Genomic DNA, 110867 nt, shown 5'->3' with positions numbered 1-110867 from the left:
GTTCCCCATCGCCGGCGAGTGGCTCGGGCTCACCGGCCGGCAGTTCGGCGTCTGGGCCGGCGTGAGCATGTTCTCGACCGGTCCCGTCGCGGCCGCGGGATTCGCGCACTCGCCGGAGGCCGGCCAGTGGGCGACCGTGACGAAGCTCGCGCGCAACTCCCTGCTGGGCGGCGTCGCGGTCGCCTACTCGCTCGCGTACGCCGCGCGCTCGGCGACCGACCCCGGCGTCCGCAGACTGTGGGCGGAGTTCCCGAAGTTCCTGCTCGGGTTCCTCGCGGTCGCCGCGGTCGCGAACAGCGGGCTCCTCTCGCCGGCCGCGCTGGAGTCGATCGGGCGCGTCTCGGACGCCCTGTTCACGCTGGCGTTCGTCGGCCTCGGGCTCTCGATCCGGCTCCGCGAGATGCGCGAGGTCGGCGGGGCCGCCGTCGGCGCCGTCCTCGTCCACCTGCTCGTCGTGAGCGCGCTCGCGCTGGCGGCGGTGCGGTGGCTGCTGTGAGCCGCCGTGCGGCGCGTCGACGCGCGGCGCGGCCCGCGTTCAGTCCGTATAAGTAGCGGGCGGACGCAGTTCGGATATGAGCACCATCGGCTTCATCGGCGGCAGCGGCATCTACGAGGCGCTGCCCCTGAACGACGTGCGCGAGGTCGAGTACGACACGCCCTACGGCGAGCCCAGCGACGCGATCACGATCGGCGAGTTCGCGGACACGGGCACGGAGGTCGCGTTCCTCCCCCGGCACGGCTCGAACCACGGCGTCTCGCCCACCGATCTCCCGTACCGCGCGAACATGTACGCGCTGAAGCGGGCGGGCGTCACCCACGTCTTCGCGTCGAACGCGGTCGGCAGCCTGAAGGAGGAGTTGGAGCCCGGCACCCTCGTCGTCCCCGACCAGATCTACGACCGGACGAAGCACCGCGACCTCTCCTTCTACGGCGACGGCGTGGTCGTCCACCAGCCGTTCGCGGACCCGTACAGTCCCGAGCTGGTCGATCACCTCACCGAGGCGGCCGAGTCGGCCGTGGGCGGCGACGAGGGGAGTGACGGCGACGGCGACGACACGAAGGTCGTGAAGGGCGGCACCTACGTCTGCATCGAAGGGCCGCAGTACTCGACGCGCGCGGAGTCGGAGTTCTACAAGAGCCAAGGGTGGGACCTGGTCGGCATGACCGCGATCCCGGAGGCGAAGCTCGCCCGCGAGGCCGAGATCGCGTACGCGACGATCGCCGGCGTCACCGACTACGACGTCTGGAAAGAGGACAGCGAGGTGACGCTCGAAGAGGTGTTAGAGAACGCCGAGCGGAACCAGAAAGCGATCAAGGCCGCCGTCGAGGAGGCCGTGCGGACGCTTCCGGACGATCTCGAGTGCGACGTGCACACCGCGCTCGAAGGCACCGTCAACACGCCCACCGAGGCGATCCCGGAAAACACCCGCGAGCGCGTCGAACCGCTTCTCGGCGACTATCTGTGACCGGCGCGTAGCGTCGGCCGACGAGCCCGAGGGCACGCCGACCGCGACCGCGTCACTCCGTCCGAACCCTGACCTCGATTCCGTCGGCGTCGGTCACCGCGACTTCCCCGCCGTCGACCACCGAGGTTCTCTCGCCGTCGACCACCGAGGTTCTCTCGCCGTCGACCACCGAGGTTCTCTCGCCGTCGACCACCGCAATTTCCTCGCCGTCGGACGCGACCGCGGAGAGCCGCTCCCGCGCCGCCTCCAGTGCGGCCGCGTCGGGAACCACGACCTCGAACCACGAGAGCCCGCGGCCCGCCGCAGGGGTCGTTCGCCCCCGCCACGTGTTCGCGCCGAGGTGGTGGTGGTAGCCGCCGGCCGCGACGAACCGGACGTCCGGCCCGGTCATCCCGACATCGAAGCCGAGTCCCTCGACGTATATCGCCTCGAACGCCGACAGCGAGGTGACTTCGAGATGGACGTGCCCCACGTCGGTGTCGGGCGGGGCGCGCTCGGTGAGATCAGAATCGCCCGCAGCCCCGGCGACACCCCGGACGTCGAGCGGTTCGGTCGCCATCCGCACCGTTCCGTCGTCGTCGACCGGCCACTCCTCGCGGGGGCGGTCGCGGTAGATCTCCACGCCGTTGCCCTCGGGATCGTCGAGATACAGCGCCTCGCTGACGAGGTGGTCCGAGGCGCCGTCGAGGCGCCACCGGTTCCGGACGCGCGCCAGCGCCTCGCCGAGCGCGGCGCGGGAGGGAACGCGGAACGCGGCATGAAAGAGGCCGGCGTCGGTCCGACCCCGCTCCGGGCGATCGGGGTCGCGTTCCAAGACGAGCAGGGGCGTCCCCTCGACGCCGAGGGTCGCTCGGTCGTCGCCGCGGTCGAGGACCGCGAGGCCGACCACGTCGCGGTAGAACGCGGTCATTTCGTCGATGTCGGCGACCCGGAGCGCGACGCGGCCGATCCGCGTCCCGGCGGGGAGTCGATCGTCGGGGACGTCGCGTGAGGGGTCGGCGTCCATGTGGCTCGGTCCACACGAGGGCCGCCGACGCGTTGAACGCATCGGTTCCGGAAGGGAGCGGCGCGGCTCGACCGGCCGCCGAGAACCTTCTTGAACTTCCGTTAGAATCAAACGGATACGCGACGCAGTACCGGACATGAGCGCCGAACAGGAGGAGCGGGCCATCCGCTGTCTGGTCGCGAAGGTGGGACTCGACGGCCACGACCGGGGGGCACACGTCATCGCGCGGGCGTTCCGGGACGCCGGGTTCGAGGTCGTCTACTCCGGGCTCCACCGCGCGCCCGAGGACATCGTGCAGGCGGCGGTCCAAGAGGACGTGGACGTGCTGGGCATCTCCATCCTCTCGGGGGCGCACAACACGCTCGTCCCGAAGGTGATCGAGGGGCTCAAGGGGTACGGCGCGTTCGAGGACACCCTCGTGTTGGTCGGCGGGATCATCCCCGACGACGACGAGGCGGACCTCAAGGAGCTCGGCGTCGCCGAGGTGTTCGGGCCGGGCACGCCGATGGAGGAGACGATCGAGTTCATCCGGCACAACGTCCCGGAGCGAGCGTAGATGGGCGAGACGGAACGCGACGGGGCGACGACGCCGCGAGCGCCGGAGCTGAGCGACGGCGACGCCGCGCTCGTCGAGGACCTGCTCGCCGGGAACCACCGGGCGCTCGCGCGCGTCATCACCCGGATCGAGAACCGATCGCCGGGACACCGCGGGATCGTCGCCGCGCTCCACGAGCACACCGGCGACGCGGACGTGATCGGGATCACCGGGGCGCCCGGCGCCGGGAAGTCGACGCTCGTCGACAAGCTCGCGGCCGCCTACCGCGACCGGGGCGACACCGTCGGCGTCGTGGCGGTCGACCCCTCCTCGCCGTACACCGGCGGAGCGGTGCTCGGCGACCGAATCCGGATGGGGTCGAACGTCGGCGACATGGACGTGTTCTTCCGGTCGATGAGCGCGCGCGGCCAGCTCGGCGGGCTCTCGATGGCGACCGCGGACGCCGTGAAGGCGCTCGACGCCTTCGGGAAGGACGTGGTGGTTATCGAGACGGTCGGCGCCGGCCAGAACGAGGTCGACGTGGTCCGCACCGCCGATACGGTCGCGGTGCTCGTCCAGCCCGGCTCCGGCGACGACGTACAGACGCTGAAGGCCGGCATTCTGGAGATCGGCGACGTGTTCGTCGTCAACAAGGCCGACATGGACGGCGCAGAGCGAACCCTCGCCGAGTTAGAGGAGATGGTCCACCGCCGCGAGAGTCCGACGAAGGGGCTCGACGGGGGACACCACGGGTTCGAGGTTCCGGACCACCCGGACGACGGGGAAGAAGACGGAAGCCGCGGGGACGGGGAGGGCGATGACGAGGCGGCGGAGTGGACACCGGAGGTTCTCCGAACCGTCGCGAACACCGGGGAGGGCGTCGCGGAGCTGATCGAGACGTTCGACGCGCACGCAACCCACCTCCGCGAGTCGGGCGCGATCGAGTCGACGAAGCGCCGGCGCTACGCCGAGGAGATCCGCACGCTGGTCCGCTCCGACGTGGGCGCGCTCGCGACCGCGGCGATCGAGCGCCGGGGCGGGATCGACGCGCTCGCCGACGCGGTCCGGCGGCGGGAGACGGACCCGTACAGCGTCGCCGCGGAGATCGTCGACCCGATCGAAGAATGCGTCGAGTCCGACGCGGAGCGCGTCGACCGCGACGAGACGTGATGTGAGGGCGACGGCAGGCCCGCGAGCCCACGAGGTATAAGTCGCCAGCGGACCAACAGGTTTCCATGAAGCTCAGGAACCTCGCCGGGACCGCCCTCCTCGGCGTCGGCGCGATCGCCGCCCTCAACACCGGCCTCCGGTACGAGGGCGAGTTGGAATCGCCGCTCGACGGCGACGACGGGACGTTCCGCTGGCGCGGGATGGACGTGGCGTACACCGAGGCCGGGGACCCCGACGACCCCGACCTCGTGTGCCTCCACGGCGTCAACGCCGCCGGCTCCGCGGGCGAATGGCGCGAGGTGTTCGACGACCTCGCCGCGGAACACCACGTCGTCGCTCCCGACCTGCCGGGGTTCGGCCGCTCCGACCGCCCGCCGCTGCGCTACTCCGCGGCGCTGTACGAGGGCTTCGTCCGCGACTTCCTCGCCGAGTTCGATCGGCCCGCCGTCGTCGCCTCGTCGCTGTCGGCGGCGTACGCGGCCGCGGCGATCGACACCGACGGCTCGGCGGCCGACGGCGTCGACATCCGGGGGTTCGTCGGGGTCTGCCCGACGACCGTCGCCGGGCCGAGCCCGCCGAAGTCGTGGCTCCGGGAGCTGATCCGGGCGCCGCTCGTCGGCGACGCGCTGTTCAACGGTCTCGCCTCGAAGCCGTCGATCCGGTACTTCAACGCCGACCACGGCTACGACGATCCGACGAACCCCAGCGACGAGTGGACCGACTACGAGTGGCGGACGAGCCACGTCGAGAACGCGCGGTTCGCGCCCGCGTCGTTCGTCTCGGGGTATCTCAACAGCGACCTCGACCTCGCGGCGGCGTTCGCCGAGATGGACGCCGCGCCGACGATCGTCTGGGGCCGCGAGGCCGAGGTGAGCCCGCTGACCGACGGCCGCGAACTCGCCGACGCGTCCGACGCCCGCCTCGTCGTCTTCGACCGCGCCAAGCTGCTGCCGCACGTCGAACACCCCGACCGGTTCGTAGAGACCGTCGAGGAGAGCCTCGTCGCGGGCGCGACGGCGTAGCGGCTCTCGATTCGACTCACCGACCCCGTCGATCACTCGTCGCGGCGGACGTACAGCGTCTTCTCGCAGGCGGCGTGGACCGTCCCGCCGTCGTCGACCAGCGAGACGAGGTACCGCCGGTCGGTCGACTCGCCCGGACCCAGTTCCTTGCGGAGCGTTTCGATATCGTCGTCAGTAAACTCGAACTCCGCGTACAGCGTGTCGCGGCCGGGTTCGAGGAACTCGATCGCGGCCGACTTGTCCCAGACGGTGAACCCGTCGCCGAGCGCCCGGCGGAGCATCGTCATGTGGACCGGGTCGATCGCGCCGTAGAGGCTCCCGCCGAAGGTCGTGCCGACCGCGTTACGCGTCCGCCAGTTGAACGGGACCCGGATGCGGACGTACCGCCAGTCCGCCGCGATGTGGTCGACCCGGGCGCCGGTGCCGCGGTAGGCGGGCAGGAGGTTGAACCCGCGGCGCCACAGCCGGGTGCGGAGGCTCTCCGCCGGCGGGTCCTCGCGGAGGGGGCGCGGGTCGGGGTCGCGGTCGACGCCGGTCGGAGAGTCGGTCACGTCCGAGGGAGACGGCCCCCCGGGCAAACCCGTGTCGGAACCGCCGACAACGCGCGGGCGGTTGTCGATGCTCAGACGGGTACTGACACCGACTGGGGCTTTGGAGCTGTTCTCGTCCACGATCGAGTATCGCCGATCGACTGGGGGTTCGACGACGTCCGCGCTCGATACGGACGAATTCGGTCACACGGGTACGTCCTCGTCGCGGCCCGAAACGGGTATCCCCGCGCGTCCGCAACCCGACACCGATGGAGTGTGACAGGTGCGGCGACGACGCGATCCACCACGCCGCCTACTCCGGGGCGCACCTCTGTGGCGACCACCTCCGCCGGTCGGTCGAGAAGCGCGTGAAACGCCGCATCCGCGAGGACACCCTCCTCGATCCGGACGCGACGCCGGACGACCCCGACCGATGGGTGATCGGCCTCTCGGGCGGGAAAGACAGCGTCGCGCTGACGCAGATCTTAGACGACGTGTTCGGCAAGGACCCCCGCGTCGAGATGCTGGCCCTGACGATCCACGAGGGGATCGAGGGGTACCGCGACGAGAGCCTCGACGCCTGCGTGGAACTCGCCGAGGATCTCTCGCTCCGCCACGAGGTCGTCTCCTACGACGAGGAGTTCGACGTACAGATGGACGACGTGGTCGAGAGCGACCCGGAAAACATGGCCGCCTGCGCGTACTGCGGCGTGTTCCGGCGCGACCTCCTCGAAGAATACGCCGCCGAGTTCGACGCCGACAAGCTGCTCACCGGCCACAACCTCGACGACGAGGCCCAGACGGCGATGATGAACTTCCTCGAAGGCGACGTGCGACAGGTGGCGAAACACTTCGACGCCTCGCTCGGCCCCTTCGACGAGCGCGAGGGGACCGACGCGTTCGTCCCGCGCGCCAAGCCGCTGCGGGACGTGCCCGAAAAGGAGATCGCCTTGTACTGTCACGTCCGCGACCTCCCGACCCACATGGCGGAGTGCCCGCACTCCTCGGAGGCGTACCGCGGCGAGATCCAGTCGACGATCCACGAGTTAGAGGAGAACCACCCCGGCGCCCGCCACTCGATCATGGCCGGCTACGAGGAGCTGTCCGCGCTCGCCGCCGAGACGTACCGCGAGGGCGGCGATGCCGCCAACGACTCGCCCGACCTCGGCGAGTGCGAGCGTTGCGGGTCGAAGACGAGCCGCGACGTCTGCCGGAAGTGCCGGCTGCTCGACTCGATCGAGGCGACGTAGCTCGGCGGACGGGAAGGTCGAACGGGTCGGTCGGACGCGAAAAAACCGCGGTCAGCAGATCGATGCGGTGACGGCGGGGACGCCGGGTCGACGGGACCGAACCGGTCGAGTCCGGCGTCAGCGGATGACGTCGAGGCCGTTGTTCTTCTCGGTCGGCTCGCTGCCGCCGTCTGACTCCCACGCGCCTTGGTCGGTGCCGCCCGAGACCGCCGCGTTGCCGGCGGTACCGTTCGTCTCGGCCGCGCGCGAACGCGAGTCGCCGAGGTCGTCGCCGTCGACCGCGGCGCGGGACTTGTCGGCCTGCTTCTGGGTCGAGGGGCCGAGCACCTGCGCGCTCTGGACGCCGGTCATGATCGCCATGACGCGGACCTTCCCCTTGTACTCGTCCTGGATGCGGGCGCCCCAGATCACGTTGGCGCTCGCCTCCAGCCGCTCGGTGATGTTGTTCGCGATGCCCTCGGCCTCTTTGAGCGTGAGGTCCGGACCGCCCGTGATGTGGACGAGCCCGCCGCTCGCGCCGCGGTAGTCGACGTCCAAGAGCGGGTGGTTCATCGCGTCGTTGACCACCTCTTGGGTCTTATTCTTGTCCTGGGTCTCGCCGACGAGCATGACGGCCACGCCGCCCTGGTTCATGATGGTGGACATGTCGGCGTAGTCGAGGTTGATGAGGCTCGGCTGGGTGATCGTCTCGGAGATCCCCTTGACCGTCTCCGCGATGATCTGATCCATCACGGAGAACGCCTTCCCGATCGGCAGGTTCGGGACGTAGTCGAGCAGTCGGTTGTTGTCGAGAACGATGATCGAGTCGGCCTCGTTGCGGAGGGTTTCGAGCCCCTCCTCAGCTTTCACCGTTCGGGCGCGCTCGACGTTGAACGGCGTCGAAACCATTCCGACGACGATGGCGCCCTGATCTTTGGCGATCTTCGAGACGACCGGCGCCGCGCCGGTGCCGGTGCCGCCGCCCATCCCGGCGGTGACGAAGACGAGGTCGGCGTCGCCGAGCACCTCCTTGATCGTCCCCTGGGCCATCTCGGTCGCCCGCTCGCCCATCTTGGGGTCGCCGCCGGCGCCGAGCCCCTGCGTGAGCGACTTGCCCACGAGGATCTTGGTGTCGGCCTCGACCATCTTGAGGTGTTGTTTGTCCGTGTTGATCGCGACGGTGTCGGCGCCGTCGACGCCGATGTTGTACAGCCGGTTGACCGTGTTGTTGCCGGCGCCGCCGGCACCGACGATGACGATTCGGGGGTCCCCGAACTCGTCGTCGTCCATGTCGACGGAGTCCATGTCGCGCTTCTCCGCTTCCGCGTTGTCGAGGGCGTCCTGAACGAGATCCTGCATCGGTTTACACCTTCGCCCAGTTGCGGTTGCGGCCGCGCTCGTCGCGCTCGCCGTCCTGTTCGTTCAGCATGTCGCGAACGGCCGACCGGATCGCCTCGCTCCGGTTCGGGAACTCGCCCGTCTCGACCATCTGTTCCACCTCGTCGATCTGCTGTTTCGGGATTCGTAGTGTCACACGCTCCATTGGTATTCCCCCGGTAAGACGGCGATCACACGGCGCGTGTGTCTTACAGCGACGGATCGCCCGAGAACGAGGGGTCACCCCGACTCGGACGGCCGCTGTAAGACGGCCGTCTTACGCAGTTGAATTCACCGAGGCCACCGTTATAAATCTACCGGCGGGTGTAAGACAATACGTGAAAACGCCGCAACATCGGCGTATACGCGACATAAACGCCAATCAAGGGTCCTGTAGTACGTCGGCAGCGGGGGTCCGGCGTCCGCAACCGGGACAGAACGCCCAATCGGTCCGGAGCTCGTCGCCGCACTCGCAGAACGCTCGGTGGGACTGCTTTTCGCCGCAGTTCGGGCAGTAAACGTGGTCAGACGGGACGTTTTCTCCGCATCCGCCACAGGCGTTTTCGCGCGTTTGCACGTCCGGATCGGCGGGCGTCTTACGCGTCTGCGCGTCGGCGTCCGCCGTCGTCTCACGCGTCACACTCACGTCGTCCTCGTCGACGCCCGGTGCGTCGAGCGTGACGTTTACGTTGATCTCGCCGGCGTTTCCGGGCGTTTGCGCCGCCGGTGGCGCCGCCGAGGACGCCGGGCGGTCGCCGAGTCGCTCGTCCAACGCGGCGTCGATCCGATCGGCGATGAGGTCGTCGATCCGATCGGCCAGCGCGTCGTCGACGGTCGCGTTCGACGCCGCCGCGTCGCCGCCGGCTCCGTCGTCGTCGAGCGCGCCGTCGAGGTGGGTCCGGAGGGCATTCCGCATCACCTCGCTTTTGGAGGCGTCACACGCTTCCAGCCGCTCGACGAGGTCGTCGTCGGCCCGGAAGGTGATCTTGCTCATACCGGACCGGTATCAACCCCCACTACAAGTATCTTCTCCTCGTGTCCGACGATCGACAGACACTCATCAGTTTTGTGAAGCGTTTGTCCCCGATGACCTCCGGATACCGTGTGACACGCACACACATGTCTGACGCAGATTTATACGGCCCGCGTGGGCATACGTGTGTATAATGAGTAACCGCGTGGAGGACCTCGAACGACAGGTCGCGGAGCTACAGGCGGCGGTCAACGGGCTCACCGAGGAGCTCGTCGAGATGAAAGAGCGCGTCCGACAGGTGGAAGACGCCCAAGAGGTATCCGTCGCGGCCGACGCCGCCGGGTCGGCGAAGGTACAAGAGGAAGCGGAGTCGGCGGAGTCGGCGGAGGCGGCCGCCGAGGAGCCCGAGGCGACCGGCGGCGAGCGCCGGACCCACTCCGACGACCACGTCGAGGTCGTCGAGCGGACCGACGACGGCCCCGCGGCCGGCGAGGGCGCCGAGGCGGCGGACGGGGACGCGGACGCGACCGAGGACGGCGGGGACGTGATCGTCCCCGAGCAGGAGGCGACGACGCCCGACGCCGAGGCCGCCGAGGCCGAGGGGTCGGACGCCGACGGAGAGGGCGACGAGGAGTCCGACAGCGACATCATCGTCGCGTAACCCGCCGCTCACCCTCCCGCGCACATGCACATCACAGAAGTGGTCTTAGACGGGTTCAAGAGCTTCGGACGCACGACGAGGATTCCCTTTTACGACGACTTCACGGTCGTCACCGGGCCGAACGGCTCCGGCAAGTCGAACATCATCGACGGGGTCCTCTTCGCGCTCGGGCTGGCCCGCACTCGCGGGATCAGAGCGAAGAAGCTCACGGACCTGATCTACAACCCCGGTCACGACGGCGGCGAGGGATCTGACGGCCCGAACGAGGCGTCGGTGACGGTGGTGTTGTCCAACGAGGACGGCACCCTCGACCGCTCGCAGGTCGTCTCCGCCGCCGGCACGGAGAACGTCGGCGACGTCTCCGAGATCACGATCAAGCGGCGCGTCAAGGAGACCGAGGACAACTACTACTCGTACTACTACCTCAACGGGCGGTCGGTGAACCTCTCCGACGTGCAGGATCTGCTCGCGGCCGCCGGCGTCACGCCGGAGGGGTACAACGTCGTGATGCAGGGCGACGTGACCGAGATCATCAACATGACCCCCTACCAGCGCCGGGGGATCATCGACGAGATCGCGGGCGTCGCCGAGTTCGACGAGAAGAAGGAGGCCGCCTACGAGGAGTTAGAGACCGTCGAGGACCGGATCGAGGAGGCCGACCTCCGGATCGGCGAGAAGCGGGACCGGCTCGATCAGCTGGCCGACGAGCGCGAGACCGCCCTCCAGTATCAGGAGTACCGCGACGAGCTCGAGGAGTACCGCGGCTTCCTCAAGGCCTCCGAGCTGGAGGAGAAGCGCGAGACGCTCGCGGGCGTCGAAGACGATATCGACGACGCCGAGGCCGAGCTCGAGGATCTCCGCGCTGAGCTCGACGCGAGACAGGGGAGGCTCACGCGGCTGGAGGAGGACCTGGCCGACCTCAATCACGAGATCGAGACCAAAGGCGAGGACGAGCAGATCGAGATCCGCTCGGAGATCGAGGAGGTGAAAGGCGAGATCTCGCGGCTGGAGGACAGGATCGAGGCCGCCGAGGAGCGCGCCGCGGAGGCCGAGACCGAGCGCCGCGACGCGTTCGTCCAAATCGACCGCAAGGAGGAGACGATCGAGGAGCTCAAATCCGAGATCCGCGAGGTGAAAGTCGAGAAGGCCTCGGTGAAATCGGAGATCGCCACGAAGCGCTCCGAGCTCGCCGACGTGGAGGCCGAGATCGAGGGCGCCGACACCGAGTTCGACGAGCTGAAGGCCGAGCTTTCGGAGAAGAAGGAGTCGATCGAGTCGCTGCGCGAGGAGAAAAACGAGCTGCAACGCGAGAAGGACCGCCTGCTCGACGAGGCCCGCCGGCGCTCGAACGCGGTGAGCGAGGCGCGGACCGACTTGGAGGAGGCCCGCGAGTCGCTCCCCGAGCACAAAGCGCGAATCTCCGAGCTACACAGCGAGCTCGACAAGGCCCGGAAGAACGAGGAGACGATCGAGGACGCGGTCGCCGACCTGTTCGCGGAGAAGGCCGAGAAGAGCGAACGGCTGGAGGCGATCGAGGAGAATCTCCGCGAGAAGCAGAACGAGTACGCGAAGCTGGAGGCCGCCGCCGACGAGCGCGGCGACGCCTCGTGGCCCCGCGCGGTGACCGAGGTGAAGAACGGCGGGATCGACGGCGTCCACGGCGCGGTCGGCGAGCTCGGCTCCGTCGAGGCCGAGTACGCCGAGGCGTGTGAGACGGCTGCCGGCGGGCGGCTCGCCAACGTCGTCGTCGACGACGACGGCGTGGGTTCGACGTGCATCGACTACCTCAAGCGGCGAAACGCGGGTCGGGCGACGTTCCTCCCGATCACGGAGATGGACGACCGGAGTCTCCCGCGGAAGCCCTCGGTGCCGGGCGTCGTCGACTTCGCGCGCAATCTCGTCGAGTACGGCAGCGAGTACGAGTCGATCTTCTCGTACGTGCTCGGCTCCACGCTGGTCGTCGAGGACATGGACACCGCCCGCGACCTGATGGGCGACTACCGGATGGTGACGCTCGACGGCGACCTCGTCGAGAAGTCCGGCGCGATGACCGGCGGGTCGGGCGGCGGCTCCCGGTACGCGTTCACGAAGTCCGGCGGCGGGAAGCTCGAACGGCTCGCGACCGAGATCTCGGATCTGGAGGACGAGCGGCAGGCGCTACAGGCCGAGATCGACGAGCTGGAAGCCGACATCGACGACGCCCGTGACCGGAAGGCCGACGCGGCCGAGCGCGTCCGGTCGCTGGAGGCCGACGTCGAGCGCGCCGAAGACGAGTTGGCGGACGCCGAAGAGCGCATCGGCGAGCTGGAGACCGAACTCGAAGAGCTCGAGGCGGAACGCGAGTCGGTCGACGCGGAGATGAGCGAGCTCGACGCTGAGATCGACGGGCTGAACGCGGAGATCGACGAGCTGGACGCCGAGATCGACGATATCGAGGCGGAGCTGGCCGACTCGAAGATCCCGGAGCTCTCGGAGCGCGCCGACGAGATCCGCGGGGAGATATCGGACCTCGAAGACCGGATGGGGTCGCTCGACGGGCGGCAAAACGAGCTCGAACTGGAGAAGGGGTACGCCGAGGACGCGGTCGACGACCTCCACGACACCGTCGAGACGGCGCAGAACCGGAAGGCCGAGGCCGAGGAGGCGATCGCCGAGCACGAGGCCGAGATCGACGAGAGAGAGGAGACGCTGGCGGCGAAACGCGAGGCGATCGCGGAGCTCGAAGCGGAGCTGACGGAGCTGAAGGCCGACCGCGAGGACCTCCGTGATGAGATCGCCGAGGCGACCCGCGAGCGCGACGAGCAGCGCTCGCTCGTCTCGGAGGCGGAGTCCGACCTAGAGGACCTCACCGACCGCCGCGACCGGCTGGCGTGGGAGATCGACGAGCTGGAGTCGCAGGTCGGCGAGTACGACGCCGACGAGATCCCCGACCTCGACGAGGTGGAGTCGCGGATCGAGGAGCTGGAGGCCGAAATGGAGGCGCTCGAACCCGTCAACATGCTCGCGATCGACGAGTACGACGAGGTCGAGGAGGCGCTGGACACGCTCCAGGAGCGCCGCGACGTGCTCGTCGAGGAGCGCGACGCGATCGAGGAGCGCATCGAGGGGTACGAGGCCGAGAAGAAGCGGACGTTCATGGAGACGTTCGAGTCGATCAACGACCACTTCGAGGAGATCTTCGCGCGTCTCTCGGCCGGCAGCGGCGAGCTCCTCTTGGAGGACCCCGAAGAGCCCTTCGAGGAGGGGCTGACGATGAAGGCCCAGCCCGCCGACAAGCCGGTCCAGCGGCTCGACGCGATGAGCGGCGGGGAGAAGTCGCTGACCGCGCTCTCCTTTATCTTCGCGATCCAGCGGCACAACCCCGCGCCGTTCTACGCGCTCGACGAGATCGACGCGTTCCTCGACGCGGTCAACGCCGAGCGCGTCGGCGAGATGATCGAGGAGCTGGCCGAGGAGGCCCAGTTCGTCGTCGTCGGCCACCGCTCGGCGCTGCTGGAGCGCTCCGACCGCGCCATCGGCGTCACGATGCAGGGCGACAACCTCTCGGCGGTGACGGGGATGCAGTTCGGCGACGACGGGGACGGCGACGAGGAGGTGACCGCGGATGACTGAGCCGCCGGAGTCTGCAGGGGGCGTCCCGAATCTCGACCTGACGAGCGAGCGCGACAGCGGGCCGCGGGACGGGTCGCTTCCGGAGACGCCCGGAGCGGACGAGCCGACCGCGAGCGACGCGGGTCGGAGCGCTAGGGACGGCGAGGGCGACGAGGTGCCCGGAGAAGACGAGAAGGTCGAACCCGTCGAGCTCCTCGTCCAACTCGCCGAGGAGGGAGAGATCGAGCCGTGGGACATCGACATCGTGCAGGTGACCGACGCGTTCTTGGAGAAGCTCGACGAGACGGACCTCCGGACGACCGGGCGCGCGCTGTTCTACGCCAGCGTCCTGCTCCGGATGAAAAGCGACGGGATGTTGGCCGACGACGACGACGACGAGGAGCCCGAGCCGGAGCCGTGGGAGGTCGCGATGGAGGGCGGCGCGCCCGACCCCGCCGACGGCGACTTCGACCCGATCGACGAGCTGGAGGCCGAGATGGACCGCCGGCTCGACCGGAAGAACACCCGGGGCTCGCCGGAGACGCTCGACGAGCTGGTCCGGGAGCTCCGCGAGGCCGAGCGCGGCTCGTGGTGGAAGGATTCCCGCGAGTACGACACCTCGGAGTCGCCGCACGGCCACGCCCGCGGCACCCAGACGCTCGACTACCACGCCGGCGACGAGTTCCGGCGCGACGGCGAGCCGACCGCGAGCGAGGCGACCGACCGAACCCACGACGAGGACATCGAGGAGGTGATCGTGGAGATCGACAACGCCCTCCGGACCCACTTCGACCGCGGGCGCACGGAGGTGCTGTTCGCCGAGATCGAGACCGCCGGCGGACGGCCCTTCATGACGTACCTCGCGCTGCTGTTCATGGCCCACCGCGGCTCGGTCAGGCTCCAGCAGAACGACCTGTTCGGTGACCTGTGGGTGAAGGACCCGGCAGCGATGACCGGGGAGTCCGAAGCGATCGCGGACTGAATCGACGCCGCGACGGGTCGGGATTTTCATATCGATTTCGAAACACGAACGGGTCGTGATCGAGTTCGCCACGAGCGATCCCACCTCGGCTGCCGTCGTCGCCGCGCCGTGGATCGCGTTGGTGCTGTACGGGTTCTCGGCGCTGTGGTGGCTGTTCGAGGCGGCGGTGCTCGCTCGGGACGGGCGTGTCGACCCCGAGGACGTGGAGTGGGGGTACGACGAGGTCCAGGTCCGGATACTCACCATCGATTCGGAGGCCGTGGTGCAGGCGACGGTGGATTCGGTGCCGGACGGGCTCGACGACGTGCGCGTGATCGCGGAAGCGCCGATGGAGATAGACGGGGCCTCGGTCAACGTCGTGCCCGACGCGTTCGAGTGCGAGGCGACGAACAGGGGGCGGACGGTCGAGTGGGCGCGGCGCAACGTCCCCTGTCACCGCGAGTACGTACTCTACCTCGACGAGGACACGATCATGGCGGGGTTCGAGGGACTTCCGGACGCCGACGTGGTGCAGTTCACGGAGAAGTCGCTGTACACCGGCTCGCGGATCGCGTACCTCAGCGAGGTGTTCCGAGTCGGCTACCAGTACGAACAGTTCGCGTTCCACCGGCTCGGGTATCCCCTCTACGCGTGGGGCGGCAGCGTCGCGGTCCGCCACTCACTCAAGGACGCGATCACATGGGACACGGCGACGATCACCGAGGACACGAACTTCATCTGGCGAGCCGCCGACCAGATGGGCGTCTCCTTCGCCGTGCTCGACGTGCGGTTCCGCAACCAGGCGCCGCCGTCGCTGCACGCGATGGCGAAGCAGCGTCGGCGCTGGATCTCCGGGACCCGCGCCGACGGCGGCCTGCTCCCGCTCGCGTTCCGACCCGTTTATGGTCGCCGACGCGCCCTATCTCGGTATGACCGACGACGAGCGACGGAGCGAGCTGATCGCCGCGCTGCGGGCGGCCGACGCCGTCAAATTTGGCGAGTTCGAGCTCTCGCACGGCGGGACGAGCGACTACTACGTCGACAAGTACCTCTTCGAGACCGACCCGGACGCGCTCCGGCTCGTGAGCGAGGCGTTCGCCGACCGCCTCGCCGGCACGGACGCGAAGCTCGCGGGCGTCGCGCTGGGCGCGGTCCCGCTCGTGGCCGTGACGGCCGCCGAGATGGGCCGCCCGTACGTCATCGCGCGCAAGCAGGCGAAGGAGTACGGCACGGGCAACCGCATCGAGGGCCGGCTCGACGAGGGCGAGGAGGTCGTCGTGTTGGAGGACATCGCCACGACCGGGCAGTCAGCGGTCGACGCCGTCGAGGCGCTCCGCGAGGCGGGCGCGACGGTGAACCGCGTGCTCGTCGTCGTCGACCGCGAGGAAGGTGCGACGGAGCTGTTGGCCGAACACGACGTCGAACTGGAGTCGCTGCTCACGGCGACCGGGCTGCTGGCGGAGCGGGACGCGGAGTAGTCCGGTTGCTCGGCGAATCACGCCTCCGCCGCGTCCACCGTCGGCACCGCGATCCGGTCGAGCACGTCGGCGATCACGTCGCGCTTGTCGGCGTCGTTGACGGCGGCGTCCGGGGTCAACACGAGCCGGTGCGCGAGCGCCGGCTCCGCGACGCGTTTCACGTCGTCGGGCGTGACGAACTCCCGGTCTGCGACGACCGCGGCGGCCCGCGCCGTCTCGAAGAGCCGCTGGGTGCCGCGGGGAGAGACCCCGACATCGACGCGTCGGTCCTCCCGAGTCGCGCGGGCGACCGACGCCATGTACCCCAGCACGTCGTCGTCGACGCGGACCGCCTCCGGGACCTCACGGAGGTCCGAGACGGCGTCCGGGTCGAGCACGCGCTCGACCGTCGGCGCCTGCGCGACGCGGCCCGCCCGCCGGCGGAGCAGTTCGACCTCCCCCTCGTCGTCGGGGTAGCCGATCGAGGTCTTGATGGCGAACCGGTCGAGTTGGGCCTCCGGGAGCGGGAACGCGCCCTCGCTCTCGACCGGGTTCTGCGTCGCGATGACGTAGAAGGGGTTCGGGAGGTCGTGGGTTTCACCGTCGACGGTCACCTGTCCCTCCTCCATCGCCTCCAGCAGGGCGGCCTGCGTCTTCGGGGGCGCGCGGTTGATCTCGTCGGCGAGCACGACGTTCGCGAAGATCGGTCCCGGTGAAAAGGAGAAGGAGCCGTCGCGCTCGTCGAACACGTTGGTCCCGGTCACGTCGCTCGGGAGGAGGTCGGGCGTGAACTGGACCCGCGAGAACTCCAAGCCGAGCGCGGCCGCGAACGAGCGCGCGGAGAGTGTCTTTCCGGTGCCGGGCACGTCCTCTAAGAGGACGTGACCGCGGGCGAGGATGCCGAGCGTGACGCGGTTGAGGAACTCGCGGTCGGCCACGACCGCGCCGCCGACCTCGTCGACGACGCGGACGCAGGCGTCGGCCGCTTCGGGGACGTCCATACCGGTACCACGCGATCCCTCCCGAAAAGCGTTGTCGGCCGGCCGCCGCCGAACGACCGGGACGGTCACCCCACGAAGCCGCCACGATCCCACCGTCGCCGTCGACGATCGAAACGCATAACAGCGGAACCGGCCAACCGAAGAGTGAGCCGAGGTAGCCTAGCCTGGCCAAGGCGGTAGATTCGAAATCTACTGTCCATTCGGACACCGGAGTTCAAATCTCCGCCTCGGCGCTTCTTTCGAACGCTCGACGGGTAGCCGTCGGACCCGAACGTGAGTCGCGCTGAACTCGACCCGTCGGCAGAAAATCCATACGTCGCGGTCGTGACCGGATCGTATGTCCGATGCGACGCTGTACGACCGCCTCGGCGGCGAGCAGGCGGTCGGTGCGGTCGTCGACGAGTTCTACGATTGCGTCCTCGATGACGAGCGGGTGGCCCACCACTTCGACGACGTGGATATGGCGGCGCAGCGAACCCACCAGACGACGTTCCTGAGCGCGGTCGCCGGTGGCCCGATAGAGTACGAGGGCGACGACATGGAGACGGCCCACGAGGAACTAGGGATTACCGACGCGGAGTTCGACGCGATCGCGACCCATCTCGACGACGCCCTCAGGGAGTCCGACGTCGACGACGCGGACCGAAAGGCGGTGCTGGAGGCCGTGGAGGGCGTGGAGGGGTTCCGCGGCGACATCGTCGAAGAGCAGTAGCCGGCCGCCGAGCGTTACGGCTCCCCGCCCAGCGACTCCTGTTCGGGTGCGGCGTCGCCGCGGAGCCGCCGCCGACGCTTGTCGTAGGCGGCCTCGAGCTTCGCGTTGGTCGCCCGCGAGACCAGATAGAGGTCTGCGTCGTCGCCGTCGCGGGGATGCGCGCTCGCGACCCAGACGTGGCCGTCTCCCGTCGAGAGGTCGTCGGCCCAGCGCTCGGCGGCCGCGCGGCTCTCGAACGCGTGGCGGGAGCCGTCCTCGAAGACGAGCCGCCCCACCTTCGCGTTGCGCTTTCGGGCGGAGGGTTTCACCGCGACGACGACGCTCACGGACGCCGTTCGGGCGGCCTCGCTTAAAAACCCCGTCAGACGACGGCGTGCCACCCGCTCCGTCGGCCCGCCTTTAGTCGTCGGCGAGCGAGGCCGCGTCCGGCGACGACCCGCCCTCGGCGGCGGCCGAGAGCAGACGGTCGAGCCCGTCGACCATCCCGACGACGCTGGCACGGGTGATGTCGGCGTCGGTCGCGGAGACGCTCACGGACCGGTCGCCCCGCGAGAGGTCGACCTCGACGGTGACGACGGCGTCGGTCCCGCCCGTGATCGCGTCGACGTGGTAAGAGTCGAGCTCGAAGGAGACGCCCTCGCCGGCGGCCTCGCCCGCCAGCGCGGCCCGGACCGCCTCCAATCCGGCGTCAACGGGGCCTGACCCGGTGCCGGAGGCGACGCGCTCGTCGTCGCCGACGCGAAGTCGGACCGATGCCGTCGGGAGGTTCCCGCCGGAGGTGGCCGACAGGTCGACGAGCTCGACGTGCCGGTCGCGCTCGCGGCCCTGTACGTCCTCGGTGATCGCGAGCAGGTCGGCGTCGGTGACCCGCTTTCCGCGGTCGCCGAGCTCCTTCACGCGGCTCACGACCTCGCTCAGCTCGTTGTCGTCGACGGCCACGTCGTGCTCGGCGAGGGCCGCCTTAACCCCCGCCCGCCCGGCGTGTTTCCCGAGGACGAGCCGTCGCTCCCGCCCCACCGACTCGGGTGGGTACGGCTCGTACATCGTCCCGTCCTTCAGCGTCCCGTCGGTGTGGATGCCCGACTCGTGGGCGAAGGCGTTGGCGCCGCAGACCGCCTTGTTCGGCGGGAGGGCGACGCCGGTCGCGTCGCTCACGGTCCGGCAAAGCCGGTAGAGTCGCTCCAGCTCGACGGTGTCGACGTCGTACGACCGGTCGAGCGCGATGGCGACCTCCTCCAAGGCGACGTTTCCGGCGCGCTCGCCGACGCCCATGACGGTCCCGTGAACCATGTCGGCGCCCGCCTTCAGGCCGGCGTGGACGTTCGCCACGCCGAAGCCGAGGTCGTCGTGGGTGTGGAGGCTCGTGGGGCCGCGGTCGGCGAGCCGGGAGACGACCGCCGCGGTGCGCTCCGGGTCGGCCGCGCCGACGGTGTCGCAGTAGCAGATCCGGTCGGCGCCGGCGTCGAGGCCGGCCCCGAGCAGGCGTTCGAGGTAGTCGAGGTCGGCGCGGGAGCCGTCCTCGCCGAGCACCTCGACCCACAGCCCGTGGTCTTTGGCGTACTCGACGAGTTCGACTGTCGTCTCGACCACGTCGTCGCGGGTCGAGTCGACCTTCGTCTCGACGTGTTTGTCCGACGCGGGGACGACGAGGTTGATCCCGTCGACGCCGCAGTCGAGCGCGTGGTCGACGTCCCGCTTCACGCCGCGGGCGAAGCTCGTCACGGTCGCGTCGAGCCCCTCGTCGGCCACCCGGCGGATCGCCTCGCGTTCGCCCTCCGAGGTGCACGCCGACCCGGCCTCGATCAGGTGCATCCCGGCCGCGTCGAGCTCGCGGGCGACGTCGACCTTCTCGGCCGGCGTCAGCGAGACGGCCGGCATCTGCTCGCCGTCGCGCAGGGTGGTGTCCAACAGCTGTACCTCGTCGAGTGTGGTGAGTTGTGTTCGGGTCAAAAGGGGGTCCGTCGGCTGGTCAGTGGGTTCGGGGCCGGTACCGCCGCGGGGCGGTCGCGCCCCGGTGTCGCTATCGTCGGAGAATTTCGCGGCCAGCCGCCGCGAGGCGACTTCCTCTATCCTCCGAACGATCACGATCGTCTCGTGTCATTCGTATCCGTGCCGATGAGTCACACACGGATAAGTCGTCGGGTCGCGACAGCTTTGGCCGGGCCGGCGACCCCGGCGCGCTCGCCGGCGCCGTCAGGAACGCGGCCGGGGACACGGTTATACGGCCGCCCTCGGACGGATCGATATGCGAAAAACCGCGATCGACGACGTCGACATCGTCACGAATCCGATGGGGGTCCACGACGTGCGAAAGCCGGTCTCACGGGACCTCGGCACCGACCACGTCGCGATGAACTACTTCGAGCTCGCCCCGGGAGACGCGTTCTCCGGCGGGCTCCACACCCACGGCGACCAAGAGGAGGTGTTCTACGTGCTCTCGGGGACCGCCACCTTCGAGGTGGGCCGGGAGCGCGAGCGGGTCGACGTGGAGGCCGGCGAGCTGATCCGGTTCGCGCCGGGGGAGTTCCAGTCCGGCTTCGTGCGCGAGGACGCAGAGGAGGAGGTCGTCGCGTGGGCGTTCGGCGCCCCCGGCGCCCGCCACGACTGGGACCAGATCGAGTCGCTGATCGAGTGCCGCGAGTGCGGCGAAGAACTCCCGCACGCGACCGAGCTGACCGACGAGGGGCGGTTCCGGTTCACCTGTTTCGAGTGCGGAACCTCCTTCTCGCCGTAGGCAGAGCTAGCCCAGCAGCGACCGGAACGACCGCCGCCCGGTGCCGCACCGGTCGCGGTAGTCGCAGGCGGAACACCGGTCGTCGTCGACGCGGGACGGCGGGCCGTCGATCGCGCGGGCGGCCCGAAGCGCTCGCCGATAGGCGGCCTTCTTCCGGGTCGTGAGCCGGACCTCGCGGACGGTCCCGACGCTCGGGTACTCAACGAGCGCGCGCGGCACCTCGCGTTCGCGCTCCCACGCGACCGCCTTGGCGACGGCGACGGCCTTGACCGCCTGCGGCTCCCAGACCCCGTTCTCCGGCGGTTCGCCCGGGGAGACGACCGTGGGGGTCGGCGGATCGGCGTCCGACTCGCCCGCGAGCACCTTGTGGACCGTCCCGTGACAGTCCTTTCCGGATCGGAAGGCGCGCTCGTGTTCGGGGTCGGCGAGCCGGTCATAGTCGTCGCGGTTTCGGAGCCGCGAGAGGTTTCGACGATACGCTGCCGGAGACCGGCGGATCGGGAGCCGCCGGAGCGTCGCGTCCGGGGCGTCGACGAGCGTCGGGTACCGAAAGGCGAGGTCGATCCGAGACTGCGCGTCGCCGGGAACGTCTCGGTCGTCGTCGCGTCGCGCGTAGTAGAGCTGTCGCGGGCAGTAGGCGGCGCGGGCGAGGTCGCTGAAGGGAGTCACAGGAGTGTTGGCGGCGGTTCGGGTGAAAAAGATCGGGGAGTAGCGAGGCTTCGCTGTCGCCGCATCGCTTTCACGACACCGGCCGCGGTGGCGGTCCCTACCCCTTATTCCGGATGCCGGAACTACCCGTTCCGTGACCTGACGCCCGTCCCGGCGCGGTCGAGGCGGCCGCGCGGCGAGCCGCCCGGGATCGACGACCGCCGCCTGTTCGCCATTCAGACCGCTTCGCTACGCGGTTTCCCGCCAGCTACTGCAACGTCCTCGCCGATCACTCCCGGATTCGATCGAGGTCCGCCACGAACGCCCGGAGCCCCTCCCGAGTTACGTGGGGCATACAGACGACACGCAGCTCGCCGTTACCCGTCCGCGAGACCTTCCAGCCCGCCCCTCGAAGCGCGTCGAACTCGGACTCGGGGAGCGCCGCGGCGACGAGCGGGAGCTCCGGCTCGACCACGTCGTATCCGCGCTCTCCGAGCGCCCTCGCGAGCCAGTCGGCGTTGGCGGTCGCGCGCTCGACCGCGTCGCGGTAGCCGTCCGGCCACAGCGCCTCCATCGCGGCCACGGCTCCGGCGACGCCCGCACCGCTCCGCGTTCCCGTCAGCGTCGCCTGCGACCGCGTCTCCAGGTAGGGCGTGTCGACCGCGAGCGCGTCCAGCGCCGCGTCGTCGCGGGCGAGGAGCCCGCCGGCCGGCACCGCCGCCTGCCCGAACTTGTGCGGGTCGATCGTCAGCGTGTCGACGGCGGCGTCGCCGAACGACCACTCAGCGTCGGTGAAGGGGAGCACGAACCCGCCCCACGCCGCGTCGACGTGCATCCGCGCGCCCGCTTCGTGTGCGATTTGGGCGAGCTCCGGGATCGGGTCGACCCGACCGTACTCCGTGCTCCCGGCGACCCCGACGACCAGCGCGGTCGCGTCGTCGACGGCGGCCGCGACGGCGTCGGTCCGGGTCCGGAAGTCGTCGTCGAGAGGCACTGTCCGGAGCTCCACGTCGAGCAGCTCCGCGGCCTTGTGAAACGAGAAGTGGCCGCTCTCGGGGACCACGACGTTCACGTCGCTCGCGTCGTGGCGGTTCCGCGCGGACCGGACCGCCTGCACGTTCGCCTCCGTGCCGCCGGCGGTGACGTACCCCGCGGCGTCGGTCGGCGTCGGGTGGTCCGCCAGCGTCGCGAGGAGTTCGACCGCGCGCTCCTCCAGCGACGCGACCGCCTCGTACGTGGCCGGGTCGCCCGGGTTCGTCGCGAGGAATCGCTCGGCCGCTTCCCGGGCCGCTGGATGTGGCTCGGTGCACATCGAGGAAAGCACCCGGTCGAACGACTGCGGCTCGGGCTGCTGCATTCGACCGAACGTTGCCGCGGAGGGCCTTACCCGTTCCGCTCCGGGCTCTCCGGAAGCCTCGGCCGGACGAGCGGCTCCTGCGGCCGCGTCAGCGAACCGAGTCGAGGAGGAGCCGCTGTTCGGTCCGCTTCACCTCGTGTTGCACGTCCCGCACCGCGTCGATGTTCGCCGAGATCGAGGAGACGCCCGCCTCGACGAGGAACTCGACCATCTCCGGTTTCGATCCCGCCTGTCCGCAGATGCTGGTGTCGACGCCCAGCTCTCGGCACGTCTCGATCGTGTCGCCGATGAGCTGTAACACCGCCGGGTGAAGCTCGTCGAACCGGTCGGCGACGTGCTCGTTGTTGCGATCGACCGCCAGCGTGTACTGCGTGAGGTCGTTCGTCCCGAAGGAGGCGAAGTCGATCCCCGCGGCCGCCAGCTCCTCGATCTGCAGCGCGCTCGCCGGCGTCTCGATCATCACGCCCCACCGGTGCGTGTCGGGATCGATACCGGACTCGCGCATGTGCCCTTTGATCCCCTCGATGTCGCTCGCGTCGTTGACCAGCGGGAACATCACCTCCAGGTTGTCGTACCCCATCTCGTAGAGCCGGGCGAACGCCGCCAGCTCCTGTCGAAACGGCTCGGGCTTATCGAGGCTCCGGCGGATTCCGCGCCAGCCGAGCATCGGGTTGTGTTCGGCCGGCTCGCCCTCGCCGCCCTCGAGCTCTCGGAACTCGTCGGTCGGGGCGTCGATAGTCCGGACCCTAACCGGCCGGGGGTAGAACTCGTCGGCGACCCGCCGGACGCCCTCGATGAGTTCGTCCTGATACGCGCGGGCCCCGTGGTCGGCGATGTACTTCTCGGGAGTTTTCCCGAGCGACAACACCATGTGTTCGATCCGGAGCAGGCCGACGCCGTCGGCACCCGTCGCCGCGGCCCGTTCGGCCGCCTCGGGGATCGAGACGTTCACTTTCACCTCCGTCGCCGTCATCGGCTTGACGGGGGTTTCCGGCCGCGCGGCCTCGACCGGCTCGAACTCCTCGCCGGACTCGGCGTCCTCGTCCGCGCCGGCGCGGACCGTTCCCTTGTCGCCGTCGAGCGTGACGCTCTGTCCGTCGTTCAGGAGCCGAGTCCCGTTTCCGGTGCCGACGACCGCGGGGACGCCGAGCTCACGCGAGATGATCGCGGCGTGGCTCGTCATGCCGCCCTCGTCCGTGACGATCCCAGCGGCGCGTTTCATCGCGGGAACCATGTCCGGCATCGTCATCTCGGTGACCATCACGTCGCCCTCCTGTACTTGGTCGAGATGGTCGAGCTTGTGAACGATCCGGACGGTCCCGGAGACGACGCCCGGACTGGCGCCGAGCCCGTCGACGAGCACGTCGGCGTCGTCGTCCGCGGCGCCGCGGTCGCCCGCGCCGTTAGGGGCCGAACCGCCGCCGGTACCGGCGGCGTTCTCTTCGGGTTCGCCCTCGTCGGCGCCCCCCTCGCCTTCCTGAATCGTCGTGATCGGACGGGACTGCAGCATGTAGATCTCCCCGTCGTATATCGCCCACTCCACGTCCTGTGGCGTCCCGTAGTGGTCCTCGACGCGCTCGCCGAGGGCGACGAGCTCCTCGATCTCCGCGTCCGAGAGCACCCGGCTGTTCCGGCGGTCGTCGTCGACGTCCAGCGTGACGGTCTCGCCCGTCTCCGCGTCCTTGACCATCTCCACCTTCTTGTCCGCGACGGTCACTTCGTCGACGGCGCCTCGATCGCGGTCGTACACGTAGTTGTCCGGCGAGACTGTGCCGGAGACGACCGCCTCGCCGAGTCCCCACGCGGCCTCGATCGTGATCTGCGGGTCGCCGGTCGAGGGGTGGCTGGTGAACATCACGCCGGACTTCTCGGCGTCGACCATCCGCTGGACGACGACCGCGATGTCGACATCGGCGTGCGGGAATCCCCGCTGCTGCCGGTAGTAGATCGCCCGCTGGGTGAAAAGCGACGCCCAGCACTCCTTCACCCGGCGGATCAGATCCTGTTCGCGGACGTTGAGGAAGGTCTCCTGCTGGCCGGCGAAAGAGGAGTCGGGGAGGTCCTCGGCGGTCGCCGACGAGCGCACCGCGACGAACGCCTCCTCGCCGTCGTCGCCCATCGCCCGGTACCGGTCGACGATCTCCTCGCGGACGTCGTCGGGGAGCGGCGTCTCTACGATTAGCTCCGCCGCCGTCTCCTCGGCCTCACGGAGCGCGGCGGAGTCCTCTGGGTCGACATCGACCGCGGCGAACAGCTCCTCGTCGATCCCCGCCTCCTCGATGAAGGTGCGGTACGTGTCTGCCGTGACCGTGAACCCCGGCGGAACCGGGAGCCCCGCCCCGATGAGTTCACCGAGCGAAGCCGCCTTTCCGCCGACGGTCCCGACATCGTCGGCATCGACATCCTCGAGCCAGAGTACTGCCATTCGTGTGCTCAGACGATCCGAGAGCCGACCTATGAAGCTTCCGCAATGCGCAACTGTGAATAAAAGATTACTCGGCGGCGAGTAATCGGACGTGGCGACCCATCGCGGGGGGACGCGGGGATGAGGGCCGAAAACGCGAGCGGGCGAGAGACGAACCTGCGATCGGTTCGCATCGAACGATTGGGTATATCTCCACCTATACTTACCTTCCACGTCCTCGATCGATCCTGTAACGTGTTACAGGACCTGTAACTACTTCTCGCCGCCGAGCCGCTCCCGCTCCGCGCGCAGCAGGCGCTCCCAGAGGCCGAACAGGCCGCTGTCGATCCCGTAGCCCTCGTCGACTCGGCGGACCCACGCGTCGTCGGCGAACAGCAGCCGTTGGAACTGCCGGACCGGCTCCGAGAGGCGATCCCGGTCACCGCCGTAGTACGACAGCGACTCCGCGCGGGTGCGCTCGACGAGCGCCGCAGGGACCTCGATGCCGTCGGCGGCCGCGGCGTGTTCGAACCACTCCAGGTGCAACAGCGCGTCGGCGAGCAGGAACCGCTCGCGGAAGCCGGAGACCCGTGCGAGCGCGGGCCGTCCGTCGACGGTTGCGTCCCGCGGCCGGGAGAAGCGCGGTGCGGTCACCGTCACGTTCGCGGCGTCCGCGACCGTCTCGGCGACGCGCCGGAGCCGCCACTCCCCGTATCGGACCGGCGCGATCAGGCCGAGTTCGTACCACGTCGGGAGCCACTCGCAGTACGGCTCCGAGAAGCGCCCGTCGGCGAGCAGCGTCGCCGCGACCGATCGGGCCGCCGCGGGCGACAGCGCCGACGGGTCCTCGCGGAGGTCGGTCGCGATCCGCGCCCCATCGAGCGCGTCGGCTCCCTCGAACCCCATCTCCGCGGCGACGTGGCGGGTGTACGCGCGGCTCGCGGCGTACCAGTCGGCGAAATCGCTCGGTTCCGTCAGCCGGAGAAGACGAAGGACGGTGATGACCGACGTACGGGGCGGAGCGACCTAACCGCTGTGGCGGTTCACCCGTCGAAACCGCCTCCGTCCGTCCCCGCGAACGCGTCGTCGAGCCCCCACTCGGACGCGCGCTCCGCCGCCTCCGATCGCGCCTGTTCGCGGATCGCCTCGATCCGCTCGTCGTCTTCGAGGAACGCCGCGACCGCGTCGCCGTCGTCGTCGCGGTCGGCGTCCAACCGCTCGTCGGGGGCCGCGTCGCGGGTCCGGTCGGCGAGCGCCTGATCGCCCGCGAGCTCGGTCGCCGCGGCGCCCGGCGCGACGCGCAGCGCGTCCTCCTCGTGAGCGGTTTCGAGCGCGCGGTCGTCGACCGCGTACAGCTCGACGCGGTAGGGGCCGGGGACCGCGAGCTCCGCGAGGGCGTCGGAGCCACCGCTGTCGCTCACCGTGTTGTACGCGAGCACCGGGACGCCGTCGGCGAACGTGACGACGCCGCGTGCCTCGCCCTCCAGCAGGAGCGTCTCCTGTGGAACGAGCGTCGCGTAGCCGGTCAGCTCCCGGTTGAGCGCCCGGTCGAGCGTCGTGCCCACGTCGGAGACGACGCGAGAGCGCAGCAGGTCACCGCGGGGAATCCGAAGCTCCGACGCGTCCGCGGGTCCGGTCATGGCGTGTCGGGAACGACCGCGCTCCGGAACCGATCGGCGACGGTCGCCCCGTCGCCGTCGCGCACGTCGAGCCGAGCCGCGGCCCGCCGGTAGCGGACGGCCGGCTCGCTCTCGGGAGCGTGCGCGAGCAGGGGCTTCCCGGCGCGGCGCGCCTCCCTGACGGCGTCGCTGTCGGGGACGTTAGCGAGGACGGGGCCGCCGAAGCGCCGCTCGGCCTGCTCGGCCACGTCGGCCGCGTCGTCGCGGACCCTGTTGAACAGCACGCCCGCGGTCTCCGTCCCGTACGAGCGCGCGTACTCCTGAACTTTCAGCCCGTCGGAGAGCGCGGGGATCGTCGGCTCGACGACGACCACGACCCGATCCGCGAGGACGACCGGCAGCACCGCCGACTTCGAGCCGAGCGCGGCCGGCGAGTCGAGCAGCAGCACGTCGGCATCGCTGGCGAGTTCGGCGACGACCTCGCGGAGGCGACCCGGCTCGGCCGCCTCGAAGCCCGCGAGCGACGTGCCACAGGGGACGACGGAGAGCCCGAATCGGTCGTACGTCGCCTCCGAGACCGCCGTCGCGGTCCCCTCGACGAGGAGGTCGTGGAGGGTGACTGCGGCGTCGTCGAGCCCGGCGTGGAACAGCAGGTTCGCCATCCCCGTGTCGGCGTCGACGACGGTGACGTCGTGCTCCTCGGCGAGCGCCATCCCCAGCGCGAGCGTACTCGTCGTCTTCCCCGTGCCGCCCTTCCCGCTGGCGACCGCGAACGCCTCGACCATGCGCCGATGTGTCAGGTCGCCGGGCTAAAAGTTGTCCATCGCGAGCGCAGAGGAGCGGGCGAACCCGGTCCGGAGCCCCACCGGACACGTTTTGCCGTCCGGCGCCAAGCGTCGACCATGCCAACCGTCATCGACGCGGACGCGTTCCGCGACAGGATCGACGAGCGACGACGCGGCGAGCGGTCCTTCGCCGTCGTCGACACGCGCCCCCGCGAGAGCTACGAGGGCTGGCGGATCGCCGACTCGATTCACTACTTCCACAAGCCGTTCCACGAGTTCGACGTCGACGACTTCGAAGCCGAGACCGGGCTTGTCCCCGACGACGCGGTCGTCACAACCTGTGCGAAGGGAAAGGCCTCGCTCGACCTCGCCGCGGAGCTGGAGGCCGCTGGCTACGGCGACGTCGCCGTCGTCGCGGACGGGATGCGCGGCTGGTCGAGGGTGTACGACCGGACCGCGGTTCAGCTCCCCGACGCGGGCGACGATCCGCTCGATGTCGTCCAGATTCAGCGGCGCGCGAAGGGGTGTCTCGGGTACCTCGTGGTCGGCGGGGACCCATCCGAAGCGGAGACGGGTCTCGGTGGCTCCGACCGCGTCGCCATCGCCGTCGACGTCTCCCGTCACGTCGACGAGTGGCGAGAGGCGGCCGCCGCGCGGGACGCGTCGATCGCGGCGGTCCTGGACACGCACGTCCACGCCGACCACCTCTCCGGCGGTCGGGCGCTCGCCGACGAGCTCGGCGTGCCGTACTACCTGCCGGCGGCGGCCGCCGAACGCGACGTGGCGTACGCGTTCGAGCCGCTCGCGCGCAACGAGACGCTCGGTGTTGGCGGCGTCGACGTGAAGGCGCTCGCGACCCCCGGACACACCGACGACGGCGCGAGCTACCTCGTCGGACGGTCGGCGCTGCTCACCGGCGACACGCTCTTCACCGACAGCGTCGGTCGGACGGAGCTGCAGTTCGCGGCCGGCGACGGCGCTGCGGATGAGGAGGCCGAGAGCGTCGGCGCGGCGACCGGCGCCGAGCGCCTCTACGACTCGCTCCACGGGACGCTGCTCGCGGAGCCCGACGCTGTCGTCGTCTGTCCCGGCCACTTCGCGGTCGCGAACGACGGGACGACCGGTGACGTCGTTCCCGGCGAGCCGGTGACGACGACGGTGGGCGCGGCGCGCCGGAGGCTCGACGTCCTCGGGCTCGACCGCGAGGCGTTCGTGGAGAGGATTACGGCGACGCTGCCGGAGAAGCCGCCGAACTACGAGCGCGTCATCGCGGCGAACCGGGGCGTCGAGTCGCCGCCGGACGAGACCGCGGCGATCGAGTTGGAACTCGGTCCGAATCGGTGCGCCGCCGACGCCGGGACGGAACCGACGGCAGACGACTGGAACGAGACCTGACGACCGATTTCGACCTACCGCTGGCAGTCGGTCGGCGGTCGGTTTTCACGAAAGATGTGCGTGCTCGACTCGCGTGCGTCGATCAGGCGAACGGGAACACCGACGAGAAGACGAGCGTCGTCACCAGCCCCGACACCGCGATGAGGGTGGTCAGGACGGTCCAAGTTTTCAGCGTCTCCTCCTGCGTGAGCCCGCCGATCTCCTTGACGAGCCAGAAGCCGGAGTCGTTGTACCACGAGCAGATGTTCCCGCCGGCCCCGATGACCATGACGAGGTACGCGGGGTGGACGGAGAGCTGGCCGACGAGGGGGGCCATGATCCCCGCTGCGGTCAACATCGCAGCGGTCGCGGACCCCTGCGCGATGCGGACGATCGCCGCGATGAGCCACGCCGTCACCAGCAGGGGAATCCCGACCTCCTGAAGCGATCCGGCGATGTAATCGCCGATCCCGGAGGCCGCGAGCAGCGCGCCGAACGCGCCACCGGCGGCGGTGATCGCGGCGATGTTGCCGCCGCTTTTTAACGCCTCGGTGAGCTCGTCGCTCCACTCGCTCTGCATCAGATCGTCGTGGCGGTAGAAGGAGACCGACGCGACGACGGCGGCGAACATCAGCGCAACGTTCTTGTCGCCGAGGAAGCCGACGATCGGCTCCAGCGCCGCCAGCGACGGGTACCACTGCTGGAACGTGTCGACAGCGGTGGCCGACCCGATGAGCGCGACTGCGACGATGATCGGCGCGAGCGATTCGAGGATGCCGGGAAGCTCGCTGGTCGGCCGCTCGGCGACCGCCTCGAGCTCCTCGGTCGTCGTCGACATGGTGTCCCGCAGCGGGATGTCGAGCCGGGCGTTGATCCAGCGACCGTAGCCGAGGCCGGCGATGAGCACCGCCGGGATGGCGGTGATGATTCCGATGAGGATGGTCATCCCGAGATCGCTCCCGATCTCCGCGGCGACGGCAAGGGGGCCGGGTGTCGGCGGAACGAACACGTGCGCGGCGGCTGCACCCGTGCCGACCGTGACGATGAACAGCGTGTAGTCGCGGCCGACGCGGGCGCGCATCGAGCGGGCGAGCGGCGCCATCAGGTAGAACACGCTGTCGAAGAAGACGGGGATCGCGAGCACGGAACTGCTCCCGAGCAGCGCGATGTCGGAGTTCGACTCCCCGAGCACGTTCTGGAACCCGCGGACGACGCGCTGTGCGGCCCCGCTTTCGAGCATCGCCTTCCCGATGACCGCCGCCATCAGGATCGGGATACCGATCCCGGCCATGTTGTCACCGAACGCGCCGGCGACCTCGGTGGCGGCCATCGTCGACGTGAAGTCGGGGACGAACACGGCGTTGACGAGCCCGACGGTGAACCCCGCGATGACGAGGCCGATGAACGCCGGGAAGTCGAGCCACACGAGCAGCGCGACCACCGCGATCAACCCGACGACGAACGTCAGCAGCGGGCTATGCGAGAATTCGACAGCCTGCAACGGTATCGGTCCCATACGAGTCGGGACTTGCTAACTCTGGGGTTAAAAAGTTATATATGATAGTTTATTAAAATCAACAATGTTTATGACAGATAGATTCTGATCGATCGGGCATCGAATCACCGCCGTCCGGTGACACTAAACCGACGGAACGGCTCCCGGCGCCCATGGAGCGTGCACTCGTCGCGATCGAACCGACGGACGGAACGAAAGAGCTGGCGCGCGAGGCCGGAACCCTCGCCGCGGGCGTCGACGCCGAGGTGATCGTCGTCCACGTCACGACCGAAGACGAGTACACCGCCCGCCGGCAGGCGATGGCGTCGATGTCGGGCGGGACGGAGACGTACACCACGGACGACGCCAACGAGGGGGCGACGAAGTTCGCCCGCGACTTCGCCGAAGACGCCTTCGCGGACGTCGACGTGGCGTACGAGACGGCGGGCTACGTCGGCGAGAAGGGGTCGGTGCTGCTGGAGGCGGCCGAGGAACATGACTGCGACCACGTGTTTCTCGCGGGCCGCGATCGGTCTCCCACGGGCAAGGCGCTGTTCGGGGACCCCACGCAGCGCGTGCTCCTCGACTTCGATGGACCGGTCACCGTCGTAACCGGCTGATTAGGGAGCGAAATCGCGATTCACCGTTGACCGATCGGCCGAGGGAACCGGCCGACTCACTCGTCGTGAATGAAGACGAGCCGCTTCGACTCGGTGTTACAGAGGCACAGGTCGATCCCGTCGCGGGTCGCGCCGATCTGCTGCCAGCCGTGGTCGCTGACGAACAGCGTCTGAAAGACGCCGCGGTCGCAGTCGGGGTTCGGGCAGCCGACCCCCGCGGCGTTCTTGTACACGGTGGTCCCGCCGCCGGAGCTCTGTCGAACCAGTCCGTCCGTCAACGATCGGAACTCCTCGGCAGACATCGGGCTCTCGGTCTCCTCGTCTCCCATACGTTCGCGTTCGCGGCCCACGGTATATAAACCGCCTGTCTGTGGCAACCGGTGGCACGATTCTGCGCTTCTCGCGGCGCGCTCACACCGCGTCCCGCTTTACGGCGTCGGCGTACGCGTCCGCGATCCGGGTCGGCTCCGGGAGCTTGTAGCCGGCGCACAGCGCCTCGACGAGCGCGACGGTCGTCGCGGGCGACACGCGGTGGCCGGGGCTCACGTACAGGGGGTTCACCCGTCGGCTGTTCGGGTACTGTCGAGACTGATAGGCGTGGCCGATGACGGGGGCGGCGTCGACATCGCTGTCGCCGGCACCGCCCGCCGTCTCCACCGACTCGTCAGCGCGGATCGGCGTCCGCCAGCCCGCCGGCCGGTCGTCGGTCGTCTCCTCGGGCGCGCCGCACAGCAGGCTCTTCGCGACGCCGACGCTCGGCACGTCCAGCAGGACGCCGACGTGGGTCGCGACGCCGGCCTCGCGGAAGTGTACCCGGCCGGAGCCGTCACAGACCAGCAGGTCAGGCTCGACTTCGAGGGCGTCGAGCGCCGCCAGCATCGGCTCGCCCTCCCGAAACGCGAGCAGGCCCGGGACGTAGGGGATCGAGAGCGGCGTGGTCGCGCTCGCGTACTCGATCACGGCGCCGTCGCGGATCGCGACCGCGGCGGAGACGGCCCGGTCCTCGCCGTCGTCTGGCGTCAGGAACGCCTGATCGACACCCACGACGACCGGCGCGTCGGGATCGCCGGCGTCGAGGTGGGTGCCCGGGAGCGTCTCTTGGCGCGCGTCCGGCAGCCCGTCGGTCAGGTCCGCGGACTTGTCGATCGCGACCGCGGCCGGGTCGATCCCGTGGTCGTCCGCGAACGTCGCGGTGGCGGCCAGTTCGCGCTGGAGCGACTCCATCTCCGCGCGGGAGAGCGCGGGGTCCGGGAGGAACTCGGGATGTGCGATATCGTCGAGGTCACCGCGAGGCGGGCCGGCCGCGGGAACCATTCAGAACCGCCCGCCGGGGCCGCCCGGTCCGCGGGGACCACCCGGACCGCCAGCCCCGCCCATCCGCATCCCGCCGGGACCGCGTGCGGACCGCGCGAGGCTCTCGTTTCGCTTGCCGAACGCGAGTCCGATCGCGAACCCGATCAGGTGCGCGAGGTGCGCGATCCCGCCGACGCCGCCCGTCCCGGTCTGGATCACGAGCACCGCCGAGACGAGCGCGATCCCCCACGTCAGGTACTTGATCTTCATCGGAATGACGAAGAAGAGGAGCACCTGCATGTTCGGGCGCCAGACGGTGAGCACGCCGAGGATCGCGAAGCCGGCGCCGCTGGCACCGAGGACGCCGGTGGTCGGCGCGCCGGTCGCGATCGCGAACAGGACGTGGCCGAGGCCGGCGAGAATCCCGGACGCGAAGAAGAACCCGGCGAAGCGGCGGGAGCCCACCGCGCGCTCGACGAGCGGGCCGAAAAACAGGATCACGACGCTGTTGCCGATGATGTGGAACGGCTGGAACCGCGAGTGCGAGAGCACGGAGGTCGCCCACGTCCAGACGTTGCCGAGCGCGTCCGACCGCAGGACGAACAGCTGGCTGTGAGTGGCCTCGCCGAACAACAGCGTCACCGCCCACTGCGCGACGAACGTGAGCCACATCGCCGCCAGAATGGCGTACGTCGCGTTCCCGCGAACGTAGCTCACGATCCCGCCGGTGCTCGTCTCGCGGTCGACCCGTCGCTTGATGCGGCCCGTGAGACCGGCCGACGCACCGGATCTCGACCCGCCCGATCCGCCGCCCTCGACGCTCTCGTCGAACCCGCTGTCGAAGACGCCGCCGGGGTCGTCCCACTCGGCGAGCCCCGGGCAGTCGTGGTTCTCCGGCAGGCGGTGGTCGGCGCAGAACGTCTTGCCGCACCGCTTACACTGGTACGGGAGGTTCTCGTACTCCCCACACACGTCGCACGTCGCCATTACCTCCCCTTACGGGGGCGCTCCTAAAGCGGTTTGGCTCCGCGACCGGCCGGTCGGCGCGCGAGCGCCCGGTCCCCGGCTACGCCCCGCCGCGCTCGTCGGGCTCGCCGAGCCGCTCGTCGAAGACGGCGATCACGCGGCGCTCGATCTCGTCGCGGATCTCGCGGACCTCCTCGATCGGGCGCTCGCCGGGGTCGTCGAGGTCCCAGTCGTCGGTGTCGACGCCGTCCAACTCCAGCGTCGAACAGCCCATCGTGGCGACGAAGTCGGACGCGGCGAGCGTCTCGTCGGCGATCTCGCGGGGCGTCCGTCCGTTCACGTCGAGGCCGACCTCCGCGAGCGCCTCGCGCACCACGTCGTGCACGCTGTCGGCGGGCATCGTCCCGCCCGTCACGATCTCGACGCGGTCGCCGAGGCCGCGCCGGTCGCGCTCGCGCTCCGCGAAGGCGGTCGCCATCTGGCTGCGCCCGGCGTTGCGGACGCACATGAACGTGAAGGTGGTCCCCATCAGTAGATCAGCTCGTCGTCGTTCTCGACCATGTACAGGGTGCGCGCCGCCACGTTGACCGCGTGGTCGGCGACGCGTTCGAGGTCGCGGACCGCGAGCAGCGCGCGGGAGACCTCGTCGAGCGAAGCCTCCAGCGCCTCGGCGTCGGCGTCGGCGCTGGCCCCGCCCGCCCCCGCGTCCCCGTCGCCCTCGGCCTCGTCGGGCGCCGTCTCGTCGAGAGCCGCCTCGTTGCGGGCGCGGTCGGCCTCCAACAGCTCGCGGACGACCGCCTCGCTCGCGCGTCGGCACCGCTCGTCGAACTCGTCGTCGCGGGCCGCGATCTCGCGGCAGGCCGCGGCGTCGCCCGCCTCGTAGGCCGCGACCGCGTCGGCGACCATCTCGCCGGCGTCCTCGCCCAGCTCGCGGAACTCCACGGCGGGGTGGACGCCACCCTCCGGGCCGCCGTAGCCCGCGAGGTTGGTCGCCAGGTCGGCGACGCGTTCGAGGTCGGTGATCACCTTGAACGAGGCGGTCACCAGCCGGAGGTCGCCCGCGACGGGCTGCTGGAGCGCGAGCAGCTCCGTGCACTCCTCCTCCAACCCGAGGTACGTCTCGTTCACCTCGTGATCGCCCTCGACGACCTCGTCGGCGAGGTCGTCGTCGCCGGTTTCGGCCGCCTCGATCGCGGCCGCGTACCGATCGAGGACGAGGTCGCCCATCGCGACCACGTCGCCCCGGAGCTGATCGAGCCGCTGCTGGTAGTTCTCGCGGGGCATCTATCCGAACTTCCCCGTGATGTAGTCCTCGACGCGCTGTTCTTCGGGGTCCTCGAAGATCTTCGCGGTGTCGTCGTATTCCACGAGCCGACCGCCGGTGAGGAACACCGCGGTCCGGTCGGAGATCCGAGCCGCCTGCTGCATGTTGTGGGTGACGATGATCACCGTGTACTCCTCCGCCAGATCGTCGATGAGGTCCTCGATCTTCGAGGCCGCGACCGGGTCGAGCGCGGAGGTCGGCTCGTCCATCAGGATGACCTCCGGGTCGGGCGCGATCGCCCGGGCGATACAGAGCCGCTGTTGCTGGCCGCCCGACAGTTCGAGCCCCGAGGAACCGAGCTGGTCTTTCACCTCGTCCCACAGCGCGGCCCCCTTCAGCGACTCCTCGACGCGCTCGTCGACATCGCCGTCGTACCCCTGGATCTTCAGGCCGTACGCGACGTTGTCGCGGATCGACTTCGGGAACGGGTTCGGCTTCTGGAACACCATCCCGATCTTGCGGCGCAGTGCCACCGGGTCCACGTCGGCGTCGTACACGTTCTTGCCGCCGAACTCAACGTCGCCCTCGACGCGACATACCTCGATCATGTCGTTCATCCGATTGATACACCGGAGGAACGTCGACTTGCCACAGCCCGAAGGGCCGATCAGCGCGGTCACCCGGTTCTCGGGGATCTCCATCGACACGTCGTCGATCGCCTGTTCGTCGCCGTAGAACACGTTCAGGTCGCGCGCGGCGACCGCGGTCGCGTCCGTCGTCGCGATCCGTTCGTTCGATCCGGTCTCTACGTCCGTCGTGATGAGCGAGTCGCTCGTCTCTGTGTTACTCATGTTAGGTCCCCCGCTCCGCGCGGTTCCGCAGCAGTATCGCTGTCCCGTTCATGCCGACGAGGATGATCAACAGGGTGATCACGCCGGCCGCGACGACCCCGTACCGGAACTCCGCCTGCGGGAAGCCGGCCCACGCGTAGATCTGCATCGGCATCGCGCTGAATCGGCTGAAGAGGCTGTCCGGCGCGTTGAACACGGTCGTCGCCGCCCCGATCATGATGAGCGGCGCGGTCTCGCCGATCGCCCGCCCGAGCGCGAGGATCGTCCCGGTGAGGATGCCGGGCAGCGCCTCCGGGAGGACGACGTTCTTCGTCGTCTGCCACCGCGTCGCACCCATGGCGTCCGAGCCCCGGCGCAGGTCGTCCGGCACCGACCGGATCGCCTCCTGCGCGGAGATGATCGTGATCGGAAGAATGAGCAGGGACAGCGTCAGCGAGGCGGTCACCGCGGTCCCGTAGCCCAACCCGAGGAGGTTCGCGAACAGCCCGAGTCCGAGCAAGCCGTAGACGACCGACGGGATCGCGGCCAGGTTCGCGATGTTGACCTGCAGCAGCCGCGTCAGCGACCCGAGGAGACCGCTCCCGGGTATGTACTCCTCCAAGAATATCGAGGTCCCGACGCCGAGGACGAACGACAGCGCCGCGACGAGCGCGATGATGATCACCGATCCGACGATCGCGGGGTACAGTCCCGCCTCCGCCGCGGTCCGCGAGGGCGACTCCGTGACGAAGCCGACGTCGAGCCACGGGTTCGGCGCGGGCACACCCCACGCCTCGACGACGAGCGCGCCGACGAGGACGCCGCCGGCGAGCAGGAACGGGAGCCCGAGTCCGACCAGTCCGTCGCCCCCGTCGATCACTCGGTGAACGTAGACCGCCGTCGGCACGCCGACCGTGACGAGGACGATCAGCGCGGTGGGGCCGGGGACGCCGAAGCCGCCGGCGAGGAAGCCGCCGGCGATCGCGACCGCGAGCGGCACGCCGCCGGCGACGGCCGCCGCGATCCGGCTCCCGCGGTCGGCGACGACGCGCTCGCCGGCGACCGCGATCGGGACCGCGAGCGTCCAGACGTAGATGATGAGGTCCGACGGGTACGTGGCGATGACGCCGCGGAGGAACACCGCGGCGACGACCCCGACGAGTCCGACGGGAACCGCCGCCGTCATCGCTCGGCCAGCCGAGCGCCAGCGACCGTACGCGTACAGCACCGCGGCCGGGACGATCCCCAGCGTGTACGCGAGGAACCACACCAGCTCGTCGAACACCAAGAACAGGGTCCCGACGGCGAGTCCGATCGCGACCCCGCCGACGAGTCGGCCCAACAGTCCGAAGCCCACCGCGGCGGCGCGCCCGCGACTCCCGACGTACGCGAGGTACGCCGTGGTCGGCGCGGCGACGACGAAGAGATACGCGAGCTGCCAAGAGAGCCGCGGGATCTGCGCGACGAACGCCTCGAACGCGGTGAAAAGCGCCGCGACGGCGACGAGGCCGCCGCCGAGCACGCCGAGTGCCCATCGGGTCACCGCTCGGTCGCCCGCGCTGTACAGGCAGAAGGCGAGGAACGGGGCGACGAGCGTGAGGAAGTACGTCAACAGCCACTCCGGGCCGGCGTTCGCCAAGTCGAAGGCGTCGATCGCGACGTACACCAGGAGGACGCCGAGCGCGACGAGGCCGGCGACGCTCGCACCGAGCGAAAGGTACTCGAAGACGATCCCCCGGACTCGGCTCACCTCGCCGAACCCGTCCGCGTTCGCGTTGTCCGTCGCCATCAGTACTCCTCCCGGTAGCGTTCCGCGATGATGTCACTAATCACGTTCATTACGAGCGTCACCACGAACAGCGAGAGGCCGAGCGCGAACATCGAGTCGTACGGGATCGTCCCGCCGGTGAGGTCACTCTGTGCGATCTGGACCATCGCGACGGTGATCGTCATCCCCGACTCCAGAAGAACGTCTGCGGGGTTGATGAACGGAATTCCGAACGCGAACTCCTGAACCGCCGGCATCCGCGCCTGCGCGCCCATCGCGACGACGACGATCATCGTCTCGCCGATGGCGCGGGAGACGGCGAGGATGTACGAGGAGGCGATCCCGGATATCGACGCGGGGACGACGATCCCGGTCGACACCTCGAACTTCGTCGCGCCGAGCCCGTAGCCGGCCTGCCGGAGCTCGTCGGGCACCGCGCTCATCGCGTCCTCGGAGATCGAAGACACCATCGGAATGGTCATGATTCCGACCATGATCGACGCCGACAGCGCGTTGAAGGTGCTCATCTCCGGGAACAGCGTCGCCTTCAGCGCCGGCGTGATGTACACCAGCGCGAAGTACCCGTACACGACCGTCGGGATGCCGGCGAGGATCTCCAACAGCGGCTTGAGTATCGAGCGCGCGTTCGTGCTCGCGTACTCGCTGAGGTAGATCGCCGTCAGCGTCCCCACGGGAAGCGCGATACACGCCGCCGCGATCGTCACGGTGATCGTCCCGATCAGGAGCGGGATGATTCCGAACGCCTGCCCGCCGCCCGCCGGATTGGGGCTCCAGTTGGTGCCGGTCAGGAACTCGGCGATCGCTATCTCTTGGAAGAACACGACCGCGTCATACAACAGCGTCGCGAAGATGGCCACCGTCGTGAGCAGGGTGATCGCCGCGCACGCGGCGAAGAGCCCGCCGTAGGTCCCCTCTTTCAGTCGTCTGAGCCCGCTCCGACGCTGGAGATCGGGACTCTCGGTACTATCTGTCACAACCGGTCGGGTATCGCACGCTGTCGTAAATCAATACACCGGTTCATCGCGCCGAGTCAGCCCTGCGCCCGCTCGATGGCGTCTTCGAGGATCTGCATCTGCTCCTCTTGGGTCTCCTCGGTCGCGGGGACGTATCCCACGTCCTCGGCGACGAGCGCCTCGTTGGTCGTCTGCTCGACGAAGTACCGGGCGAACTCCGCGATGTGCTCCTCGCCGAGCGACTCGATCGAGGGGTACGTGAAGAGCGGCCGCGAGAGCGGAGTGTATTCGCCGCTGGCCGCCGTTTCGAGGCTCGGCTCGACGGGACCGTTGCCGTCGTCGATACCGGGCGCCTTGAGTTCGTCGGGGTTCAGGAAGTAGTACGAGAACCCGAAGTAACCGATGGCGTACTCGCTTCCCATGACGCCCTGGGCGATGTTGTTGTCGTTTTCGGTCGCCTGATAGTCGCTCGTGTGACCGCGCTCGCCGAGGATCGCCTCGATGAAGTAATCGTACGTACCCGAGGTGTCGGCCGCGCCGAACCGGTTGATCTCCTCGTTCGGGAACTCGTCGCGGACCTCGTCCCACGTCTCGACGGCGTCGGACTCCCAGATCGTCGCGAGCTCCTCGACGGTGAGCGAGTCGATCCAGTCCGCCTCGGGGTTGACGACGATCGTGAGCGCGTCCGTCGCCGCGATCAGTTCGACGTACTCGACGTCGTTGTCGGCACAGAGCTGCTCTTCTTCCTCCTGAATCCCCCGGCTCGCGTTGTTGAAGTCGGTCTCGCCGACGCAGAAGTAGTTCGAGAACCCGCCGCCGGACCCGGTCGAACTGATGTTGGGGTCCACGCCGGGATGCTGTTCGGCGAAGTCCTCCAGCACCGCGCTCATCAGCGGGAACACGGTGCTCGACCCCGCGATGTTGATCGCGCCCGACAGCGAATCGCCGTCGGAACCGTCTCCGGAGCCGCCGTCTCCCGTGCTCTGCGTACAGCCCGCGAGCGCCAGCGCCCCCGCGCCGGCGAGCGCCGCGAGCGATTTCCGCCGCGTGACCCCCTCGGTGTCCGCGTCGTGGCTTGATGCCATCATCTGACCGTGGGCGGTTTCCGGTTAAGTAGTATGCTATGAGTGGTACTGCCGTCGCAGTACCGCTCCCCGTGGATATATACTCTATATAGACGGGGTCGCGGGCGCGGCCAGCACCCCCGGCGTCGATCGAGCGTCCGGGAGTATTTTTAAGAGCCTCCGGGCGAAGGCCCGGACGATGACCCCACCGACGACCGGGGAGCCGATCCCGCTGTCGCTGTCGCACGAGGAGGCGTGGGTCGCCCACGCCGCTCTCGTTGACGCGGGCGAGGCCGCCGCCGACGCCGGCGACGACGCGCCCCCGCAGTGCCGACCGATCCGCCGCATCGAGCGCGGCCGTCCCCTCGCGCCCCGCGGCGCCGCGCTCCTCCGCGACGCCCTGGTCGACTACCTCGGCGACGCGCCCGTGCGCGACCGGGCGCCGGGGCGGGAGCTACTGCGTCGGGTCGACGAGGCGGTCGAGTCGGAGTCGGAGTCGGAGTCGCCGTCGACCTCCTGAGAGACACGGCGCGGCGCGACTACGAGTCCGTCTCCACTACCTCCGTCTCCACTACCTCCGTCTCCACTACCTCCGTCGCTACTGACCCGCCTCCACCGCCTCGATCAGGAGTTCCGCGACGTCGACGATCTCCACGTCGTCCTCGAAGTTCCCCGTCTTCCGACCGTCCTCGAACATCGTCGTACACATCGGGCAGGCGACGACGAACTTCTCGATCGCCGCACCCGCATCGGTGTCCTCGACCGCCTCGCGGAGCCGTTCCTCGCTCGGCTTGACCGCCTCGTCGTGCTCGGTCCAGAGCCCGCCGCCGCCGCCGCCACAGCAGAACGAGTCGTTCCGTGAGCGCGGCATCTCGTGGAGGTCGGCGCCGGTCGCGCGGATCAGCTCGCGGGGCGCCTCGTACTCGTCGTTGTACCGGCCGAGGTGGCAGGGGTCGTGGTAGGTGACGGTGTAGTCCAGCTCGTCGCCGGAGAGGTCAAGCCGCCCCTCGGCCACCAGCTCCTCCACCACCTGCGTCCAGTGGAACACGTCGATCTCGCCGTCGGCGTTCCACGGCTCCTCGCGGTCGAACGGCATCATCGGGTCGTCGGCGAACTCCGCGAAGTCGACCTCGGGGTACTCGTTTTTGATGGTGTTGTACGAGTGCGGGTCCGTACAGACGATCGTGTCGAACTCGCAGTCCGCGAACGTCTCGACGTGGTGGCCCGCCAGTTCGAGGTAGAGGAACTCCTCGCCGATCCGCCGGATGTCGTTGCCGTCGGTCTTCTCGTCGTCGAAGAGAACCCCGAACGACACGTCGGCCTCGTCGAACAGGCGGGCGAGCGCGCGGGCGACCTTCCTGTTCCGGTCGTCGAAGCTCGGGTAGTCGCCGACGTACCAGAGGTACTCCACCTCGCGCTCGCGGGCGTCCGGGACCTCCACGTCGTCCAGTTCGTCCGTCCAATCGCCGCGGGCCGACTGCGACTCGCCGAAGGTGTTCCCCTTCTGCATCACGTCCTGGAACACGTCCTGGAGGTTCGAGTCGACCGCCCCCTCGTCGACAAGCTGGCGGTTCAGCTTGGTGAACGACGTGAGGTGTTCGATGTCGACGGGACAGGCGTCCATGCAGGCCAGACACGACATGCACGACTCCATCGACTCGCTGGCGACGACGCCGCCCTCGTCGGCGACGATGGGGACGGTCCCGCCGTCGCTGGCGGCGGTCCCGCCGTCGGTCGCGACGGTTCCGCCGCCCGCACCCGCCACCGGGTCGTCGGTCACGGACTCGCGGTACGCCTTCAGGTCGAGGATGACGTCCCGCGGGTCGAGGTTCCGGCCGACGGTGTCGGCGGGGCAGGCGTCGGTACACCGCCCGCACTTGGTGCAGGCGTCGCCGTCCATCAGCTCCTTCCACGTGAAGTCCTCGACGGACTCGGCGTTGGTGTGATCGAGGTCCGCGGGCACGTTGGGGAGCCGCGCGCCCGCCTTTTCGTCGCGGGCGACGACGTTCGCGAACGAGGAGATCATGTGGAACGGCTTCGCGTACGGGATCCACGCGATGAACGCGAACGCCAACAGCGAGTGGCTCCACCAGACGACGCCGTAGATCGCCTCCGCGCCCGCGGGCGTCAGGCCCAGCCACCGGAAGCCGGCCGCCATCGCCATGCCGACGAAGCTCACCGTCTCGTCGGCTCTGGCGGGCTGGCCGACGATGCCGAGCGCCTGCACGACGAAGCCGCCGACGCCGAGGAGAAAGAGGGTCCAGACGAACGCGTCGTCCTCCAGCGAGGTGTGTTTCCCCCACAGCCGCCCGTCGCGGTCGCGGTACCGGCGGTACGCGGCCATGCCGACGCCGACGACGAACAGCAGGCCGAACGCGTCGACGGTGAACTGATAGGCTAAGTAGAAATCGCCCACCCAGAACGATTCACCCGCGAGCGGGCGGTACACGTCGATGTCGAACCCGAGGATGGTCGTCGCGACCAGCAGGGTGAGGAAGCCCCACAGCACGAACGTGTGCATCACGCCGGCGTACAGGTCCCGGTCGAACTGGTTCTCGTTCGACAGCACCGCCTTCGTCGCCGCGACCGTCCTCGCGGGGAGGTTCGACAGCCGGTCGCGCGGGTCCTCGCTCCCGCGGGCGTACGCCGCGAACCGGGCGTACACCCCGTACAGGAACACGAGGATCGCGACCGCGGCGAGCCAGTAGAACGCGGCCTTCCCGACCGGACCGATCGTCCAGAACGTCTCCCGGGTGGCCGCCTGCAAGGGAGTCATGATCGATCAGGCGGATACGGTCGAGTTAAAACTTGCCACAACGCGGGACGCGTCGTCCAGCGTTTCCGGAAGGGCTACGCGATGGCCACCCGCCGGACGCCTCCGCCGCGGACGGTCGTCTACACCACGGTCGCCGCGGCCGGTCGCCTACACCACGGTCGCCGCGGCCGCCGCCAGCAGCCCCCCGCCGACCGCGAGCGCCGGGTAGTCCGCGGGGCCGAGCGCGAGCCGCGGGAGCGTCGGGTTCCACGCGAAACACCGCGCGTTCAGCGCGGTCCCCAGCCGGTCGGCCCGTCCGAACGCCCGATTGATCCCCGCGACGGCGACGAGTCGCACGCGCTCGCGGACCGGGAGCGCCCCGCCGCCACGCGCTTGAACCGCCTCGCGAGCCGTCAGCAGGTCCCGCTGCAACAGCGGGAGGAACCGGAACACGAGCGCGACGCCGGTCCCCAGGAACTGCCCGGATTTGCCCGGAACCGCACGCTGGATCGCCGCCCGCGAGTCCCGGACCGGCGTCGACCTGACGTAGCCGGCGGCGACGACGAGGATCAGCAGGACGCGGTAGCTCGCGAGCCCCGTGGCCGCGGCGCGCTCGACCCGGAACCACGGCGCCCCGAGCGTCGCGCCGGCGACGAGGGGGGCGAGGAGGAGCACCGGGAACGCGACCCGGTAGGTCCACAGGTCGCGCGGACCGCCGCCGGCGAGGGAGAGGCAGGCGACGGCGAGGAGGGTGAGCGCGGCGAGCCCGCGAGGGGTCGTGTACGCGTACGCGGCGGCCGCGAACCCGGCCTGCACGAGGAGCTTCGACCGGGGGTCGAGCCGGTGGGCGAGCGAGTCGCCGGGGACGTACGAGAGGGTCACGGGTCGGCGGTGTCGCCGGTGGCGGGGGCGTCCGCAGATCGGTCGTCGAGCACTCCCGTCGGCACCCGCACGTCCAGCCCCGGCAGCGTCTCGGCCGCCGCTCGCGGCGCGTCGTCGACCGCGATCCGCCCCGCCGACAACCCGACCACGCGGTCCGCGAGCCCGAGCACGTCGCGGAGGTCGTGGGTGACGGCGATCACGCTCGTTCCGGCGGCGCTGAGTTCGCGCAGGCGGTCGAGCACCGACCGCCGGGCCGGCTCGTCGAGCCCGGTGAACGGCTCGTCGAGGACGAGGTGGTCGGGTTCCGTCGCGATCGCGCCAGCGATCGCGACGCGCTCGCGCTCGCCCCCGGAGAGGCCCGCGATCCGGTCGTCCTCGCGCCCGTCCATGTTCACCGCCGCGAGCGCGTCGGCGACCCGCCGGTCGATCTCGGCGTGGGAGCACCCGAGGTTCTCCGGGCCGAACGCCACGTCTGCGCCGACGGTCGCCGCCACCAGCTGGTCGCGCGGGTCCTGGAACACCATCCCGACCGCCGAGCGCGCGGCGACGAGGTCGTCGTTCACGACGGTCCCGTTCACCGAGACCGCCCCCGCATCGGGCTCGACGAGCCCGTTGAACGTCCGGACGAGCGTCGTCTTGCCGGAGCCGTTCGCGCCGGCGACGATCAGGAACTCGCCGTCGGGGACCGTGAGGCTCACGTCGTCGACCGCGACGACCCCGCCGTCGCCATTCGTGTCGGCGTCGCCGCCGTCCGCGTCGCTCCCGCCCCCTCCGGTTCGACCGTACCGACAGGTGACGCCGGTGGCGTCGATCACGGTACCTCCTCGCGCGTGCTCACGACGGCCTCACGCGGCCGCGACTGCGTCGGACCGCACGATGCCGACCGCGGCGGCGATCTTCAGCGCCTCCGCGGGGAGGAACGCGACCGCCCCGACGGTCACCGCCTCGACGGGACCGAGCGAAAGCACGACGGCGAGCCCGGCGACGCCGAGCGCGTAGATGACGACGGTGCCGAGGACCATCGCGCCCACGAGCGTCGGGAGCCCGACGGTATCGAGGTCGCGGAGGGTCGCGCCGCGGTGGACGACCGCGCCGACCGCGGCGGCGGCCAGCGGGTACGACCAGAGGTAGCCCGCCGTCTGGCCGACGAGAGCTCCCACGCCGGCGGAGCCCCCCTCGAACACCGGTGCGCCGACCGCGCCGGCCGCGAGGTAGAGGACGAGCGACGCGGCCCCCCACACCGGGCCGAGGTAGATCCCGGCGAGGAACACGCCGAGCACTTGCAGCGTCACCGAGACGGGCGAGACGGGATTCGGGAAGGTCACGTACGCGAACGCGCCGACGAGCGCGGCGAACAGCGCCGCGCGGGCGAGGTTCGTCGCGGCCTCGTCGCCGACGAGATCCACCGACTCCGTGCTGGTTGCCATGTCTCTGCCACTCTCGTAAACCAACTTGAAGATACTGGTTGACGATGGCGACCGTCGCCGACGGCTCCCTTCGATTCCGCCGGAGACCACCGAAACCGTCGGACCGGACGCGAGGCTTATTTGTCGTCGGCACGTATCGCCCCGCCCATGGACGAGAAGACCTCCGAGCTCCGCGATCTCTTCGTCGAGACCACCGGGTCCGAGACGGTGACCGAGCGGCAGGCGGAGTCGCGCGGGACGCTCACCGACCGCGACGAGGCGGCGGTCGACGAGCGGGTCCGCGAGCTCGTCGCCGCGATGCGCGAGCGGTACGACTTCTCGACCGACCTCGACGACGCGGCCTACGTCCGGATCGCCCGCGGGCGCTTCGAGGAAGGCGACGACGAGGCGATCGCGACCGCGCTCGTCGAGGAGCGCGAGATGGACGAAAACGGCGAGGAGGCGGGAGCCGGTGTTGGGGACGGCTCGGGAGCCGCGCCCGTCATTGACCCCGCGACCGTCCGCGACGCCCGGCTCGACCTCCACCTCGTCCGCGAGGTTGACCGCGAGGTCGACGACGCCCCCTTTGAGTACGCCGACCTGAAGCAGCTGACCGCGGAGGGGTGCTCCATCCCCGAGTGCGCCGAGGCCCTCGACGCCGACCCCGACGCCATCGCGAAGTACGCCCGCGTCGCCCGCGTGGACCTGACCTCGACCCGCGCGAACGACCGGTTCCGCGACGAGTTCCGCGACCGCCTCACCGACGCCGACATCGAGGGCTCACACGCCGAGACCGCCCGCGAAGACGGGCTCGAAGAAGCGACCGAGGACATCGAGACGGACGTTTCCTTATAACCGGTCTGCGGTGGCGCGTGCCCGTGAGCGGGCCGTAGGCCCGCGAACGGCACCGCGCGAGGGACGCGGTGAGCGCTCGGAGAGCGCGAACCGCGAGGCTGGGGAGGTGAGAGGATGCGGTGCCGTGAGCGACCGAAGGGAGCGAGCGGGAGCACGGAAGTCGCAGCCCGCGCAGCGAAGCGAGCAGGACCGTCTTCCGGCGGTGCTGTGCGGGCGGAGTGGGACTCAAAGGGGCAGTCGCGAGGGCGAAGCACGACGACGCAAGCACCACATCGAAGGAGTGTCAGCGACTGAGCGAGGCGCGCAGCGAGTCGCGCGAGTCCTCGCGGCTGGGGCTTTGGCGGTGTTCACCGGCGATCCACCGTCGACCGCTTATAAGCGAACGCTGAGGCTTTAGAGCCGTTCCTCGTTGATCCGCCGTCAGCGACACCCACTGTTGACATCCTCCCGCGCCTGAAGACGCGGGAATCCCACGGCACCGCACCGCTGAGTTGGGATATTACGGTTCGCGGTTCACGACCTGTTCTCGCGGGGCAAAACTGCCCTCGCTGCGGTCGAACAGGCGAACCGCTGGCTGTGCCAACCAGCCGTTATCCCTATCACCGCCATCCGTGGCGAGACTCGGGAGTACCTTTTGTCGAATGTTCTCCGCACCATTCACATCAGCGTTCGCCACCGTGTCGCACTCCTCACACACGTACAGTCCACGCTCCACACGCTGGTTGTCATCCGTGTGACCACATGCTGAACACGACTTCGATGTATCGCGTTCCGACACCAACTCCACGTCGATGCCCTCGGCTTCCGCCTTGTAGTCGAGTAGCGTCGTGAACCGATCGAACGCCCACCCGTGCAAGTCCAAGTTCCCGTGGTCGCCCCAATTTCGAGACTCACCAGTCTCGTCGTCTTCTCGGATGCCACCGAGGTCGCCAACGACAAGCGTACCAACATCTCGTTCGACGCACTCCTCTACGATTGCTTTCGAGAGGGCGTGCAAGAAGTGCATCCGGCGAGCGGTGCGTTTTCGGTCAAGACGCTTCGCTTCGCGTGAAGCCGAATCGTCCGTCTCGGCACGCTTCTTCGTGAGATAGTATTCGTCCTCTTTGAGTGCGCCACCGGGATACAACACCGATTCCCCGCCGAACGAGACGGCGGCGAAGTTGCAAATCCCAAGGTCAACACCAGCCACTTCGTCGCCCGGTGGTTCCGGGTCGATAGTGGTTCGACAGACGAATTGTAGCCGCCACTCATCTCGATTGTAGACGGCACGAACCTGTTGAATGTCCCACTCGGTCAGGTCAACGTCCGGGCGAGTTTGGTACTCGCAGAGGATGAAGTCTGAACGGTGTTCTTTGAGGTTACGGCCTTTCGAGAGGCGGACACGGGTGAACTGTGCGTCGTGCTTGAAGCCAGCCGCTTTGAACGACACAGTGGAGCGTGGATGGGAGTCTCCGTGTTTGCGGTAGCCGGGCGGTCGGGCACGGTCGTCGCCGTTCCGACGCTTGCTGAACCAGCCGTTGAACGCTTCAGCGAGTTCTTCGAGAACGCGCTGACTGGATTGAGAATGCAAGTCCGTGTAGCGTTCGTGGCCTTTGAGTTCGGCTTTGAGTTCCCCGTCATCGGGGATTTCGCCCGTTTCGTCCCACTGTTCTTGTGCGTAGTAGCGACCGACGTTCCAGAGTTTTGAGGCGGCCCATCCGAGTTGGTCGAGGTCGTCACGAACCTGTTGCTGGTTCGTAATCGTGGCCTCGAATGTTCGGATGGTTCGACTCATTTTCTGGCTTCATAACTGGTTATGAACGCCGTTTTGTTAATAGTGCCGGTTGGCGTTGAATATCCAGCCTTGCCATCGACGGTGGAGTGTGTAGGCGTTGTCGGATTCATCCTGCGCCTAAAGGCGCAGGTATTCTCCTTGATTCTCTATAAACAACTACCCGCGATCAACCAGTTAAAACGGCCCCTTGCCGCCGCCCATCATGTCGCCGAGGCCGCCGCCCTCGCCGCCGCCACCCATCTTCTTCATCATGCGCTGCATGTCGCCTTCGCCCATCCCTTGGAACTGGCCGATCGTCTGTTCCATCATCGAGTGCTGTTCGAGCAGCTGCTGAACGGTTTCCGTGTCGGTGCCGGAGCCGCGCGCGATCCGCTCCGTGCGGGACTGGCCGACGACGCGGGGGTTCTCCAGCTCCTCCTCGGTCATCGAGTCCATGATGCGCTCGAAGCGGCGCATCCGGTCTTGGGTCACGTCCATCGCGTCGTCCGGGAGCTGGTCCATCATCCCGCCGCCCATGCCCGGGATCATGTCCATCACCTGATCGAGGGGACCCATCCGGTTCATCGCGTCCATCTGCTTTTTCATGTCCTTCAGGGTGAACTCGCCCTGCAGCATGTCCTCGGGGTCCCAGTCTTCGTCCTCCTCTTGGGCCTCCTCCATCGCGCGCTCGACGCGCTCGGAGAGCTGCTTGAGGTCGCCCATCCCGAGCAGCCGCGAGATGAACCCGGAGGGCTCGAACCGCTCGATGTCTTGGACCGTCTCGCCGGTCCCGAGGAAGGCGATGGAGGAGTCGGTCTCGTTGACCGCCGTCAGGGCGCCCCCGCCCTTCGCGGTCCCGTCGAGCTTGGTGATCATCACGCCCTCGATGCCGATCGACGCCTCGAACTGGCGGGCCTGATCCTTGGCGCCCTGCCCGATCGCGGCGTCTAACACGAGGAGCGAGCGGTCGGGGTCGGCCGCCCGCTCGATCTCCTCGATCTCGGCGATGAGGTCGTCTTCGAGCGCGTGACGCCCGGCCGTGTCCACGATGTGCACGTCGGCGTCTTCGGTCGCTTCGAGCCCGTTGCGCGCGATCTCGACCGGGTCGTCGTTGTCGGGGTTCCCGTAGAAGTCGACCTCGGCGCGCTCGCACATCTGCTTGGCCTGGTCGTACGCGCCCGGCCGGAAAGTGTCGGTCTGGATGACGGCGGGGCGGAGCCCCTTCTTCGAGAACCACCACGCCATCTTGGCGGCGGAGGTGGTCTTCCCCGACCCCTGGAGGCCGGCGAGGAGGATCGTCTGGTTTTCGAGGGGGAGTTCGGTGGAGTCGCCCACGAACTCGACCATCTCCTCGTAGACAATCTTGAGAACGTGGTCCTTCGCGGTCGTGCCGCCCGGCGGTTCCTCTTCGAGGGCACGGGTCTTGATCGCGTCCGACAGCTCCATGACGAGGGAGACGTCGACGTCGGCGGAGAGGAGCGAGCGCTGGATCTCCTTGACGATCTCCTCGACGTCGCTCTCGGAGAGTCGGGACTTCCCTTGGAGCTTGTCGAGGCTGCTCCGGAGGGACGTACCGAGGTCGTCGAGTACCATTTGCCGGAGCTAGGCGGTCGACGCGGTAAAGCTTTGTTCGTCGGCGGGCGCGGGATACGTCTGTGATTGTAGATCGACGAGGGATACCGCCACAGCCCAAGCCGCTCGGTAGTACGCGGTCGGGAACTGTGGATCGTCGGTGAAGGCCTCCAAAGCCCCAGCCGGGAGGACTCGCGCGGCTTGTTGCGCTCCTCGCTCAGTCGCTGGCGCTCCTTCGCTGCGGTGCTTACTGCGCCGTGCTTCGCCCTCCCGGCTGCCCCTTTGAGTCCCACCCCGCACAGCACCGCAACCGCACCTCACGCCTCCCCAGCCTCGCCGCTCGCTTGGGACTCCCTTCGGTCGTCCACGTCGCTCGCGGCGTCCAGCGAGGGACCGGAGGTCCCTCTGGCAGCCGACGCGTAGCGCCGGCGACCTCGCGCGTGCTCCTCGTGGCCTATCGGCCACTCGGAGGCACGCGCCACCGCACAAGAACCTCACTACTGCTCAACAAGCCGCGCGCCCGCGGCGTCGATCCGACAGACCTCGGGGTCGTAGCCCGCGTCCGAGAGCCCGGTGCCGAGCGCGAAGACGGTGCGGCCGAGCATCGCCATGGCGGCGCCGCAGCCGCGGGACCCCTCGTCCGAATCGCCTTCCGACTCCTCGACCGCCGCGATCGCCTCCGCGACCGCGGGAGCGAGGAGGTCCGCCTCGCGGGCGAACCCGCGGGCCGCGTCCATCATCGTCGAGAGCCGTGGGTCCCTGCGGAGCCGGTCGAGCGCGTCCTCGCCGGCCGCGGAGAGTGCAGTAGTGTCGCCGCCCAACACCGCCTCGGTCGACAGCTCGCCGAACGTGACGTACTCCACGCGCTCGCTCGCCGGGACCCCGTCGAGCTCGCCGACGCCCGGCGCGCCGGGCTCTAACCGGATCGGAACCCCGCCGCGAGCCTGCGCGACCACGTCGCCGAGCCCCGTCCCGCGACCCACCTCCGCCTCGTGGGCGATCCGGACCAGCTCGTTCCCGGAGCGCCCGCGGTCGAGGGCGTCGTTCGCGGCGAGCGCGGCGCCGAGCGCAGCGGCGCCCGAGACGCCGAAGCCGGCGCCGATCGGGAGGGCCGTCTCGACGGCGATGTCGACCTCGGTAGCTCCCAGCTCCGCGAGCACGTCCTCGACCGCGCCGACCGTCCCCGGCTCGCCGTCGATGGTGCGGGAGCCGGCCGACTCGTCGCTCGTACCCGCTTCGTCCGCGGCGGACACCCGAACCGTCACTCCGTCGGTGAGCGTCACCCCCGCGCCGCGCGAGCCGGCGGCCGCGGGGCGCTCGGCCGGGTGCGCGCTGAAGAAGGCGGTGACGTGACCGGGAACGAACGCGGTCGCCCGCTGCCTGCTCATGGCGAGTCGGAGGGGTGGCCGTCGATTAACGGTTGTTATCCGCGCCGGCGAGGCGACGACCGCGTCGTGAGAACCGACGGACCCCGCTGCCGGCGGGCGGCGCCGACACCGCAGACCTAAGTATCGCCCGGCCGAACCGACGAGGTATGCGAGACCAGTTCCGTCCCCTGCTCGCCGCGCTACTGGCGATGGCGCTGCCGGGCCTCGGCCACCTCACCCTGCGCCGGTGGGGGCGGGCGCTGCTGTGGCACCTGACGATCGTCGGCGGCGGGGTGGCGCTGTTCGCCCTCTACGACGTGCCCGTCGGATCGACGGGTTCGGTGACGGAGGCCGCCGAGACGGCCGCGGCGCTCCCGACGGACGTGACCCTCCCGATCGCTGTCCTGTACGGCCTCTCCGCGGTCGACGCCTACCTCGTCGGGCGAGCCGATATCGCCGAGCGGCGGCGCGCCGACGCGACCGCCGAGGCGGTCCGCCGCCGCGCCGCGAGCGACGACGGCGAGGCGACCGCCGAGCCCTCCGGCGCGAACGCCGCGGTCCCGGTCGCGACCGACTCCCGGGGTGACGCGGGACCGACGGAGGTCGAGTGCCCGCACTGCGGCAAGGAGACCGACGCCGACCTCGACTTCTGTCACTGGTGTACCGAGCCGCTCCCGTGGGCCGACGCGGAGTGACCCCGGCCGGACGACGGCGCCGCCGTCCGCGGTAGTTTCTCACCCCTGATAACTGCGTAGCAACTATCATATATCCCGGCGGTGAGGGTCCGGTACGGACGCGAACGACGGACGGAACATGAGTCTGAATCCACGGCAGTACGACGTACGGGAGCTGCGCCGGATCGCGGACGCACCGCGGGACGGCGCCGACGAAGCGCCTCGGGAGCGGTCGCTTCGTCAACCGAACCGAAGCCGAGCGGAGCAGGCCGCCCGCTCGGCGGCGTTCACCGAACTGCTCCAGCGTCAGCGGGGACAGCGGCTCTCAGGCGATCGGACCGACGCCGACGCGGGCGACCGCCCGTATCTGGAGGCGGTACCGGCCTCGCCGGAGGCGGAACGCGAAATCGGCGACTGGCTCGGCTACCTCGTCGACGTGGGCGGCCACGTGCGGAGCCGGGACGCGCTGTCGTACTACGCCGAGCTCGGCTGGGTCGACGACGGCGCGGTCGAGGCCCTCCGGCGCCGGTTGGAGGGGTTCGACGCCCCGCGGTACGACCGGCCCTTCACCCCCGCGGACCATCGGATCAGCCTCGTCTCCATCGTCCGGATCGCTTCGTGTGCGAGTGAATCATGAGCGACGACGACGAATCCACGGACATCAACGGTACAGACGGCCCCGCAGCGGTCGGCGTGAAACTCGGCAGCACCCGGACGGTGCTCGACCTCCCCGACGGACGGGGCGGCCGCGAGCGACACTCGACGCTGACGTGTCTGGCGACCTACGAGGACGCCATCACGGGCGAAGAGAAGGTGCTGTTCGGTCACGAGGCCGCGATCGAGTACCCCGACACGGTGCGCTTTATGCTCCGGTCGGGGCTCCCCGAGGACGACGAGAGCGTCGCCGACGCCGAGCGCTTCTTCGAGGCGCTCGTGGACGCTCACGACGTGCCCGAGGACAGCGCGGTCGTCTACGCGGTCCCCACCATCGACAACGAGGCGGGCGTGAACAACCTCAAGTCGGTGATCGAGGGCTCCTCCATCGGGGGGGTCGAGACGCGGAGCTACCCGGAGTCGCTGTGCGGGGCGATCCCCGCCTACGGCGACGACCTCTCCGCCATCGACGAGGTGTTCGTCTCCATCAACATGGGGTCGACGACGCTGGAGGCGTGCGCCTACCGGCGCGGCGAGCAGCTCTCGCCGTTCTCGACCGGCTCGGTGACGGGCAACGAGGTCGACCGTCGGATCGTCGCCGCCGTCGAGGAGGAGAGTCAGGGCCGCGTCCACATCGACCGCACGACCGCCCGGGAGTACAAGGAGGAGCACGCCGACGTGTACGACTTCGAGCCGTTCACGGACGTGATCCAACAGCCGGGCGGCGGGAGCCACGAGTTCACCGTCGACCGCGGCGTGCGAGAGCCGGTCGACCGGTACATCGACGAGGCGGTCGACGTCGTCGCTAACGAGTTCCTCCCGGAGCTCGCGAACGACCACATGAAACCCTACCAGCTCACGCTGGGCCGCCCCATCGCGGCGACCGGCGGCATGGCCTGCATCCCCGGGCTCGCCGAGGAGTTCGAGACGCGGCTCTCGGCCGAGCTCGACCGCGACGTCGAGGTCGTCTCCCCCGACGACCCCGCGACCGCCGCGGCCGAGGGCGCCGGGCGGATCGCCGAGCGCCTGATCTGAGCGGGCGACTCGCACCTCACGGTCTTTCGCTTTTTCACACCTCGAACAGCCGTTCGGCGTCTGTTACCTGTCTGCGGTAGATCCCCCGCCCTTTCAGCCGCGGCACCTCGTGTCGGTGCAGCCGTTCCGCCTCGCAGTCGTACAGGATCGGGAACACGTTGGTCCGGCGGCGGGCGACCGTGTACGACCGCGCCGCGTCGACGACCGAGCGGTCGGGGTCCGGCACCGCGAAGGCGACGTAGCCGAGCGGCGTCGTCGACCCCCGCCGGTCGTCGACCCGTTCGACGAGCACGTCCCGGAACTCGTCGGCGGTCGCGGTGAGGTCGGCGGGATCGGGGTCCGGCTCGTCGACGAGCGTCGCGAGCGCCACGCACTCCCCCACCGAGGGATCGTCGTCGCGGGTCGCCCACACCGGGTCGAAACCGTTCGCGTGCGCGTCGATCGCCTCGAAGCCGTGCTCCCGCCGGTTCGCGACGACCGCGTCGCGGTACTGCGTCGGGTCCATGGCGATCCCACGACCTGCATGGTAAAAAATGACATTCATGGGATGGCCAACGCTGCCCCGCCCAAGAACCACCGGCAAAAAGGGATGATCCGCTCTGTTGAGTTCGTAGGAGCGGCGGTATAGTGTCGCTCTGAAGGTAGTAGGAAGCGGGAGAGTCGAATGTGACCGATTTACTCTCGCTTCGTTAGCAAGTCGATTCGCTGTCTCAAGCGCTCTACCGCGAGTTTCGCAAATCCGTGGTGACCCCCGTCGTCTACATCTTCGTACAAGCCATCGAGCGGTACCTCGACGCCGTCATCGGATTCAACGAAGCACAGAGACGGTGAAATTGACTGACGAAGGGGTTCAGACATTCCCTGCGACGATCTCTGCGACGCGTTCACGATCAAACAGCGTCACGTCCTCAAACGAATCCGAGTAGATATCTCTTGCCGCCCGCTCGGTGTGATAGAAATTAATGATCGGTCCTTGGTCGAGATAGCCAGCATTGTAGACGGCACCGTCCTGAACTGCCTGTATGCCATTCGATCCGGACTCCGCCTGTAATGGTTCGACAACTTCCGTGTGGAACTCAGATTCGGACGCTCCCCCGTGGTTTCGAACCAGCAGTACCTCGGGGTCGATCTCGATCAGCCCTTCTAGGTCGAGTGTCCCCCTGTCAGAGAAGCTGTAGTGCCCCACATCTGTCGTCGACAGCGCATCGGTTAGACCGAGATCGCGCCACTGCTTGGTACTGATCCCGCCATCATCAAACCGAAACGGATAGAACTGAAAGCCCGGTCCGTCGGCTGGATAGATCAGTAAGGCGCTCGGCCGCTGGTCGGCCGGAGGCAGGTGTTCATCGAGCAATTCGAGCATTCCCTCATGGAGCTCGACGAAAGCTTGGTAGCGATCCTGTGCCCGGAAGACCTCAGCCATCAGCTCGAAGGCCTCATACAGGGTGTAGTACCGATAATCGTGCCAATCATCGCTGTGGCGGCGGATGAAGTTGCCAAAGAAGGGACCGAGGTTGTCCGCAACCTCATCGACATCAGACTGATCCCAGCCGTACCAGAGTCGCAGCAGATGAGGGTCTATGAAATGAACATCCGCATTTAGCTCATAGAACAGTTCCTTACTCACGTTGTTTCCAACCAGCTCAACGATGTCATCCGCGTTGAATTCCATCCCCGGAAGCGCTTCGAAGGCTTCGTTCGCAAAGCGGCCGTGGTTCTGAATTCCGAGCGTTTGTCCACCGCCGAGTGCGAACCCCATATCCGCAAAAGTTGGTAATAACGCGGTCCACCGCTCGGGCGGGCCGTCGAACTGAACGTCACCCATCGGTTCGATTGTAACGGTGTACGACTCGGTTGCTGCACTCTCTTCATCCGCCTCAGAGATGTCTGACTGTGTCGACGGAGCGGCTGACTCCGCAGACGAATTCTCCGACTGGGGAGTGCTCGAACAGCCGGCAAGCAGGCCGCTACTCACGATCGTCCCGCCGTATCGCATACAGTCACGCCGCGTCGGCTTCTTGTGACCGCTGGAATCGTTTGACATGTATTTTAGGCCAGCCTAAAAATTAATAGTGCTTTCGATTCTCGCTTAACGAACCGAAGGGGGAGTCTAAGCATACTCGGCTCTTCGACTTCCTTCCACCTTCAGAGCGACGCGATATGCTCCCCCTCTGCGGACTCAACGGATCAGAATACGCAAAAAGGGGAGCCGAGTCAAAGCGAACATAGTCCCGGGCGGATTCGAACCGCCGTCAATGGCTGACTTCGGGCACCCGACGGGCGTCTCCGAAGAGACGGACCGTGATCCCGTCTCAGCCGCGGACGCGGACGGATTCCCTCCAAAGGCCATTATGATTGGCCACTACACCACGGGACTGCACTCGACGGTTACCCGCCCGCACTCAAGTAGGTTACTTTCCCGACCCTTCACCGACGGCCGACCGCACGCCCCCGACGGATCGCCGGAGTGACGTGTGACGCTCGCCGACCGCCTCCCATGGCGACCATCCTCGTCAGTTCGCCCCGTCGGAGGGGTCGAACCCGTCGGCGTCGCGATCGGGGCTGCCGCGATCGCGACCGTCGGGCGTCGACGCCGACCCCACGTCGGCGTCTACCCACGTCCCTCCGTCGTCGAGCGACGACCGCGACTCGGCCCGATCTGAGGCCGACAGCCGGCCGTCGGGAAGGGTCCCCGGGTCGTGTCCGGCCCGCGTCCACGCGCCGGCGAGAGTCACGTCGTCGTCGATCGCCGCGGAGCCGCCGACCGCCCCGCGACCCTCGACCGGGGGTTCCGGGGCGGCCGCCTCGTCGAGGGCGTCGGCCGCGGCGTCCGCCTCGGGCACCTCGTTTCCGTCGCCCCCCCGGACCGCCAGCGCCGGCGGAACGTAGGTGTACACGAACTCGTCGGTCACGGCGTGGTACGCGTCGGTCGCCGGGTCCTCGACGACGCCGGTGCCGTTGTCGATCGCGAAGTCGATCAGGTCCCGGAGGGTCGACGCCTCGGCCTCGGGGCGCTCGTGGACCAACTTCGGGAGCCGGATCGCCGTGATCCACTCCGCGAACTCGGCGCGGTCGTCTCGGTACGAGAGGTACTCGCGCTCCGCCGGGGTGAGCGCCATCCCGCCCTCGCGGCGGGCGTACGCCAGCCCGCCGGTCCCGGCGAGCCCGACGAGGAACAGGAGCGGCCCGCCCGCGGATCGGAGGGGACCGTAGCTCCGTTCGACCGAGACCTGTTCGGTCCGTTCGGTCGTGTCAGACTGAACTCCCGGGTCCGAGACGGTGTAGGTGTCCTCGCCGGCGTCCAAGGTCATCTCGGCCGTCCGCGCGTACGAGGTCGGCTCGCCGTTGATCGTCCCCTCGACGGTCACGTCCGTCGCGACCACCGTCTCCGTCTCGCCGGGCGAGGCACCGAGGTCCGACTCGATCGCGGCCGCGGTCGCGGCGACCTCGGAGCCGTTGATCGCGAACGACGTCGCGACCGTCTCCCCGGGCTCGACGCCCGAGACGGCCTCCGTCGCCATCGTCTCGCGCTCCTCCCAGTAGACGGTCCCGTCCTCGCTGCCGACGTTCCTGACGACGAGCACCGAGTCGGCGGAGACGTCCACGTCGCTCGCGGCGCCCGCCGCGTAGCTCGTCTCCAGTCGGACGTCGAGCACGGGCGCGACCCGCGTGAAGTACGTGGTCCGGTCGTCGAGCATCCGCCCGGTGTCGAACACGGGGTTCGGCTCGGTCACCTCCGCGGAGTGGACGTACTCCGTCTCGACGGTCAGCGACGAGACGGTCCGCGTCTCGGTCTCGGTCCCGGGGTCGACGTGGGTCGTGTAGACGAGCCCGCCCCCGACCGCCGCGGCGACGAGACAGACGGCGAGGATCGCGGTGAACTGTGCGTTCAGTGCCGCTCGAAGGCGCAGTCGAGTTTCGCTGGGGGGAGTTTGACTCATTCGGTCACCTGTAGATCTCGCGGAGGATGCGGCGGTACAGCGGCGGTTTGGCGCGCGATTCTCGGGAGCGTATCCGCGCGGGCTCGCCGCGAAGCAGCAGCAGTCCGAGCCCGACGGTGCCGCCGCCGAGGAGCCCGTTGATCGCGACAAGCGGCGCCCACGGGTGGACTCCGTACAGCTCGTCTATCACGCCGGGCGGCAACACGGCGAGATACCGGTGTTCGGCGACGAACAGCCGGTAGTAACCGGTCTCGTCGGGCGCCGTGAGCGTCACGGTCGTCGACGCCTCGCTCCGCCCGCCGACGGCGACGCGCTCGGGCTGGACATCGACGCCCGGGCTCTGCGGGCCGACGTACGCGTACACCGGGACCAGCCCGGCGTTGGGGACGACGTACTCCAGTTCTTGGCTCGTGCCGTGCTCGATGACGGTCGGGTTCTCGGACTCGAACTCGGCACTCACGACGCCGTACTCCTGCGTCCCGCCCGGAACGACCATCGCCGCGGTCGCGGTCGCCATCAACACCAGCGCGAGCACGCCGACGATCGCGAACACCGAGGTGCCGTCGTCGCGGGAGCGGTCGCGCTCCCGCGTTTCCCGGCTTCCCCTGTCGAGGTACCAGTCGACCGCGTACGCGGCGCCTGAGAGCCCGAAGAGGATGTACGCGAGCCCCTGGGTGCCCTGCAGCGACCGAACTCCGAGCGTGACCGCCAGCCACGTCTGGACGGAGTCCAGCGCCGACTGGAACCCCATCGCGACGGTGCCGAGGTGCGGGATGACGACCACGCTTCCCCCGACCGTCAGCGCCTTCGCGACGACATCGGCATTCTGCACGACGGGCTCGCCGCCGTCCTGATCCGTGAACGGGTTGTTATCCCCGCGCGTGACGTACCCGCGTTCCGTCTCCTCGACGACGCGGTGGGTCGTCAGCCGGCCGCCCTCGATCTCCTGGGCGTCGAAGGTCACCACGTCGCCGACCCCGATCCCGCCGGCGAGCGGCGCGGGGATCGCGACAAACCCGTCGCCCGGATCGAGCACGGGCTGCATGCTCCCCGTCTCGACGTAGCTCAGGAGCACCGGCTGCCCGAGGTACTGCCCCACGATCAGCGAGGCGACGACGAGCACGGCCGCGACCTGCAGCGTTATCGAAAGGGTGCGTTTGAGGGACATGGGTCCTGTCTCGGTGGTCGGACGGCGCGGTCCGTCGCCGATCGGCGGCCCGCAGTCGCGATCGATCGCCGATCAGTCGTCATCCGAGAATGTCATCGATACGTTATAAATTCGTGGTTCGGTGCAGCGCGGTGAGATTCGCTCATCCCTCGAACGCCCCGGCCGCGAGCAGGGCGAACGGCCCGATGAACGCGAGACAGAAGCCGAGCAGGTGGACGTACAGGTTCACCACGCCGCCAGAGCCAGTCGGATCGCCGGGAAACCCGACGATCGGATAGCCGACGACCAAGACGATTCCGACCGCGAACAGGTCGCCGTACCCCGGGTTCGAGACCGCGGCGCGGACCGCCTCTCTGACCGCTTCCCGGACCCGGACCCCGGTGCTCGTCGCGTACAACAGCCCGAGCAAGAGTCCGGCGACCGCCGTCGCGAGCCCGGCGAGCCCGGCGAGCCCGGCGAGCCCGGCGAGCCCGGGGCCGTCGAGGGCGCGCGGCGAGACCGGCAGCGCCAGAACCGCCATCCAGCCGACGAGCGGGAAGAAGGCCGCGGGGAGCGCGCGGATCGACGCCCCCGGGAAGAACCGCTCGCGGGCGTACACGCCGAGCAGGAGCGGGAGCAGCCCCGCGAACGCCATGTCGATTCCGGAGAAGCCGAAGCCGATCGCGTTCCGCGGGACGGCGAGGTTCAGCGCCGACAGGACGACCGGGAAGGCGGCGAGGAACGTCGCGAACGCGACCATGAAGAACCGCCGGTAGCCGGCCAACACCGCGAGCGCGTACCCGACGCCGGCGAGGAGGCAGTACCCGACGACGTTGCCGGCGAGGTGGCCGGCGTCGAGGTGGACGTAGTGGGCGGTGAAGGCGGTCCGCACCGTCGGCTCGGCGTACGCGAACGCGAGCGAGCGGCGCGTCGACTCCGGCAGCGCGAAGACGGCGCCGAGGGCCGCCGGCACCGCCGCGAGCACGAGCAGGTCCGCGAGCCGGACCCGCGCGAGCAGCTCGCGACGGAACCCGGCGTCGGCGGCGCCCCGCTCCGCCGCGGTCCGATCGCCCCGCGCGTCCGAAGAGGCCGTCACGCTCTGACCGTCGCAGACCAGCGGTTAAGGCCTGTCGGCGAGGTCCCTTCACGACAGAGCCGTCCGGCGGAGGAGCGCGGTCCCGGCGAGCGCGAGCGCGACGAGCGCCAGCAGGCCGCCCAGCTCGGCGAGGTCGACGCCGGCCGGCTCCTCGGTCGGCCCCTCGGCGCTCTCGCCCGGTCCGTCTCCGGTTCCGTCCGCGTCCCCGTCGGTCACCGACCCCGTTCCGGTCCCGGCGTCCTGGCCGCCAGCGCCCCCGTCGTCGCCCGTGGGATCGCCGACGAGCAGGGTTCCGGCATCCGCCCCGGCGACCGCGAAGTCGTACTCGCCCGGAGTCTCGAACCTGTCCGCGAGCCCGACGGTCGCGGTCTCGTTCGGCGCCAGCGCGACCGTCTCGCTCGCGACCGGCTCGCCGTCGGCCGTCAGCGCCACCGTCCGCTCGCCCGCCGCGCCGCCGCCGTTCCGCAGTGTCGCCCGCACGGTCGCCTCCTCGCCGGGGTCGACCGCCGGGGGATCGAGGGCCGTCTCGGTCACGTCGAAGCGTGGGACGCGCTCCGCGACCGCGAACGTGGAGAACTCCTTCGTCGTCGATCGGAAGTGGACGCGGTCCTTCGAGAGCCCCCGCATCCGGACCGCGTCGTCGGCGACGGCGCTGGCGTCCGTTTCGGTCCAGTTGCCCGAGTCGGTCTGGCGGTAGAGCGTCACGTTCTCCGGGTCGGTGTCGGTCGAGTTGAGGTGGTCCCGGTCCGCGCTGAACCGGATCGTCATCGCGTCGACCGCGTCAGGGGCGAAGTCGTGCTCCAGAGCGAGGTACGCCATCGAGCGCGGCGTCGTCGGCGCGGTCACCGCGCTCCCGTTCTCGAAGACGTCCGCGCTCCCCTCCGCGTCCAGCTCGACGTGCTCGTTCTCGACGCCCTCCAGGTCGATCCCGTCGAGCGTGACGTTATCTCCGCCGAGGTGCATTCCGTCGGCCACGAACTGGACCGACCCGCCGCGGTCGACGTCGCTCGCGACGAACTCGCGGTGGTCCGCGCTCGGGGACGTGACCGTCGTGGTCGGGCCGCCGCCCGCCCGCTGAGTCGATGCGCCCATCGCTCCCGTCTCTTCGGACTCCGCGAGCGTCGCGTTGATCGTAAACTCGTCGGCGCCCAACTGCGCCCCGACGGCCGCGCCGCGCGTGTCGAGCGCGAGTCCCACCGTGACCGTCTGGTTCGTCGCGAGCGTGACGTTGTTCGCCTCGCCCTCGATCGAGTCGCCGTCGGCGACGAAGGTGACCGACTCGGTCGGGTAGCCGATCCACACGTGCGCGTACTCGTCGCCGGTGTACGTGATCGTGAACACGTCGTCGATCGTTCCGGTTGCTCCGACGTTCACGCCCTCGAACGAGGGGTCCTCGATGTTCGGGTTCGACGCCGAGACGTCGATCGCGATCTCGTCGTCGTTCAAGAAGGCGTACCGCCCGTTCGGACCGTCGGCCGGCTGGACCGCGAGGTCGCCGTCCGCGACGGTGTCGGCGTCGCCGTCGATGACCGCCGCGCCCGTGGTGAAAATGAGAGAGCCCGCCGCTACGAGGAGCAGGGCGAGGATCAGGGTGCGACGGGCGGTGGGCATACTAGTTATTGTGGAAAGGTTACACGCAGGAGGTTATTGAGTATGTGGTGATTGAAGACGTTGAAGGGGGTGCTTGATGGGTGAAAGTGACATCCTCTTCGCGGTAAACGGCGAGGCGTCCCGTACCGCATTTGGGATATTTGCCGGTCTTGCCCCAATCTGACTCACGCACGTCTTCAGGCCAACTCACGGCGGGCGTTCCAACACCGCGCTCAACGCACTCTCACGATCTGCGAGTTTCCGACGCGCCCACATCGACTTCTTCGAGGGGCCGTTCTCTCCCTCAGTGTCGTACTCTACTCGAGTGAAGTAATGTTTGTCTTCTTTGAGGGAGTTGCCGGGGTACAGCACGTATTCGTCGGGGAACGCGACCGTGGCGATGTTCGTGATGCCGGGGTCGATTCCTGCGACGCCGTCGCCAGCCGAATCCGCTGTTTCGAGTTCGACTTTGCAGACGAAGTGGAGTTCTCATCTCTCACCAGTCTAGACTGCCCGAACGTTCTGTACGCTGTTGACTTCTGAGAGTGTAACATCCGGGCGAGTCTGGTACTCGTACAAGAGAAAGTCTGCACGACTGTCTTTCAGGTTCTTGCCTTTCGAGAGTCGGACGCGATTGGTTTCAGGATCGTGCTTGAACCCGTCTGCTTTGAACGTCACCGTGGAACGTGGTCGGGTGTCGCCGTGCGGACCGTCCCTTGGAAAAATGAGATTCGCTAGGATTTGTCAGCGTTGATCGTGAGTGTTCCGCCGGAAACGGAGTTACCATTCTTTTGAACGACAGCAACATCCACCGTGGTGTAGTTGCCCGGATAAATAGTGCTTTCACCACCGTCGTCTGACACTTCGAAGTACACGCCTTCGGAATTATCAAGGCCTACGTCGTCGACTTCCTCGACGACACTACCATCACCGGAATATTCCAGCGAGACATCGACTGGGTCCTGTCCTTGGTTGGTGATCCTGAACACTTCAGGGACGACGGTCGCTGCATTCCGGTTGAATCCCAGTCCACCTTCACCGTTTCCAGGACCACCCAAGTCGATCGAGAGCTGATCTCCGTTGTCGTTGGTGACAAAGTCGTTATCACTAGAGAAGCCGAGGTACGCATTCGCATCGCCCGCCGTATTGACGGAGACGCTACGTTGGGCTTCCACACTCGTGAACGCCCCCGTACCCATTGCAGCCGCACTACCCGTAGCCAATGCGCCCAGACCGGCGATGAACTTGCGTCGGTTTGCCATTGTTGTTGACCTCGTGTTGTCCGCACGCGACCCGCGGGCCGCCGACGCGGGACATCCCGCGTCACCCGAGGTCGCTCTGTCACACCCATAGACCCTATCCCATATCGTTATGATTTTCCAGAAACACTTCCGAGCGAGACTGAAAACTCGACCCGCGGGTTCCGCCCCCGCCTGAAGCCGATCCGATCGCTTCAGGTCCGGCCTGAGACACACTCGCAACGCGTTCACGGCGGCGCTGAAGCCGAATTCGTTTCCGTGTAGATGAGATCTGTCTGATGAAAACAGACGAACGGCGACCGAAGCATCCGGGTTGTCAGCTCGGATTATCCGGTTTTCAGCACCATCAAACCCTGACACGGGGAAATAGCGAGTTTCGTCTGTCTACTGTTTGAACGGCGAGAAGCTTTGGATAGTTATCACGACCACGGGATTTATGTTGGCGTGTTCATATGTGTCAGACAGAATGTCGTCGGGACAGCAGATTGACGGGGGAGGGGTAGAACCGACAACGGAGGTGTCCGAGGACGAGTTGTTCGACGTGCTGGCGAATCAGCGCCGGCGGTTCGCGGTCCATCTGCTGAAACGCGAGGAAGACGACTCGATCGCGATCGGGGACATGGCCGAGCAGATCGCGGCGTGGGAAAACGAGATCGATACGGCGGAGATCACGGGCAACGAGCGCAAGCGCGTCTATACGGCCCTCCAGCAGTCGCACCTGCCGAAGATGGACGACGCGGGCGTCGTCGAGTTCAACAAGGATCGGGGGGTCATCGAGCCGACGCCCGCCCTGACCGACATGGACGTGTACATGGACGTAGTCGAGGGGAGGGAGATCCCGTGGAGCGACTACTACCTCGGGCTCTCGGGGGCCGCCGTCGCGCTCGCCGTCGCCGTCTGGGTCGGCGCCTGGCCGTTCACGCTGCTCCCGGAGTTCGCGTGGACGGTCGCGATCGTCGTGGCGTTCGCGTTCTCCGCGCTCACGCACAAGTACTACACCGCGGAGATGAAGGTCGGCGAGCCGGAGGAGCCTCCAGAATTGGCCTAAGGTGAGGGTTTCAAGCGGCGCTTACTCGGTTTCCGGCGCCGCATAACCTTAGATCGGAAGGTGTTGTGAGAAGTAAACGCAGAGTGCGACTCCGCTCGACATGAAACGACGGCACGCCATCCTGCTGCTCGGCGGCGCAAGCTCTGGGGCGCTGAGCGCCGGTACCGGCGCGTTCAGCAGCGTCGAGGCCGAGCGCGGCGTGGAGGTGAACGTCGTCGACGATGCCGAGGCGTATCTGGGGCTGGAAGCGGAAAGCGAGATCGCGACCGTCAACCGACCGGCCGAGGTCGTGGAGATCACGAATAGCTTCGCCGACACTCTCTCGCTCGACGTGACCGTCAAGAACACGAACGAGGTGGTGGACGGCGTCGCAGTTGGAGACGAAGACCTCGGCGACGAGTTCTCGCTCAAACTCGGTCCGGGGGAGAGCACGTCGGTATCGATCACGTGCGTACGGCCCGAGAAGGCGGAGTTTAGGCTGCAGTTCAGCGGGGACACCAACGGAGCCTCTGTGGAAAAAACACGGACGTTCGTAATTAGGTGCAAGGAAGCCGACGAAACCGACGAAGACGACGAAGACGACACCGAAGACGACGAAACCGACGAAGACGACGAAGACGACGAAGACGACGAAACCGACGAAGACGACACCGAAGGCGATTGATCTGCACGTCGGCTGATATCGATCCCGTTGCGGCATCTCCGGACCGTTCAGATGGGCTTATGTGTCCCCCGTACGCATCCCCGCGCATGGACGACCACTCTCACGAACCAGATCCGGACAAACGCGTGACCGCCCCCATGCAGGGGTTCGGCAGCCGCGAGGTCGGCATCGGCGCGGCCGTCACGCTCGTCGGCCTGCTGATCGCGTACGTCATCCCGTTCCTCTTCACGTTCTGAGCGACGCGGTCGCTCGCAGCTTCAGTCGGCTCACGGAGAACCGCCGGTAGCGGCCGGGCTACCGCGATTCGCCTACCGCGGGTACCACGCCAGCGGGTGCGCGGCGGTGAGTTCGAGGCTCACCGGCTCGTCGAGGTCGAACTCCTCGACGTGGTTGTGGAGGCAGTGGACGACCTCCCCGGAATCGAGCTCGACCCGGTAGATGAAGGAGGGGCCGACGTACTGCCGCGAGACGATGGTCCCGTCGGCCAGTTCGGCGCTCGCGGGGCTCGCCCGGAGGTCGTCGGGTCGCACCAAGACGTCGACCGGCGTCCCGTCGTAGACGGTGTCGTATCCCTCCAGCGTGACGGCGTCGAACCGGCCGATCCCGGTCTCGACCTTACCGTCGCGGAGGTGGCCTTCGAGGAACGACGCCCGCCCGAGGAAGGAGGCGACGAACTTCGACTCGGGGCGCTCGAACACGGATTCGGGGCGGCCCACCTGCTCGATCTGGCCGTCGTTCATCACGGCGACGCGGTCGGAGATGGAGAGCGCCTCCTCTTGGTCGTGGGTGACGGAGACGGCGGTGACGCCGGCCGCCTTCAGGATCTGGCGGACCTCCTCGCGCATCTCGACGCGGAGCCGCACGTCGAGGTTCGAGAACGGCTCGTCGAGGAGGAGCACCTCGGGCTCCGGCGCGAGCGACCGCGCGAGCGCGACGCGCTGCTTCTGCCCGCCGGAGAGCTGGTCCGGCGTCTTCTCGCCGTGTTCGGGCAGGTCGACGAGATCGAGCAGCTCGTCGACGCGGGCCGCGGTCGCGTCCGCGCCGTCGTCGAGCCCGAACGCAATGTTCTCCCGAACGGTGAGATGGGGGAACAGCGCGAAGTTCTGGAAGACGATCCCCACGTCGCGCTGCTCGGGCGGGACGAACGCGCCGTCGCCGGAGACGGTCTCGTCGCCGAGGGTGATCTGCCCCTCGGTCGGCTCCTCCAGTCCGGCGATGGTCCGGAGCGTCGTCGTCTTCCCGCAACCCGACGGCCCGAGGAAGGTGAGGAGCTCCCCCCGCCTGACGTCGAGCGAGACGCCGTCGACGGCGGTTTCCGGGCCGAAATCCTTGGTCACGCCCGACAGCGACAGCACGGGGTCCGCCGACGCCGCGGCGGGTGACTCGGTCGCGTCGGCGCCCAATTCGTTCGCGTCCGCGGACGGCTCGCTCGCGTCCCGGGGCGAATGCGTCCGTTCGACTGATTGCGTGTGAGACATCGGTGTGTCGGGCGCCGGGCCGACCGGCGTCCCGTAACTGAGACTACGTATTTTAGGAAAACCTAAAAGCGTATCGCTCGCTCCCCCGCAGCGATAACGCGGGGGCGGTGGATGTCTCGTCCGAGAACCGGTTCGCGAGACCGACTCAGGCGAGTTCGCGCTCGATGACGCCGCGAAGCTCCCGGATCGCGTCGGCGTCGAGCGCCATCTCGTCGTCGCCGACCGAGAGCGAGAGCGTCCCGTCGGTCGTCACCTCGCCGAGCCGGAGGACGGGCAGATCGTCCGTGAGTTCGGCGACCGCCTCGGGGTCGGTCGTCTGGACGACGAGGCGGCCGGGCGTCTCCTCGAAGGCGGCGACGCGGTCGGGGAGGGTCACGTCGGCGCCCGCGTCGTCGGTCACCAGCTCCGCGAGCGCGACCGCGAGCCCCCCGTCGCTCACGTCGTGTGTCGCGAGCGTCGACTCGTGGCGGGCGACCGCCGCGAGCGACGCGACGAGATCTCCGAGACCGCCGAGTCCCTCGCCCTCCGCGTCCGGCAGCGTCGGGAACCGGTCGGTTCCGCCCGCCTGCGCGAGGTACTCGGAGCCGCCGAGCGCGCCGCCGTCGGCGCCGCCGGCGCCGACCAACAGGAGCTCGGAGTCGCCCGCGCGGTCGGCGTCGAGGGCGGCGGGCGGCGCGTCGTACCCCTTCCGGGTGCCGATCAGCGCGAGGGTCGGCGTCGGCGGGATCGGTCCCTCGACGCTGTCGTTGTACAGCGAGACGTTGCCGCCGACCACGGGCGTGTCGAGGGAGTCGCAGGCGTCGGCGAGCCCGTCGACTATCCCCTTGAAGCCGCCGTACACGTCCGGTTTCTCCGGGTTGCCACCGTTGAGGCAGTCGACCGCCGCGAGCGGGACCGCGCCCTTCGCGGCGAGGTTGGTCGCGTTTTCGAGGGCGACGGCGCGGGCGCCCTCGTAGGGCGCGGTCTCGGTCCAGTTCGGGTTCGCGCCCGAGGAGAGCGCGAGGCCGACGCCCGCCGACCCGGGGGCGGACTCGGACGCCGATTCGGTCTCCCGGATCGCCATGACCGCGGCGTCGTCGCCGGGTTTCATTGCGGTGCGGACGCCGACCTCGTGGTCGTACTGGCGGTACACCCAGCGCTTGCTCGCCGTCGAGGGGGCGGAAACGACCGACTCGACCGCCTCGTCGAGGGACGGTTCGGGGGCCGGGAAGTCGCGGTCCGGCTGCGCGGGCGGGTCGCTCGCGAGGTCGTTCATCGGGGCGCCGTCGGCGAGGTACTCGGCGTTCACGTCGACGACGACCTCGGACTCCGCGTCGGAGTCGTCCGCGTCGTCGCCCTTCCCCGCGCCCGCGAACTCGCAGACGTAGTTCCCGTCGGTCACATCGCCGATGACGGAGCAGCCGAGGTCGAACCGCTCGGCGAGCGCCGCGACGCGGTCCACGTCCGCGGGCGCGACCTCGTAGCACATCCGCTCCTGGCTCTCGGCGAGCAGGATCTCCGTCGCGTTCATGTTCGGCTCGCGCTGGTGGACGCTGTCGAGGTCGATCCGGGCGCCGAGCCCGCCCTTCGCGACCAGTTCGGAGGAGGCGCCGCCGAGACCCGCCGCGCCGAGGTCGCGGGCCGAGAGGACCAAGTCCTCATCCACGAGCGCCTCGTTGCACTCGATCAGCCGCTTTTCGGCGTAGGGGTCGCCAACCTGCACCGCGGGGCGGTCCTCGGTCTCGGCGTCCTCGGCGAGGTCCTCCGAGGCGAAGGAGGCGCCGCCGAGCCCGTCGCGGCCGGTGCCGTTGCCGACGAGCACGAGCTTGTTCCCGGGCTCCTGTGCGGTCGCGGTCACGAGCCGGTCCTCGTTGGTGAGGCCGACGCAGGCGACGTTGACGAGGGGATTCCCCTCGTAGCCGTCGTGGAAGGCGACGCTCCCGCCGACGGTGGGGACCCCGATGCAGTTGCCGTAGTGGGAGATCCCCTCGACGACGCCCTCGAAGAGGTAGCGGGAGCGCTCGCGGTCGAAGTCGCCGAAGTACAGCGAGTCGAGTAAGGCGATGGGGTACGCCCCCATCGACATGGTGTCGCGGACGATGCCGCCGACCCCCGTCGCCGCCCCGTCGAACGGGTCGACGAAGGAGGGGTGGTTGTGGCTCTCGACGCCGAAGGTGACGTACTGGTCGCCGTAGTCGTCGGCGTCGCGCTCCGACGCGGGCGCGTCCGCGGCCTCGGGATCGGGCAGCGCGAGGACCGCGGCGTCGTCGCCGGGGCCGACGACGACCTGGTCGCCCCCGCTCTCGAACGCCGACAGCAGGGGCCGCGAGGAGCGGTACGCGCAGTGTTCGCTCCAGAGGTTCTCGAACAGCGCGGCCTCGGCGGTCGTCGGCTCCCGACCGAGCTCCGCGACGACGAGCTCGTGGTCCGGCTCGGACAGACTCATTCACTTACGTGGTTATCGAGCCGGTTCTAATGCTTTTCTATATGCACGTTCGTGGTGTCTTCGGCGGTCACAGCGCCGGCTCGTCCCGGAAGGCGGTCCCCCGGCGGAAGCAGAGGCCCGCCACGACTCGGCGGGGTTCGCGCCCGTCAGACGTGTTCCGCGAGGAAGCCGACGACCTCGCGGTACGCCTCGATGCGGTTCTCCAGCTTCGAGAAGCCGTGTCCCTCGTCGTCGAAGATCAGCTTGCGCACGGGCACGCCCTGTTCGCGCGCTCGCTCGACGATCTGTTCGGCCTCGCCGACGGGCACCCGGGGGTCGTTCGCGCCGTGGAGGACGAACAGCGGCGACTCGATGGCCTCGATGTTGTTGATCGGCGAGATCGACTCCAAGAACTCCCGGTCGTCTTCGAGCGACCCGTACTCGGCCTCCCGGAGCGCGCGGCGCCAGTCGCCGGTGTTCTCCAAGAACGTGACGAAGTTCGCGATGCCGACGACGTCGACGCCGGCGGCCCACAGCTCGGGGTACTCGGTGAGCGCGGCAAGCACCATGAAGCCGCCGTAGGAGCCGCCCATCGCGGCGACGCGGTCGGGATCGACCTCGGGGTGGTCGTGGAGCCACTCGACGCCGGCCCGGATGTCCGCGACCGAGTCCATCCGCTTTTCCACGTCGTCGAGCGCGGAGTACGCCTTGCCGTACCCAGAGGACCCGCGGACGTTCGGCTCGAACACGGCGTACCCGTTGTTCAACAGGTACTGTTTCACCGAGGCGAAGGAGGGGCGGCGCTGCGACTCGGGGCCGCCGTGGATGTCGACGACCACGGGGTAGCCGTCCTCGGGCGGCTTCGTCTCCGGTACGGAGAAGAAGGCGGGGATCTCCCGCCCGTCGAACGTGGGGTAGTGGACCAGCTCCGGCTCGACGAACGTGTCCGGCGGGATGCCGGCGGTCGAGGCCGCGGACCAGCGCTCCACCTCGCCGGTCGTCGCGTCGACGACGTAGACGTTCGCGTTGTGGGTGCTGCCGGTCGCGGTGACCGCGAAGCGGTTCCCGTCGGGCCCGAAGCTCACGCCGCCGGCGACGCCCCCGGGGAGGTCTGGGGTCGGGAACGGGTCGATCCGGTCCGGCTCGACCAGCTCGCCGACCGCGAGCTCGGTGTAACCGTCGACGTTCCGCGAGTACACCACGCGCCGGGACTCCTCGTGGACCGCGACGCCGTCGACGTTCCAGCCGTCGTCGCCGCCGGGCTTCGCGGCGGTGTCGCCCGCATCTCCCGCCCCGGCTTCGTCTTCGCCGGACGCGACCACGGAGAACTCGCCGCTCGCGAGGTCGAGTCGCTCCAAGCGCAGCGTGTCGCTGTCGCGGTCGGTGACGAGGTAGAGCGACTCGCCGTCGGGCCCCCACTCCGGGCTGCCGTACCGCACGTCCCCCTCGTGGGGCGTGCGGTGGGTCAGGTCGCCGGTAGCGACGTCGAGGGTGTACACGTCGTGGTCGAACGAGGAGTGCGCCTCGTGGACGATCAGCCGATCGTCGCTCGGCGACCAGCCGGCGACGGAGAGCCAGCCGTCGCCCTCGTAGACGAGTTCGGCGTCGTCGCCGGTCGCGTCTCGGTCCTGCACGTACACGTCGAAGACGGCCTCGTCGCGGCGGTTCGAGGCGAACGCGAAGCGGTCGCCCTCGCCGTCCCAGCCGCCCCACCGGTGTTTCGCCTCCGGGCGATCGGTGAGGTCGGTGATCTCGCCCGACTCGTAGTTGAGCAGGTACAGCTGGGCGCGCTCGTTACCGCCCTCGTCCATGCCGAAAACGGCCTCCGCGCGCTCCGGCGAGGAGTCGACGAACGAGACCGACTCCTCGAAGAACGTGTGCTGTTCGGGCCACCCGAGGGGCTCGTCGAGCGACCACACCTGTCCGGTGCCGGTCGTGTTCAACAGGAAGGAGAGCCGCCCGTCGGGCCCCAGGTCCGCCCCGCCGGCGTTCCGCACGTTGAGGTATCGCTCGATGTCGTACCGGTGCATGGGGTCCGGTTCCGAGCGCTGTGTGAAACCGTTTCGGGTGGGGGAACCGGTCGCACGGCCGTGAGCGGGTCGCCGATCGGCCGGCCGTCCGCCGTTCCGCCGTCCGTCCTTCCTCCCTCCGCCGGATGCCGTGTCTTTTTATCCGCCCCAGCCGTCCGGTCGCCGTATGCGCGTCGCGTTCGTCTCGCTTTTCGCACCCGGTCACGGCGACACGCCGGCGCGGTCGCGAACGCGACGGTTCGCTCAGGGGCTCGCCGAGCGCGGCCACGACGTGATCTGGCTCTGTGCCCGCTGGTGGGGCGGCGACCACGACGCCTTCGATGACGACGGGATCGCGTACCGGTCGGTGACCGCCGAACCGTCGCCGTCGGCGTTCGCGGCCCGGCTCCCGGCCGCGCTTCGCCGGGTCGACCCCGACGTGGTCCACGCGGTCAACACCCCGCCGACGCCCGGCGTCGCCGCGACGGTCGCGGGGACCGTCTCCAGAGTCCCCGTGACCGTCGACTGGTGGCGCGACCACCCCGCCGACTCCCGCCGGCGGTACCGGCTGCTCGCCCGGCGGGACGACGCCGTCACGGTCCCGTCGCGGACGGTCAAGACGCGGGTCCGAGAGCACGGCGCCGACGGCGGCGACGTGCGGGTGATCCCCGAGAGCATCGACTTCGACCTCGTCGAATCGGCCGACGTCGACGAGCGGTTCGACGCGGTGTACGCGCGCCGGCTGGACCGCCACGCCAACGTCGAGACGTTCCTGCTCGGGCTCGCGGAGCTCCGCGACCGCGACTGGACCGCCGCGGTCGTCGGCGACGGTCCGGAGCGCGCCCGGATCGAATCGGTGGCGAGCGACCTCCGGATCGACGACCGGGTGTCGTTCCTCGGCGACCTCCCGCTCCGCGAGCGGGTGGCGCTGTTCAAGGGGACCCACGTCGCGGTGGCGACGGCGACGTGGGAGACGTTCGCGACCGATCTGCTGTGGGCGCTGGCGTGCGGCTGCGTCGCCCTCGTCGAGTACCAGGCGGACTCGAGCGCGCACGAGCTCGTGGAGGGCCGCCGGCGCGGGCGGCTCGTCACGAGCCCGGCCGAGCTCGCCGACGAGTTCGTCGCCGTCAGCGACCTCGGTCGGAAGGCCGTCGAGCGCGACTTCGCGTCCTACGACCACGACGCGGTGCTCGACCGGGTGGTCGACGCGTACCGGGAACTCCGGAACGAGGAGTGAACCGAAACCGAAGACGAGAAACGCGCGAACCGCGCCGAGCGACTACTCTTCGTCTCGCGTGATCGTGCCGCCGTACTTCATGAAGACGAAGGCGAGCCCGAGCGTGCTCACCATCGCGACGAACGTCGCGACGCTGAGCGCGCGGGCGCCCTGCGGGACGAACACGGCGTCCGAGCCGCCGCCACCGCCCGTGGACTCGGTTTCGATGTCCTCGCCGACGGCGAGGCCGCCGTGCATTCCGGTCGTGGTGTGCGGCACGCAGTGGTAGTGAGTGATCCCTACGTTCTCCTCGCTCGTCTCGTACTCGTAGGTGTGTCCCTCCTCGCCGATCGGGTCGCCGCTGTCGAGGCTGGCCGGGCCGCCATCCTCAACGGTTTGGACGTTGTGGGAGCCGCCGCTCCCGGTCCACTCCCACGTGACCGTCGTGCCGGGGTCGACCCACAGCAGGGTCGGGTCGAACGCGAGCCCCTGGTCGCCGGCGCCGACCTGAACGGTGACCTCGCTCTCGCCGCGGGCGTCCTGGTACGATCCGACGTTCCCGCTGCTGGCCCCGCTCGGCCAGACCGGCTGCTCCTCCTGTGCCGCCGCGGTCCCGGTCGTCGCCGCCGTCGCTCCCGCGACGCCGGCCGCGCCGCCGGCGGTCCGGATGAACGTGCGCCGAGAGACGTCGTCCGTGCTCATACACCCCGGTTCGTGACGGCCTGTAGTGAATATGTTGATCCGAGCGTGGGTCCCGCCGCCCGCTCGGTCCGGATCAGTCGTCCGCGTCGCCGCCGCCCAGCCCGTCGACGAGGTCCCGGAGCGTGGCGAGGGGAAACTGACCGGGCGCGGTCGCGTTCGCGGGGTCGACGGGTGCGTACCCGATCCGCGAGCCGTACAGCGGGGTGACCGCGCGGGTGTGCCGGCCCGGCTCGCCCATGCACATCGTCGCGACGCGGTGGCCCGCCGCGGTCGCCTCGTGGGTCGCCTCGATCATGGCGAGCGCGTCCGCCGGGGCCGTCGCGGCCGTCGCCAGCTTTCCCACGTCGCCCTCGGCGGCCGCGTCGGCGAGCAGGTCGACGAGCGCCGCGGGCTCCGGGGTCGACTCGAAGTCGTGGACGGACGCGACAACCGCGACCCCCTCCTCGCGGGCCGTGTCGCGCAGCGCTGCCGCGCGCGACTCCTCGGACGGCTCCGGGTGCGTCCCGCGCAGGGCCGCAAGCTCGACGTCGATGGCGGCGACCGCGTCTCGGCCGAGCGCGGTCGAGAGCGCGTCGTACCGGCCGAGGTCGTCGGCCTCGCCGCCCTCCCACGACGCCCGGTTCGTGACAAGCAGCGGGAGTTCGCCGTCGTACGCGTCGAGCTGGGCGAGCGGGTCGCTCGCCAGATCCATCCGGAACTCCACGGCGTCGGCGTACTCGCGGGCGCGCGGCTCCTCGGCGAGGTCGGCCGTGCTCGCGGTCAGGACGAACTCCTCGAACATACGGCGGCATACCGTGGCCGGGGACTTAGCTGTGTGCGTCCGGGGTGGAACTGAATCGACAGGTGCAGAAAATCGCCGTCCGGTCGCGCTTACGCGACGAGGCCGTCCTCGGCCTCTAACAGCTCGTGATACCGGTTCCGGATGGTGACCTCGCTGATGTCGGCGACCTCCGAGACCGCGGCCTGCGTCGTCTTCTCGTTGGTGAGGAGGGCGGCGGCGTAGACGGCGGCGGCCGCGAGGCCCACCGGCGACTTGCCCGAGTGGACGCCCTTGTCCTTGGCGTTGCGCAGGAGGCTCTTCGCGCGCATCTCCGACTCCTCGGAGAGCTCCAGATCGGAGGCGAACCGCGGGACGTACTGTTCGGGGTCGGCCGGCTTCACTTCGAGCTTGAGCTCGCGGACGACGTAGCGGTACGTCCGGGCGATCTCGGCCTTCTCGACGCGGGACACGTCGGCGATCTCGTCGAGGCTGCGCGGGACGCCGGCCATCCGGGCGGCGGCGTACACGCAGGAGGTGGAGACGCCCTCGATGGAGCGACCGGGAAGCAGGTCCTCGTCGAGCGCGCGGCGGTAGATGACGGAGGCGGTCTCGCGGACGTTGTCCGGGAGCCCCTGTGCGCTGGCCATCCGGTCGATCTCGCCGAGCGCCTGCTTCAGGTTGCGCTCCTTCGAGTCGCGGGTGCGGAACCGCTCGTTCCACTTACGGAGCCGCTGCATCTTCTGGCGCTGGCGCGCGCCGAGCGACCGACCGTACGCGTCCTTGTCGCGCCAGTCGATGTTCGTCGAGAGCCCCTTGTCGTGCATCGTGTTGGTCGTCGGGGCGCCGACGCGGCTCTTCTCGTCCTTCTCGCGGGAGTCGAACGCGCGCCACTCCGGCCCGCGGTCGACCGAGTCGGCCTCGACGACGAGCCCGCAGTCGGCGCAGACGCTCTCGCCGTGCTCCTCGTCGTTGATGACGTTGCCGTCGCACTCCGGACAACTCAGCGTCTCGTCGGTCTGTTCCGATTCTGTCTCGTCCGTCTCCGTTCGGGAGCGACTCCCCCGCGTGTGTAATCGTTCACTCATGGCTAAACCCCCTCTCGGTAACTGAACACGGCCCGAGAGCGATCTTGTCCGATAGACAGCGGAACCGAACTTAAAACGACCGGAACGCGTCGCCGGAATCCCGACGAAAGGACACGATCTATCACGGGTTTTCGGGGATCTCGTCGCGGTTCCCGACGTTGGAGACGACCGAAACGCTTGGGCCGGTGGCGCACCGACCCGTTCCTCATGAGCACCCCACGCGTCGTCTCGCTGGCCCCGAGCGCGACGGCGACCGTGACTGCCCTCGGCGCCGCCGAGGCGCTCGTCGGCGTCACGCACCACTGCGAGCCCCCGGACGGCACGGGCGAAGCGCACGCGGGCGCCGCGCACTCGGACCCGACGCCGACGGACGACGACCCCCCCGTTGCCGTCGGCGGCTGGCTCAACCCCGACCTCGACCGCGTCGCCGGTCTCGATCCCGATGTCGTCCTCACCAGCGACGGGCTCCAGGGTGATCTCGCCGACGACTGCCGCGAGCGGGGGTTCGCCGTCCGTCACCGCGAGCCGGCGACGCTCGACGAGGCGGTCGCGACCTTCGCCGCCCGCGGCGCCGACGTGGGTCGGCCCGAGGCCGGCGAGCGCCTCGCCGCCGAGGCCCGAGAGCGCCTCGACCGAGTCGCCGACGCGGTCGCGGACCGCCCGCGCCCGACCGTCTACTGCGAGGAGTGGTCGGACCCGCCGATGGCCGCGGGCAACTGGGTCCCCGGCGCCGTGCGCGCCGCCGGCGGCCGATACCCCTTCGTCGACCCCGGCGAGCGCTCCCGCGAGGTCGACCTCGCGACGATCGAGCGGGCCGACCCCGACCACGTCGTCGTCCACGTCTGCGGGCACGGGGACCGGATCGATCCCGCGACCGTCGAGGGGCGCGACTGGGACGTCGACGCTCCCGTCCACGTCATCGACGATTCCCTCTTGAACCAGCCGAGCCCCGCCCTGATCGACGGCGTCGAGCGGCTGGCCGGACTGTTCCATCCGGGGATCGAGAGCTATTCGTAGCCCGTCGCTCGATCACGGGTATGCGAGTCGGCGTCGGCAGCGGCAACCCGGTGAAGCGGCGCGCGGTCGAACGGGTCCTGGAGTCGTCGCGGGGACGCGACCTCGCCGGCGAGACCGCCGGAGACCGGGCGACCGTCGCGATCGAGTCGGTCCCCGTCCCGTCCGGGGTGAGCGAGCAGCCGACCGGCCACGCCGAGACGGTCGCCGGCGCGGAGAACCGTGCTGAAGCCGCTCTCGACGCGGAGCCGGGCGCGTACGACCTCGGCGTCGGCATCGAGGGCGGCGTCGCGCGCTTCGACGGCGCGGACGGGCTCTTCCTCGTCATGTGGGCGGCGGTCTCGGACGGGTCCCGACTCGGCCGCGGCGCGGGGCCGAGCGTCGCGCTCCCGACCGACGTGGCCGCACGGATCGAGGAAGGGGAGGAGCTCGGTCCCGTGATGGACGACGTGCTCGACACGACGGGGATCGCGAGGCGCGGCGGCGCCGCGGGGGCGTTCACGGCCGGCCGCGTCGACCGCGCCGACGCGCTGGCGGCGGCGGTGGCGGGAGCGCTCGGCCCGTTCGTCTCCGACCTGTACTGAGTCGAACCGGCCACGCCCGACGTTCGAGGATCGTACCGAAACGCGGCGCCTATCCGCCGCCGCGACCACCGTCAGTGAGCGAAACCGCACGACTGCGGCGTGTTAACTCGGTCTACCAACCGCCTTATGGGGGGACGCGACCTGTGTCCGGTATGAGCACGGTCCAACCCGACGCGGTCGCCGTCGAGTCAGCCGGCCTCTCCGCGAAGCAGGCGCGAATCCTCCGCTACCTGCGCGAGAATGCCGGCGATCGGACGTACTTCAAGTCACGGCTGATCGCCGACGAGCTCGACCTCTCCGCGAAGGAGGTCGGCGCGAACATGGGCGCGGTCGCCGACGCGGCCGCCGACATCGACGTCGAGAAGTGGGGGTACTCGTCGGGGACGACGTGGATGGTCACGGGGGAGGCGTAGGCGAGACGCCCGCGAGCGCCGCCCGCTACGGGTCGTAAGCGACGAGATCGGCCGCGTCGTCCGCGAAGGCGACGGCGTCTGCGTCGAAGGAGTCGGCGTATCGGACCGCGAGCGTGAGCAGCCGCTCCGATTCGGTCAGCGCGTAGCCGTCGGTCCGGTCGAGGAGGCCGGCCTCGTCGAGGTCGGCGGCCGCGGCGCTCACGGTCGGCCGGGAGACACCGAGCTCGGCGGCCAGCTCCGCGCCGGTCGCCTCCGGGTCGCGCAACAGCGCGAGGATCATCCCGCGGGGCGTGTCGCGCCGGAGGTACCCGAGCGCGCGCTTGTCGAGGTCGTCGAACCTGTCGGCCGGGAAGTACCGCCGGTAGTCGGCGTCCTTCGCCGACTCGATCTCGCCGGCCTCCTCCAGCTTCCGGAGGTGGTGTTGCGCCTCGCCGGTCCCGAGCCGGAGGTCGTCGCGGAGCTTCGAGAAGTGGGCACCGGGGGTCGTCGGCACGTACCCGCGGATCGCCTCGCGGGTCTCGTTCGCGTCGGTTCGCTCGGAGTCGTCGTTTCCGGCCTCGGCGCTCGCGGTCCCGACGAACGGCGCGGCGGCTCCGACGGCGGCGAACCGCCGGAGCGTCTCGCGTTTCCGTCCGTCGATCCCGTCGGTCACGAGACAAGATAATCGTCGACTCGACAAAAGCACTTCGTTCGGGGCGGTGTCGGACCGCTTCGCGCCCCGGGCGTCGGCCGCCGGGTCGTCGCCGGCCACGGGGTTGCCGGCGACGAAATCGAGGAGAGCCCGTCAGTCAGCCCTCGCGTTCGGTCTCCACGTCGCCGTCGACGGCCTCCTCGTCCATCTCCTGAATGACTTCGTCGGCCGACTTGATGTCCGCGCCGGCGCCGCCGGCCTTGACCGCCTCGGCCTCCTTCTCCAACTCCTCGACGTCCATCTCCGCGGACTCCTCGATCTGGCCGAGGATCTCGTCGATATCGTCGAGCCCGAGCATCTTGCGGGTGTCGTCGTCGAACTCCTTGCCGTCGAGCCCCTCCATCTGCTGCACGTCGGAGCCGGAGAGCGCCTTGCCGTAGCGGCCGACGAGGCTGGTGAGTTCCTGCGGGAGCACGAACGTGGTGGATTCGCCTTTGCCGATCTCTTCGAGGGTCTCCATGCCGCGCTCGATGATGGCGCGCTCGCCCATCGACTCGGCGGAGCGCGCGCGGAGGACGGTCGAAATCGCGTCCCCCTGCGCTTCGAGGATCTGGGACTGCTTTTCACCCTGCGCGCGGATGATGTTCGACTGCTTGTCACCCTCCGCCTGCTCGACCGCGGAGCGGCGTTCCCCCTGCGCTTCGAGGATCATCGCGCGGCGGCGGCGCTCGGCGGAGGTCTGCTGCTCCATCGCCTGCTGGACGTCCTTCGAGGGATTGACCTCGCGGACCTCGACGCTCTCGACGCGAATTCCCCACTCGTCGGTCGGCTCGTCCAGCTCCTTGCGGATCTTCGCGTTGATCTCCTGCCGCTTGTTCAGCGTGTCGTCGAGCTCCATGTCGCCGAGAACGGCCCGGAGGGTCGTCTGCGCGAGGTTCGAGACGGCCTTCTTGTAGTCGTCCACTTCGAGGAACGCCTTCTTCGCGTCCATCACCTTGATGTAGACGACCGCGTCCGCGGTCACCGGCGAGTTGTCCCGCGTGATCGCCTCCTGGCGGGGGACGTCGAGCGTCTGCGTGCGCATGTCGAACGGGTACGTGCGGGAGACGAACGGCGGGATGAGGTTGATACCCGGTTCGAGGAGCTTGCGATACTCGCCGAAGACGGTGAGCGTCTTCTTCTCGTAGGCGTCGACGATCTCGAACGACTGCCAGAGCGTGACGACCACGAGCAGCAGGAAGAGCAGCCCGACGCTCACTAGGCCGAACCCGAGGCCGGATTGGAGGGTGATCGGATCCATGCCCCGAACTTGGGCCATCCCGTTCTTAATACTTCTCCCCACGCGGCGAGTTTCGCGCACCACGCGGCTCCGACCGCTCCCGGCCGGTCCGCGCGCTCCGCAGATAACAAACCCTAAAACCCGGCTCGGCGACCGATCCCGTATGCATTTGCGGTTCGTCGGGCGGCTCGGCCTCGCGGACGCGGTGACGGTGGCGAACGCGGCGGTCGGGTTCCTCGCGACCGTCGCCGCCGCCGTCGACCCCCGGCTCGCGGCCCGCCTCGTCCTGCTCGCCGCGGTCGCGGACGGGCTCGACGGCGTCGTGGCGCGCCACCGCGGCTCCACCGACGCCGGGCCGTACCTCGACTCGCTAGCCGACGTGGCGTCGTTCGGGGTCGCGCCCGCCGCGCTCGTTGCGTTCGTCGTCCTCGACGCGCGGTCGTTCGCGGCCGATCCGGTCTTCGTCGCCGCCGGCCTCGGCGTCGCGGCCCTGTTCGTCTCGATGGCGGTCGCCCGGCTCGGGATGTACACGGCCTACGACACCGGCGAGCGCGAGACGGTGGGCGTGCCGACGACGCTGGCGGCCACGGTGCTCGCCGCGGCCGTCATCGCCGGCTACACCGCCCCCGCGCTGCTCGTCGCGGCGACCGCCGCGTTCGCCCTGTTGATGGGGTCGACCGTCACGTACCCCGACCTCCATGCACAGGACGCGCTCGTGATGGGGGTCGTGCAGGCGGCCGTGATCCTCACTCCGATCGGCCACATGGCCACGAGCCTCCTCCCCGCGTGGATCGGCGAGGGGTTCGCGTTCGCGCTGCTGTTCCTCTCCGTCGGCTACCTCGTCCTCGGCCCGCGGTTCTACTGGGGCGACGGGATTCGGTCGCCGAAGGACGTGGGTGACGCGACGGAAGCGGCCGACGCGACAGAAGCGGCCGACGCGACTGACGCCGACGCCGCCGAAGACCGCGGCGCCTAGGCTGTCGCCGTGTCGCGTGACGGGAGAACGCGGAATCGGAGCAGAGCAGAACGGGTCGGAGCGGATCGCAAAACGAGTTCGCGGACGCTCCGCGGACCGCCTTACAGCAGGTCGTCGAAGTCCTTGTAGCGGGTGATGTCTACGCCATCGTCGGTGACGACGGCGACGTTGATCCCGTTGCCGGACGCGAGGTCGCGCTCGACGGCGGACTGGATCGCCTTCGCGGCGATCTCGGTCGCCTCGTCGACGGTCACGTCGTCGTGGTACTCCTGTTCGAGGACACCGAGGGCGTACTGGGAGCCGGAGCCGGTGACGGTGTACTCCTCCTCGGTCGTGCCGCCGAGGGCGTCGATGGAGTAGATATGGGCGCCCTCGTCGTCGACGCCGCCGAGGATCGGCTGGACGATGTAGAACGCGCCGGAGCGGAGGAGGTTCCCGGTGAGCGTCGACAGCGCCTCCATGGACATGTCCTTGCCGCGGCGGGTTTCGTAGAGGCTCGTCTCGGCCTTCAGCGTCGAGATGAGGTTCTGGGCGGCGGAGACGGAGCCGGCGATGGTCAGCGCGCCGCGGGGGTGGACCTCCTCGACCTTCTGGACGTCCTTCGAGGAGACCATGCCGCCGAGAGAGGCGCGCATGTCGGTCGCCATCACGACGCCGTCGGCGGTTTTGATGCCGACCGTCGTGGTGCCGGTCTTCATCTCGCCCTCGCCGTCGGCCTGCGCCGCGCGGCGTTCGCTGTGTTCGAACTCGCCGATCTCCGGTCCGAAGACGGGCTGGTCGCGGCCTAGCTCCTCGGCCGGCCCGTCGGAGAGGTCGCCAGTCGGTGTTCGCATTACGCTCCGTTGGCCCGGCGCGCTGATAAAGGCAACCCTTCGGGGACCGACCGCCGGTTCCGACGGGTCTATTCGTCGGCGAACGCGTCCGCCGCCGCGTATACGAGTCAGGCGGGCGAACCGACTCGGCGCCGATCGCGTCGCCCGTCACACTACGAACTGCGCGGCCGTGTACACGCCGAACCCGAGCCCAAGCGATCCGACGAGCGACGCGATCCACGCGAACACGGTGTACCCCATCTTCGCGCGGCTCACACCGGCGTCGCCCGCGGCGTACCCGGCGCCGACGATGGCGGAGACGATGATCTCGTTGAACGAGACGGGGATCCCGAACGCGACGGCGATCTGCGCGATCGCGAACGACGGGATGAGCGCCGAGATCGACCGCCGGGGCCCCATCGAGGCGTAGTCCTGCGAGATCGCCTTGATCATTCGCGGCGCGCCGGTCCACGAGCCGACGAGCAGCCCAGCGCCGCCGCCGACGAGCAGCGCCCACAGCGGGACCCCCACGTCGCTGAAGATCGGGACGAGCGGGCCGATCGCGAGGCCGACCTGCGAGCCGCCGGCCGAGAACGCGACGAGCCCGCCCATCGCGAGGAGGAACCGGCGCTGCGCGCCCTCGCGGTCGCGGCCGAGGTCGGCGTACACCGCGACCGCAACGACCGCGGCGACCGCGGCCGTGACGAGCGCGCTCCCGGCCTCGCCGACCCCGAGCCCGGGACCGAGCGCCTCCGACAGCGACGCCTGCTCGCCGGCCGGCCCGAGTAGCGCGAACCCGACGTTCGCGACGATCGCGCCGACCAGCCCGGCGAGCGCGGCGGTGAGCGGTCGCTCGGGGAGCACATCGCCGATGAGCCCGCGCGCGACGACGTAGGCGACGCCGCCGCCGGCGAACGGGGTGAGCACCCACAGCGTGAGGATCTCGGTGTACTTCGGCCACGCGGGGTCGCCGCCCATCGCGAGCCCGACGCCGACGACGGCGCCGGTGACCGTGAAGGCGGTCGCGATCGGGTAGCCGGCGAACACCCCGATCGCGACGAGCGCGGCCGCGGTGAGGAGCGCGACGATGGCCGCGCCGGCCGTGAGGGTGACGCCGCCGATCAGCTCGGTCCCCACCGCCTCCGTCACGTTCGCGCCCTGCAGGATCGCGCCGAGCAGCCCCAACACGCCGACGACGAGCCCCGCGCGCATCACCGAGATGGCGTTGGCGCCGACCGCCGGAGCGAACGGGGTCGACCCGGAGGAGCCGGCGCCGATCGACCACGCCATGAAGAGGCTGGCGGCGGCGGCCACCCCGAGGGTGGCGACGGTTACGATGATCATCTTACTGCTGCCCGTCTTCGTACCCTTCGCGGAGTCCAGTCAGGGTGCGCCGGACGAGAAGGAACCCGAAGAAGAAGAACCCGAGCAGGGCGACGAGGATCACGACAAACAACGGTTCGACCGGGAGCATACACTCGAATCCGTCGGAACGGTGTTATGCGTTTCGGCACCACGATCCGCCGGGTCGCCCGCCCTCCGGGCGGTGACTAAAACGCGCTTTTGTGCCTAAGCTAGCTATAAGCTATCGCCGGCACAAGGTATCGACGCGACCCCCGCTTCGGCCCTCACTCCTCGGTCGGCCATCGATCGAGACGGCACGCGATGTCCGCCCGTTCGGATCTCTCTCCCGATCCCCTGCCCCCCTCTTCCACCGGTCGACCGACCCGCGGGGCGTCGCCGTCGCCCGCCGACGTTCCCCGTTCGGCGGGCGTCACGTCTCCGACGACCGGCGGCGGTCCCGACCGTCGCTCCGAGACGGCGTCACGCCTGATCCCGCAGCTCACGGCGCTATCCGGAACTCCTCGAAGACCGCTCCGTCCGGCGTGACGAGCCGACCGCTCAGGGCGTTCTCGTCCCCGGCGGTCGGTTCGAACTCCGCGTGCGCCGGGCGGTTCCCCCGCGGCTGCGCGTGGCTCCCCGGGTTCAGTATCGGGAGCCCGCCGCCGTCGTCGAACCGGGGACGGTGGCTGTGGCCGCAGATCACGGCGTTCGCGTCGCGCTCCCTGGCGAGCATCGCGAGTCCGGTGTCGCCGTTGCGGTGCCGGTGGGTGACCGCGAACCGGACGCCGGCGTATTCCACCGTCCGCACCTCCGGGAGCCGATCGCGGATCGCCGCGTCGTCGTTGTTTCCGTACACGCCTCGCAGGGTCCGGGCGGTCGACTCGAACGCGTCGAGCACCGGTTCGCGGTAGAAGTCGCCGGCGTGGACGACGATCTCGGCCTCCCGGACCGCGTCGAGGGTCCGGCCCTGGAGCTTCGACTCCTCGCGTGCGTGCGTGTCGGAAACGACGACGAGCATGGTCCCGTTCGGCCCGCCCCGGGCTTAAAAAGCGCGCCCCGGGACGGCGGCGGCCCTCGTCCCCGGGGCGGGCGCACCGCCCGAGGCTCGGCGGTCCCGCGCCGGGACGCCGCGTGTCGGTCCCGACACGATTTAGGTGGCCCGCCCGCAACGGGTCGGTAATGAGCACTCAGGCCGCGACGGAGGAGCGGACGGTCGTGATCGGGCTGGAGGTCCACGTCCAGCTCGAGACCGACACGAAGATCTTCTGCGGCTGCTCGACGGAGCCCGAAGAGGACGAGGAGCCGAACACGCGCACGTGCCCGACCTGCCTCGGGCTGCCGGGCGCGCTGCCGGTCCTCAACGAGGCCGCCGTCGAGGCCGCCGTGAAGGTGGGGAAGGCGATCGACGCCGACATCCCCGAGACGACCACGTTTCACCGGAAGAACTACTACTACCCCGACCTGCCGAAGAACTTCCAGCTCACGCAGTACGACGCCCCGATCTGCCAGTCCGGCGAGTTGGAGGTCCGCGTCGGCGACGAGGCCCGCACCATCGGGATCACCCGCGCGCACCTCGAAGAGGACCCCGGGAGCCTCCAGCACGCCGGCGGCTCCATCGAGTCGGCGACGCACACCCTCGTCAACTACAACCGCGCCGGGACGCCCCTGATGGAGATCGTCACCGAGCCGGACTTCCGGTCGCCGGCGGAGACGCGGGCGTTCCTCGCGAAACTCGAAGAGGTACTGGAGTACCTCGGCGTCTTCGACCCGACACGCGACGGGAGCCTGCGCGTCGACGCCAACGTCTCGCTGGTCCCCGACAGCGCGGTCGCCGACGACGGGACGATCACCGGGGACGCGCTCGCGGACGTGAACCGCGCCGAAGTGAAGAACATCTCCAGTCACAAGGGCGCCGAGCAGGCGCTCGCGTACGAGGTCACCAGACAGGAGAACGTGCTCCGGCGCGGCCGCGAGATCGAACAGGAGACCCGCCACTGGGACGAAGCGCGCGGTGTCACCGTCTCGATGCGCTCGAAGGAGGCCGAGAAGGACTACCGTTACTTCCGGGAGGCCGACCTTCCCGCCCTCGAAGTCTCCGACTGGAAAGAGCAGATTCCGATCCCGGAGCTGCCCGACGCCCGCCGCGAGCGCTTCCGCGAGGCGTACGGGCTCGACCGCGAGTCCGCCTCGAAGCTCACCTCCACGAAGGCGGTCGCAGACTTCTTCGAGGACGTGGCCGAATCGTTCGATCCCGAACTCGCCGCGACGTGGGTCGCCGACAACCTGCTCGGCGAGCTCAACTACCGGGAGATGTCGATCACGGACGTGGAGGACCGGCTCGACGAGTTCACACGCCTCATCGAACTCGTCGCCGCCGAGGAGCTAACGGTGAAAAACGCCGAGGAGGTCGTCCTCCGCGAGATGCTCGACGAGGGCGAGGACCCCGAGACCGTCATCGAGCGCGAGGGGCTCGGCGTCGCCGGCTCCGGCGAAGTCGAGGCCGCCGTCGCGGCCGCCATCGACGGCAACCCCGACGCGGTCGACGATTACCACGACGGCGACGAGAGCGCGATCAACTTCCTCGTCGGACAGGTGATGCAGGCGACGGGCGGGAGCGCCGACCCCGGCGAGGTGAACGGGCTGCTCCGCGAGGAGCTGGACGAGTAACTTCCGTGAGTACCCGCATCGAGGCCGCGCGCCGATGAACGTCACCGTCGAAGTCGTCGGCGAGGGGACGGCGGAGTACGACCTCCCCGACGACGCCACCTACGCCGACCTCATCCGCGAAGCGGGCTACCACCCGCAGGAGGCGTCGGCGCTGGTCGACGGCTCGCCGGTTCCCGGCGACCGCGTCGTCGACGCAGAGGAAGTTCGGCTGCTCCGGCTGATTAAGGGCGGATCGACGGGCGGCAGCCCGGCGAACGATAGCCCGGCGGACGGCGGCGCGTGAGCGGGGAGCGCGACCCGCCAGAGGGCATCGCGATAGAGACGCCCTCGCCGGACGATCGCCTCGATGTTCTCCGCGTGCTCGACGCCGCCATGCTGGAAACGACCCCCGAAGCCGTCGACGCCGCGATCGGCGCGGATGACGCCCTCGTCGCGCGGTTCGAGAGGACGGACGCGGTCGTCGGCGCGCTGGTCGCGACGCGCCCGAAGCCGGAGCGGCTCCACGTCGACGCCGTCGCGGTCAGGCGGGCGCGTCGCGGGCGGGGGATCGGCTCCGCGCTCGTCGCCGCGGCGGTGCGACGCGCCGAGCGCGACCCCGAGGTCGCCGCGGTCACCGCCGAGTTCGACCCGAAACTGGAGGGGTTCTACCGGGACCTCGGGTTCGACGCGATGTCGGCGACGGGCTCCGACGAGTCCGACCGATTGCGGGGTCGCCGTCGAGTCGACGAGGGGTGACTTCGGAACCCCCGACCACCGGCGCGACTGAGCAGGCGGATCTTCCGCGTCGACCTTCCCGGATCAGGCGCGGACGACGAGCACGGTGAGGTCGGAAAAGGCGCTGTCGGCCGGGTCGTCGCCGCCGGCGCCGTCGGCCAGCGTCCCGAGGTCGGTCCGCGTAATCTGCTCGTCGGAGTGAGTCAGCCGTTCGCAGACGAGCGCGTCGAGGCCCCGGTCCGCGCCCCCGCTGACGAGTTCGGCCGCGATGTCTTCGGGCATCCAGTCGTACGGACGCGGGATCACGATCAGGTTGCGGTCGCCGACGGCCCGGCCGAGGCGCGCGAGAGCGGGCGAAACGTCGCCCCTAACGTGGAGCGTCTCGAAGACCGACTCCTCCAGCGGCGTTCGCGCCCGGCTCGCGGCGACCTGCACCGAGGAGATCCCGGGGACGACCGCGACCGGCGCGTCGACCGCGGCCTCGACCTTCCCGAGGAACTGGTAGCCGGAGTGGTTCGGATCGCCCATGAGCACGGCGACCCCGCGCGCGCCGTCGGCGACGCGGTCGGCGAACCGCCCGAGCGCCTCGGGCTCGTCGCGGTAGCCGCAGGTGATCAGCTCCGCGTCCGTCTCGTCGGCGACGAAGTCGACGACCGTCTCGAAGCCGACGACGACATCCGCGTCTCGGAGCAGCCGCCCCGCGCGCCGCGTCAGCAGCTCGGTGTTCCCCGGGCCGATGCCGACGGCGTGGACGAGTTCCTCGCCCCCAGAACCGGTCCGCGGCGGCTCCGGCGTCGCGCTCGCCGTCTCGGCCGGGCGATCCGGAAGCGTCGGTGGATTCGGCTCGTCGTCCGCCTTGTCGTCCGCCTCGTCGTCCGGCTCGTCACCCGTCTCGTCGCCCGTCACAGCTCGACCGCTCCGTCGCGGGCGTCGCTGGCGACGTGGACGAGTTCGTTCGTCAGCCCGGCCGCGAGGCCGCTCCCGCCGCGGCGGCCGACGTTCGTCACCGCGGGCACGCCGTGTGCGGCGCAGATCGCCCGGATCCGCTCGCGCGAGTCGGCGGCTTTCACGAACCCGACGGGCGTCGCGACGACGGCCGCCGGTCGGGTGCCGCTCTCGATGCAGTCCGCGAGCGCGAGCGCCGCGGTCGGCGCGTTTCCGACGACCGCGATCGCCCCGTCGTAGACGCCCTCGCGGTCGAGTTCGAGCACGGCCGCCGCGGTGCGCGTCATCCCGGTCTCGGCGGCCAGCTCGGCGCCGTTGCCGATCGCCTTCCGCACCGCGCAGCCGTGCCCCCGACCGGTGATCCCGGACTTCACCATCGTGATGTCCGTCACGATCGGTCGCTCGTCGAGCACCGCCCGCGCGCCGGCGCGGACCGGCTCGCTCTCGTCGCCGCCGGTGAACCGGACGAGGTGCTGGAACTCCGGATCGCCGGTCGCGTGCACCGACTTCGCGCGCAGCCGGTCCGCGAGCGTCTCCTGCGGAACGAGTTCGTGAACCCGGTCCATGCTGGTCTCGGCGATGTCCATCGCCGCCTCGGTCGTCGCGCCGAGGTCGGCGTACGCCTCGCTGTCGTCCGTGTCGTCGTGCGTCGTCGTGTCGGATGCGTCGTTTTTGTCGTCGTGCGTCGTCGTGTCGGATGCGTCGTTCATGTGCGTTGATAATGGTCGTAATCGAATTTACTCGCCCGCTTCCGGGTGTCCCGCGAGCGCGTCCGCCTCGCCGGCGTCCCGCGACTCGCGCTCTTCGATCGCTCCCTCGGCGCGGAGGTTCAGGTCGCGCAGGCGCTCTTCGGTCCTCGAATCGGCGTCCCAGAGGCCGCGGTCGATCGCCTCCAGCAGCGTGTCGGTGATCGAGTCGAGCGCCCACGGGTTCACGTCCGCCAGCCACTCGCGGCGGTCCTCGTCGAAGGCGTACTCGTCGGCCACGGCCTCCCAGAGGGTGTCGCTCACGACGCCGGTGGTGGCGTCCCAGCCGAGGACCACGTCGACCGTCGTGGAGAGGTCGCCAGCGCCCTTGTAGCCGTGCTCCTCCATCGAGTCGAGCCAGCGCGGGTTCAGGACGCGCGAGCGCATCGCCTTCCGGACCTTCTCCTCGTTGGTATAGATGCGCACGTCGTCGGGGTCCGATGAGTCGCCGACGTAGGAGGCGGGCTCGGCGCCCGCGTGCTCCGTGACCGCGGTGATGAACCCGCCGTGGAACGCGTACCAGTCGGAGGAGTCGAACTCGTCCTGCTCGTCGGTGTCCTCGATCTTCACGGTCGCCTCGACGTTCGAGAGGCGGCGCTCGAACGCGTCATGCGCCTCGCTCACGCGGCCGCGCTTCCCGAGGGCGTAGCCGCCCCACTGGGTGTACACCGCCGCGAGGTCCGAGCGGTCCTCCCACTCGCCCTCGTCGACCGCCTTGTTCGTGCCGGCGCCGTAGCCGCCGGGCGTCGTCGTGAACACCCGGTGACGGGCGGCCGACTCGGGGTCGTCAATCCCGGCCTCAGCCAGCTCGTCGGCCTCCTCCTCGACGTGTTTCTTGACGTAGTTGCGGTCGTGCGGCTCGTCCAGATCGACCACGGCGTCGACGGCGTCGTGGATCGCTCCCGCCGCCGCGGGGAACGCGTCCCGGAAAAGCCCGGAGACCCGCGTGGTCACGTCGATCCGCGGGCGACCCAGTTCGTCCAGCGGGATCGGCTCCACGTCCTCGACGCGGCCGGCGTCGGACCACACCGGCTCGACGCCCATCAGCGCGAGCACCTGCGCGACGGTCTCCCCCCGCGTCCGGACGGTGGGCGTCCCCCACGCGACGACGCCGACCTCCTCGGGGTACTCTCCCGCGTCATCTACGTGGCGGTCCAAGATCCCCTCGGCGACTTCCCTGCCCACGTCCCACGCGGCGCGGGCGGGCACCTTCCGCGGGTCGAGCGTGTAGAAGTTCCGCCCCGAGGGGAGCAGGTCGACGCCGCCGCGGGTGGGCGCGCCGCTGCCGCCCGGCGGGACGTACCCGCCGGCGAGCGCGTCGGCGACGTTGCCGACCTCCGCGCGAGCGCCGCCGACGCGCGGAGCGGCTTCCTCGCAGACGTAGCGGAGCGCCTCGCGGAGGTCGTCGTGGGCGCCCGACTTCGCCCGGCCGTCGCCGAGGGTGTCGACGTCGACGACGAGGAGGTTCATGTTGACCTCGTCGTCGGGGTCGGCCTCGCGCTCCGACGCCGGCACGTCGAAGTCGTGCGCCGCGAGCGTCGCCACGAGGTCGCAGCTCACCTCGTGGACGCGGTCGGCGGCGGCCGCGTACGTCATTCCGAGGGCCTCGTCGTAGGCGCCGGGTCGCTCGCGCATCCGGTCGTAGTCGACGCCGAGGACGCCCGCGACCGACTCGCGGAGGCTCGGCGCCCCGGGGTTCTCCAGCCGGGTGAGAGCGACGAGGTACTCCACGAGCCGGTCGCCCGCGGGCGGCTCGCCGAGGGTGTGCAGCCCCATCCGGATCTGGGTGGTCTTCACGTCGGTCAGGTACTCGTGGACTCGCTCGACGAGGTCGTCGATCGGGAGTTCGTCACCCGCCACCTCGCCCGCCGCGAGCGTGGAGCCGGCCTCCTCGGGGCCGCGCACGTCGGCCTTCTGATCGATGTCGCCCACGACCCCCAGCTCGACCGCGAGGTCCAGATCGTCGACCGCCTCGCGGATCCGGCGTTCGAGTCGCTCGCCGTCGTCGGGGCGCGCGTCGATCGTCCCGGCCTCGCGGTACTGGTCGGCCAGCTCCTCCAGCTCCGCAAGGTCGTCGTACGTCCCGGCATTCGCCATCGGCGGCGTGAGGTGGTCGACGACGGCGGCGTACGACCGGCGCTTCGCCTGCGTCCCCTCGCCGGGGTTGTTGATCACGTAGGGGTAGACGTTCGGGAGGTCGCCGACCAGCTGGTCGGGGGCGGACGACGAGTCCAGCCCGACGGTCTTCCCGGGGAGCCACTCCAGCGAACCGTGCGTGCCCATATGGACGACCGCGTCGGCGTCGAACGACTCGCGGACCCAGCCGTAGAAGGCGACGTAGTCGTGGGGCGGCTGGAGGTCGGAGTCGTGGTACACCTTCGAGGGGTCCATCCCGAATCCGCGCGGGGGCTGGACCGTCACGAGGACGTTCCCGAACTCGACGCCCGGGATCGCGAAGGGGCGGTCGGGCGGGTCGCCCCACTCCGCGAGGACGGCCTCGCGGAAGTCGGAATCGAGGCCCGCGAACCGCTCGCGGTAGGCGTCGGGCGCGACCGTGTCGACGCTCAGCTCGCGGACGTCCTCCGGGGCGACCCAGCGGTCGTCGAGGGTGAGCTGGGACGTGAGCGCGTCCATGAGCGCCTCGCCGTCGGTCGGGGGTCCGGCGGCCGCGGCGCCGCTGTCCCCGTCGCTGCCGTCGATTCCGCCGGTCTCTCCGAGGTCGTACCCGCGGTCGTCCAGTTCCGCGAGGAGGTTCACCGTGCTCTCGGGGGTGTCCAGTCCGAACGCGGTCCCGATCCCGTCGTCGCTCGGCGGGTAGTTGTGGAGGACGACCGCCACCCGCGCCTCGTCGTTCGGGAGGTGCCGGAGCCGCGCCCAGTTGACCGCCAGCGACGCGACGTGGTCGATCCGGTCGTCGATCGGGAAGTGCCGTTTCGGAGCCGATCCGATCCCCGCCTCGTCTTCGGTGCGCTCCTTCCCCGAGACGGGGTGGGTGATCACGTTGCCGTCGAACTCCGGCAGCGCCACCGAGAGCGCGAGCTCGAACCCCATCACGCCCGTGTCGCTGGCCTCGTAGCGCGAGCGCGAGCGCATCGTCGTCACGGTCTGAAGCACGGGGACGCCGAGGCGGTCGAGGAACACCTCCGCGGCGCCGTCGCCCTCGTCGCTCGCGTTCCGGCCGCGCTCGTCCATCGACAGCGCGAACATGAACGACGAGCACATCGCGTCGACGACCGGGTCGCCGTCGTCGTCGAGCAGCCACTCGTCGGTGACGCGCTCGGCGTCCCAGCCCTCCTCGTCGCCCGCGGGGTCGCAGAACACCGGGAGCGCGTCGACGCCGCGCTCCTCCAGCGCGCGCACCTGCGCGTCGACGTAGCGGGTGTTCTCGTGGGTCCAGTGGGACGCGTAGAACCAGACGCCGACCGTCGGCGTCTCCGGGTCCAACGTCGCGGTCAACTCCTCGTAGCTCGCGCCCGGGTGGTCGGGGTGGTAGACCCCCTCCGACGGCAGCGCGACCGGGTCGTCGTGCTCGTAGCCGCCGGGAGGCGCGTCGGCCGCCGCACCGTAGGCGTCGGCGAGGAACCGCAGGAGGTTCATGAGGTTGGCGGTCCCGCCGTGCTCCAGGTACTCGCGAGTCCGCGTCGCGAGCTCGGCGTCGGCCGTCGTGTCCTCGGCGGCGAACGCGTCGCCGGTCGCCTTCACGACGACCGGGACACCCGCCTCGCGGAGCCGTTCCGTCGCGCGCTCGTACCCCGGCATGCTGTCGGTGCCGCCGTGGAGCCACAGCACGACCGCCGCGGCGTCCGCCGCCACCAGCTCCGACAGGAAGTCGTCCACGTCCGTCGGGTCGTCGAGGTCTCCCTTTGACCGGGCGAGGAGGTCGACCTCCGTCTCGCCCGCCGCGGCGGCTACCGACCCGAGCTCGTTCTCAGTCGCCGTGTAGAATCCGATCGTCGTCATAAGGTTTGTAAAGCACCATTGTTGTAAGTCAACTGTGCTTGACGAAGGTAGGAACAAAAACCCACCGACGCCGGACGCCGGTTTCGATGACGTGGTCGGGCAGACGGAGCTGAAGCGGGCGCTCGCGGCCGCCGGCAGCAACGACGCGCTCTCCGGCGTGTTGGTCTGCGGCGAGAAGGGGACCGGGAAGTCGACACTCGCCCGCGCGCTCGCGTCGGCCCTCCCCGAGCGGCGCGTCGTCGCGGACTGCCGGTACGGCTGTCCGCCCGGCGACCCGAGCCGGCAGTGTCAGCGGTGTCGGCGGCGGGCGAGCCTCCCGGCCGCGACCCGGCGGGCGCCCTTCGTCACCCTGCCGCTGGGAACGACCCGCGAATCGATCGTGGGTTCGCTGTCGGTCGCGGACGCGCTCGACGGCGACGCCGCGTTCGATCCGGGGCTGCTGGCGCGCGCGAACCGGGGCGTCCTCTACGTGGACGAGGTGAACCTCCTCGGCGATCACCTCGTCGACGTGGTGCTCGACGCGGCCGCATCGGGCGTGAACGCGGTGGAGCGCGACGGGGTTTCGCTGACCCATCCCGCGTCGTTCACGCTGATCGGAACGATGAACCCGGAGGAGGGGGCGCTCAGGCCGCAGCTTCGCGACCGGTTCGACCTCGCTATCGACGTGACCGGCCTCGACGCGACCGAGGACCGGATGGCGGTGGTCGACCGGGCGCTCGGCCGCGGCTCCGGGGCGGGAGGCGGTGGGGCAAAAGGCGACGAGGCGGGAGGCGATGGGGCGGAAGGCGACTCCCCGGAACCCGCCCTCTCCGACCCGGCCGCGGCGATCGCCGACGCCCGCGACCGCCTCCCAGACGTGACGCTGCCGGATTTGTTCGTCCGCGATCTAGTGGAACTATGTCGCGACGCCGGCGCCGATGGGCACCGGGCGGACATCGCGACCGCCCGGTGTGCCCGCACTCTCGCCGCGTTGGACGGGCGGACGCGGGTGATCGAGGGCGACCTGCGCGAGGCCGCATCGTGGGCGCTCCCGCACCGCCTGCGCACCGACCCCTTCGAGGAGGAGGCGGACGCCGACGAACTGATCGACGACCACCTCGACGACGGAGGACAGGGAGAAGGTGAGGACCGCGACGAGGCCGGATCCGACGAGAGCGAACCCGGTGAAGGTAAATCCGACGAAGGCGACCTCGACGAGGGCGAATCCGACGGTGACGAGCCCGGCGAAAGCGATCCCAACGAAAGCGGGGCCGACGGCGAGGGCGACGAGGCCGACGACGGGACCGGCGAGGAGGAGCGCCCGGCGGCCGGAGACGGCGATTCGGAACGGGGACCCGGTTCCGGCTCGGAACGGCGATCCGATTCCGGCTCTGCCGAGGCGGGGGAAGCCGGCGGTGGCGACGGCGGAGCCGAGGATGGTGGAGACGACGGCGATAGGGGCGACGAAGGCGGTGAGTGTGACGACGGAAGCGACGAGGGCGGCGACGACGAGGCGACGCCGCTGGTTCCGGGAAGCGAACGGGCCGGCGTCGGCGACGCCGTCGCGCCGGAGGTGGAGGCGCCCGACGCCGGGGCGACGACCGCGGGCGACGGCGCTGGTCGGGGGAGCGCCGCCCCCTCGGCACGCGGGGCCGGGGCGCGGGTCCGGACCGAGCGCACGACCGCGGACGACCGGATCGACGCGGGGGCCTCGATCCGGGCGGCCGCCGAGCGCGGCGGGCGGGCGGTCGAGGAGCGCGACCTCCGGCGGTCCGTCCGCGCCGCCGACGCGGAGACGCTGGTGTGTTTCGCCGTCGACGCCTCCGCGTCGATGCGGGGGCCGATGAGGGCGGCGAAGGGCGCCGCGATCGACCTGCTCCGCGACGCCTACGAGCACCGTGACGCCGTCTCGCTGGTGGCGTTCGCCGGCGACGACGCCGCCGTCCTGCTCCCGCCGACCGACGACGTGGGACGGGCGGCCCGGCACCTGAAGGACCTCCCGACGGGCGACCGCACCCCGCTGGCGGCGGGGGTGGAGACCGCGGCGGACGCGATCGCTCGCGCCGACGCCGACGTGTCGCTGGCGGTCGTCGTCACCGACGGCGGGGCCAACGGCGCGGACCGACCCACCGGGGCCGCCCGCGATGCCGGCGGTCGGCTCCGCGAGGCCGCCGACCGAACGCTGGTGGTCGACGCCGGCGAGGGGGACGGGGTCGTGGCGACCCTCGTCGACGCGACCGGCGGAGAGCGCGTGCCCTTATCGACGCTGTCGGCCGAGCGGGTCGACCGTGAACTCGGCGGAGCGACGGGCGACCGGGCCACGGAGCGGTAGTCGGCTTCGCCCGCGCCGCTCACTCCTCGACGGGGAACGCGTCGTGGAGGTCGTGGTGGGTCTCGCCCAGCCCGTCGAGCAGGCCGTCGCCGTGGGTCGCGAGGCGGGCGAGGCTCCGCTCGGCGTCGCGGACGGCGACGAGTCGGCCGCGGACGTAGTCGCTTTCGGGGTCGTCCGCGTCGAGCGTCGCCACCTCCTCCTCCAAGTCGACGAGCGCGGCGTCGAGGTGTCGACGCAGTTCGTCGAGCGTTTCGGCGGTCGCGAGCCCCTCGATGGGGCCCGCAAGCTCGCCGTCCAGTTCCTTCTCGGCGTGCTCGCGCGCGGCGCGGTCGTCGGTGCCGAGAACGTTCATCAGGCCGAGTCGTAGGGCTTCGAGTTCGAGACAGCTCATGTTATTGTAGCGTGTCGTGGACCAAATCGGAGACGATGCGCTCGCGGTCGAGGTGCGAGGAGACGATGCGGTCCGCGTCGGCCTCGCCGACGCCGCCGTACCAGACGCCGTCGGGATAGACGGCCACCATCGGGCCGTCGCCGCACTGGTCGAGACAGGAGGTCCGGGTGACGCGCGCGTCGCAGGCGTCGGAGTCCCGGACGGCCTGCCGGAGTCGTTCGAGCACGGCGGGCGACCCCGCGGCCGCGCAGGTCTGGTTCGTGCAGACCGCGACGTGGTGGGCGGGGGCGTCGTGGGCGTGCGGGTCGTCGTCGACGTTCTCGCGGTCGGCGTGGGCCGCGTCGTGGGTCAGCGCGCGGAGCATCGCCCGCGCGCCGCCCTCGTCGGCCTCGTACCCGTCGAGCTCCACCTTGTACTTGCAGGTGTCACAGGACATCTCGACGCTCCCGGTCCGGGCCTCCTGCCAGCGGTCCGAGAGCACGTCGAGCAGCCGCGGGTCCGTCCCGAGGGGCTCGCCCGGCGCCGCGGCGACGTAGGGGTACTCCTCGTCGAACGCCTCGGCGCCCTCCGCGATCCGGCCGGTGAGCACGCCGTCGCCGAGCATGTACGGGAGAACGACGACCGCGTCCGGCCGCTGACGGGCGACCCGGTGGAGCGTCTCGCCGAGGACCGGGTCGGTCACGCCGATGAAAGTCGCGCGCACGTCCGCGAAGTCCCGACCCTCGTACAGGAGCCGGGCGAGCTTGTGTACGTCCGCGTTGGCGTCGGGGTCCGAGGAGCCCCGAGCGCACAGCACGACCGCGACCTCGTCGTCCGCGCGGTCGACGCCCAGATCGCGCTCGACGGCCGCCGCGCGGTCGTCGAGCAGGTCGAGCAGCGCCGGGTGGACCCCGAGGTGCGAGCCGTTCCGGATCTCCAGATCGGGGTGTTCGGCCCGCGCGCGCTTCACCGCGAGCGGCACGTCGTTCTTGACGTGGCTCGCCGCGAACAGCGAGAGGTGGACCACCGACACGCGGGAGACGGTTCCCGCGAGGCCATCGATCCCCTCGTCGACGGCCGGCGACGCGAGTTCGAGGAACGCGGCGTCGACGGGGACGCCCAGCCGCGACTCCAAGTCGGCCGCGAGCGTCCGCACCTGCTCGTTCGACTTCTCGCGCCGGGAGCCGTGGCCGACGAGCAGCACCGCCTCGTCCGACAGCGACGAGGGGGTCGGGGCGGCGTCGCTGCTCACGACGGACCCACCTCTTTCTCTTCCCCTTCCTCTTCCCCCTCCTCTTTTTCTTCCTCTCCCCGCCGTCCGTCGCCGGCTCCCCCGCGGACGCGCTCGACGCTCCGGAGGGTCTTGCGCCGCCGGAGGGGAGCGAACAGGCCGGACGCCGCGCTCCCCTCGTACAGCCACTCGCCGAGCGCGGGGCCGGCGTCGTCGGCGACGCCGAACCAGTACCCGCCCGACGAGGACTCGTTCAGGTCCCCGTAGGGCGCGTCGACGGGCGCCGCGTCGAGGTGGCGGCGGACGGTCGCGAGTAGCGCCTCGTCGTCGTGGACGACCGAGATCCCGACCGCGTTCGCCTCGGACTTGTAGCAGACCGTCCCGCAGCCCTCGACGATCCCGCGGAGGAGCTGGCGGCGGTGGTCGTCGAGCGCCGAGAAGCGGTAGCCGCCGGAGGCGCCCCCGTCAGAGGCGCCCCTACCGGACGCCTCACCGCCGGTCGGGAGCCCGAACGCGGCCGCCCCCCGGCGCGCCGCGGGCGTCTCGGCCGCGACGACGTACTCGTCGCTCGTGCGAGTCACGTCGGTGTCGTGGGCGTACGCCCGCTCCGTCACCTCGCGCTCGCGGTCCACGTCGCGCGCGCCGAACAGCGCCGCGACCCGCTCGGCCGCCGGCGCGCCGCCGACCCGAACCCGGACCGCGTCGCCGTCGACCGCGCCGTCCGCGGCCACGCGTCCCCACAGGTACGCGGCTTGCGGCGACGCGGCGAGGAGGTCGTCCGGCGCCTCCGGCAGCGGGTCGTCCGTCCAGTCCGCGTGCTCGCTCATTCGGCCTCCCCCTCCCCTTCCTCCTCCCCTTCCCCCTCCGCCGGCGCGGCAGCGTCGTCTCTCTCCGCCGGCGCGACCGCGATCGCGTCGAGCGGGCACGCCGCGGCCGCTCCGCGGGCGTCGTCGATCCGGTCGTCCGCGAACGTCGCCGTCACGCTCGTTTCCGTTCGCTCGACCGCCTCGGCGGCGTCGGGGTCGAACGCCGCGAGCCCGTCGTCGTCCTCCACGAACCGGGGGTCGCGGACGAGACACGCGAACACGCCGTCGCAGGCGTCGCGGTCGACCGTCACCGCGTAGCCGGTCGAGTCGCTCGTCGCAGTGGTTGGCTCGCTCATCTCAGTAGTCGTACTTCGTCTCGTAGCCGCGCGGCGTGACCATCCGGCCGTCCCACACGTACGTCTCCTCGTTACCGACGACGACGGTCGTCGTCATGTCCACGAGGTCGGTCTCGCCGTACGACTCCAGCTCGCCGAGCGTGGTGATCTCGATCTCCTCGTCGTCGCGGCCGGCGCCGTGGACGATGCCGACCGGGGTGTCGTCTGCGCGGTGTTCGCGGAGGATCTCACAGGCCGTCTCCCAGTTCTCTCGGCGCTTGCGGCTCCACGGGTTGTAGACGGTGATCGTGAACCCCTCGCCGGCGACGGCGTGGAGCCGCGATTCGATCTCGTCCATCGGGGTGAGGTGATCCGAGAGCGACACCGACACGGAGTCGTTCACCAGCGGCGCGCCCAGCCGCGCGCCGCACGACTGCGCCGCGGGGACGCCGGGGACGACCTCGAAGTCGACCGCCGAGGCGGTCGCGCCCTTCGACTCCAGTATCTCCAGCGCCAGCCCCGCCAGCGCGTACACGTTCGGGTCGCCGGAGCCGACGATCGCCACGTCGTTGCCGGCGAGCGCGCGGTCGATCGCCTCCTCGGTGCGGGACACCTCCCCGCACATCGGCGTGTCGTACAGCTCGTCCGCCTCCTCGGTGATCTCGTCGGGAATGAGGTCGATGTAGGTGGTGTAGCCGACGATGTGGTCGGCGTCCGCCAGCGACGACTTCGCCCGCGCGGTCATGCCCTCCGCGTGGCCGGGGCCGAGCCCGACGGCGACCAGCCGGCCGGGGTCGGCGTCGAAGTCGTCGACGGTCGCCTCCACCTTCTCTTTCGTGTCGTCGGAGGCGCCGCCGCAGGCGCTCGCGGAGTCGGCGCCCGTCGCGTCCGCCGACGCGCCGCAGGTCGTCGTTTCCGTCTCGGTCTCCGTGCTGTCCGTCTCGTCAGTCGTGCCGCCGCATGCGTCGCTCATTGTGTGGTGTGTCCTCAGAAGTCCTCCACGTCACGCCCGCCGCGCGGGGTGACGAGGTACGGTCGGTAGTCGTTGCGCCAGACCTCGGTCTCGTGGGTGCCGACGAGGATCGACGTGCCCATGCCGCCGACCTCCTCGTCGTGGTCGGTCGCCTCGCCGAGCGTCGTCAGGGTGTACGTCTCCCCGTCGACGTTGCGGCCGGCGTCGCCCCGGCCGGCGTCGTTGACGATGGCGACGGGCACGTCGTCGTGACGCGCCTCGCGTATCGCCTCGATCGCGCGCTCGTAGTCGCGCCAGCAGTTGTACAGGACGATCACGAAGTCGGCGACCGCCGCGGCGTGGAGCTTCTCCTCGATCTCCGCCCAGCCGCGCCACTTGTCCGACAGCGAGACCGTACAGAAGTCGTTCGACAGCGGCGCGCCGAGCGTCGCCGCGAGGCTCAGCCCCGCCGTGACGCCGGGAACGATCTCGATCGGTACGTCGGTCGCCGCCTCCGCCTCGGCCATCGTGAACAGCAGGTCAGATTTGCCGTACACGTTCGGGTCGCCGCCGGAGACGTGCGCCACGTCCTGTCCGTCGCGGACGCGCTCGAACGCCTCGCGGGCCAGTTCGACCTGCTTCCCCATCGACGACCGAACCAGCTCCTGCTCCGCGTCCTCCTGCTCGTCTTCGGGCGGGAGCGTCCCGTTCTCGCGGAGGAACGCCTGATACAGGTTCGATGCGATCACGCAGTCGGCCTCCTCGACGACGCGCCGGGCGCGCTCCGTCAGCTCGTCCGGGAGCCCCGGGCCGATGCCGACGACGTACAGCGCCCCGTAGCCCTCGGGCACCTCGCCGTCGGGGTCGCCGCCGGCGGCCGCGCGCGAGTCGGGGAGCGGCGCCCGATCAGGTGACGACCCGTCGCCCGTCCCGCCGCTCATCGCCCCACCGCCACGGTGACGCTGTTCTCGTGGCCGATCTTCTCGACGACGAGTTCGTGGTCGCGGCCGCCGGCGATGGCCGACGCCTCGGAGACGCCGGGCCAGCCGATCAGCTCCTTCGAGCGCGACGGCGTCGGCCCCTCGTGCGCTTCCAGCGTCTCCTTCTCGAAGCTCACGACCCCGAGGCCGCGCGCCTCGGCCGCCTCCAGCAGCCCCGGCTCCTCCTCCTTGCGGGTGCCGGTGGCGACGTACTCCACGTCCCCCCACTCGGCGTCGGCCTCGGCGAGCGCGCGCTCCCACGCGGCCTCGAACTGCTCGGCGGTCGCGCCCGAGACGCTGCCGGTCCCGAGGACGACGCCCTTGCCGGGATCGCCGTTCCGCTTCAGCACGGTCACGTCGTCGCCGGCGAGGACCGCCCGCGGGCCGTCAAGCCGGGCGACGGGGCCGAGCTCGTCGTCGAGGACGGCGAGGTTCGTCGCGACCGTCGAGTCGCCGTTGACGACGTGGGCGTCGAGCGCCTTCGCGCGCTCCTCGACGCCTTGCTTGCCCGCCGCCTCGCTGGCGGTCGTCATCGCCGGCACCGCGCCCAGCGAGGCGAGGTCCTCGGCCACCTGGTTCGCGCCGTGGTGACCGCCCGTGAGCGGGATGGCCCACGTCAGCGCCTCGTCGACGACGACCACCGCCGGGTCGTCCCACTTGTCGTCGAGCAGCGGCGCGGTCTTGCGCATCGCGATGCCGCTGGCCATCAGCCCACAGAACACGTCGTACTCGCCCCAGTGCTCCGCGAACACGCCGCCGTGGTACTCCAGCAGGTCGATCCGGTCGTACCGGTCGGCGAGCCCCGCCTCGATCTCCTCGGCGGTCTCGCGCTTGCGCTCGAAGGTGACGATTCCGAGCGTCTCGGCCACCTCGCCGTCGGAATCCGGCGTCGAACAATGCCCGCCGCCGGAGTCGCTGTCGGAGTCGCCGTCGGCGTCGCCGTCATCCGATCCGTTCGTGCCGCCCGATGCGTTCGCCGTGTCGTCGTCCGTGCTCATTTCGTAGATCCCTCCGTGATCGCGTCGGCGTCGTCCGCGTCTCGCTCGCCCTCGCCCTCGCTCCCATCTCGCGGGTCACTTCGTTCCCCGCTCGAATCGAGGTCTCGCTCGCCCTCGCCCTCGCCCTCGCTCCCGCCATTGGCCCAATCGCCGTAGAGGTAGGAGCGCTCGTAGCCGCCACCGGTGACCGCCTCGCCGACGACCACGAGCGCGGAGGCGCGGTAGCCGGCCTCCTCGACCGCGTCGGCGATGTCGGCGACCGTCCCGCTTATCACGTCCTCGTCGGGCCACGAGGCGTGATACACCACCGCGACGGGCGTGTCGGGATCGACGCCGTCGTCGAGCAGGCGGTCCATCGTCTCGCGGACCGCGTGGGTGCCGAGGTAGATGCAGGTCGTCACGTCGCCCATCCGCACGAACTCGGAGATGTGGTCCTCCTCCGGACTCAGGGTCTTCCCCTGCGGGCGGGTGAACGCGACGTGGTTCGCGACCTCGTTGAGCGTGAGCTGGGTGTCCAGCGTCGCGCTCGCGGCGAACGCCGAGGTGACGCCCGGGACGAAGTACGTCGGGACCCCCTCGGACTCCAGCGCGTCCATCTGCTCCAACGCCGCGCCGTAGATCGACGGGTCGCCGGAGTGGAGCCGAACGACGGTTCGGCCCGCCTCGTGGGCGTCCCGCATCAACGGGACCAGCTCCTCCAGGTCCTTCCCGACGGAGTTCACCTGCTCGGCGTGGTCACAGAAGGCGTCGAGCAGCTCGCTGTTCACCAGCGATCCCGCATGAACGACGAGGTCGGCGTCGGCCAGCAGCGCCCGCGCGCGCACCGTCAGCAGTCCGGGATCGCCGGGGCCCGCGCCGACGAACGGGACCCCCTCGCGGTCGTCCAGCACCTCGGTCGCGGGGTCCGGGAGCGCGTCGGTCACGCGTCGCTCACCCCGGACCCGCCGGCGGCGTCGTCGGCCGGCTCCCCCGCTTCCGCGAACGCCGCGGTCGCCGGCGAGGAGCCGGCGCCCGGGCGCCGTGCGTACGCCAGCGTGTAGTAGTCGCGCTCGGCGATCGCCTCGGGGTCGTCGGTGACGACGGTCTCGCCCTGCTCCATGAACAGGCGGCGCCCGTACGTCACCTCGTAGCCGGCCTCGACGAGCCCCTCGTGGGTCGCCGGCGCGTCGGTCACCTTGAACAGGACCATCCGGTCCGGCCCGGTCGGCGACTTCCCGGCGTCGGCCTCACGGAGCGCGAGCCCCGCGCCGGCCTCGACCTCGACGCCGAGGGCGGTCGTGAACGCCGTCGTCGCCGAGACGCCCGGCACCGTCTCGACGGTCACGTCCGGATGGAACGCGTCGAGGGTCCGCCGGAGGTGCCCGAACGTCGAGTAGACGTTCGGGTCGCCGAGGGTGACGAACGCCGCGTCGCCGTCGCGGGCGACGGGCGCGACCGCGTCGGCGGCCGTCCGCCACGCGCGACGGAGCTCGTCCGGGTCGCGCGTCATCGGGAAGTCGAGGTCGCCCAGCCGGGACTCGGGGACGTGCTCGACGGCGACCGAGCGCGAGAGCCGCCCCGGCGTGTAGACGGTGTCGGCCGACTCCAGGACCCGCTTCCCGCGAAGGGTGATCAGGTCGGCGTCTCCGGGGCCGAGGCCGACGCCGTACAGCGTCACGCGTCACCCCCTGCGGTCGTCGCGTCGGCCGGGTCGGCCGCGTCGACCTCGTCGGTGTCGCCTCCGGCTCCGCCGGTGATCACGTACACCGGATTCTCCGAGTCGAAGCTCGTGGCGCCGGCGAGCTCGTAGCCGTGACTGGCCTGAAACTGGACGACTTCGTCGAGGACCCCCCGGTCGCGGAACGCCTCGACGGCCCGCCCGGCGACCTCCAGCCGCGAGACGTTCATCACGACGCGGTCGACCTCCGTTTCGACCGCGTGGTCGAGCACCGCCTCGAAGTTCCGCGACCCGCCGAGAAACAGCGCGTCCGCGTCGTCCGGGAGCCCGTCGGGGGCCTCGGCCTCGACGAGGTCGACCGCCGCGCCGTCGACGTCGTTCGCCGCGAGGTTCTTCCGCGTCACCGCCAGCCGATCGGGCTTGCGTTCGAGCGCGGTGACGCGGCCCGCCCGCCGCGCCGCTTCGATCGTCACCGCGCCGGTGCACGAGCCGACCTCCACAAAGTGATCTTCCGGAGTAAGTCCCAACTTAGAGACGGTCACGGCCCGGATCTCGGACTTCGTCGGTCCCGCCTTCGCGTCGTGGGGAAGCCGTATCGACGGTGTTCGAGGCATCGGTTCCACGAGAGGAAGCCCGCGTAATAACAATTGTGATTGTTCTAAGAAAAGTTTCGTTGTGTAGCGTTCCGAGCCTCGGAACGCTGCGTTCGCGCCTCGGGGCGCTCAGTCCGCCTCCGACGCGGTCACGCCCGGTCCGCGGCCGAGGTCCGTCGCCTCGGGGCCGAACACGTCCGCCATGAGCGCCGGCACGTCCGCGGGCGTCACGTCGGCGAACCACCGGCCGCGCGGGTGGACCGCGATCGCGGCGCCGTCGGCGCCACAGAGCCCGAGACAGCCCGTTTCGGCGACATGAACGCGCGACCAGAACACGTCGCGGTCGCGGAGCCACGCCCGCACCGCGTCGAGGGTCTCGGAGGCGCCCCCCTCCGCACAGGCGGCGCACTCCGAGTCGCGGGCGTTCGTGCAGACCAACACGTGGTCGGTGAAGCCGGCGTCCCGAATCGCCTCGCTCCGCTCGTTCACGGGCTCCCCGCGGGCGCCTCCTCCGCGAGAGGAGGGTCGGTCGGTCCCGCGTTCCGATTCGGATCGTCGCTCGCGTGGAACCGCGCGTGGGCGCCGGCCATGACCAGCCACGTGAGCGCCTGTCCGAAGGCGACGAGCCCGGCCAGCCCGTGCGCCAGATCCGACGGGAGCCCGGCCGGCACCGCGACGCTCGGAACGCCGACGAGGGCGACCGCGACCGCGACGAGCAGCGCCCAGGGGAGAGCGCCCGCCGCCGCGGCGAGCGGACGACCGTGGTCCCCGCGGAGCCGGTCGTACGCGTACATCCCGCTCGCGGACGCGACCGCGCCCGCCGCCACGAGCCCGACGTAGAGGAGCGACGCCGCGTTCGGGTCCAGCGCCCGCTCGACGCCGGGCGGCGCGGGCGGGAACGCGAGCCACGGCGCGACGGAGACCGTCAGGAAGCCCGCGGCGCCGAACGCGTAGCTCCGGGCCGCCCCGGACCCCGGAACGATCGGTTCGAGGAAGTAGAAGGCGATCCCGAAGGCGACGACGCCGAGGAACACGCCCCAGAGGACGCCGGAGAGCACGCTCACGCCGTCGGTCAGGGAGGCTGGAAGCGCGCCCTCCGCGTGGGAGTGACCGGCGTGCTCGTGGTCGCCGGCGTGCTCGTGGTCGCCGGCGTGCTCGTGGTCGCCCGCTTCGCCCGCGTGTTCCACATGCGCGCCCTCCTCGGCGAACGCCACGAGGGGGTTCGCCACGAGCGCCACGAGCAGCCCGAAGACGAGTCCGGCGACGAGCCCGGATTTGACGCCGTTCACCACGTAGGCGGCGATCATTCAGTGGCAGACGACGCCGGCCGCGTGCCGGAAGTTGTGCATCGCCTCGTGTGCCGTCGGCTCCTGAAACAGCACGAGCACGAAGCCGAGCGCCGCCACCGCGAGGAGGACGGACAACACCTGTGTCGGAGTGAGCGTCGCTCGCGCGAGTCGCAGCCGATCGTGAACCGTGTTCGCCGTCATTAGCAATCTGATTTGTACGAGTAAAACCAGACTTGTAAATCTTTCCGAGTCGGCCGCGGGCGGGAGGGCCACACATCCGATGTCCCTTTCCGCGTCGGCGGCGTAGTCGCCGTCATGAACGCAGTTTCGCCCGCGATTTCCGCGCACAACGCATCACGAGACGGGAGGAGAGACGGATGAGCGGCAAAGACGAGTACTACAACCGATCGAAACAGCAGGGGTACCGGAGCCGCGCCTCCTACAAGCTGAAGCAGATCGACGAGGACTCGGACCTGTTCGAGCGCGGCGACACCGTCGTCGACCTCGGCGCCGCGCCCGGCGGCTGGCTGCAGGTCGCCGCCGAGGCGGTCGGGGAGTCGGGGACCGTCGTCGGCGTCGACCTCCAGCGCATCGACGACCTCGAAGACCACGACGTGGAGACGATTCGCGGCGACATGACCGAGGAGCGCACCCGGCACTACCTTCGGGAGGCGATCGGCGAGCGCGGCGCGGACGCGGTGCTCTCGGACATGGCGCCGAACATGACCGGGGAGTACGCCCTCGATCACGCCCGGTCGGTCCACCTCGCGCGGCAGGCGTTCGACGTGGCCGAGGAGCTGCTCGCGCCCGGAGGCGACTTCGTCGTGAAGGTGTTCCAAGGCGAGGACCTGGACGCGTTCCGCGAGGACGTTCGCGCGGAGTTCCAGTACCTCCGGACCGTCTCGCCGCCGGCCTCCCGCGACTCCTCCTCGGAGGTGTACCTCGTCGCCAGGGGGCTGAACACCGCCCCCGTCGAGGCGGGCGATCGGATCGAGGTGACGATCGAGGAACGCGGCGACGAGGGCGACGGGATCGCGTACGTCGAGGGGTACTCGCTGTTCGTTTCCGGCGCCGACGTGGGCGAGACCGTGACCGTCGAGGTCGACGACGCCAAGCCGCGGTTCGGGTTCGCGACGCGCGTCGACGGCGGCGGTCGCGCCGACGAATAGCCGGCAGTCGCGCCGACGGCGGCGGTCGCGCCGACGAATCGCCGGCGGTCGACCACCCCCTGTCACGGGCGCACCGGCGGGTCGTCGGGCTTCGAATCCGTTATTAAGAGCGATAACTCGCGTCGATCGGTTATATACCCTCGCGTGAAACGGAGGGTAAATGGATCGCAACGGCACGGGAGATCGACCGAGGGAAGCAGAGACACACCGGGAGGACGGAGCGGAGTCGAACGGCCACGGTTCCGACGCGGAGGCGACGCGGACCGCGGACGAGGGGACGACGCGGACCGAGCCGACTGCGGGCGGCGACGCGCCGATCGGGGCGTTCCGCGAGGTCGCGGCGCGGCTCGCCGACGGCGACCTCGGGGCTCGCTTCCCGGCGGCGGAGGCGAGCGGAGAGGCGGCCGCGGTCGCGAGCGACCTCAACGCGTTCGTCGAGGGGGTCACCGAGACCCTGTCCGCGGCCGAGGGGTTCGGCGACGAGGTCGCGGGGGCCTCGGAGCACGTACGGTCGAACGTGGCGCGGGCGAAAGAGCAGAGCGACGACGTGTACGCGGCGGTCGACGGGATCGAGACGGCGGCGATCCGCCAGCGCGACGACATCGCGGAGGCGACCCAAGAGCTGCAGAGCGTCTCGGCGGCGACGGAGCAGGTCGCGGCGTCGGCGGAGGAGGTGGCGACCACGGCCGCGAACGTCGCCGAGCGCGCCGACGAGGGGAACGGCGCCGCCGCCGCGGCGATCGAGGAGCTACAGGTGGTCGACGAGCGGACCGAGACCGCGCTCGACCGCGTCGAGGAGCTGGAGTCGGAGGTCGCGGCGATCGAAGACATCACCGACCTCATCCGGGAGATCGCCGACGAGACGAACATCCTCGCGCTGAACGCCTCGATCGAGGCCGCCCGGGCCGGGGAGGCCGGCGCCGGGTTCGAGGTCGTCGCCGAGGAGGTCAAGAGCCTCGCCGAGGAGTCCCGCGACGCGACCGCCGAGATCGAGGCGTCGATCGGCTCGGTGCGCGACGAGACCGACGCGACCGTCGCGGAGATCACGGACATGCGTGACCGCGTCGGAGAGGGGATAGACACCGCCGAGAGCGCCCTCGAAGCGTTCACGGACCTGACCGACGACATCGAGGAGACCACGAGCGGGGTCGAGGAGATCAGCGACGCGACCGACGACCAGGCGGCCGCGATCGAGGAGGCCGTCGACATGGTCGAATCGGTCGGCGGGCTCGCGGACGACACCGCCGAGGACGCCGCCGAGGTGACGACGATCGCCCACACCCAGAAGACGTCGCTGACGGAGGTGGCCGCCGGCGCGTCGACGCTGAACGACCGGACCGGAACGCTCGACGACCGGCTCGACGCCTACGACCTCGCCGGGGGTGCCGCGGACGACGACGACGCGGTCGTCGAGTTCTGGCACGCGCTCGGGGGGCGCAAGGCGCGGCTGCTCGACGAGCTCGTCGAGGAGTTCGAGGCGGCGACCGAGGGCGTCTCGATCCGGCCCTCCTCGAAGGGGAGCTACCGGGGCGTGTTCGACGCCACCCTCGCGGCGGCCGAGCGGGGCGACCCGCCGGCGATCGCGCACCTCTACGAGATCGGCACCAAGCGCGCGCTCGACAGCGGGGCGTTCGCCCCGGTGGAGGACCTGCTCGCGGACGCCGCCCGGACCGGGGGCGGCGTGGGCGGCGAACTCGGCGCGGAGGCGCGGCTCGATCCCGACGACCTCCTCGATCCCGTCGCGAACTACTACCGGACCGACGGCCGGCTCCACTCGCTCCCCTTCAACGCGTCGACGCCCGTGCTCTACTACGACCGGGCCGCCTTCGAGCGCGCCGGGCTGGACCCGGACGACCCTCCGGCGACGTTCGACGAGGTCCGGCGCTGCGCCGAGCGGCTGGTCGAGCGCGGCGGCGTCGAGACCGGGATCACGTTCGCGAACTACTCGTGGTTCGTCGAGCAGTGGTTCGCCGAGGCGGGCCAACTGCTCGTCGACGCGGACAACGGACGGGCGGGGACGCCGACGGAGGCGTTCTTCGACGCCGAGGCGGGCGAGCGGGTGTACGAGTGGATCGCCGACATGGCGGCCGACGGGCTGTATCACGATCCCGGGATCGAGGCCCGAGGGCAGGCCCGGGAGGCGTTCCACGAGGGGCGCGCCGGGATGCTGATCGGGTCGACCTCGGCGATGGTGGACGTTCACGAGGGCGCGTCGTTCCCGGTCGGAACCGGGTACTTCCCGGTGGCCGACGAGCGCCACGGGGTCGTCGTTGGCGGCGGCTCGCTGTGGGTCGCCGACCGGGCGTCCGCCGAGCAGCAGCGGGCGGCCGCCGCGTTCCTCGGCTGGCTCGCCGCGCCGGAACAGCAGGCGCGGTGGCACCGGGAGACGGGGTACTTCCCGGTCCACGAGGGCGCTGTCGACCGGCTCACGCGGGACGGCTGGTTCGACGAGAACCCGGGCTACCGCACGGCGATGGACCAGCTGCTTGACGCCGAGGAGTCGGCGGCCACGACCGGCGCCCGGATCGGCCCGTTCGACACCGTCCGGACGCTGGTCGCCGAGGCCTCCGTCGAGGCCCGGGAGTACGGGGTCGCGGAGGCGCTCGACAGGCTCACGGAGAGCGCGGAGCTACAGCTTCAGTCGTACGCCGAGGGCGCGGGGACGGACGCCCGGTAGACGGCGGGCGATCGCTTCCGATCACGACGCGGCGCCGCGTCGGACCCACTCCCGGAGCGTGAACCGGTCGAACTCGGTCTCGGCGGCGACGGTCCACTCGTCGCGGTCCCACGTCGGGTAGAACGTGTCGCCGTCGTAGCTCCCCGCGACGTGGCTGAGCACCATCCGACCGAGGTGGGGCTGGAACAGCTCGTAGATCGCCCCGCCGCCGAGGACGTAGACGGGGGCGTCGCCGTCGGTCCCGTCCCCGTCGGCCCGGTCGTCGCTCCCGCCACCGCGACCGTCGACGAGATCCTCGGCGCGCGCGATCGCCGACTCGACGCCGTCGGCGACGACCGCGGTCGGAACGTCGACCGAATCGACGCTCCGGCTCACGACGATCTGACGGGCGCCGGGGAGGTCGTCGCGCATCGAGTCGAAGGTGCGGCGGCCCAATATCACCGGCGAGCCCGCGACGCGCTCGCGGTACTGCCGGACGTCGGCCTCGATGTGGGGCCACGGCACCTCGCCGTCCCTGCCGATCGCCCGGTTCTCCGCGAGCGCCGCGACGCTGACGAGTTGCACGGGCGCCCTACGAGCACGGGCGACAAAAATCGGTCGGGCGGGGGCGGAAAGAAGGAAAGCGGAACCGACCTACTCCGCGAGCCCGAGGAGGTCGAACGGGTAGCCGTTGTCGTTGTCGTCGGCCTGCTCGTAGACGACGCGGGCGGCCGCCACGTCTTGGATCGCGAGACCGGTGGAGTCGAAGACGGTGACGCCGTCGACGCCGGCATCAGCGCCATCGTCACTGTCGTCGCCCGCCTCCGCGCCGCCGCTCTCGAACCCGGCTCCGGTGCGGCCCGGACGGTTGCCGACGACGATCTCGCCGATCTCGCCGTAGATGTCGTCGTCGGTCAGGACCCCCGCGGTGTAGGGGACGTTGATCTCGCCGGAGTGGGTGCACTGCTCGTGGTCGTCGATGACGACCGCCGCGTCCAACAGGAGGTCGTCGTCGAGTTCGTGTTTGCCCGCCGCGTCGGCGCCCATCGCGTTGATGTGCGTGTGCTCGCCCACGTCGTCGGGACCCACGATCGGCTCCTCGACGGGAGTCACCGTCGAGAGCACGTCGCAGTGGCCGGCCTCCGAAATAGAGCCCCGCCGGACCTCGAACCGGTCTTCGAAGGACGCGATGAAGTCGGCGACGCGCTCCTCGTCGAGGTCGCTCACGACGACTTCCTTGATGTCGCGGACTGCCGCGATCGCCGCCAGTTGGGTGTACGACTGGACGCCCGCGCCGACGATCCCCAGCGAGGTCGCGTCCGGGACCGCCAGCTCGTCGGTGGCGACCGCGGCCGCCGCGCCCGTGCGCTTCATCGTGAGCGTCGTGCCGTCGAGGACCGCCAGCGGGAACGCCGTCTCCGGGTCGGAGTAGATCATCGTCCCCATCACGGTCGGGAGGTCGTGGTCGGCGGGGTTGTCGGTGTGGACGTTCACCCACTTGATCCCGGCGGCGTCCCAGCCCGCGTCCTCGGCGGTGTCCTCGGTGCGCACGTCGAGGTAGGCGGGCATCGAGCGGAAGTCACCGTTGTACTCCGGCAGGTCGATGTACGACTTCGCGGGCATCTTGGCGTTGCCGCGCTCGTAGGCCGTGAACGCGCCCCGAACCGCGTCGATGACGCGGTCCATGCGGGCGTTCTCGTCGACGTCGTCGGCGTTCAAAAGCAGCGTCTGCATGCCGCAAGCTTTGCCGGAGGGGTACTTCAAGCCTATTGAATCGGCGGCGGGCATAGGGTTGATCGGTCCGACTGACTACCGCGGTGGCGCGCGCCTGTGAGCGCCCACCGGGCGCGAGTCAGCGCGCGCGAGGTCGTCGGGCTTCGCCCGACTGCCAGAGGGACCGTCGGTCCCTCGCTGGAGTCGGCCGCCCGAAGCGAAGCGGAGGGGGGCCGACGAGGCTGGGGAGGCGTGAGGTGCGGGGCGGTGCTGTGCGGGGTGGGACTCAAAGGGGCAGCCGTGATCCCCGCGAGCGAAGCGAGCGGGGGCACGGGAGACGAAGTCTCCCGAAGGGACGAAGCACGGCGCAGTAAGCACCGCAGCGAGCAACGCGAGCGAGGAGCGCAGCAAGCCGCGCGAGTCGTCGCGGCTGGGGCTTTGGCGGTGTTCGTCGCTAGGCCGAGGTCAACTATTTATCGTCGACCTCGTCGTTCGGGAAGAACGCCCGCGCGTCCCCCAACGCGAGCGGGTCGGGAACACGATTATACCGACTCACCCCCCACATCGACGCATGAGCCTCTCGCTCGGCGCCGACCAGCTCGATCGGTACTCCAGACACGTGATCATGGACGAGGTCGGCCCGGAGGGCCAGAAGGCCCTGCTCGACGGGCGCGCTTTGGTGCTCGGGGCGGGCGGGCTCGGCGCGCCGGTCATCCAGTACCTCGCGGCCGCCGGCGTCGGCACCCTCGGGATCGTCGACGACGACGTGGTCGAGCGCTCGAACCTCCAGCGACAGGTGGTCCACGGCGACGCCGACGTGGGCGAGCCGAAGGTCGAGTCGGCGGCGCGGTACGTCGACCGGCTCAACCCCGACATCGACGTGAAGGCCCACGAGACGCGGCTCACCGAGGGGAACGTCCGCGACCTGCTCGCGGGCTACGACCTCGTCGTCGACTGCGCGGACAACTTCCGCACCCGATACGTCGTCAACGACGCGGCCCGGATCGAGGGGCTCCCCGTCGTCCACGGCGCCATCTACAAGTTCGAGGGGCAGGCGACGACGCTCGTCCCGGACGGCCCCTGCTACCGGTGTCTGTTCCCGGAGGCGCCCGAGCCGGGGACGGTGCCCGACTGCGCGGCGACGGGCGTCCTCGGCGTGCTTCCCGGCACGGTCGGATGCATTCAGGCGACCGAGGCGATCAAGCTCCTGCTCGATGCGGGCGAGGCGCTCGCCGGGCGCGTGCTCTTCTACGACGCGATGGACATGACCTTCGAGTCCGTGCCGTACCGGCGCAACCCCGACTGTCCGGTCTGCGGCGAGGACGGCATCGAGACGATCGAGGGGATCGACTACTCGGGCGGCTGCCGCGTGGACGCGGACTGACTCAAAGCGACCGATTCGGCACCGTCGTCCCCGCGGTCCCGCCGGGACCGTCGTCGGCGAAGCCGGAACGGACGCACCACCGGCAGTACCGGTAGCCCGTCCGGTTCTTGGCGCCGCAGTACCGGCAGACGACCGTCTCGCCGTCGGCGTCGAGCGGCGGCGGGTCGCCCGTCGGGTCCGATTCCCCCGCGGTCACCGTGAGGCCCGTCGCTCCGTCGCCGGACGGCTCCGGATCGGCGTTCGCCTCGTCGGGCACCTCGCGCGCCGACCCGAGGAAGTCGGACGGATCGCGGTCCGCGCGCGTGAACAGCCACGCGAACGCGAGGTTGATCAGGGCCACCGCGCCGAGGATCGCGACGAGCGGGGCGATTTCTGCTCCCGTCATATGTCGTGTGTTAGCACGCGAAGGTTATATGGGCACCGGTGGGGGTGGGAACACGCCGCGAGAGGGAGAGACGAGAGACGCCGCGAGAGGGAGAGACGAGAGGCGTGGCGCGAGGGGAGCGACCGCGTTCCCCGGTCACTTTATGCACGCCCGTCGAAGGCGGACGCGTATGAAGGAGACAGTCCATACCGACGCGGCCCCCGCGGCGGTCGGCGCGTACAGTCAGGCGACGACGAACGGCGACCTCGCGTTCACCGCCGGCCAGATCCCGCTGACCCCCGACGGCGACCTCCTCGACGACGCGCCGATCGCGGTCCAGACCGAACAGGCCCTCGACAACCTCGTTGCCGTGCTCGACGAGGCGGGCGCGGCGCCGGAAGACGTGCTCAAAACGACGGTCTTCCTCGCCGACATCGACGACTTCGACGAGATGAACGAGACGTACGCGGGCTACTTCGAGGAGTCGCCGCCCGCCCGGTCGGCCGTGCAGGCCGGCGCGCTCCCGAAGGGCGTCGGCGTGGAGATCGAGGCCGTCGCCGTCGTCGAGTAGATGACCGACGACGCCGTCGAGGGGACCACAGACCCGTCCGGCGTCCCGGCGACCCCTCGGACGAGGGCGCGGTCCGCGGCCCTGTGGGGGCTCGTCGGCGGGTTCGCGTTCCTCGTGCTCGCGCAGGGGTATCTCCTCCTCGACGGCGACCCCCCCTTCGGCTACGCCGGACTGTTCGCGATCGCGGGGGGGATCGCCGTCGCGTCCGGCGGGATCGCGTACGCGGTCGAGCACCGGCTCCACGCGAAAAGAAGGACTTAACAGTCCCACCGGATTATCCCAGACCGGGCCAGGATGGCCGAGTGGTAAGGCGCACGCCTGGAAAGCGTGTTCCCTTGCGGGATCGGGGGTTCAAATCCCTCTCCTGGCGTTCTTGTCGACGCCGATTACGAGCGAGGAGCGGAGCGACGAGCGAGCCCGGCGTCGACGAACACAGACGGAGATTTGAACCAAGGAGTGAAGCGAGCGGAGAGAGCGGAACGACTGAGGTTCAAATCCCTCTCCTGGCGTTCTCTGTCGACGCCGACCACGAGCGAGGAGCGGAGCGACGACCGAGTCCGGCGTCGACGAACCCGGAGCCCCGCGTAGCGACGCTGTTCGGCCACGCCACGGACGTTCCCACACACCGACACAAGACTCATATGTGTGGGTAGTGTTGTCACGGTTGACGATGCCAGACACGAAATCAGGTCGCGAGCGGAAAGGGAGGAACAAGCGCCGGCAGCTGGAAAGTCACCTCAACCGACGCGAGCTCGACGCCGCCGACGAGCCGCCGGAGCCGACGATCGACGAAGTCGACTCGGAGTACCTCACAGAGACCGACGAGCTCGATCGGTGACCGCTCGCGGCCGACCCCGCTTCTCCGTTCCCGTCCGGTAAGTCGTATCGACGCCCCGAGAGCGACGGCCCAACAGCGAGCCTTGACACGTCCCGTGCGGGGACCCCTCCGGAATCGACAACCGTCCCGGAAACGCATATAAACTCCCGAGATAAGGGCGTACGATCGCGATGAAGTGGCGTGGTAACGATACGCACGAGAGTCGTTCGAGGGGCGCGTAGTCCGGCGATTTTTCCGCCGATCTCGCGAACCGTGACGGCCGCGAGCGAACGCCATTCAACGACACGTTTATATAGAATCACAATCAATCAAACGGTGTATGAGCCAGCGAATGCAGCAAGGTCAGCCGATGATCATCATGGGCGACGACGCCCAACGCGTCAAGGACAAGGACGCACAGGAGTACAACATCTCCGCGGCGCGCGGCGTCGCCGAGTCCGTACGCTCGACGCTCGGACCGAAGGGGATGGACAAGATGCTCGTCGACTCGACGGGCGACGTCACCATCACGAACGACGGCGTCACCATCCTGCAGACGATGGACATCGACAACCCGACCGCCGAGATGATCGTCGAAGTCGCCGAGACCCAAGAGGACGAGGCCGGCGACGGTACGACGAGTGCGGTCGCCATCGCGGGCGAGCTCCTCAAGACCGCCGAGGACCTCCTCGAGCAGGACATCCACCCGACGGCCGTCATCAAGGGCTTTAACCTCGCGAGCGAGTACGCCCGCGAGCAGGTCGACGAGGTCGCCACCGAGGTCGACCCCGACGACACCGAGGCCCTGAAGAGCGTCGCCGAGACGTCGATGACCGGCAAGGGCGCGGAGCTCGACAAGGACGTGCTCGCCGACCTCGTCGTCCGCGCGATCCAGGGCGTCACCGTCGAGGCCGACGACGGCTCGCACGTCGTCGATCTGGCGAACCTCAACATCGAGACGCGCACCGGGCGCGCGGCCGGGCAGTCCCGGCTGCTCTCGGGCGCCGTCATCGATAAGGACTCGGTCCACGAGGACATGCCGACCGACTTCGAGGCGGCCGACGTGCTTCTCCTCAACGACCCGATCGAGGTCGAGGAGGCCGACGTGGACACCGCCGTCAACGTCGAGTCGCCCGACCAGCTCCAGCGCTTCCTCGATCAGGAGGAGGAGCAGCTCCGCGAGAAGGTCGACAAAATCGTCGAGTCGGGCGCCGACGTGGTCTTCTGTCAGAAGGGGATCGACGACCTCGCACAGCACTACCTCGCGAAGGAGGGCGTCCTCGCGGTCCGCCGGACGAAGAAGTCCGACCTGACCTTCCTCAAGAACGTGCTCGGCGCGCCGATCGTCAGCGACCTCGATTCGCTCACCGCCGACGACCTCGCGGTCGGCTCGGTCACCCGCGACACCGAGGAGGAGCTGTTCTACGTCGAGGGCGAGGACGCCCACGGCGTCACGCTCCTGCTGTACGGCACCACCGAGCACGTCGTCGACGAGCTCGAACGCGGCATTCAGGACGCCATCGACGTGGTCTCGACGACCGTCTCCGACGGGCGCACGCTCCCCGGCGGCGGCGCCGTCGAGGTCGAGCTCGCCCGTCGGCTCCGCGACCACGCCGACTCCGTCTCCGGCCGCGAGCAGCTCGCCGTCGAGGCGTTCGCCGACTCGCTCGAACTGATCCCGCGCGTGCTCGCCGAGAACGCCGGGCTCGACGCCATCGACCTGCTCGTCGACCTCCGCGCGGCCCACGAGGCCGGCGACACCGAGGCCGGGCTGAACGTCTTCTCCGGCGAGGTCGAGAACACGACCGAGGCCGGCGTCGTCGAGACGGCCCACGCGAAGGAGCAGGCGATCGCCTCCGCCGCCGAGGCCGCGAACCTCGTCCTGAAAATCGACGACATCATCTCCGCGGGCGACCTCTCGACCGGCGGCGACGACGACGGCGGCGCCCCCGCCGGCGGCATGGGCGGCATGGGAGGCATGGGCGGTGCGATGTAAGCGTCCGATAGGTCACAATTCACTCTCCAGAGGCCCGCGTACCGCACCTCGAACACGCACGCTCGCGTTCCCCCGGTTTCGTTTTTTGCTCTGTCGAAATCCGTAGCAGTTGCTACCGTTATTCCGGCGGCAACAATACGATCTTTAAAAGCCCGTGAGCGACGGTGACAATCGCTTATAAACGAACGTGGCGGTGGCGCGTGCCTCCGAGTGGCCGATAGGCCACGAGGAGCACGCGCGAGGGAGTCGGTCGCCATAGTGAGTGAGAAAACTTTTGGAGATAGAGGACAGACATGTTGTATGGAGAGAAACCGACGGAAAGAAATCAAGCGGCACCTCACTGAAGAGGAAC

General features: G+C 69.9%; 107 protein-coding genes, 3 tRNA genes and 3 pseudogenes (1 of these 113 running past the window's edge). 41 read left to right on the top strand and 72 right to left on the bottom strand.

The window, feature by feature from the left end:
- Together ESO89_RS03010 and mtnP are read left to right on the top strand one after the other, a co-directional pair.
- A protein-coding gene (locus ESO89_RS03010) for a YeiH family protein (protein ID WP_128904204.1) crosses the window boundary here: on the top strand, nucleotides 1-496 show its final stretch. 500 nt of this gene lie to the left of the window's left edge; the window shows 496 of its 996 coding nt (coding positions 501-996); its start codon lies beyond the left edge, outside the window; its stop codon occupies nucleotides 494-496.
- Nucleotides 497-572: 76 nt separating this feature from the next.
- Entirely contained in the window at nucleotides 573-1466 is an 894-nt protein-coding gene (gene mtnP / locus ESO89_RS03005) for an S-methyl-5'-thioadenosine phosphorylase (protein ID WP_128904203.1), read from the top strand.
- Between the two features lie 52 nt (nucleotides 1467-1518).
- Here the strand turns inward: mtnP and ESO89_RS03000 are convergent, their stop codons facing one another.
- A complete protein-coding gene (locus ESO89_RS03000; RefSeq protein WP_128904202.1) occupies nucleotides 1519-2472 on the bottom strand; it encodes a VOC family protein in 954 nt (317 codons plus the stop codon).
- Nucleotides 2473-2608: 136 nt separating this feature from the next.
- On the opposite strand from ESO89_RS03000, the gene ESO89_RS02995 reads away from it, so the two are divergent.
- The 3 genes from ESO89_RS02995 (at nucleotide 2609) to ESO89_RS02985 (ending at nucleotide 5199) form a co-directional block, all read left to right on the top strand.
- The gene (locus tag ESO89_RS02995) at nucleotides 2609-3028 is read left to right on the top strand and encodes a cobalamin B12-binding domain-containing protein (protein ID WP_128904201.1); all 420 of its coding nucleotides are present in this window, start codon (nucleotides 2609-2611) and stop codon (nucleotides 3026-3028) included.
- On the top strand, nucleotides 3029-4177 hold the full coding sequence (gene meaB, locus ESO89_RS02990) for a methylmalonyl Co-A mutase-associated GTPase MeaB (protein ID WP_128904200.1): 1149 nt from the start codon (nucleotides 3029-3031) through the stop codon (nucleotides 4175-4177).
- Nucleotides 4178-4242: 65 nt separating this feature from the next.
- Nucleotides 4243-5199, top strand: a complete 957-nt coding sequence (locus ESO89_RS02985) for an alpha/beta fold hydrolase (protein WP_128904199.1) — start codon at nucleotides 4243-4245, stop codon at nucleotides 5197-5199.
- Between the two features lie 32 nt (nucleotides 5200-5231).
- On the opposite strand, the gene ESO89_RS02980 is transcribed toward ESO89_RS02985, so the two are convergent.
- Nucleotides 5232-5750 carry a DUF4442 domain-containing protein gene (locus ESO89_RS02980; RefSeq protein WP_128904198.1) on the bottom strand — a complete coding sequence of 173 codons (519 nt, stop codon included), beginning with the start codon at nucleotides 5748-5750 and terminating at the stop codon, nucleotides 5232-5234.
- A gap of 248 nt (nucleotides 5751-5998) precedes the next feature.
- Here ESO89_RS02980 and ncsA point away from each other — a divergent pair, with 248 nt between their 5' ends.
- Complete coding sequence (ncsA, locus tag ESO89_RS02975) at nucleotides 5999-6979, top strand: tRNA 2-thiolation protein NcsA (RefSeq protein WP_128904197.1); 981 nt, start codon at nucleotides 5999-6001, stop codon at nucleotides 6977-6979.
- Nucleotides 6980-7096: 117 nt separating this feature from the next.
- Here ncsA and ftsZ read toward each other — a convergent pair whose 3' ends face one another.
- The 3 genes from ftsZ to ESO89_RS02960 form a co-directional block, all read right to left on the bottom strand.
- Nucleotides 7097-8317, bottom strand: a complete 1221-nt coding sequence (gene ftsZ, locus ESO89_RS02970) for a cell division protein FtsZ (RefSeq protein WP_128904196.1) — start codon at nucleotides 8315-8317, stop codon at nucleotides 7097-7099.
- Nucleotides 8318-8321: 4 nt separating this feature from the next.
- Nucleotides 8322-8501, bottom strand: a complete 180-nt coding sequence (locus ESO89_RS02965; protein WP_004595187.1) for a ribbon-helix-helix domain-containing protein — start codon at nucleotides 8499-8501, stop codon at nucleotides 8322-8324.
- Nucleotides 8502-8717: 216 nt separating this feature from the next.
- The gene (locus ESO89_RS02960) at nucleotides 8718-9329 is read right to left on the bottom strand and encodes a zinc ribbon domain-containing protein (protein WP_128904195.1); all 612 of its coding nucleotides are present in this window, start codon (nucleotides 9327-9329) and stop codon (nucleotides 8718-8720) included.
- A gap of 172 nt (nucleotides 9330-9501) precedes the next feature.
- On the opposite strand from ESO89_RS02960, the gene ESO89_RS02955 reads away from it, so the two are divergent.
- From ESO89_RS02955 to pyrE, 5 genes and pseudogenes are all read left to right on the top strand, one after another.
- Nucleotides 9502-9969, top strand: coding sequence for a DUF7518 family protein (locus ESO89_RS02955; protein ID WP_128904194.1), 468 nt, complete (start codon nucleotides 9502-9504; stop codon nucleotides 9967-9969).
- 24 nt (nucleotides 9970-9993) lie between these two features.
- Nucleotides 9994-13581, top strand: coding sequence for a chromosome segregation protein SMC (gene smc / locus ESO89_RS02950; protein WP_128904193.1), 3588 nt, complete (start codon nucleotides 9994-9996; stop codon nucleotides 13579-13581).
- Nucleotides 13574-14542 carry a segregation and condensation protein A gene (locus ESO89_RS02945; RefSeq protein ID WP_128904192.1) on the top strand — a complete coding sequence of 323 codons (969 nt, stop codon included), beginning with the start codon at nucleotides 13574-13576 and terminating at the stop codon, nucleotides 14540-14542. The genes smc and ESO89_RS02945 overlap by 8 nt, the downstream gene beginning before the upstream one ends.
- 55 nt (nucleotides 14543-14597) lie before the next feature.
- Nucleotides 14598-15425 (top strand): annotated as a pseudogene (locus tag ESO89_RS02940) (glycosyltransferase family 2 protein); the annotation flags it as partial.
- 25 nt (nucleotides 15426-15450) lie between these two features.
- Nucleotides 15451-15999, top strand: a complete 549-nt coding sequence (gene pyrE / locus ESO89_RS02935) for an orotate phosphoribosyltransferase (RefSeq protein ID WP_206731715.1) — start codon at nucleotides 15451-15453, stop codon at nucleotides 15997-15999.
- A 17-nt stretch (nucleotides 16000-16016) separates the two neighbouring features.
- Here pyrE and ESO89_RS02930 read toward each other — a convergent pair whose 3' ends face one another.
- A complete protein-coding gene (locus ESO89_RS02930) occupies nucleotides 16017-16979 on the bottom strand; it encodes an AAA family ATPase (protein ID WP_128904190.1) in 963 nt (320 codons plus the stop codon).
- 148 nt (nucleotides 16980-17127) lie between these two features.
- Between ESO89_RS02930 and ESO89_RS02925 the strand changes: the two genes are divergently transcribed.
- A tRNA-Ser gene (locus tag ESO89_RS02925) sits at nucleotides 17128-17212 on the top strand.
- Between the two features lie 104 nt (nucleotides 17213-17316).
- A complete protein-coding gene (locus ESO89_RS02920) occupies nucleotides 17317-17691 on the top strand; it encodes a group I truncated hemoglobin (RefSeq protein ID WP_128904189.1) in 375 nt (124 codons plus the stop codon).
- Nucleotides 17692-17705: 14 nt separating this feature from the next.
- Here the strand turns inward: ESO89_RS02920 and ESO89_RS02915 are convergent, their stop codons facing one another.
- Both ESO89_RS02915 and ESO89_RS02910 read right to left on the bottom strand, forming a co-directional pair.
- On the bottom strand, nucleotides 17706-18017 hold the full coding sequence (locus ESO89_RS02915) for a hypothetical protein (RefSeq protein WP_128904188.1): 312 nt from the start codon (nucleotides 18015-18017) through the stop codon (nucleotides 17706-17708).
- A 73-nt stretch (nucleotides 18018-18090) separates the two neighbouring features.
- Nucleotides 18091-19641, bottom strand: a complete 1551-nt coding sequence (locus ESO89_RS02910; RefSeq protein ID WP_206731714.1) for a (R)-citramalate synthase — start codon at nucleotides 19639-19641, stop codon at nucleotides 18091-18093.
- A gap of 295 nt (nucleotides 19642-19936) precedes the next feature.
- On the opposite strand from ESO89_RS02910, the gene ESO89_RS02905 reads away from it, so the two are divergent.
- On the top strand, nucleotides 19937-20425 hold the full coding sequence (locus tag ESO89_RS02905) for a cupin domain-containing protein (RefSeq protein WP_128904186.1): 489 nt from the start codon (nucleotides 19937-19939) through the stop codon (nucleotides 20423-20425).
- 6 nt (nucleotides 20426-20431) lie between these two features.
- On the opposite strand, the gene ESO89_RS02900 is transcribed toward ESO89_RS02905, so the two are convergent.
- The 6 genes from ESO89_RS02900 to ESO89_RS02875 form a co-directional block, all read right to left on the bottom strand.
- Entirely contained in the window at nucleotides 20432-21094 is a 663-nt protein-coding gene (locus tag ESO89_RS02900) for a hypothetical protein (RefSeq protein ID WP_128904185.1), read from the bottom strand.
- 268 nt (nucleotides 21095-21362) lie between these two features.
- Complete coding sequence (mfnA, locus tag ESO89_RS02895) at nucleotides 21363-22430, bottom strand: tyrosine decarboxylase MfnA (RefSeq protein ID WP_128904184.1); 1068 nt, start codon at nucleotides 22428-22430, stop codon at nucleotides 21363-21365.
- Between the two features lie 88 nt (nucleotides 22431-22518).
- Nucleotides 22519-24855: a phosphoenolpyruvate synthase gene (gene ppsA / locus ESO89_RS02890; RefSeq protein WP_128904183.1), complete on the bottom strand. Its 2337-nt coding sequence runs from the start codon at nucleotides 24853-24855 to the stop codon at nucleotides 22519-22521.
- Nucleotides 24856-25107: 252 nt separating this feature from the next.
- Entirely contained in the window at nucleotides 25108-25740 is a 633-nt protein-coding gene (locus ESO89_RS02885) for a hypothetical protein (protein ID WP_128904182.1), read from the bottom strand.
- A gap of 137 nt (nucleotides 25741-25877) precedes the next feature.
- A complete protein-coding gene (locus tag ESO89_RS02880; protein WP_128904181.1) occupies nucleotides 25878-26474 on the bottom strand; it encodes a hypothetical protein in 597 nt (198 codons plus the stop codon).
- Nucleotides 26471-27238, bottom strand: coding sequence for a nucleotide-binding protein (locus ESO89_RS02875; RefSeq protein WP_128904180.1), 768 nt, complete (start codon nucleotides 27236-27238; stop codon nucleotides 26471-26473). The genes ESO89_RS02880 and ESO89_RS02875 overlap by 4 nt, the downstream gene beginning before the upstream one ends.
- A 117-nt stretch (nucleotides 27239-27355) precedes the next feature.
- Here ESO89_RS02875 and ESO89_RS02870 point away from each other — a divergent pair, with 117 nt between their 5' ends.
- Complete coding sequence (locus tag ESO89_RS02870) at nucleotides 27356-28633, top strand: MBL fold metallo-hydrolase (protein ID WP_128904179.1); 1278 nt, start codon at nucleotides 27356-27358, stop codon at nucleotides 28631-28633.
- Between the two features lie 82 nt (nucleotides 28634-28715).
- Here the strand turns inward: ESO89_RS02870 and ESO89_RS02865 are convergent, their stop codons facing one another.
- Complete coding sequence (locus ESO89_RS02865) at nucleotides 28716-30128, bottom strand: GntP family permease (protein WP_128904178.1); 1413 nt, start codon at nucleotides 30126-30128, stop codon at nucleotides 28716-28718.
- A 152-nt stretch (nucleotides 30129-30280) separates the two neighbouring features.
- On the opposite strand from ESO89_RS02865, the gene ESO89_RS02860 reads away from it, so the two are divergent.
- Complete coding sequence (locus ESO89_RS02860) at nucleotides 30281-30727, top strand: universal stress protein (protein ID WP_128904177.1); 447 nt, start codon at nucleotides 30281-30283, stop codon at nucleotides 30725-30727.
- Between the two features lie 56 nt (nucleotides 30728-30783).
- On the opposite strand, the gene ESO89_RS02855 is transcribed toward ESO89_RS02860, so the two are convergent.
- From ESO89_RS02855 to ESO89_RS02815, 9 genes are all read right to left on the bottom strand, one after another.
- Nucleotides 30784-31056: a DUF7385 family protein gene (locus tag ESO89_RS02855; RefSeq protein WP_128904176.1), complete on the bottom strand. Its 273-nt coding sequence runs from the start codon at nucleotides 31054-31056 to the stop codon at nucleotides 30784-30786.
- Nucleotides 31057-31138: 82 nt separating this feature from the next.
- Nucleotides 31139-32041: an endonuclease V gene (locus ESO89_RS02850; RefSeq protein ID WP_128904175.1), complete on the bottom strand. Its 903-nt coding sequence runs from the start codon at nucleotides 32039-32041 to the stop codon at nucleotides 31139-31141.
- Nucleotides 32042-33007, bottom strand: a complete 966-nt coding sequence (locus ESO89_RS02845; protein WP_128904174.1) for a rhomboid family intramembrane serine protease — start codon at nucleotides 33005-33007, stop codon at nucleotides 32042-32044.
- A 79-nt stretch (nucleotides 33008-33086) separates the two neighbouring features.
- On the bottom strand, nucleotides 33087-33515 hold the full coding sequence (locus ESO89_RS02840) for an arsenate-mycothiol transferase ArsC (protein ID WP_128904173.1): 429 nt from the start codon (nucleotides 33513-33515) through the stop codon (nucleotides 33087-33089).
- Nucleotides 33515-34270, bottom strand: coding sequence for a phosphate signaling complex PhoU family protein (locus ESO89_RS02835; RefSeq protein WP_128904172.1), 756 nt, complete (start codon nucleotides 34268-34270; stop codon nucleotides 33515-33517). Before ESO89_RS02835 ends, ESO89_RS02840 begins: the two co-directional genes overlap by 1 nt.
- On the bottom strand, nucleotides 34271-35101 hold the full coding sequence (pstB, locus tag ESO89_RS02830) for a phosphate ABC transporter ATP-binding protein PstB (RefSeq protein ID WP_128904171.1): 831 nt from the start codon (nucleotides 35099-35101) through the stop codon (nucleotides 34271-34273).
- A gap of 1 nt (nucleotide 35102) precedes the next feature.
- A complete protein-coding gene (gene pstA, locus ESO89_RS02825) occupies nucleotides 35103-36869 on the bottom strand; it encodes a phosphate ABC transporter permease PstA (protein WP_128904170.1) in 1767 nt (588 codons plus the stop codon).
- Nucleotides 36869-37843, bottom strand: a complete 975-nt coding sequence (gene pstC, locus ESO89_RS02820) for a phosphate ABC transporter permease subunit PstC (RefSeq protein ID WP_128904169.1) — start codon at nucleotides 37841-37843, stop codon at nucleotides 36869-36871. Before pstC ends, pstA begins: the two co-directional genes overlap by 1 nt.
- A 56-nt stretch (nucleotides 37844-37899) precedes the next feature.
- Entirely contained in the window at nucleotides 37900-38907 is a 1008-nt protein-coding gene (locus tag ESO89_RS02815; RefSeq protein WP_128904168.1) for a PstS family phosphate ABC transporter substrate-binding protein, read from the bottom strand.
- A 178-nt stretch (nucleotides 38908-39085) separates the two neighbouring features.
- Between ESO89_RS02815 and ESO89_RS02810 the strand changes: the two genes are divergently transcribed.
- Entirely contained in the window at nucleotides 39086-39406 is a 321-nt protein-coding gene (locus ESO89_RS02810) for a DUF7853 family protein (protein ID WP_128904167.1), read from the top strand.
- 78 nt (nucleotides 39407-39484) lie between these two features.
- Here ESO89_RS02810 and ESO89_RS02805 read toward each other — a convergent pair whose 3' ends face one another.
- The 4 genes from ESO89_RS02805 to ESO89_RS02790 form a co-directional block, all read right to left on the bottom strand.
- Entirely contained in the window at nucleotides 39485-41662 is a 2178-nt protein-coding gene (locus tag ESO89_RS02805; RefSeq protein WP_128904166.1) for a (Fe-S)-binding protein, read from the bottom strand.
- 147 nt (nucleotides 41663-41809) lie between these two features.
- Nucleotides 41810-42523, bottom strand: coding sequence for an energy-coupling factor transporter transmembrane component T family protein (locus ESO89_RS02800; protein ID WP_128904165.1), 714 nt, complete (start codon nucleotides 42521-42523; stop codon nucleotides 41810-41812).
- The gene (locus tag ESO89_RS02795; protein WP_128904164.1) at nucleotides 42520-43338 is read right to left on the bottom strand and encodes an energy-coupling factor ABC transporter ATP-binding protein; all 819 of its coding nucleotides are present in this window, start codon (nucleotides 43336-43338) and stop codon (nucleotides 42520-42522) included. The genes ESO89_RS02800 and ESO89_RS02795 overlap by 4 nt, the downstream gene beginning before the upstream one ends.
- A 30-nt stretch (nucleotides 43339-43368) precedes the next feature.
- The gene (locus ESO89_RS02790) at nucleotides 43369-43950 is read right to left on the bottom strand and encodes a biotin transporter BioY (protein ID WP_128904163.1); all 582 of its coding nucleotides are present in this window, start codon (nucleotides 43948-43950) and stop codon (nucleotides 43369-43371) included.
- Between the two features lie 147 nt (nucleotides 43951-44097).
- Between ESO89_RS02790 and ESO89_RS02785 the strand changes: the two genes are divergently transcribed.
- Nucleotides 44098-44784, top strand: a complete 687-nt coding sequence (locus ESO89_RS02785) for a hypothetical protein (RefSeq protein WP_128904162.1) — start codon at nucleotides 44098-44100, stop codon at nucleotides 44782-44784.
- A 499-nt stretch (nucleotides 44785-45283) separates the two neighbouring features.
- Here ESO89_RS02785 and ESO89_RS02780 read toward each other — a convergent pair whose 3' ends face one another.
- The 3 genes from ESO89_RS02780 to ESO89_RS02770 form a co-directional block, all read right to left on the bottom strand.
- Entirely contained in the window at nucleotides 45284-46558 is a 1275-nt protein-coding gene (locus tag ESO89_RS02780) for an RNA-guided endonuclease InsQ/TnpB family protein (protein WP_128904161.1), read from the bottom strand.
- Between the two features lie 174 nt (nucleotides 46559-46732).
- On the bottom strand, nucleotides 46733-48130 hold the full coding sequence (locus ESO89_RS02775) for a signal recognition particle protein Srp54 (protein WP_128904160.1): 1398 nt from the start codon (nucleotides 48128-48130) through the stop codon (nucleotides 46733-46735).
- 476 nt (nucleotides 48131-48606) lie between these two features.
- A complete protein-coding gene (locus ESO89_RS02770) occupies nucleotides 48607-49497 on the bottom strand; it encodes a pantoate kinase (protein ID WP_128904159.1) in 891 nt (296 codons plus the stop codon).
- A gap of 146 nt (nucleotides 49498-49643) precedes the next feature.
- Here ESO89_RS02770 and ESO89_RS02765 point away from each other — a divergent pair, with 146 nt between their 5' ends.
- The 3 genes from ESO89_RS02765 (at nucleotide 49644) to ESO89_RS02755 (ending at nucleotide 51839) form a co-directional block, all read left to right on the top strand.
- Nucleotides 49644-50171, top strand: a complete 528-nt coding sequence (locus ESO89_RS02765) for a zinc ribbon domain-containing protein (protein ID WP_128904158.1) — start codon at nucleotides 49644-49646, stop codon at nucleotides 50169-50171.
- A 118-nt stretch (nucleotides 50172-50289) separates the two neighbouring features.
- The gene (locus ESO89_RS02760) at nucleotides 50290-50787 is read left to right on the top strand and encodes a FlaD/FlaE family flagellar protein (RefSeq protein ID WP_128904157.1); all 498 of its coding nucleotides are present in this window, start codon (nucleotides 50290-50292) and stop codon (nucleotides 50785-50787) included.
- A complete protein-coding gene (locus tag ESO89_RS02755; RefSeq protein WP_128904156.1) occupies nucleotides 50784-51839 on the top strand; it encodes an acetate and sugar kinases/Hsc70/actin family protein in 1056 nt (351 codons plus the stop codon). The genes ESO89_RS02760 and ESO89_RS02755 overlap by 4 nt, the downstream gene beginning before the upstream one ends.
- A gap of 34 nt (nucleotides 51840-51873) precedes the next feature.
- Here ESO89_RS02755 and ESO89_RS02750 read toward each other — a convergent pair whose 3' ends face one another.
- From ESO89_RS02750 to ESO89_RS02715, 9 genes and pseudogenes are all read right to left on the bottom strand, one after another.
- Entirely contained in the window at nucleotides 51874-52344 is a 471-nt protein-coding gene (locus tag ESO89_RS02750) for a hypothetical protein (RefSeq protein ID WP_128904155.1), read from the bottom strand.
- 345 nt (nucleotides 52345-52689) lie between these two features.
- Nucleotides 52690-53664, bottom strand: coding sequence for an ABC transporter substrate-binding protein (locus ESO89_RS02745; RefSeq protein WP_128904372.1), 975 nt, complete (start codon nucleotides 53662-53664; stop codon nucleotides 52690-52692).
- A gap of 401 nt (nucleotides 53665-54065) precedes the next feature.
- Nucleotides 54066-54216, bottom strand: a tRNA-Gln gene (locus tag ESO89_RS18400).
- Between the two features lie 136 nt (nucleotides 54217-54352).
- Entirely contained in the window at nucleotides 54353-55780 is a 1428-nt protein-coding gene (locus ESO89_RS02740) for a DUF5305 domain-containing protein (RefSeq protein WP_128904154.1), read from the bottom strand.
- Between the two features lie 4 nt (nucleotides 55781-55784).
- On the bottom strand, nucleotides 55785-56948 hold the full coding sequence (locus tag ESO89_RS02735) for a signal peptidase I (protein ID WP_128904153.1): 1164 nt from the start codon (nucleotides 56946-56948) through the stop codon (nucleotides 55785-55787).
- Between the two features lie 142 nt (nucleotides 56949-57090).
- Complete coding sequence (locus ESO89_RS02730; RefSeq protein ID WP_128904152.1) at nucleotides 57091-58023, bottom strand: hypothetical protein; 933 nt, start codon at nucleotides 58021-58023, stop codon at nucleotides 57091-57093.
- A gap of 48 nt (nucleotides 58024-58071) precedes the next feature.
- Nucleotides 58072-59634, bottom strand: a complete 1563-nt coding sequence (locus ESO89_RS02725; protein ID WP_128904151.1) for a CARDB domain-containing protein — start codon at nucleotides 59632-59634, stop codon at nucleotides 58072-58074.
- A 142-nt stretch (nucleotides 59635-59776) separates the two neighbouring features.
- Nucleotides 59777-60318: pseudogene (locus ESO89_RS18860) on the bottom strand (RNA-guided endonuclease TnpB family protein); the annotation flags it as partial.
- 29 nt (nucleotides 60319-60347) lie between these two features.
- A complete protein-coding gene (locus ESO89_RS02715) occupies nucleotides 60348-60875 on the bottom strand; it encodes a hypothetical protein (RefSeq protein WP_128904150.1) in 528 nt (175 codons plus the stop codon).
- Nucleotides 60876-61338: 463 nt separating this feature from the next.
- Between ESO89_RS02715 and ESO89_RS02710 the strand changes: the two genes are divergently transcribed.
- From ESO89_RS02710 to ESO89_RS18385, 3 genes are all read left to right on the top strand, one after another.
- Nucleotides 61339-61920, top strand: coding sequence for a DUF7344 domain-containing protein (locus ESO89_RS02710; protein WP_128904149.1), 582 nt, complete (start codon nucleotides 61339-61341; stop codon nucleotides 61918-61920).
- Nucleotides 61921-62020: 100 nt separating this feature from the next.
- Entirely contained in the window at nucleotides 62021-62584 is a 564-nt protein-coding gene (locus ESO89_RS02705) for a hypothetical protein (RefSeq protein WP_128904148.1), read from the top strand.
- Between the two features lie 86 nt (nucleotides 62585-62670).
- Nucleotides 62671-62820 carry a DUF7550 family protein gene (locus tag ESO89_RS18385; protein WP_164932735.1) on the top strand — a complete coding sequence of 50 codons (150 nt, stop codon included), beginning with the start codon at nucleotides 62671-62673 and terminating at the stop codon, nucleotides 62818-62820.
- Between the two features lie 72 nt (nucleotides 62821-62892).
- Here ESO89_RS18385 and ESO89_RS02700 read toward each other — a convergent pair whose 3' ends face one another.
- The 3 genes from ESO89_RS02700 to ESO89_RS02690 form a co-directional block, all read right to left on the bottom strand.
- Complete coding sequence (locus ESO89_RS02700; RefSeq protein WP_128904147.1) at nucleotides 62893-64062, bottom strand: ABC transporter ATP-binding protein; 1170 nt, start codon at nucleotides 64060-64062, stop codon at nucleotides 62893-62895.
- A 145-nt stretch (nucleotides 64063-64207) separates the two neighbouring features.
- The gene (gene purL / locus ESO89_RS02695) at nucleotides 64208-66487 is read right to left on the bottom strand and encodes a phosphoribosylformylglycinamidine synthase subunit PurL (protein ID WP_128904146.1); all 2280 of its coding nucleotides are present in this window, start codon (nucleotides 66485-66487) and stop codon (nucleotides 64208-64210) included.
- Between the two features lie 146 nt (nucleotides 66488-66633).
- Nucleotides 66634-68496 carry a S9 family peptidase gene (locus ESO89_RS02690; protein WP_128904145.1) on the bottom strand — a complete coding sequence of 621 codons (1863 nt, stop codon included), beginning with the start codon at nucleotides 68494-68496 and terminating at the stop codon, nucleotides 66634-66636.
- 166 nt (nucleotides 68497-68662) lie between these two features.
- On the opposite strand from ESO89_RS02690, the gene ESO89_RS02685 reads away from it, so the two are divergent.
- Complete coding sequence (locus ESO89_RS02685; protein WP_128904144.1) at nucleotides 68663-69712, top strand: glycosyltransferase family 4 protein; 1050 nt, start codon at nucleotides 68663-68665, stop codon at nucleotides 69710-69712.
- A gap of 42 nt (nucleotides 69713-69754) precedes the next feature.
- Here the strand turns inward: ESO89_RS02685 and ESO89_RS02680 are convergent, their stop codons facing one another.
- From ESO89_RS02680 to ESO89_RS02670, 3 genes are all read right to left on the bottom strand, one after another.
- A complete protein-coding gene (locus ESO89_RS02680) occupies nucleotides 69755-70393 on the bottom strand; it encodes a halocyanin domain-containing protein (protein WP_128904143.1) in 639 nt (212 codons plus the stop codon).
- A gap of 73 nt (nucleotides 70394-70466) precedes the next feature.
- The gene (locus ESO89_RS02675; RefSeq protein WP_128904142.1) at nucleotides 70467-71174 is read right to left on the bottom strand and encodes a type I 3-dehydroquinate dehydratase; all 708 of its coding nucleotides are present in this window, start codon (nucleotides 71172-71174) and stop codon (nucleotides 70467-70469) included.
- Between the two features lie 89 nt (nucleotides 71175-71263).
- On the bottom strand, nucleotides 71264-72238 hold the full coding sequence (locus ESO89_RS02670) for a transcription initiation factor IIB (RefSeq protein ID WP_128904141.1): 975 nt from the start codon (nucleotides 72236-72238) through the stop codon (nucleotides 71264-71266).
- 207 nt (nucleotides 72239-72445) lie between these two features.
- Between ESO89_RS02670 and ESO89_RS02665 the strand changes: the two genes are divergently transcribed.
- The 3 genes from ESO89_RS02665 (at nucleotide 72446) to ESO89_RS02655 (ending at nucleotide 74249) form a co-directional block, all read left to right on the top strand.
- On the top strand, nucleotides 72446-73255 hold the full coding sequence (locus ESO89_RS02665; protein WP_128904140.1) for a cobalamin-binding protein: 810 nt from the start codon (nucleotides 72446-72448) through the stop codon (nucleotides 73253-73255).
- 11 nt (nucleotides 73256-73266) lie between these two features.
- Nucleotides 73267-73836, top strand: a complete 570-nt coding sequence (locus ESO89_RS02660) for a DUF84 family protein (RefSeq protein WP_128904371.1) — start codon at nucleotides 73267-73269, stop codon at nucleotides 73834-73836.
- 152 nt (nucleotides 73837-73988) lie between these two features.
- Nucleotides 73989-74249 (top strand): DUF7123 family protein, encoded by a 261-nt coding sequence (locus tag ESO89_RS02655; protein WP_128904139.1) that lies wholly within the window; start codon nucleotides 73989-73991, stop codon nucleotides 74247-74249.
- Between the two features lie 25 nt (nucleotides 74250-74274).
- On the opposite strand, the gene ESO89_RS02650 is transcribed toward ESO89_RS02655, so the two are convergent.
- Both ESO89_RS02650 and ESO89_RS02645 read right to left on the bottom strand, forming a co-directional pair.
- Nucleotides 74275-74901, bottom strand: a complete 627-nt coding sequence (locus tag ESO89_RS02650; protein ID WP_128904138.1) for a winged helix-turn-helix transcriptional regulator — start codon at nucleotides 74899-74901, stop codon at nucleotides 74275-74277.
- Nucleotides 74902-75037: 136 nt separating this feature from the next.
- On the bottom strand, nucleotides 75038-76180 hold the full coding sequence (locus ESO89_RS02645) for an SPFH domain-containing protein (RefSeq protein WP_128904137.1): 1143 nt from the start codon (nucleotides 76178-76180) through the stop codon (nucleotides 75038-75040).
- Nucleotides 76181-76322: 142 nt separating this feature from the next.
- Here ESO89_RS02645 and ESO89_RS02640 point away from each other — a divergent pair, with 142 nt between their 5' ends.
- Nucleotides 76323-77135 (top strand): protein sorting system archaetidylserine synthase, encoded by an 813-nt coding sequence (locus tag ESO89_RS02640; protein WP_128904136.1) that lies wholly within the window; start codon nucleotides 76323-76325, stop codon nucleotides 77133-77135.
- 101 nt (nucleotides 77136-77236) lie between these two features.
- On the opposite strand, the gene psmB is transcribed toward ESO89_RS02640, so the two are convergent.
- The 4 genes from psmB to ESO89_RS02625 form a co-directional block, all read right to left on the bottom strand.
- Nucleotides 77237-77968: an archaeal proteasome endopeptidase complex subunit beta gene (gene psmB / locus ESO89_RS02635; protein WP_050027024.1), complete on the bottom strand. Its 732-nt coding sequence runs from the start codon at nucleotides 77966-77968 to the stop codon at nucleotides 77237-77239.
- A 147-nt stretch (nucleotides 77969-78115) separates the two neighbouring features.
- Complete coding sequence (locus ESO89_RS02630; RefSeq protein WP_128904135.1) at nucleotides 78116-79291, bottom strand: inorganic phosphate transporter; 1176 nt, start codon at nucleotides 79289-79291, stop codon at nucleotides 78116-78118.
- A gap of 1 nt (nucleotide 79292) precedes the next feature.
- On the bottom strand, nucleotides 79293-79421 hold the full coding sequence (locus ESO89_RS19150; RefSeq protein ID WP_277750249.1) for a DUF7859 family protein: 129 nt from the start codon (nucleotides 79419-79421) through the stop codon (nucleotides 79293-79295).
- Nucleotides 79422-79790: 369 nt separating this feature from the next.
- Nucleotides 79791-80309: a metallophosphoesterase gene (locus tag ESO89_RS02625; protein ID WP_128904134.1), complete on the bottom strand. Its 519-nt coding sequence runs from the start codon at nucleotides 80307-80309 to the stop codon at nucleotides 79791-79793.
- A gap of 161 nt (nucleotides 80310-80470) precedes the next feature.
- On the opposite strand from ESO89_RS02625, the gene gatB reads away from it, so the two are divergent.
- From gatB to ESO89_RS02610, 3 genes are read left to right on the top strand one after another with little or no spacing between them, the layout of a single operon-like run.
- Complete coding sequence (gatB, locus tag ESO89_RS02620; RefSeq protein WP_128904133.1) at nucleotides 80471-81958, top strand: Asp-tRNA(Asn)/Glu-tRNA(Gln) amidotransferase subunit GatB; 1488 nt, start codon at nucleotides 80471-80473, stop codon at nucleotides 81956-81958.
- Nucleotides 81959-81992: 34 nt separating this feature from the next.
- Nucleotides 81993-82241 (top strand): ubiquitin-like small modifier protein SAMP2, encoded by a 249-nt coding sequence (gene samp2, locus ESO89_RS02615; protein ID WP_128904132.1) that lies wholly within the window; start codon nucleotides 81993-81995, stop codon nucleotides 82239-82241.
- Nucleotides 82238-82693, top strand: coding sequence for a GNAT family N-acetyltransferase (locus tag ESO89_RS02610; protein WP_128904131.1), 456 nt, complete (start codon nucleotides 82238-82240; stop codon nucleotides 82691-82693). Before samp2 ends, ESO89_RS02610 begins: the two co-directional genes overlap by 4 nt.
- 63 nt (nucleotides 82694-82756) lie before the next feature.
- Here the strand turns inward: ESO89_RS02610 and ESO89_RS02605 are convergent, their stop codons facing one another.
- The 3 genes from ESO89_RS02605 to cobN are packed head-to-tail and all read right to left on the bottom strand — an operon-like array spanning nucleotide 82757 to nucleotide 88323.
- On the bottom strand, nucleotides 82757-83578 hold the full coding sequence (locus ESO89_RS02605; protein ID WP_128904130.1) for a cobalt-precorrin-7 (C(5))-methyltransferase: 822 nt from the start codon (nucleotides 83576-83578) through the stop codon (nucleotides 82757-82759).
- Nucleotides 83575-84327 carry a precorrin-8X methylmutase gene (locus ESO89_RS02600; protein WP_128904129.1) on the bottom strand — a complete coding sequence of 251 codons (753 nt, stop codon included), beginning with the start codon at nucleotides 84325-84327 and terminating at the stop codon, nucleotides 83575-83577. The genes ESO89_RS02605 and ESO89_RS02600 overlap by 4 nt, the downstream gene beginning before the upstream one ends.
- Before the next feature lie 27 nt (nucleotides 84328-84354).
- The gene (cobN, locus tag ESO89_RS02595) at nucleotides 84355-88323 is read right to left on the bottom strand and encodes a cobaltochelatase subunit CobN (RefSeq protein WP_128904128.1); all 3969 of its coding nucleotides are present in this window, start codon (nucleotides 88321-88323) and stop codon (nucleotides 84355-84357) included.
- 34 nt (nucleotides 88324-88357) lie between these two features.
- On the opposite strand from cobN, the gene ESO89_RS02590 reads away from it, so the two are divergent.
- Nucleotides 88358-90634 carry an ATP-binding protein gene (locus ESO89_RS02590; RefSeq protein ID WP_128904127.1) on the top strand — a complete coding sequence of 759 codons (2277 nt, stop codon included), beginning with the start codon at nucleotides 88358-88360 and terminating at the stop codon, nucleotides 90632-90634.
- Between the two features lie 19 nt (nucleotides 90635-90653).
- On the opposite strand, the gene ESO89_RS02585 is transcribed toward ESO89_RS02590, so the two are convergent.
- From ESO89_RS02585 to ESO89_RS02525, 13 genes are all read right to left on the bottom strand, one after another.
- Complete coding sequence (locus ESO89_RS02585; protein ID WP_128904126.1) at nucleotides 90654-91025, bottom strand: DUF3209 family protein; 372 nt, start codon at nucleotides 91023-91025, stop codon at nucleotides 90654-90656.
- Nucleotide 91026: 1 nt separating this feature from the next.
- Complete coding sequence (locus ESO89_RS02580) at nucleotides 91027-92256, bottom strand: CbiX/SirB N-terminal domain-containing protein (protein WP_128904125.1); 1230 nt, start codon at nucleotides 92254-92256, stop codon at nucleotides 91027-91029.
- Nucleotides 92253-93062: a cobalamin biosynthesis protein gene (locus tag ESO89_RS02575; RefSeq protein ID WP_241686090.1), complete on the bottom strand. Its 810-nt coding sequence runs from the start codon at nucleotides 93060-93062 to the stop codon at nucleotides 92253-92255. The genes ESO89_RS02580 and ESO89_RS02575 overlap by 4 nt, the downstream gene beginning before the upstream one ends.
- Nucleotides 93059-93397, bottom strand: a complete 339-nt coding sequence (locus tag ESO89_RS02570; RefSeq protein WP_128904124.1) for a ferredoxin — start codon at nucleotides 93395-93397, stop codon at nucleotides 93059-93061. The genes ESO89_RS02575 and ESO89_RS02570 overlap by 4 nt, the downstream gene beginning before the upstream one ends.
- A 1-nt stretch (nucleotide 93398) precedes the next feature.
- On the bottom strand, nucleotides 93399-94349 hold the full coding sequence (gene cobJ / locus ESO89_RS02565) for a precorrin-3B C(17)-methyltransferase (RefSeq protein ID WP_128904123.1): 951 nt from the start codon (nucleotides 94347-94349) through the stop codon (nucleotides 93399-93401).
- A 14-nt stretch (nucleotides 94350-94363) separates the two neighbouring features.
- Entirely contained in the window at nucleotides 94364-95269 is a 906-nt protein-coding gene (locus ESO89_RS02560; protein WP_128904122.1) for a precorrin-3B C(17)-methyltransferase, read from the bottom strand.
- Nucleotides 95266-96306 (bottom strand): cobalt-precorrin 5A hydrolase, encoded by a 1041-nt coding sequence (gene cbiG / locus ESO89_RS02555; protein WP_128904121.1) that lies wholly within the window; start codon nucleotides 96304-96306, stop codon nucleotides 95266-95268. Before cbiG ends, ESO89_RS02560 begins: the two co-directional genes overlap by 4 nt.
- On the bottom strand, nucleotides 96303-97229 hold the full coding sequence (locus tag ESO89_RS02550; protein ID WP_128904120.1) for a cobalt-precorrin-4/precorrin-4 C(11)-methyltransferase: 927 nt from the start codon (nucleotides 97227-97229) through the stop codon (nucleotides 96303-96305). Before ESO89_RS02550 ends, cbiG begins: the two co-directional genes overlap by 4 nt.
- Nucleotides 97226-97963, bottom strand: coding sequence for a cobalt-factor II C(20)-methyltransferase (locus ESO89_RS02545; RefSeq protein ID WP_128904119.1), 738 nt, complete (start codon nucleotides 97961-97963; stop codon nucleotides 97226-97228). The genes ESO89_RS02550 and ESO89_RS02545 overlap by 4 nt, the downstream gene beginning before the upstream one ends.
- The gene (gene cbiT / locus ESO89_RS02540; RefSeq protein WP_128904118.1) at nucleotides 97960-98577 is read right to left on the bottom strand and encodes a precorrin-6Y C5,15-methyltransferase (decarboxylating) subunit CbiT; all 618 of its coding nucleotides are present in this window, start codon (nucleotides 98575-98577) and stop codon (nucleotides 97960-97962) included. Before cbiT ends, ESO89_RS02545 begins: the two co-directional genes overlap by 4 nt.
- Nucleotides 98578-98685: 108 nt before the next feature.
- Entirely contained in the window at nucleotides 98686-99045 is a 360-nt protein-coding gene (locus ESO89_RS02535; RefSeq protein ID WP_128904117.1) for a (2Fe-2S) ferredoxin domain-containing protein, read from the bottom strand.
- A complete protein-coding gene (locus tag ESO89_RS02530) occupies nucleotides 99042-99863 on the bottom strand; it encodes a CbtA family protein (protein WP_128904116.1) in 822 nt (273 codons plus the stop codon). Before ESO89_RS02530 ends, ESO89_RS02535 begins: the two co-directional genes overlap by 4 nt.
- A complete protein-coding gene (locus tag ESO89_RS02525) occupies nucleotides 99864-100046 on the bottom strand; it encodes a CbtB domain-containing protein (protein WP_128904115.1) in 183 nt (60 codons plus the stop codon).
- A gap of 176 nt (nucleotides 100047-100222) precedes the next feature.
- Here ESO89_RS02525 and ESO89_RS02520 point away from each other — a divergent pair, with 176 nt between their 5' ends.
- Nucleotides 100223-101014 (top strand): 23S rRNA (uridine(2552)-2'-O)-methyltransferase, encoded by a 792-nt coding sequence (locus tag ESO89_RS02520; protein WP_128904114.1) that lies wholly within the window; start codon nucleotides 100223-100225, stop codon nucleotides 101012-101014.
- 8 nt (nucleotides 101015-101022) lie between these two features.
- On the opposite strand, the pseudogene ESO89_RS19330 reads toward ESO89_RS02520, so the two are convergent.
- A pseudogene (locus ESO89_RS19330) lies at nucleotides 101023-101070 on the bottom strand (hypothetical protein); the annotation flags it as partial.
- A gap of 104 nt (nucleotides 101071-101174) precedes the next feature.
- Here ESO89_RS19330 and ESO89_RS02510 point away from each other — a divergent pair.
- Nucleotides 101175-103691, top strand: a complete 2517-nt coding sequence (locus tag ESO89_RS02510) for a methyl-accepting chemotaxis protein (RefSeq protein WP_128904113.1) — start codon at nucleotides 101175-101177, stop codon at nucleotides 103689-103691.
- Nucleotides 103692-103712: 21 nt separating this feature from the next.
- On the opposite strand, the gene ESO89_RS02505 is transcribed toward ESO89_RS02510, so the two are convergent.
- Together ESO89_RS02505 and ESO89_RS02500 are read right to left on the bottom strand one after the other, a co-directional pair.
- Nucleotides 103713-104255 carry a dihydrofolate reductase gene (locus ESO89_RS02505; protein ID WP_128904112.1) on the bottom strand — a complete coding sequence of 181 codons (543 nt, stop codon included), beginning with the start codon at nucleotides 104253-104255 and terminating at the stop codon, nucleotides 103713-103715.
- A gap of 69 nt (nucleotides 104256-104324) precedes the next feature.
- Nucleotides 104325-105404 (bottom strand): ornithine cyclodeaminase family protein, encoded by a 1080-nt coding sequence (locus ESO89_RS02500; protein WP_128904111.1) that lies wholly within the window; start codon nucleotides 105402-105404, stop codon nucleotides 104325-104327.
- Nucleotides 105405-105954: 550 nt separating this feature from the next.
- On the opposite strand from ESO89_RS02500, the gene ubaA reads away from it, so the two are divergent.
- The gene (ubaA, locus tag ESO89_RS02495; RefSeq protein ID WP_128904110.1) at nucleotides 105955-106767 is read left to right on the top strand and encodes an SAMP-activating enzyme E1; all 813 of its coding nucleotides are present in this window, start codon (nucleotides 105955-105957) and stop codon (nucleotides 106765-106767) included.
- A 1-nt stretch (nucleotide 106768) separates the two neighbouring features.
- On the opposite strand, the gene ESO89_RS02490 is transcribed toward ubaA, so the two are convergent.
- Nucleotides 106769-107152: a DUF7577 domain-containing protein gene (locus tag ESO89_RS02490; protein ID WP_128904109.1), complete on the bottom strand. Its 384-nt coding sequence runs from the start codon at nucleotides 107150-107152 to the stop codon at nucleotides 106769-106771.
- Nucleotides 107153-107321: 169 nt separating this feature from the next.
- Here ESO89_RS02490 and ESO89_RS02485 point away from each other — a divergent pair, with 169 nt between their 5' ends.
- The 5 genes from ESO89_RS02485 (at nucleotide 107322) to thsB (ending at nucleotide 110515) form a co-directional block, all read left to right on the top strand.
- Nucleotides 107322-107702, top strand: coding sequence for a Rid family detoxifying hydrolase (locus ESO89_RS02485; RefSeq protein ID WP_128904108.1), 381 nt, complete (start codon nucleotides 107322-107324; stop codon nucleotides 107700-107702).
- Entirely contained in the window at nucleotides 107703-107963 is a 261-nt protein-coding gene (locus tag ESO89_RS02480; RefSeq protein ID WP_128904107.1) for a hypothetical protein, read from the top strand.
- 27 nt (nucleotides 107964-107990) lie between these two features.
- Nucleotides 107991-108072: transfer RNA gene (locus ESO89_RS02475), tRNA-Ser, on the top strand.
- A 300-nt stretch (nucleotides 108073-108372) separates the two neighbouring features.
- On the top strand, nucleotides 108373-108540 hold the full coding sequence (locus ESO89_RS18380; protein ID WP_164932734.1) for a hypothetical protein: 168 nt from the start codon (nucleotides 108373-108375) through the stop codon (nucleotides 108538-108540).
- 331 nt (nucleotides 108541-108871) lie between these two features.
- Nucleotides 108872-110515, top strand: coding sequence for a thermosome subunit beta (gene thsB, locus ESO89_RS02470; protein ID WP_128904370.1), 1644 nt, complete (start codon nucleotides 108872-108874; stop codon nucleotides 110513-110515).
- The last annotated feature ends 352 nt before the right edge of the window (nucleotides 110516-110867 follow it).

Origin of the sequence: Halorubrum amylolyticum, from assembly GCF_004114995.1 — an archaeon.
Classification (GTDB): domain Archaea; phylum Halobacteriota; class Halobacteria; order Halobacteriales; family Haloferacaceae; genus Halorubrum; species Halorubrum amylolyticum.
Note: the sequence above shows the minus strand (reverse complement) of the source record. Positions and strands in the feature narration are given on the sequence as shown.

Coding starts and splice junctions, on each gene's coding strand:
- ESO89_RS02860 (WP_128904177.1), top strand. CDS start 30,281: ATGGAGCGTGCACTCGTCGCGATCGAACCGACGGACGGAACGAAAGAG.
- ESO89_RS02740 (WP_128904154.1), bottom strand. CDS start 55,780: ATGAGTCAAACTCCCCCCAGCGAAACTCGACTGCGCCTTCGAGCGGCA.
- ESO89_RS02750 (WP_128904155.1), bottom strand. CDS start 52,344: ATGGACCCGACGCAGTACCGCGACGCGGTCGTCGCGAACCGGCGGGAG.
- ESO89_RS02955 (WP_128904194.1), top strand. CDS start 9,502: ATGAGTAACCGCGTGGAGGACCTCGAACGACAGGTCGCGGAGCTACAG.
- ESO89_RS02785 (WP_128904162.1), top strand. CDS start 44,098: ATGGACGAGAAGACCTCCGAGCTCCGCGATCTCTTCGTCGAGACCACC.
- ESO89_RS02945 (WP_128904192.1), top strand. CDS start 13,574: ATGACTGAGCCGCCGGAGTCTGCAGGGGGCGTCCCGAATCTCGACCTG.
- ESO89_RS02710 (WP_128904149.1), top strand. CDS start 61,339: ATGTCGTCGGGACAGCAGATTGACGGGGGAGGGGTAGAACCGACAACG.
- ESO89_RS02655 (WP_128904139.1), top strand. CDS start 73,989: ATGAGCACGGTCCAACCCGACGCGGTCGCCGTCGAGTCAGCCGGCCTC.
- cobN (WP_128904128.1), bottom strand. CDS start 88,323: ATGACGACGATCGGATTCTACACGGCGACTGAGAACGAGCTCGGGTCG.
- ESO89_RS02755 (WP_128904156.1), top strand. CDS start 50,784: ATGAGCGACGACGACGAATCCACGGACATCAACGGTACAGACGGCCCC.
- ESO89_RS02745 (WP_128904372.1), bottom strand. CDS start 53,664: ATGGGTGACGTTCAGTTCGACGGCCCGCCCGAGCGGTGGACCGCGTTA.
- ESO89_RS02725 (WP_128904151.1), bottom strand. CDS start 59,634: ATGCCCACCGCCCGTCGCACCCTGATCCTCGCCCTGCTCCTCGTAGCG.
- ESO89_RS02490 (WP_128904109.1), bottom strand. CDS start 107,152: ATGACGGGAGCAGAAATCGCCCCGCTCGTCGCGATCCTCGGCGCGGTG.
- pyrE (WP_206731715.1), top strand. CDS start 15,451: ATGACCGACGACGAGCGACGGAGCGAGCTGATCGCCGCGCTGCGGGCG.
- ncsA (WP_128904197.1), top strand. CDS start 5,999: ATGGAGTGTGACAGGTGCGGCGACGACGCGATCCACCACGCCGCCTAC.
- thsB (WP_128904370.1), top strand. CDS start 108,872: ATGCAGCAAGGTCAGCCGATGATCATCATGGGCGACGACGCCCAACGC.
- ESO89_RS03000 (WP_128904202.1), bottom strand. CDS start 2,472: ATGGACGCCGACCCCTCACGCGACGTCCCCGACGATCGACTCCCCGCC.
- cbiT (WP_128904118.1), bottom strand. CDS start 98,577: ATGCCTCGAACACCGTCGATACGGCTTCCCCACGACGCGAAGGCGGGA.
- ESO89_RS02855 (WP_128904176.1), bottom strand. CDS start 31,056: ATGGGAGACGAGGAGACCGAGAGCCCGATGTCTGCCGAGGAGTTCCGA.
- ESO89_RS02575 (WP_241686090.1), bottom strand. CDS start 93,062: ATGAGCGAGCACGCGGACTGGACGGACGACCCGCTGCCGGAGGCGCCG.
- ESO89_RS02670 (WP_128904141.1), bottom strand. CDS start 72,238: ATGAGTGAACGATTACACACGCGGGGGAGTCGCTCCCGAACGGAGACG.
- ESO89_RS02645 (WP_128904137.1), bottom strand. CDS start 76,180: ATGGATCCGATCACCCTCCAATCCGGCCTCGGGTTCGGCCTAGTGAGC.
- ESO89_RS02920 (WP_128904189.1), top strand. CDS start 17,317: ATGTCCGATGCGACGCTGTACGACCGCCTCGGCGGCGAGCAGGCGGTC.
- ESO89_RS02690 (WP_128904145.1), bottom strand. CDS start 68,496: ATGCACCGGTACGACATCGAGCGATACCTCAACGTGCGGAACGCCGGC.
- ESO89_RS02525 (WP_128904115.1), bottom strand. CDS start 100,046: ATGACGGCGAACACGGTTCACGATCGGCTGCGACTCGCGCGAGCGACG.
- mfnA (WP_128904184.1), bottom strand. CDS start 22,430: ATGCAGCAGCCCGAGCCGCAGTCGTTCGACCGGGTGCTTTCCTCGATG.
- ESO89_RS02770 (WP_128904159.1), bottom strand. CDS start 49,497: ATGAGCAGGCAGCGGGCGACCGCGTTCGTTCCCGGTCACGTCACCGCC.
- ESO89_RS02875 (WP_128904180.1), bottom strand. CDS start 27,238: ATGGTCGAGGCGTTCGCGGTCGCCAGCGGGAAGGGCGGCACGGGGAAG.
- ESO89_RS02625 (WP_128904134.1), bottom strand. CDS start 80,309: ATGCTCGTCGTCGTTTCCGACACGCACGCACGCGAGGAGTCGAAGCTC.
- ESO89_RS02790 (WP_128904163.1), bottom strand. CDS start 43,950: ATGGCAACCAGCACGGAGTCGGTGGATCTCGTCGGCGACGAGGCCGCG.
- cbiG (WP_128904121.1), bottom strand. CDS start 96,306: ATGAGCACGGACGACGACACGGCGAACGCATCGGGCGGCACGAACGGA.
- ESO89_RS02835 (WP_128904172.1), bottom strand. CDS start 34,270: ATGCCCCGCGAGAACTACCAGCAGCGGCTCGATCAGCTCCGGGGCGAC.
- ubaA (WP_128904110.1), top strand. CDS start 105,955: ATGAGCCTCTCGCTCGGCGCCGACCAGCTCGATCGGTACTCCAGACAC.
- ESO89_RS02870 (WP_128904179.1), top strand. CDS start 27,356: ATGCCAACCGTCATCGACGCGGACGCGTTCCGCGACAGGATCGACGAG.
- ESO89_RS02810 (WP_128904167.1), top strand. CDS start 39,086: ATGACCCCACCGACGACCGGGGAGCCGATCCCGCTGTCGCTGTCGCAC.
- ESO89_RS02880 (WP_128904181.1), bottom strand. CDS start 26,474: ATGACCGGACCCGCGGACGCGTCGGAGCTTCGGATTCCCCGCGGTGAC.
- ESO89_RS02735 (WP_128904153.1), bottom strand. CDS start 56,948: ATGTCCCTCAAACGCACCCTTTCGATAACGCTGCAGGTCGCGGCCGTG.
- ESO89_RS02665 (WP_128904140.1), top strand. CDS start 72,446: ATGAGCACCCCACGCGTCGTCTCGCTGGCCCCGAGCGCGACGGCGACC.
- meaB (WP_128904200.1), top strand. CDS start 3,029: ATGGGCGAGACGGAACGCGACGGGGCGACGACGCCGCGAGCGCCGGAG.
- ESO89_RS02500 (WP_128904111.1), bottom strand. CDS start 105,404: ATGCAGACGCTGCTTTTGAACGCCGACGACGTCGACGAGAACGCCCGC.
- smc (WP_128904193.1), top strand. CDS start 9,994: ATGCACATCACAGAAGTGGTCTTAGACGGGTTCAAGAGCTTCGGACGC.
- ESO89_RS02685 (WP_128904144.1), top strand. CDS start 68,663: ATGCGCGTCGCGTTCGTCTCGCTTTTCGCACCCGGTCACGGCGACACG.
- ESO89_RS02780 (WP_128904161.1), bottom strand. CDS start 46,558: ATGAGTCGAACCATCCGAACATTCGAGGCCACGATTACGAACCAGCAA.
- ESO89_RS02850 (WP_128904175.1), bottom strand. CDS start 32,041: ATGGTTCCCGCGGCCGGCCCGCCTCGCGGTGACCTCGACGATATCGCA.
- ESO89_RS02905 (WP_128904186.1), top strand. CDS start 19,937: ATGCGAAAAACCGCGATCGACGACGTCGACATCGTCACGAATCCGATG.
- ESO89_RS02775 (WP_128904160.1), bottom strand. CDS start 48,130: ATGGTACTCGACGACCTCGGTACGTCCCTCCGGAGCAGCCTCGACAAG.
- ESO89_RS02805 (WP_128904166.1), bottom strand. CDS start 41,662: ATGACTCCCTTGCAGGCGGCCACCCGGGAGACGTTCTGGACGATCGGT.
- ESO89_RS02485 (WP_128904108.1), top strand. CDS start 107,322: ATGAAGGAGACAGTCCATACCGACGCGGCCCCCGCGGCGGTCGGCGCG.
- ESO89_RS02560 (WP_128904122.1), bottom strand. CDS start 95,269: ATGAGCGGCGGGACGGGCGACGGGTCGTCACCTGATCGGGCGCCGCTC.
- ESO89_RS02765 (WP_128904158.1), top strand. CDS start 49,644: ATGCGAGACCAGTTCCGTCCCCTGCTCGCCGCGCTACTGGCGATGGCG.
- ESO89_RS02530 (WP_128904116.1), bottom strand. CDS start 99,863: ATGATCGCCGCCTACGTGGTGAACGGCGTCAAATCCGGGCTCGTCGCC.
- gatB (WP_128904133.1), top strand. CDS start 80,471: ATGAGCACTCAGGCCGCGACGGAGGAGCGGACGGTCGTGATCGGGCTG.
- ESO89_RS02700 (WP_128904147.1), bottom strand. CDS start 64,062: ATGTCTCACACGCAATCAGTCGAACGGACGCATTCGCCCCGGGACGCG.
- ESO89_RS02840 (WP_128904173.1), bottom strand. CDS start 33,515: ATGGGGACCACCTTCACGTTCATGTGCGTCCGCAACGCCGGGCGCAGC.
- ESO89_RS02885 (WP_128904182.1), bottom strand. CDS start 25,740: ATGGGGTTCGAGGGAGCCGACGCGCTCGATGGGGCGCGGATCGCGACC.
- ESO89_RS02600 (WP_128904129.1), bottom strand. CDS start 84,327: ATGAACGACGCATCCGACACGACGACGCACGACGACAAAAACGACGCA.
- ESO89_RS19150 (WP_277750249.1), bottom strand. CDS start 79,421: ATGCTCCCGGTCGAACCGTTGTTTGTCGTGATCCTCGTCGCCCTGCTC.
- ESO89_RS02570 (WP_128904124.1), bottom strand. CDS start 93,397: ATGAGCGAGCCAACCACTGCGACGAGCGACTCGACCGGCTACGCGGTG.
- ESO89_RS02995 (WP_128904201.1), top strand. CDS start 2,609: ATGAGCGCCGAACAGGAGGAGCGGGCCATCCGCTGTCTGGTCGCGAAG.
- ppsA (WP_128904183.1), bottom strand. CDS start 24,855: ATGGCAGTACTCTGGCTCGAGGATGTCGATGCCGACGATGTCGGGACC.
- ESO89_RS02585 (WP_128904126.1), bottom strand. CDS start 91,025: ATGAGCTGTCTCGAACTCGAAGCCCTACGACTCGGCCTGATGAACGTT.
- ESO89_RS02680 (WP_128904143.1), bottom strand. CDS start 70,393: ATGAGCACGGACGACGTCTCTCGGCGCACGTTCATCCGGACCGCCGGC.
- ESO89_RS02815 (WP_128904168.1), bottom strand. CDS start 38,907: ATGGCATCAAGCCACGACGCGGACACCGAGGGGGTCACGCGGCGGAAA.
- pstB (WP_128904171.1), bottom strand. CDS start 35,101: ATGAGTAACACAGAGACGAGCGACTCGCTCATCACGACGGACGTAGAG.
- ESO89_RS02480 (WP_128904107.1), top strand. CDS start 107,703: ATGACCGACGACGCCGTCGAGGGGACCACAGACCCGTCCGGCGTCCCG.
- ESO89_RS02965 (WP_004595187.1), bottom strand. CDS start 8,501: ATGGAGCGTGTGACACTACGAATCCCGAAACAGCAGATCGACGAGGTG.
- purL (WP_128904146.1), bottom strand. CDS start 66,487: ATGAGTCTGTCCGAGCCGGACCACGAGCTCGTCGTCGCGGAGCTCGGT.
- ESO89_RS02520 (WP_128904114.1), top strand. CDS start 100,223: ATGAGCGGCAAAGACGAGTACTACAACCGATCGAAACAGCAGGGGTAC.
- ESO89_RS18385 (WP_164932735.1), top strand. CDS start 62,671: ATGGACGACCACTCTCACGAACCAGATCCGGACAAACGCGTGACCGCC.
- ftsZ (WP_128904196.1), bottom strand. CDS start 8,317: ATGCAGGATCTCGTTCAGGACGCCCTCGACAACGCGGAAGCGGAGAAG.
- ESO89_RS02930 (WP_128904190.1), bottom strand. CDS start 16,979: ATGGACGTCCCCGAAGCGGCCGACGCCTGCGTCCGCGTCGTCGACGAG.
- ESO89_RS02705 (WP_128904148.1), top strand. CDS start 62,021: ATGAAACGACGGCACGCCATCCTGCTGCTCGGCGGCGCAAGCTCTGGG.
- ESO89_RS02760 (WP_128904157.1), top strand. CDS start 50,290: ATGAGTCTGAATCCACGGCAGTACGACGTACGGGAGCTGCGCCGGATC.
- ESO89_RS02630 (WP_128904135.1), bottom strand. CDS start 79,291: ATGATCATCGTAACCGTCGCCACCCTCGGGGTGGCCGCCGCCGCCAGC.
- ESO89_RS02675 (WP_128904142.1), bottom strand. CDS start 71,174: ATGTTCGAGGAGTTCGTCCTGACCGCGAGCACGGCCGACCTCGCCGAG.
- ESO89_RS18380 (WP_164932734.1), top strand. CDS start 108,373: ATGCCAGACACGAAATCAGGTCGCGAGCGGAAAGGGAGGAACAAGCGC.
- psmB (WP_050027024.1), bottom strand. CDS start 77,968: ATGCGAACACCGACTGGCGACCTCTCCGACGGGCCGGCCGAGGAGCTA.
- cobJ (WP_128904123.1), bottom strand. CDS start 94,349: ATGAGCGACGCATGCGGCGGCACGACTGACGAGACGGACAGCACGGAG.
- samp2 (WP_128904132.1), top strand. CDS start 81,993: ATGAACGTCACCGTCGAAGTCGTCGGCGAGGGGACGGCGGAGTACGAC.
- ESO89_RS02715 (WP_128904150.1), bottom strand. CDS start 60,875: ATGGCAAACCGACGCAAGTTCATCGCCGGTCTGGGCGCATTGGCTACG.
- ESO89_RS02960 (WP_128904195.1), bottom strand. CDS start 9,329: ATGAGCAAGATCACCTTCCGGGCCGACGACGACCTCGTCGAGCGGCTG.
- mtnP (WP_128904203.1), top strand. CDS start 573: ATGAGCACCATCGGCTTCATCGGCGGCAGCGGCATCTACGAGGCGCTG.
- ESO89_RS02985 (WP_128904199.1), top strand. CDS start 4,243: ATGAAGCTCAGGAACCTCGCCGGGACCGCCCTCCTCGGCGTCGGCGCG.
- ESO89_RS02845 (WP_128904174.1), bottom strand. CDS start 33,007: ATGGCGACGTGCGACGTGTGTGGGGAGTACGAGAACCTCCCGTACCAG.
- ESO89_RS02510 (WP_128904113.1), top strand. CDS start 101,175: ATGGATCGCAACGGCACGGGAGATCGACCGAGGGAAGCAGAGACACAC.
- pstA (WP_128904170.1), bottom strand. CDS start 36,869: ATGGCGACGGACAACGCGAACGCGGACGGGTTCGGCGAGGTGAGCCGA.
- ESO89_RS02865 (WP_128904178.1), bottom strand. CDS start 30,128: ATGGGACCGATACCGTTGCAGGCTGTCGAATTCTCGCATAGCCCGCTG.
- ESO89_RS02640 (WP_128904136.1), top strand. CDS start 76,323: ATGCATTTGCGGTTCGTCGGGCGGCTCGGCCTCGCGGACGCGGTGACG.